This window comes from Halioglobus sp. HI00S01, from assembly GCF_001635445.1.
In the GTDB taxonomy this organism is placed as follows: domain Bacteria; phylum Pseudomonadota; class Gammaproteobacteria; order Pseudomonadales; family Halieaceae; genus Halioglobus; species Halioglobus japonicus.
This window is the reverse complement of record NZ_LWEE01000058.1, coordinates 115,344-230,686: the sequence shown is the minus strand read 5'-3', so window position 1 is coordinate 230,686 and position 115,343 is coordinate 115,344. Positions and strand designations below refer to the sequence as shown.

The following is a 115,343-nucleotide window of genomic DNA, read 5'->3' as shown; positions in this document are numbered from 1 at the left end:
CATCTGGGGTGCAGCGCTACTATTCACTGGCAGCCGCTACGGTGCGGAAATCAACGGCACCCGGGAATCGGGCTGGGGCAAAGGGCAGAATTTAGATTTCCAGCAGACCGCACCGTTTCTGGCATTGCGACATCCTGAGAAGCTAATGCTTGCTGTAGATGCAGGCATAGCACAGGCTAGAGCCAATCCTGTCATGTCCGAGGCTGTGGCCGACGACATCAGCCGCACTCAGGTCGCCTGGTGGATGCTGGAGCTGCTCGATATCATCATCCTCGATTACCTGCTGGGCCAACAGGACCGGGTTGGCAACATTGATTACCAGTGGCGCTGGCTTTGGCTGCAGAACAACACACTGCACAGTGAAGTGGCCACTGGCTCGGCACCCCTCGTTTCCAATGCTGTGCGCCTACGCACCACTTGGCTAAACGACAACGACGCCGGCGTGCGTGCTGGCTATGCCAACTACGCGCGCACAACAGCCATGCTCAAGAACCTCCAGCATTTCAATCCTGTCCGCTACCAGCGCCTGAAAGCACTCGCGCGCGATCTCGAAACACAGGGCCCGATGTATCAGGCTTTACTGGATAATTATCACCTGTCCAAACGTGAGGTGCTCAACATAAGCACGCGCGCAGATGAGATTGCTCGCATCATCACTGCAGACTGCAAAGCAGGTAAGTACCGCTTTGATCTGACGCCGGACAATGTTCTTGAGCAGCGCAACACTGCAACGGAGATTGCCTGTGATTAAGTGGGTGGTGCCACTGTTCCTGTGGCTCAGCGTAACCGCACATGCAGACCCTCTGGTGTTTATGGCTGATCTCAATGGTCGTTACGGCAGTGTTGAGTATCACCCCCGCATTGCAGAAGCGGTAAGCAAGGCAATTGATATGCGACCTGCAGCGGTCGTTATTGCCGGCGACATGATCGCCGGCCAAGCCCGCCCGCCGCTGGAAGCAGCACAACTGCAGAGAATGTGGGCCAGCTTTGATCGGACGGTTCACCGCCCACTGCGGGATGCTGGCATCCCGGTACTCGCAGTACCCGGTAATCACGATGCCTCGATTTATCCGAGCTTCGCTCTCGAGCGCGATGAATTTGAATCTTACTGGCAGCGCTATGAGCCAGGCGCGCTGCATGGGGAGTCGAACTTTCCCTGGTACTTCGCACTCGATGCAGGCGCGTTTCGGCTTGTGGGGCTAGATGTGACCGCGCCGGGGCCATTGCCAGCGGCCCAGGAGACGTTTCTCCGACAACAGCGAGTGGCGGCCCAAAATGAACAACAAACACTAGTGGTGATCACCCACTTACCGCGCTACCCACTGGCTGAGGGCAGGGAGACAGAAACATTTGAAGCATCTTCGCCCGGCACCGGCGAGATCTGGGTTTCGGGCCATCACCATGCGTTTTTCGACGGTGTTACATCGGCAGGCGTCAGGCATATTGGTGTTCCCGCGCTGGGCGGCAATCGGCGCTTCTGGCTGGGGACCCACCAGAAGAGCCCGTTTGGTTTCGTTACCATAGCGGCGGATGGGGCCACTGAACTGCGACCTTGGCCTGGCTATACAGCCAGCATTAAGCACTTCGGTCCCAAAAATATCGGACCACTGCGTAATACTGCGCAGACAACGCCAACACTTGCTCCCTGATCTTGTCCTCGGCGGTTCGTGGCGATCGGCACTCAGAACCAAAGTTGGCCATGGCTAGGCTAGGCGAAGCCTCGCCAAACGAGCGAGGGTGATCAGAGAGATTACCGGATATTTTTTGCCTCTATTCTGGGTGTTGAGCGCCACCTCCGACGTCGATAATCATGCGGCCAAAAGTATAGAAGTGCGACACTCGATCCGGTCAGAGCTGACGTGCTATGTTGGTTAGACCTGACAACGTGCCACCTAGAACGGATCTATGAGCCCATGAAAAGAACGCCTGAGAGTTCAGCAAGTCTGTTTTCTTTGCCCTACTCACTGTTTTGGTCGTTGTGGCTGCCTGGCTTCCTCCGCCAGCACCCCTGTCGTCTTTGACTGCTCCGATGAGATAGGTCCAGTACCCGGACTCTCATTTGCGGCCACTATCACGCTCTGTCTGGCCATGCTTGGCTGTGTAGTGCGCTTCTACCGCTCGATGCGGTCGTCAGGCTAATAGCTAAAGTCGGTCGCCGCCTCGTCCTGAAGGTTGAGCGCCACTGGCATATCCAGCGCTATCATTGCGGCTTGATGTCCAGCGCCAGATAGCTGCACAGAATCCACAGGCTGCTCCAGCAGGCCGCTGTGTTCCTCAAATATCGGCAATATCAGCTCATTATCGCCGGAGAGCATGTCATGCATCTCGATGCTAAAGCTGGTGTCGTGCACCGTCGAGGTGGATCCATCCTTAAAGCGAATCTCGGATTCACCGAAGATTGTCACATCACCCCCGGCGGCGCTGCCCGCTTCACTATCGTCACTGTAAGTCAGCGCAATAGCATCGACCCCCAGTTCGGATAGAGCAAACAGTTCACCCGCATCGGTGACGCCATTGGAATTGGCATCCTGCCAGAGGGCAAATTCTTCGAATCGTTCGTCCTCAGCATCCAGAACCCCGTCCTGATTGGAGTCGAATACCTCGGCAATTGCCGCCAGGTCAGTTTCGGCAGTGTCGCTCCACTCGGTGAACACATACTCCTGAGCCGTGTTCACTGTTCCGGAGCCATCTGCGTCGATCACCAGCAGGGCATCTTCCGGTGCCACCCATGCCGTCTGCTTGACCACGCTGGTAGATTCATCCACAAACCTCACACCGGCATCCAGGGCAAAATAGTCGATGCCGTCGTTATCGAGATCGACAACGACAGGTGCGTCGCAATCCTCCGCGGCGTCGATCTGCACCGCCGGCGCTGCGGGGTCTTCCACAATGTCAATCTGCACGGTTGAGGTTGCTGTCGTATCACCATCGCTCACCGTAAAGGTGAATTCCTCCACCGCCGGGCCTGCACCGTGTTCGAGCGGCTGCTCCAGTGTGTAGACATAGGTAGCACTGCCGCTGGCCGGATCATAGGTCTCTACCAATAAGGTGCCGCTGGCACCAGCAATGCTCACGGTGCCGGCCGTCAGCGCAGCCACGCTGACTACCACGCCATTGATGGCGACTGACTCAATGTCGTCCAGGCCATCGGGGTCACCTACCTGAAACGTACCCGACGCCCGGGTGGTTACAGGACCTTCGCCTGAACCGCACTCGAGGCCCGCTTCATAAACGGTGCTGGCGACAATCGAGTAGATGAGGTAGTCGTCGCCACGTCCTGGGGCGGTAAACACGATTTCATCAAACGCCTCGCCATTGTCCGGCGCCAGCGTTATCGCCGGATCGACGCGATTGCTACCGCCACGATGCTCGCCAGTGCCCACTACCTCGCCGTCTCTCAAGAAAGTGAAGGAGGCTCCCTCACGGGGATTCATCCAGGAGAACGATACCTCGGCACCATAGACAGGGGTATCAAAGGATACCACCAGACTCTCGCTGTCTCCCCCGCTCTGCCCAAGCTCCGTATTCGCACCAGACGCTGTTCCAGCAACACCGAAACCCACGGGCTGCCCATTGATGGAAATCGCAGCCGGATCACCGCTCAAATCAAATGCTGACACCAGAAAGTCTTCGTCAGTGTTATTCACATTCGCAGTGGTGATCTCAATGGGGTCATACTCGGCAGTAATTGTCGGCTGGTCGTTGAGAGGATTAATCGTCACCGTGAGCTGAGCGCTGTCAGTGGATCCATCACCATCACTCACGGTATAAGTAAAAACGTCGTATACAGTTTCTCCGCTGTCGAGGCCGACCAGATCTGCGGTGAGCGTGTAAGTATATGCACCGTCCGCGCCCAGCGTGAGAAAGCCATACATGCCCTGTAAGCCCACGCCGATAACACCCTGAGTAGTGCCAGTACTATCGCTTTCCTCACCAGTGCGCAGCGCCGTTATCGTAAAACCGGCGCTGTCCGCCCCGGCCACATCCCGTGCGTCGCCATTGCCAGCACCCGTCAGCACATTGCCGCTCTCCGAGGCCTCCGGCAGTGCAGCCAACGCACGGTTGTCGTCGAGCGCTACTGGCTCATCGTCGATAATGCTAATCGTCAGTACATCGTTTACCTGATCACCATCGAGGTCCACAACCTGCAATTGAAAACTCTCGACCACCTCGGTTCCTGAAGTCGGGCCACTGAGCGTATAACTATATTCGAGTCCGGTGCCGCCCAGGGCAGTGACCGTCAAAACACCGAACTCACCTAAAAAGTCTGGCCAACACCAGTGAGCGCGACAGGTCCACCGCCCCTTTCAATGGACACGATTAACGGGCCGCCATCTCCTGAAAACACCACGCTACCCATGGTCGTCTCAGATGGGTCTGAGTTGTTGTTGCCGTCTTCATCGGCGATTTCACCCGACCCGCCAGGTTCTCCCCCCTGTCCACTGGGCAAGCCTGCCTCATATACTTCGGTACCCGAGGCACCAAGATCAGGTGCACTGATGACCGCGTCACGGTCGCCGATGGTAATAGTGAGCTCAGCATTATCGAAGTCGGCATCGCCGGTCAGTGTGTAGGTGAACTGGTCGGTAACACCACCAGGCGTGTTCTCATTGCGGGTGTACTGGTAGCTGCCGTCCTCATTCATTTCAAGCACGCCATATCTGCCCAACATGGCGAAATCGTAGTCGCCTGAGTAGCCGACTACCGACACACCGGCGATATAGGAAATTGCGGCTCCATCAGCGCTTACCACATCGCTATCGGCGATCACGTTTCCCGACACGGGCCCATAAGCTCCCGGCACCAGGCTGTTCACATCGTCTGCGGCTACAACTACATCATCGACGATGTTGATCACGATGGACGCGGGCTCTGAATAGGTTGAGCCATCATCGCTCACCGCCACCCAGAAGGCATCGGTCACCGGCTGATTTGTATGATTGGCAGGGCCGTCCAAATCGTACTGATAGGAAATGCTACCCGCCTCATAGCCCGTCAAGGTGACCGCACCATACTGGCCTGCGAACGTTACCCAGGTAGTGCTGTCAGTCACATCAAGTGAAGCCAGGACTTCGATTGAAATATGCGTCTGCCCCGCCTCTACCGAGGTATCGCTCACCAGCAGTCCCGTGATGTCTGCCAGACCATCACCGTCCGCTATCGTGATAGTTCCGCCGGTGGTCGTTGAATCCTTACCCTCGGCACTGCCGTTGGGCGACAGTCCCGCTTCGTAAACCTCGGATTGAACACCTTCAATATCCGGAAGATCATCTAGCGGATGAAAAATCACTGTAGGGCTTTCATTAAGCACCCGTACGTTTACCACGGCATCAAGATTAAGCCGCTCAAAATTGCCCCCGATGGCAAAGGCAATACCCAATTCCAGCGTCAATCCCTCAGGCCCCATATCGAGCGCTGCCGGCCCCGGAAAAGTTACCTCACCAACCGTTTCACCGGCCCGGATCAGAATGGTCTCGGCATTCGTCAGGGTCAGGTTCAGGTCGGTTTCCGGCGCATATTCCAGCGTCGCTTGTACGGTGATATCGCCACCTTTGCCAATATCAGCGGCCGATAGTTCGACCTGGGTAGGGTCAATAGTGTCCACCACGTTGAAGGCAACGTAAGCCGGCACCTGCAGTTGTTCGAATACACCCGGCGTATATGCAACAACCTCCAGTATCAATGTCATACCATCGACGATAGCGTCGTCATCCTGCACAGGGAATGCGCTGGAGACTACCGGCGTACCTGGCACATAGTCTGTATCGAACAGAAAGGTCGCGCCATTATTGAGCGACACCTCAAAGGCCTGCGCGGGCGTAACATCGAGAGTTGCTATCAGCGTCGCATCGCCGGAGCCCTCCACTACAGTGACTGCTGTTATGGACAATGAGCCCGACTGTAACAACGACGACGGTGCGGATGCCTCAGGTTGCGAGGGTGTCTCAGGAGACGCAGGAATATGCTGTATAGGCGACTCCGGCGATGGGTCTGTCCCTGGAACCGAGGGCAGCTCGGGAGCTGACGCGCCAGGATCTTCAGGAGCAACCTCGAGGGGAGGGTTTTCAGACACTGCCGGCGTTTCTGGCTCGTCACCTGATTGCCGGGGCGGATCGAGAACGGGCGAGTTTTCCGGTTCTGGCGTGTCATCAGGTGTCAACTCGATAGCTTCGCCCGCATTACCCACACTATTCAGCGGCGTCTCGGCCTCCGAGTTTGCCGCAACCCCGAAACCTATTTCGTCCAGCTCGAATCCAATACGATCGACCCGCACGAAAGAGCTCCCGAGGTTACCTGTCACAGCGCCCGCCGCGGGTTCCTCCAACAGATCCATAAGGTCGCCGTCGTAGTTTCTCAGCAATGCCTCTAAATCATCGGGTGCATCCTCTCTCGACGACTGAGGCCCTTCAGGCACATGCTGTTCGGTCATAGCGGTAGACAGTTCAGCGTCTTGATTCGCTGAGAAGGGAAGATCCCAGGCGCTGAGCTCAACGTTGGCGTCGGGACTTTTGAGCAATTGCTCACCGGCTATCAGGCTGTCACCCTCATTGAGCTCACGAATTTTTCCATCCAATCCGCGGACGAAAACTACGCCCTCCACTTTCGCCACTGTACCAATAATCTGATTCATCGATTCCTCCGGCGCCTGTGAAGGCGGTTCGTATATCGTAAGGAGGATTCTGCAATGGCTATACCAGATGCCTTTCGATTCTCAAGCAACTGTTTTTAATCGGGTTTTTTGCTTTGGGCGGCAGGTGACTCATCTCAGCGTGCAAATTGCGAATCGTCTTGCAATTCAAGGTGAGAGCAAGCGAATCAAATACCCGCGGGCGGTGGCCGCTCTTTGGCAAGCCTTCTACAGAAAGCTATCGTCGCTTCTGGCACCGGCCATGTCAGGCAACGCATGAACAAAGGCGTTCAGGGCTTGTGCATTGATCCAGACCCTGAGCAAATGACGCCGCCGCTCCGGTTCAAGCCAGTCTTCAAACGCCGTGCGTGAATGCAGGGTATAGCAGTTCTTAAGCAATTGGATATCGCCGGTGCGAAAATCCATTGGGACATAAACAGCGGGATCACGACAGATTTCGTCAATCAGGGTGAGCAACTCGTTCTGAGCTTCGGTGAGCCGCGGCACGCTCGAATCGCGCTGGGCGTCGCGCACATACCAGCCCACGAAGAATGTGCGCAAGTGCTCGCCGTCGTAGAAACAGATAGGTTTAGGAAACGCCGGGGCTTCGCCCTCTGCCTGTTCATTATTCCGGCGGTAGTACCAGGGCCGAAACAGCCGCGCTGTCAGGTCGGGTCTACGAGCAAGAACTTCATCTAACAGCGTCACCGAGCTGCAAACACGGCTCTGGCCCCCATTGCGAGGGATGTTCAGGCAGAGCAAACCGATCAAATCGGCGCCGTCAGACCGACGGGGCGCTCTGGTTTTCACGGGTATCCCGCACATGTCCCAGTAGATCTCCTGCGGCATTTTGCGAGGCCAGCGGCCCTAGCTGTTCGGCAAAAGCCCGATAGACAATATCGCTTAGCTCAACACCCCAGCGCTCCGCGGACAGCCCCGGCACAAACGGAACCCTTTGCCCTGCGCCATTGTTTTAGCCAGCTCCAACACTAGCGGCACCACACTGGGGATAGCAGCCTGAATGGCCACGGCATATTCAGCTGCCAGACTACCTTCGGCAATAGTCCTGCCCATTGCCTCGAGCTCCTCGATTTCCAAGGTTGTGAAGTGCCGAACCCACAGCGCCTCCTCGGCGAAATCGGCGGCCCTCCAGGCGCGGCAATCATCGATAGGCTCACAGAGGGGCGTTTCGGCAGACATCGTAGCCCCAGGGTTATATCTATTTCATTCGACGGCTTGCATCGGCGCCTGTTCTCGAGACGTAAGGGCCTCGAGCGAAAGCACCATTGGCCTAGGCTACAGGCCGCGCCTCGTACATTTCATACACGAGCACACCTGTCTCCTGATCCACCTGCCCAGCGGACACCGCCTGGATACTGTTGAGCCAGGCGTAGCGCTCCGAGCCGGTCTGGAAGGTAGGCGCAACTGCAATCAGCCCCGTGGCTGTCTCCATCCTGCCGGTATACTCGACGAAGATGAATTCACCATCATCGGTTTTCAGTGTCAGGCGCACATCCAGCGATGCAACTGTACCGTCTTCACTAAAGGTGGCCCAATCCGCAGCGTCATTGGTTGCCAGCTCAGCATTGATCCGTTCGCCAGTGAGCTTTACCGAAGTGACGTCGATGACCACTCTGGACCCCAGAGGGCCGCGGCCGACGTTAACTGGCTCACCGAGCTTGGCCTCAATCCTGGCCAGTGGATGGAGTTCGATTTGGGGCATATTTCTTGGACCTGTGTTGTTATGGATTGCTCATGCAAGGTAACGGGAAAGCCGCAGCGGGTCCAGCTGCTGACAAGTTCTATCTTTGCCTGAGCAGACAAACCTTGTGTTTTCCTTAGTGACAATCCAAGGGACGCCGAATGACTTTAGCGCTAAACCACAGCGCTGAAATAAACCTCATCAATATCGACGACACAACGCAGTGCATTGTGGTTGACGATTCCCTGCAAAACCCCGACGAAATCGCCGGAATTGCAGCTGCAACTGATGCGCGGTTTATCTACTCTGAAAGAGACTACCCCGGCGGTGTTATGCCCTTGCGAGCGAGCGATACGGAAGCGCTACAGCGATTTATCCGCAACAGAATGAGCCGCCTGTTTCTTTTTTGTTGTGGGGGGACTGAATCTGAGCACTCAACGCTGTCTCGCAACACTACAACCGGAAAACTTCACCTGGATTCAGCGGCTATGTCATACCGATCCTGGCCTGCTTGCCAACTACGCGAACTACGCCTCCATTTACAGAGATGTCGGCTCGGCTGAAGTTTTCGCCTACCAGAAATTGACGCCTGTCAGCCAACTGTGCATCGAGCCAGTCCAACTCGCGCTCCAACACGGCACGAGACTCCTAGCCCTGTTTTGGCCCGAGCTCCATACCTCGGATCATGCCCTTACGAATCACCGGCCACATGAACTGGGTGAACAGGCGGGAAAGGATGGACAGGCCCGCCAGAAATCGCGGCTTTACTGTCGCGGGATACTCGAGCAAGGCCTCAGAGTAGAACATGCGACGGGTATGGAAACCGATGCTTTCGCCAAAGCGCTGTTCCAGCGCACGCACCTCCGATGCGTCATTCTCGGGTGTTAACCGCCTGAGCGTGCTCGTGCGCTGCTCAACCCAGTCAATGATGTCACCTGCCCCCTGGGTGTAGATGCCATCAATCTCCAGGGTGGGCAAGGTCGTGCTGGTCAAGCCACAACGTGAGGCCCACACACTGTGCAGGCCTGGCGCCAGGCTCACCAGTTCGTGGGGAAGTATACAGATAGTACAGCGCCCAGCGGGCTTTTTCGCAGATGTGAGAAATCGAAAAAATATACAGAGAACGCATAGATTTCTCCTGAACCGGGTAGCCGCATACTTTGCGTCATGGTCGCTTGAGACATCGAATAGACGAAGCCTACATATTATCACGAGCCCATGGTCTATGGCGGAATGTTGGCCAACTCACTTCGGCTGGCTCAGAACATTGCCTACGCCGCCTCACCGCAAAAATTGCGACGTCCCGCTTCAGGATAGCTACTGCTATCGGTGTGGCCAGCGCAACGTCAATCTGTAGCGGTCAATTTACCTACTCCTGAGGGACACGGTGCGGGAGGCGCTCGACATCAATGACCGCATTGCACGCACGCTTTGGAGCCTGATGGCACAACCAGGCCACGTCATGGCCAGCTACCTGGCCGGAAAACGGCAACAATACACGCCTCATCTGCCCACCGAACTTCTGCTGGCGCTACGATTCCTGCCCGTGGGACAATGGACGGGAGCACGACCAATAAAGGCATTGCAGAAGACATGCAGATATCACAATCCAAAGCCGTTATCGGGCTCGTACTGGCCATCTGGACAGGTATCGCCAGCGCTGCCACGTATGAGACCGTGATCACATGGACGCCCGATACGGCCAACTTCCCGGATCATTCTGACGACGCTGCCAACGGCGATCGCGCCGTGATTAGCTGGAGCACCGATTTAAGCAGTGGCAGTGGCAGTGGCAGTGGCAGTGGCAGTGGCAGTGGCAGCTCAGCGGACATCATCGATCTGCGTGTCGACCTCTATGGAAACGGCGTGTTAATTCAAACGGACAGGGCAGTGATCAACACCATAGTGCAACCTCTTCCGGATATCGGTGTGGGCCGGGAAGATCTCCCTCTGGACAGCGCAGTAGACCTCGACTTTGACCCGGATAACGCGCCCAGTTTCCTGACATATGTCGATACCGCCCGTTACCATCCCTGCCCTGGGTGGCTGGAGCCTGTTCGGGGGCATTGGAGCAGTACTATGAGGTCGTGTACCGCGGCGACGCTGAGCGCGCAGCCGTAACCCCCATGCCCAGAGCACCTTTATATTCAAAACGCGCCGATGAAATCCTTTCGAGGGCAGCGATCACCCATCCACACACGCTCTACGCGCAGCTACGTGAGCACACACCGATCGCCCGTATTGGTGACTCAGGGTTCCATACCGTAGCGACTTGGCCGCACATTGAGGAAGTGCTCGGCCGGGAGGATGACTTCTCGGCGAACCTGACCGGGGTTCTGTATCTGGGCGACAGCGGCCAGCCAGCGTGCTTTGAGCTTCCCCAGAGCGGCTCTGCCACTGTGATTGCCACCGCAGATGACCCGAGGCACGCGGTCCACCGGACCCTCCTACAGCCCGCATTTCTCGCTGCGAAAATAAAAGCCATGGAGCCACTCCTGCGCAGTTGGGCCAGCGCCACCCTGGCGCCGCTGGCGAGTGAAGGCGGTGGCGACTTCACGGCCTTGGCAGAACAGGTACCCGCCAGAGCCGTCGCGCACCTGCTCGGTCTACCCCAGGAAGATATGCCACTACACCGGCAGTGGGCCATGATGGGCGGTGATATCCTGGCGGGCAAAATCACCAGTGAGCGCCTGGTATATCTGGCAGAGCAAACAACGCAAATGGCCACTTATTTGGCAGCGCAACTGGACGCCGTGCCAAATCACATCGATGCTGGTGCCCATTCCCCCATACTATACTCGCTGGCCAAGGCCATAGCGCAGGAAACCATCTCTCGGGAAGAGGCTGTTGGCATCGCGATTGTGTTGTTTGGTGCGGGCGGCGAATCGACCAGCGCACTGATTGGCTCGGCCCTCTACCGACTGGCGGGCGATACAGAACTGGCGGAGCAACTTCGCCGCAAACCAGCGCTTATACCCCTGTTCATAGAGGAAGTGATTCGCCTGGAGCCGCCATTCAATTTCCACTATCGGACCGTGCGCAGGGCCTGCACACTCGGAGGTTTTGACCTGGTACCCGGGGACAGGCTGATGTTGCTATGGGCGGCGGCGAATCGCGATGGGGCAAGGTTTGTTGATCCTGACACCCTGCGGCTAGATCGAAGGCACAGCAGACAGCACCTCAGCTTTGGCCGCGGAATGCACTTCTGTATCGGCGCCGGCCTGGCACGACTGGAAGCGAAGATCATCGTGGAAACGGTGCTGACTGATCCGCGAAGGCTAGAGCTGATGACAACACCCAAGCCGGTGTACGCGGACAGTATTTTTGTGCGGCGCTTTGAACAACTCCCTCTGCGCTTTGCCGATTGAGAACTAGCGCCCCAGGATTAATAGGCATCGGCAATCATGGCGCACCATGCGCCATAGGCTTTTTCCTCGGGCATGGGCCGGAGCCAGCCCTGGCTGTGCATTTGTTCCCCGAGCCAGTACGCCATCCAACATTGCAGATACGTCGAGGGATGCACCAGGTCCCAGAGCACGGCGCGGGATGCGTCTTTGCACACGGTGGAGTTAGTGGCAAATACGCCGAGGGTCATTCCGCTATCGCAGCAATCTTGGAGCGCCCCCTCAGCACCTGCGGAACCCAGCAACACCTCATTCGCGACGAGATTGAACCCCAGTTCTGCCGCGCCGATCTGCAGGTCGAAAATCCGTGTAAACCATTCGCTGACATCGGCGATTTCCACTTCTGCCCCCGGCGACTCGGCCCGAAATTCAGCCACCCTTTCAGCCAGCGCCCGATTGTGCCAAACAGTCAGCTCATGCAGCCGACTGGAGAATTCCAGCAGCCGCTCCTCGTCGCTGGCGAAATCACGGGACACCAGAAAACGGTCGTTTTGCACCACCATGGGTGTCTTGCCGAGATACGGTAGATTAATCACCAGAAAGCGCTGCAGTGCGAGACTGCGCAGATATCCAAGGTGCACTCGCAGCGAGCCAACCACACGGGCTACAAGCTCACGGTATCCATCCTCGGAGAAAGACTGACCTAACAGCGAACTGATCGAGCTGTCGTAGGCCTCCTTGGAAATATAGTCATTGGCCCCGGCCCACAGCACGGCAACGGTGTGTGCATCATGCTGGACAGCCCCGCCTTTGAGATAACGCGTGGCGTAGTTATCGATCTGGTCTTCGAGATCGCCACTGACGAAGAACTGTCCGTTGGTATAGATCCGCTGGATTAATTCCTCACTGCTCATGGGTTCGCGGGTCGCAGCCATGGCACCACCGCGGGCGTGGTTCTGCAGGGCAAGATTGGCAGACACTTCCAGGTAGTCGGTCCACACCAGCACGTTGGCAAAACGCCCCACCCAATAGGGTTTTCGCGGCACCAGCTTTAACCGCCGGCGCAGATTGCCCGTGTCACTGAGGCTGTCGCCAAAGACGACCAGTCGAGTGATTTTGGCCCGCTCTGACCAGTCATCAAAAACAATCGAGGTATACACGCCCGTATCCGGGTTCAGGGTTCGCACCAGGCCAGGTCGATACAAATCTCCCCGGCGACGGCGCGCCAGGGTTTCGCGGCATACCTTGCGCAAGTGAAGATAGGGCTGCTGGGGATCTAGCGCCCATTCAGGGTCCTAACTGATGGCGGCGGTCGCCTGCACAAACCCGTCGTCCAGCTTTCCGAGCACGAAAATCTTAGCGTCATTCGGTGTGCGTGCATTAATCCAGCCCTTGGGAGCCGCCGATTCGGTGTGCTCGCCGGGCTCTAAACGTGGCTTCAGAGAACTCTCGCACTGCACCAGCCAGCGAGTTTTCGCAGCGGGCGTCGCCTGCTCCGCAACGGGCTGTGACGTGCTGCAGCCGAGCAGCGCAGCGCTCCATGTGAACAGCAGAAAAGCCCTGAGCCAATGCGCTCCCGCGTTACTCGCCTTCCCAGCTCACGGTTCTTTTGCGCATTAGCGAGAGGCCATGGGCCTGATCGTAATAGGCCGCCTCATTCACAAATGCAACATGGACACTCTCGGGATAGTCAAAGGGAATGGTCTCCCCGTCCACGCTGATAAATATCGGATCCCCGGGCGACAATTCACGGTAGTCTCGGTCCTGTAACTCGGGGTGAATCATGCCGCAGATGGCGCCATGTTCATCGCGGGGCAGATGCAGCTTCTCGATAAACTGATACATATCCGCCTGCCGCGGCGAAGGTAAGCTATCTTCGCCTCGGGCACGCAAGTCAATGAAATCCAGGGCGTGCGCGAGGGCACGGGCGGTTTGCTCGAACACGTCCCAGCGCAACAGGCCCTGCGGTACAGGCCCCACCTCGATGAGCATGCTGTGCTGGCCAATCGAACACAAGAAGGGGTCTTCATCGCGTGTGCAGTTCTCATCGAAAATCACCACATCGGGCATTTTTTGCTGCACATACAGCGCCATATCCAACGCCTGAGGGTCGTGCTGCTGCACCACCAGGGTGACTCCCATATTAGCGGTGGTGGTATGCAGGTCGATAATCCAGTCGGTCGGGCTATCCGTCCCTTTAGGCCCATACTTTTCGTTAATCTCGTGCGCCAGCACCTGCTCGCCGTTCTGTGGCTCGGTGTTCAGCAGCGCCGCTGTGAAGCAGCGATTCAGATCCTGTTCGAGATAGCGCCTATTGGCGGCCATAGCGGGCAGATTGGCGAGCAGGGTTTGTGCCGTAAAGCTGTCGCGGGAGAGTTCCTGGAGATTGCGCTGCAGGCGCCGGACAAGGTGTACGCCTGTCACTTCATTGCCGTGTGTGCCGCCGACGATTAACACGCGCTGGGAATCAGCCATTACAGACCTCCTGAATGCATAGCTGATTATCTTGCCACATTCAGGCCAGGATTACCGAAAGCAACCCAGCTAGCTGATGCCCGGTTGTAGCCGCTCAACGCCCGAAGGTGGGATCAGAGCAAGCCTCTGCTAGAAATGACATTCAGTCCCAGGCTGGGAATGGATCCTCCAGTGAATACCAGTATTCTTTGCCACGCAGCACTTCCTCTTCAGTGAGTAAGCAGTCATCCAGCAACCGGGTGATTCTGGCTTCATCCAGGCCCTGACCAATGAAGACAAGTTCCTGACGCATATCACCAAAAGGCTCAACCCAATTGTTGTGAATGGTCTTGATCAGCTCAGGGTCACGGGGCCATTTTTCCGGCGCAATCGCTTTCCAGAACATACCCGCAAAGCCGTAGTGGGCAATGCCTCCAGCCTGGCTCCACTGACCCGCGAATTCCGGTCGCGAGGCCAGCCAGAAATAGCCTTTGGATCTAATGGGTCTGCCGATGTCATCAAGGCTGTGAAGAAGCGCGTGAAACTTGGCTGGATGGAAGGGCCGGCGAGCTCCGTAGCTGAAGCTACCAATCCCGTATTCTTCTGTCTCCGGCACATGCTCACCGCGCATTTCCTTCAGCCACCCCGGCGCTTGCTGGGCCCGAGCAAAATCAAATCGGCCGGTATTGAGAATCGCATTAATGTCCACTTTGCCATTGGCGATCGGGATGATCCTGGCTTCGGTATTCAGGGTTCTGAGGATGGCCGTCAGGCGTTTGATGTCATCATCTTCGGCCAGGTCCGTCTTGCTCACCAGAATCACATCGGCAAACTCCACCTGGTCGACCAACAAATCGGTGACATTACGCTCGTCGTCTTCACCCAACGATTCGCCCGTATCCTGCAGGGACTTGGCTGCGTCATAGTCGCGCAGAAAGTTGACTGCGTCGACTACCGTCACCATGGTGTCCAGAGTTGCCACCTCTGATAACGACACGCCGTTTTCGTCAGCAAAGGTGAAGGTTTCCGCTACAGGTAATGGCTCGGAAATACCCGTCGACTCGATCAGCAGATAGTCGAATCTGCCGTCTTGGGCCAACGCCGTCACTTCTTCCAATAAATCTTCACGCAATGTACAGCAGATACAGCCATTGCTCATTTCGACCAATTTTTCTTCGCTGCGGTTTAACGAGACCTCGTTGCGAATGATTTCAGAGTCAATATTGATTTCGCTCATGTCATTCACAATGACTGCCACCCGCTTGCCTTCACGGTTATTTAGAACATGGCTGAGCACGGTGGTTTTACCCGCCCCCAGAAAGCCCGACAATACTGTCACGGGCAGCGTGTTTTCGACATGGGTTTGCATCAGTTCTACCTCCGGCTAACCGGCGCTCAATCCTGCGACGTCAGCAAAACTTAATTCCATGGCCAGGGCGACCATATTGAAGTAGCGCACCTCGGAGGTCGCTACCCGCTCGTCAGCTTTCAATACTGTTATCAGTGCGTTCAGTATCGCGAGGCGCTCAGACTTTGGTAGTTGTGGCGCCATGCGAGCTATGTATTTCTCAAGTGGCGCGGCTTCGTACAATTTTGAGCGCGCAGCAATCCGAATGTCGCTACTGGCAACGGGCTCGTCCAGCATTTCCTCGAGCGTTTTCTTAACCACCTCAACCTCGACCGGGTGGGTATAAGCGTCCGCATCTGTGGCACGCGCAAGCACCATAAGCAGAAGTTCCCGGTAAATTTCCCGGGACGGCTGGGCCTCTTCTCCACCTCCAAACAAACGTCTTACGTGATCCAGATCGACTAGAGCCATTACTCATTCCTCTACAGATTCATAACAGGCAGACTCTCGCACAGGCACACCAAGCTCTCAAGGAGCAGCGATCGATCAGGACGACTGCCGCTAAGAGAACAGAGGAACGACACACGCACTATGCCACGATCAGGCTGAACGCGGCAGGTGAAGAGAATGTCTCAACTTAGATGATACAACATATCATTTATTATGGCAGCGATATTAATTGCGTCAAGTGCGCCGGTGTCGCTGGAATTGGAGTACAGTTACAAGCAGCGCCAGAATGCTGATCAGGGTGATCTGCAAGGGCACGGGTACTGGGGAAGAGCCGTTCTCCGGCGGGACCGTACCGCTTGACGGCAGCTCGGTGCCCTGTTCATCGCTCTCACCGCCTAATACCAGGCCATAGGGTGAGCGAGGATCTGCCTGGGCAGGAATGACTACCGTACTCGCACTGTAGCCGCCATGCTGGGGGGGTAAATGTCACGTCGCTAGAACAAGTTTGATTGACGGCGAGGACCTGCCCGGAACAACCGTCGACTGCCAGCGCAAACCCGTCACCGACGGTGAGTGTTCCCAGCGTCTGGGGCGCGGCGCCGTCGTTGATGATCTCCGCTGTCATTGCGGCGCTGGTACCACCCTAAGCCACCAAGCCAAAATCGAGGCTCAGCGGGTTTGCAGTCAGGCTCAAAGGGGCCGGCGGTGCCATATCACTTGCCAGGATCCGAAATTCGGGGAAAACAGCGAAGATGTGGGGCCAGCGCACTGCCAGCTGGGCCCGAGGCCGGAGCCCAGGCACTTATTTACGAAATCGATGGAGCCATTACCGTCGAAGTCAGTGCCAATAAGATAGATAGGGGCAGGCTGTTAATCCACCTGGTTACCGTCGATAGTGTAAATCGCCGTACCGATGCTGCCGGCGCCATTGCCCCCCGCGATCACGAGGAAATACGAGGTGTCTGCCTGTAAATCGGTACTGCCGGTGTATTGGCTAAACCCAACGGGGTCGGTGGGACCACTTAGAGCACCCACCGGATTCCCAGGTTGAGCGAATGCGTCCATATCCCAGATTTCGACAACGACATTACCGGGCGCCAGCAGATTAACGGCATTGATCTCTACGCCATCCACCCTGAGAAACTGATCATCCGTGACAAAGGGAACAGCAATATAGTCAAGGGAAGATATGGGTTGATAGCCATCCGTACTGGGTTGGTTGAAGTTACCCAATACGGTATTGGGCACTGCATTCGCACCCATGCTGACACAGAGGCACAACAATCCCAATGCCAAGTGTTTTGCCAAAACGGAACCGCCGCATGTGTTGCCCGTCATGCACACCCCCCGATCGAATTCAAACCTAACTGAACTCACTGTAGCTCCAGAAATCGGCAGGCAAGAGCCCCTGCCTCACGACAGCTAAGTCTCGCTCAGAGCCCCGCTGCGCCGCATACCCAGACGCAGCAGCAGATAAGCCATGAGCCCGGCGGGCCCTGCCATCAGAGTCGCGAACAGCAACGGCGTTGTTAGCCAGTGGTTGATATTCTCGCGCCGCGCATCTCTGACTATCCACGCACCAATGAATAAGTCGAACACCAGATAGTGCACCCAGCCTGCCAAGGCGGCCGAGGGGCTTTGGAACAACAGAATCACCGCCTCGAGGCTGCCAAAGCTCGCCCCTTCTGCCGCCGGAGGGCCGAAAAAAAAGGCATAAATATAAACCGGCCCCAGCAGCAAAGGTACCCAAATAGCATGCACTATACGCTGGGTTAGTGGGTGATGGGGCAACAGGAACAACAACAGCCAGGCCGGCAGGACTGCGTAATTACAAATGAGAAACAGCGTATCTAGCGTCATCGAACCACCTCTTGTAATAACGGGCGCGATTCACTGCGTGAATCGCGCCCGCAGGGACTAGAAGCTCAGCGAAAATTCCACGCCGTAGTTTGTTCCCTGGGTGTACTGGCCGAAGGTCACCAACGGCTCAATCCGCACCCGACGTGCGTACACCTCGTCGGTGAGATTGCGACCGAAGGCGGTAATACGGTAGTCAGCCCAGGCGTAGCTCAGGGTCAGGTCGAGGTTCTCAATCGAATCGATGGTGCCCAGTGGGTCGTTATTGAGAATCGTCTCAATCTGGTCCTGATAGCGGTAGGACAGATAGGCGGAGAAATCACCGGGGCCAATTGTGCGCGTGTACGTAGTGGACAGTCCAAAGGTGTTCTCGGGCGCATTGCGCACGATCAGACCGGAGTTATCCGTGGCGATAGCGTCGCCGTTCAAATCGGCGACAAAGTCATCGTATTCCGCGTCCAGATAGCCGTAGGCTGCGCGCAACGACAGGCTCTCGGTCAGCTGCGCCTGCAGCTCCAGGTCGACACCGAAAATATCGACGGTCGCCGCATTAACCACGTTCGTGGCAACAATACCCGGTGCCGTTTCAATCAATACTTCTTCCTGCTTATCAGAGTAGTCGCTGTAGAACACCGAGGCATTGAAGATCACGCGGCTCTCAAACAGCGTGCTTTTCATGCCTAACTCAAACGTATCCACGAACTCAGGATCATAGGATTCAGCTGTGGAGAAGTCGGTGTTACGACCGAAGTAGCCGCCGCTCTTGAAGCCCTCTGCATAGGATGCGAAGAGCATGATGTCTTCGCTGTAGTCATAGGAGGCACTGATCTTGGGTGACAACTCGCTCCAGTCGTCACTCAGGTCGGTCCGGGTCAACGCCGGCTGCGACATGGTCAGTGGGTCGTAAAATACGGAGTTGCTGCCGGTAAAACCTTTCTCTTCATAGGTGTAGCGCAGGCCACCGGTAATGGTCCACTTGTCACTGATGAACCAGTCGGCCGAGAGGAAGCCCGCCCAGGCCATGGTATCCTGGGACTGCTCCGCGTAGCCGATCGTCGTTGGTGTGAAACCTGCACCCCCGGGTACACCGGGCACAATCGAGCCAATCTGGTCGAGCACGTAGAACAACTGGTGGGTAGAGAAGTCCTGGGTGTATTCAGATTCCCAGTAGTACACACCTGCAATCACTTCCAGGCTATCGCCAATTTCAGTTGCGAGACGGAATTCCTGGCTGAACTGGTCGTAGGTTTGCTCAAAGCTCAGGAACAGGAAAGGGGCGGGACTGGCGTCATATTCCGAGACAGTGTTTTCTTCCTGATCACGATAGCCGGTAATGAAGGTCAGCACCGCGCCACCGAGAATCCAATCGACCGTCAGAATGCTGGTGTCATACTCGGTATCGTTGGGATTGCGCCCATTCATGGAGTTGTGTTCTTCGTCGCTGCCTTCATCGAAAGCCTCACAACCCTGCTCAGGTCCCCATGGCACGAACGGTATCGGCGACAGGGTGCAGATCAGGTCTTCCGGCTGGTTGAAGTTCGACCAGGCACCGACATCGGTCTCGTCCTTGTTCTTCTCGTAGTGGAACTTGACGCTCAAGTCATCGGTAGGTTGACCCAACAGCGCAAAGCCATAGGTTTGATAATCGTCGCCGCCCACATCCTTATCGAGTGTCGTGTTGTGGATCCAGCCGTCACTGTTAATCGAGTTGGCAAACAACTTTATGCCAAGCCGGTCTTCGATAATCGGCGCATTGACCACCGCTTTATAGTCTTCCCGCCCCTCACTGCCTACCGTGATGCTTGCGTCTACACCCCAGTCCAGTGTCGGATCGGTGCGGATAACATTGATGACCCCGCCGATGGTGTTGCGGCCGAACAGCGTGCCCTGCGGCCCTCGCAGCACCTCGATGCGTTCGATATCGAAGTTGTTGAGCAACTGACCGCTACTCACCCCTAGGTATACCCCGTCGAGCATGACCCCAATGGCAGGATCAAAGCTCTTGTCGATTTCCTGGTAACTGACCCCGCGAATACTGATGGAGGAGCCACCTGGCACGGTATTGATATTGCGGATAATCACATTCGGGGTAATACCCTGAATGTCTTCGAGCCGGCGGATACTGGGCTCTTTAAGCTCAGAGGTGATTGCGGTCACCGCGATTGGCACATCCTGAACCGATTCGGCGCGCTTGCGGGCCGTCACTATGACCTCCTCTAGCGCGAGACTCTGCTGTTGGGAATAGGCAGTCGATGGCATCGCTGCAGCCATCAGGGCCAAGGAGACACTCGCGCCAAGCACGCGGCGAGGGCTAACGAAACGACAAGCTTGCATACACACCTCAGAATCTTATTTGTATTATTTTTGAACAGGATAGCCTCACAATGACAATTAAACAATCCGTTCATCCTGTTTTATTTTCAGAAAGATTGCTCTAGCATGCACAGGTCCGGCGGGATTCGCCCGGCCAAATGCGCCACGCAGCCGCGCGCCGCAAACCCGAGATTCGCGGAGACGATATCTATGAGCCCCACCCTGACTACCCTTGTTATTATTGTTTTCGGCCTGTTGATAGCGCGCAGATTTCTAGCCCCCGTGTTGGTCGGCCGCTGGATAGCGCGGTTGCGCGCTGACCCTGCCATTGACGAGTACAACGCAGCCAGCGCATACAGCCAAAGGGGATTTGACCCGGTCCACACCGAGCTCGGCCGTGTCGCTCTGCCCATTCAGGGTGAGCTTCCGCCTGACTTGCAAGGCGCATACCTGCGCAACGGCACCAACCGGCAGGTACAGGACAGTCGCTCGCGGCTGCACATGTTCAATGGTGCCGGCATGCTGCATCAAATCCAGTTCCGCGACGGTCAGGCGTGGTACTCAAACACCTTTGTTCGCACACCCAGGTTCGAACATGAGCGCGCCGCCGGACACGAACTCTATCCCGAATTCGGTGATATCGCAGGCAATGGCAAGAAGGGGTTTGCGCGCATCATCAGCAGCGCCATGGCCCAGCGCTTTGGTCTGGCGCCAAAGATGAGTAACGAGACCAGCGCTTCCTCCACCACGGCGATTCAGTACCATCACGGCAAACTTTACGCTCTGCAGGAAACCGCCCATCCCTTTGCGCTGGAGACGCGCATGGAGAACGGCCACCTGATCATTAGCGGCAAGGGGGCATTTGACGAATTCGACGGCGTGCTCACCGGGCCCTTCACCGCCCACCCGAAGATAGATCCCGCCAGTGGCGATTGGCACTCCTTCAGCACCCACCTGCAAAGCGGCAAAATCTTCTATTCAGTGCTCGCCGCAGGGCAACTGAAGTTTTACCGCGAAATCGCCGAGGCCAAGCCCGCCCTGGCTTTCGTCCACGATGGCTTTCTCACCCCTAATGCCGCAGTGTTCCCGGACTTGTCACTACGCTTTGATGGCGGCCAGATGTTCAAGGAGCACGCCAGTCCGTTTTACTATGACCCCGACTATGAGATGCGCTTTGGCGTCATTGATCGCAATGACCCTGAGCACGCGGAGGTGCATTGGTGCGATACGGGCATGGACGGCCATATCTGGCACACGGTGAATGGCTGGGAGGAAGCCCGCGCTGATGGCGGCGCCGATCTGGTCCTGGTGGCGCCGGTATTTCGCGCCTATCCGAGCAATGTGCCCATTCACTTGCCCCAAGAGCCGCATGCGCACCTGTATAAATTCCGTTTTGACCTGGCCACCGGTGAACGCCGCGACAGCCGCTGCCTGCTGGAACACTTCTATGAGCGCCCCAGCTTCAATACCGCCTGGATAGGCAAGCAGACCCGCTACGCCTACCTGCTCGACGAAGAAGGCGCGGGCGGCGTCATGGCCAGCGGCGTGCTCAAGTACGACATGATCGACGAGCAAGCCGTGGGTGAGTTCAGCTACGGCGACTACCGCGGTGGCGAAGCCTTGTTTGTGCCGCGCGAAGGGGCGACGGAAGAAGACGACGGCTATCTGATCGAGCTGCTAATGGCAGACGAGGACGCGGCTCTGCTGGTGCTTGACGCCCGCAACATGACAGAACTGGCCCGGCTACCACTGCCCCAGCGCGTCCCTTACGGTGTCCATGGCTGCTGGCTCGATGCCAGCCAGCTAGAAACCCTGGCCTGATATCGCGATTCTGGAATCTCACGCGGCCCGCTGTGATCAATGCGTGATCAACATAAGCAAGACTTATGTGACCACTTAGTAAATATGAGTTGTGCCGGGGCGGATGGACCTAGAATGACCTTTGCGCAATAGGACTGCCCACAAAGAACAATGGCAAATATCAAGGATCGCTGTGCATCTCCAGCCTGGCGACCACGCCAGAGTTTGCCTTCGCTGCGCCACTAGCGACGCAGCCCCGCAGGATGCAGGGCAGACAACATTTAAGCCCAGATGAACGCTGCTTCCGGCCTGGTCATAGCTCGGACAAAACTGACCACTGCAAAAACGCCACAACCAGAGCTCTTCCACTTGTTACACGAATGCGTGTACCCTTGATCAATTAATCAGCCGACCAATACCCCGACCCTGTGATTTCCGCCCTCAAACAAGCTCAATCCGCGCGCATTTTTGCGCTGCTGGCGCTGCTGCTTGTGGCGGGCATGCAATCGGTTAAAGTCGCACATGGCCATTTCGAACCTAGTGAAGAGGTCGAATGTTTGGTCTGCGACACCTGTTCCCTGCTGGCGGTCACAACACCGGCGGTCACACCCCTCTCTGTTTTNCAAGCGGCGACGACTAGCAGTGACACTACGCTCGCTGCTTATCAGGCACTGAATCGCCACTACGACGGCCGCGCACCCCCTCACTTTTCCTGAATTAGCCCCTTTTTTACTATTTTTTCAGGAGAGAACCATGAAGCGTTTGATATGCCTCGCAGTCGCTGCTGCGTCCGCGTCGGTCGCAGCCGAAGACCGTACCCTCGAGCACGTGCTCGTTTCCGTGCCCATTCACAAACAGGAGGCGGACACCGCCCTGCCCGTCACCATTCTAAGCGGTGACGAATTGCGCCGCCAGGCCGCCACGACCATTGGCGAAACTCTCGGCAACCGTGCCGGTATCGCCAATTCCACCTACGGACCGGGCGTCGGCCGACCCGTGATTCGCGGCCAGCAGGGCCCGCGCGCCATTACCCTGCAGAACAATATTCTGTCTGCTGATATCTCCAGCCTGAGCCCGGATCATTCGGTGAATGTTGAAGCGCTGACCGCCGAGAGCATCGAGGTTTTGCGCGGCCCCTCCACCCTGTTGTATGGCGGTGGCGCTATTGGCGGCGTCGTCAACGTCATCGACAACCGTATTCCACGCCAGCCGGTCGATGGCATCGACGGAGCGGTTGAGTATCGCTATGACGACGCGTCTGACATGGACGCGGGCGTCTTCATGGTGGAAGCCGGTCTTGGGAATTTCGCCTTCCACCTCGATGGCACGACACGCGAGACCAGTGATCTCGATATTCCCGGCATGGCCATTGATGAGGCGGCGCTGGAAGCTCAGGAAGAACTGCTTGGGCATCATGACGAACATCACGATGACGAACACGGTGATGAACACGACGAACATGATGAACACGGTGAAGAGGAGGTCGAGAACACCGACGGCTATATCGCCAACACCGACAGTGATACCGACGTTCTCACGGGTGGCTTCAGCTTCCACTTTGGCCAGGGCAGCTTTGTCGGCCTATCCGTCAGCCACCTGGAAAGTGAATATGGCATTCCACCGGGCACCCATGACCACGACCATGGCCACGACGAAGAGCACGAGGAACATGGCGAGGAACACGATGACCACGACGAGCACGGCGAAGAGCATGATGAGCACGACGAGCACGACGAGCACGACGAGCACGGCGATGAACATGACGAGCACGAGCATGGCGAAGAAGAAGAGGAAGTCATCCGCCTCGATATGGAGCAGACCCGCTACGACGCCATGCTGCACCTGCAAAACCCATCGGACAGTATTGAGGCCGTGCGTGGTTTCCTGACCTATACCGACTACGAACATGCCGAACTCGAAGGCGTAGAGGTAGGCACCATGTACAACCGCGAGACCTGGGAAACCCGCCTGGAGATGGTTCACGACGCGTTCCTGGGCAACAACGGTGTGATCGGCCTGCAATATCGCGCCGACGAGTTTGAAGCCGCCGGCGAGGAGGCCTACGTACCCAAGACCGACAGTTCAGAGCTGGGTCTGTTCCTGCTGGAGGACTTCCACAGTGGTGACTGGATCTACGAGGCAGGCCTGCGCGTTGACCTGGTGGAGCGCGACCCGGACGCGGCAAACGCCTCCGAAGAAGACTTCACCAGCTACTCGATCTCCGGTTCCGCACTCTGGCAGTTCAGTGACACCTGGCAGGCCGGTGTTTCACTGTCGCGCTCTGCGCGTGCTCCGGCCACTGAAGAGCTGTTTTCCAATGTTGACGCGATGGATCCAGAGGAATACGTGACGCACGCGGCCACAGGCATCATTGAGGTCGGTGACCCTGATCTGGATGAAGAAGTGTCAGTCAATGCTGACCTCGCCCTGCAGTGGCACGCGGGTGAATCCTGGGCAGAGCTGGCGTTCTTCTACAACACCTTCTCCGACTATATTTTCCTGCTCAACAGCACCGAGGAAGTCGACGAAACCGCTATCTACTTTTACGAGCAAGAGGATGCGGATTTCTACGGTGTCGAACTGGAAAGCGAATTCCATCTGACGGAAGTTGGCGGTGGCGCACTGGCCCTGGGTCTGCGCGGCGACATGATCAGCGGCGAGTTTGACTCCAGCGGTGATGTTCCGCGACTCCCACCCCTGCGTCTGGGCGCCTCCCTCAGCTGGACCGGCGATGCCTTCAGCACCTGGGTGAGCGTGCTCGACGCCGCTGATCAGGACAACCCCGGTGACTTCGAAACCGAAACAGACGGCTATACCCGCTGGGATATGGGCGCGGACTATCGCTGGACGTTCTCAGACAACAGCGACCTGTTGGTGTTCTTGAAATGGAAGAACATTGGCGACGATGAGATCCGCCTGAGCACCTCGTTCCTGCGCAACTACGCGCCGGAGGCCGGCGAGTCCGTTGAAGCCGGTATTCGCCTCAGGTTCTAAGAACTACCTCACACTCGCGCCGGCCGGCTCTGGTTGGTCGGCGCGATCCCTCCTCCACGACCCACCCTCAAGCCCTAACCGGCGAGCGCTGCCAGTTCGGTGAACTGGCTTCTATCACGACAGCCATTGACCAGAAGGTAATTATATAGTCAACGATCCTACCCTATGCTCTTGTTATCAGCAGCACAGCCATCGGCCAAGGACGATTCCATGACAGCAGAAACATCGAGCAAAACCTTTGACCAGGACCAGTTTGAAGCCGAATGTATTGCGGGCATCACGGACTGGGTCGCAGAGAATCTGGGTGGCACGGTCGTCTCTACCAAGCGTCTGGAGCGTTGGCGACCACAGTGGAAAGTGAGCTATACGGTCGACGGGCAAGAGCACGCTGTGCTGGTGCGAGGCAATCGCCCGAATGCCGGCGAGCACGACTTGCGCTTTGAAATGGATGTAATGGCGGCACTGGAGGCCAACAACATTCGGGTGCCGCATATCTATGGCTGGATGGACACCCCCAAGGCATTCGTCATGACCTGGATCGATACCGAGGACCGCGCCCCGGGCATGCTGCACACCGCGATTGAAAATCCCACAACCATGAGTGACGAGCGCTGGCAGGCCATGCTCAGCTACATGGATCACCTCGCCCAGGTGCACGCTGTACCGGTCTCCGAATTCACCCACATCAAGTCGCTGTCCGAGCCGCCCGAGACCGCTGCCGATATCGCCCTGCGGGCCACCGAGCGCATGTATATGGCCGGTGTTTACACCAACAACAACGATTCCGTATTCGAGTTCCTGCAGCACTGGCTGCGCCGCAATGTGCCCGAGCACCGCACCAAAGCGAGCTTCATAGCCGGCGATGCCGGCCAGTTCATGTCCGCCGGTACCGAAGTTCTGGCCCTGCTGGACTTCGAAATTGCCAGTATCGGTGACACTCACTGGGACCTGGCCTGTTTCCGGGGAAGACACCCCTATGAAAACATGGGGGATATTCCTGCACTGTACCGACGCTACGAAGAAGTCACGGGCGAACCCGTCGATCTACCGGTGGTGGCCTATCACACCGTGGCCTTTTTACAGTTGGCCGGTATTGCCACTAAGTTTTTCGGCGACCCCAGAGCTATTGGCGGCAACTGGATCGAGGGCCTGCTTGAATACGCGAGCATTACCCGCCGGGCCTGCGAAGCCATTGCCGAGCTACAAGGCTTTGAGCTGGACTACGACCTCACGCTGCCGGAACCTGCCTTCAAAAGCCTGGAGGAATCGGCACTGGAAAAAATGCTCGCTGATATTGCGCGGCTCCCCACCTCGAGCGCCTTTCAGGATTGGGAACGCGACCTGTTACACGCCATTCCGGAATTCCTGCTCAACCACAGCCGCTATCGCGACTGGTTCGAAGGCGAAAGCATTCGCGACATTAACGAACTCACGGGGGGACGTCACACCGATCTGACAGCGGCGGACAAGGCTATCGTCGCCCTCATCGCCCACAATGATTCCGATGACGACGAAGCGCTGGTGCAGATCATGCACCACCGCTCGCTGCGTTTGTCGATGATTATTGCAGGCACCAATCCTGACCCGGACAACCCACTGTTCCACATTCTCGACCCGATTCTCGCCGCGGCGGACTAACTCGTTCAGCCGCGCTGGATACCGCGTATAAATATATCCAGCGTGGTTTCAATGGTGGCCCGGTCGTAGCGCGGGATCGTCCCATGGCGGCTCTCGGCAATCAGCAGGGCGACCTGGGTGCGATGAAAGATGGTCGCAACCTGTCTTGCGTCGACATCCCGGATAACGCCGTCGCGTATTCCACGCTTGAAGATACGCTGGGCCCGGTCGCGCCAGCGCTTATTGCACAACACGACCTGCTTGCGATACTGCTGCCCCAGGCCCTCGTCGTCACGGGCGAACAGAATCAACACCGGATGCTGCTCGACAAAATCAAATGAAGCCAGGAACAGGGCGCGCAATTCACCGAGCGGATCATCCTCGACCGATGAGGCACGGTGTTCGGAGAGTGTCGACCACTGGCGCAAGCCATCTTCGATGACCGCTGAGAAAATGGCCTGTTTGTTACCAAAGAAGTGAAATACCAACCCTTTGGACACACCGGCACGCTTTGCGACCGCATCCATGGTGGTTTTCTTGAAACCACGCTCGGCGAAACACGCGCCCGCTGCCTGCAATACTCGCAGGCGCTTGCGCTCAGACTCCTGTTTGCGCCGGGCCTCGTAGCCGGGCTCCGTGGGCATAATACCTCTTGGCCTCACTCAGCCCGGCCACAGCCGGATTCCTAGAAACGGTAAGCCAGCGTAACGCCGTAAGTGCGCGGCTCCAGCAGGAACTGGTTTGTCGCCAGGCCTACATTCTGGTCGCCCAGGTACTGACCGGTGACATGGTCGTCATCATTGAGATTGCGACCCCACAGCTCGGCAAACCAGGACCGGTCGGCACTATACAGGGTCAGAGTGGCATTCCATACATCCCACTCTTCCACGGTGTCGTTACCGGTGTTGAAGATACGGGTGTAGAACTCATCCTGCCAGTAGTAATTGGTTGCCGCGACCAGTTCCATGCCATTGCTGAAGTCAAACCCATAGGACACGCCCAGGTTGACGGAGAAATTGGGCGCATTGGGCAGCTCGTTGCCATCAAGGCTCTTCTCCAGGCCCGAACAGGGGAAGATCCCCTCAGGGCACCCGGCACCGATGTAAAGATTGCTATTGGGGCTTGAGATAATATTCTCGGTGGTGCCGAGAGTATTGATGTCCGCGGTATCCAGGCTGGAGCCGCCATCCATCTTGGTCTCCAGCCAGGCGATATCGGCACTGAAGCGCAAACTGTCGGTGGGAACCCAGACAAATTCACCTTCAAAGCCCTGCACCACGGCGTCATAGTTCAGGTTCAGCGATGTCTGGTTGTTAATGGTGGAGATCTGCAGCCCTTCGTAGTCGTAGTAGAAATAAGTTAGATTGGCCTGCAGCGTCTGGTCAAACAGGCGCGACTTCAGGCCGACTTCAAAGGCGTTAATGTATTCAGGATCAAACTCGGCCAGCGAAGGGTCTTCCGCAAGCACCGGCGAGTCCGCGGAGATCGGGTTGAAGCCACCCGACTTATAGCTACGCGACAGTGTGACATAGGACATCATGTCGTCGCTCATATCCCAGGTAACATTGAACCTACCTGTGGGTTCTTCCCAGGAGCCGCCGAAATCCTCATAGCCGCCGCCGGGAACCGTGGGGTCAGTCAGGAAACCCAGATAAATCGTGCGCTGCTGCGAGCTCTTTTCCTCTTCGCTGTAGCGCAAACCGGCGGTCATCAGAATGGAGTCCGTCGCCTGCCAGTACAACTCACCGAATGCCGCCCATGTCTCCAGCTGGTAATCGGTTGTGTCATTGTCAAACAGACGCTGCTCAGGGGGTACCCCGGTGGTCTGGCCGAACAATTCAAGAGCAGCCGAGTACACGTAGTAGTGAACGTCCGATTCATAATCCAGGTAGAATCCGCCCAGCATAAAGTTCCAGTCGCCGTCGTAGTCTGAAGCGAGTCGCAGTTCAGCGCTGTACTGTTCAGGCTCGGTGGTGGAGCGGTCGGTTGAATAGGCGCGGTCCACGGTAATCACACCGTCGGGGCCGCGATTCAGATCAACCGGCACTGGCCAGGGCTCTGACGCCACCGTGAAGTCGTAATCGTTGCGTGCGTTGAAATCCGAGGTGTGGTAACCCAGGACGGTGGTCAGGGTGTAGTCCGAGAAGTCCATGTTGGCTTCGAACGAAACCATCAGATCTTCCACTTCGTACTTCGGCGTAAAGTCCAGGTACTGTTTGCGCGGATCAGCGTCTTTGGGGGAATTGGCAAAGTCATCCGCAGGGAACGGCTGGCCAATAATGCCCGCGGCGATCTGGGTCAGAAAGCCGGTCACCGTGGCGCCACTGTTGGTGGGCTGGTCCGCTAGACCCGTGGGCAAACAACCCAGAATAGCCTCCTGGTCTTTCAGGCATCGCTGGTTGCTGCCGCGCATGCGGCTGGAATCTTCTTCGAAGTAATTAATCACCAACGTGGCATCAGCGTTGTCGCCTGCCCATCTAGTCGATGAGCGCAGCGACCACATATCGCGATCATCCACATCCTCGCCATCAAACTCGTTGTCTACAAAGCCATCGCGCTTGCTGTAGAACATGGCGAAGCGCTGGCCCCAGCTATCGCCCAGGGGAATATTCAGCGCGCCTTTCACTTTGGCGTGGTTGTAGTTGCCCACCTCCAGATTGATGTTACCGCCAAATTCGTCCGTGGGTTTGTTGGTAATCATGTTGACCACGCCCGCAGTGGTGTTGCGGCCGTAGAGCGTACCTTGGGGGCCACGCAGTACTTCCACCCGCTCCGCATCATAAAACTCGGTTTCGAATATTCGCCCGCCGTTCAGGTAGACACCGTTGAAATGAACACCGGTACCACTGTCAGAGGCGGCGCCAATCGCAAGGTTACCAATACCCCGGATGGAAATGGCAGCGGTAGTGAAATTATCTTTACTCATCAGCATGTTAGGCACGCTGAACTGGAGATCCAGCGGCTTGCTGATCAGCGCGCGGTCAAGCTCTTCACCACTAAACGCAGTCACTGCCAGCGGCGTATCCTGCACCGTGGTGGCGCGCTTTTCAGCGGTAACAATAATTTCTTCCAGAGTGCCCACGGACTGGGCGAGAGCTTGAGTGGTTGCGACAGTGCCAAGAAGTGCGGCTACCACCAACTTGCGATCAAACGGCGTACGTTGCATATGGTTTACCCTTGATTATTTAGTTATGGGAAAACTGAACACTTGCACGGTAACAGAAAAATAATTGGCGGGTCTAGCATCAAAAACCAATGACGCGGTATTGTCGCAGACCGTCATGTCCTCCCGGCCGTTGACCGGCCTCTGGACTGACGGAGTAAACATGAGGGTGACAGTGCTATCAGCGCACTTTGATCAAGACTCCCAGGGCCGCAACCAGGAATACAGTACAAATGACAAGGCGAGTGCTGCCCCTAGCACCGCGATAGTCAGCACATCCCGATAGGGCATTTCGGGTGGCCAGGTGCCATTCTGCTCCATCGCGAACAGCGCCCACATCGCGACCACTGTTGGCGCCATGGCAATTACCCGCTTTAGAATTCGCGTCACAAGGCCCGGCATAGCTTCACACTTCTCCGTTTTTGCTCGTCGTGTAAAAGAACCGTAGCACGTTTCCTGTGGCGTCTTTTCGTCCCCTATCGGCACGGAAGCCCAGTACCGAGGGCAATGCCAGAATCGGAGCTCATGGAACTGGGCTACGGCAGCCGCCATTTCTGGAGCACCGCATGATAGGAATACTAGAGAGCAAGTGGATAAACGGCTGGCGCCTGTTTGCATTGATCGCCTTTCCATTGACTGCCGTGGTGATCCTGGAGCTGACCCAGACGGACGTATCCGGCGGCGCTGGTGTCTCAGAGATGATCGGCTTTTCGGTGCGGCTCGCAGTACCCTTTATCTTTCTGGCGATGGCTGCCTCGGCGTTCCAGGTATTATTTCCAGGGCCCTTTGGCCGCTGGTGGTTGCGCAATCGTCGCTATATCGGTCTGTGCTTTGCTGTCGGTATGGCTTGGCAAGGGCTGTTTATCTTCATTCTGTCGACGGTATTTCGCGACTACTATCTCAGCGAAGTCTATTACTTCCGTGATGAACTGGAGGGCACCTTCGGTTACTTGTTCCTCGCAGGCATGATCGCCACTTCGTTTCAGATCACCCGTAAACGACTCAGCCGCGGTCAGTGGAAGTTCATTCATACCGGTGGCACCTACGTGCTCTGGGGTTATGCCTTCAGTGTGTACTGGTGGAACATGTACTACTACCCGGACCCACAAACACTGGATGCTGTTTACTACTGGGCGGGCTTTAGCGCATTCGCTCTGCGCATTGCCGCGTGGGGCAAGATACGCCTCAAGACAAGTGACGCGGCCAGCTCAGCCCTCGCCAGAACCGCGGGCTGGTTGCTCATACTGGGTGGCCTAGTGATGGCAGCTACCGGGCGGGCGTGGCAGGACGCTGTCACCACCGCGTTCACAACACCCGCGTGGTCAGCACAGCTCGAATTGTGGCTGCCGTTCTGGCCCCTGGAACCTTACCTGTCGCTGCTGCTCATGGGCCTTGGCACAGCCATCCTCACTCACAAAGCAGCACAGCCGAGAACTGCAGCGGCAGCAACCTGAACCTGAACCTGAACCTGAACCTGAACCTGAACAGAGAGCCACTAGCCATGATTAAAGGAAGGTGTGAATGCAAACGGGTGCAATACCGAATCGATGGCGATATCCGCGATTTCAGTCACTGCCATTGCAGCCAGTGCCGCCGTCTGCACGGTGCCGCGTTCGCCAGTTTTGCTGGTGTCCGCCGTGCTGACTTCTCTTACGACAGCGGCGAGTCGGACCTGAAATGTTATGCCTCTTCACCCACCCACGGCAGAGTGTTTTGCGGCCATTGTGGCTCAAACATTCTGGTGGAATTACAGGCAGAGCCAGACGAACTGTATCTCGCTATGGGCACAATTGAGGGAGATCCCGCGCTTCCGGAGGGCTACCACATCTTCGTTGATTCGAAGGCGCCCTGGCACTCGATCAACGACTCGCTCTTTCAGTACCCTGCCGAGCCAGACGAAGACTAGGCTCTCTCGGGCGTTGCAGGTGGCGCCTCGCGCAGCCGCGCAGGCTGCCAGTCCGGCGGACCAAAACGATAGCCCAGCGCCTCACCGAGACTTTGCACTCCTCGCATCGAGCGCCACTTCACATGCCAATCGATGGCGTCTACGTGTATCGCGGCGATCGATCACCCCGATTTCAACCACTCAAAGCGCCGGATAAAAGCGAACTCGAGGACCTGGTTCAGCTTATCAGCCAACGGATAAGTCGCTGTCTGGAGCGTCAGGGCTTGCTGGGACAGGACACCGAGAGCGCCTGGCTGGGACTGGAGCCTGCATACGACACGGATGCCATGCCTCATCTACTGGCTAGTTCGATGCTTGCTGCTGGTCCTGTACCGGGTAAGATGATAGGCCCTGGGCTCGTGGCCAGCGCACCGTGGGTGGGGCTTGGCGCCTGAGTGTGGGCTGAACGGACGAACCCTGCGTTCAGGCATCATGTCTGACTGGCTTAAAGCAATCACCATAAGGAGAATAGCATGCTAACCATTCATCACCTGGGGGTATCCCAATCGGACCGTGTGGTCTGGCTCATGGAAGAACTGGGCCTGCACTACGAGCTGAAGTGGTATAACCGTGGCGAGGATTTTCTGGCGCCAGCAGAATTTCGCGCCCTGCATCCCCTGGGAACCGCCCCGATTATTACTGACGGCGACCTGGTGATGGCAGAGTCCACGGCGATTGTTGAGTACATTTCACAGCGTTACGGTGAAGGCAAACTATCGGTTGCTGTAGAAGACCAGGACTATCCCAATTACCTGTACTGGATGAACTTCAACAACAATTTCCAGTCAGTCTTGTTTATGAAGATGGCCTACCAGGCCGGCGGTGGCGACCTGGCGGCCGAAGGGCAGATAGTGGATGTGATGCTGCGTCGCGAACAGGGCCTGTACGACTACCTGGAGCAGCGTCTTGGCGAGTCCGAGTACTTGGGGGCTGCGCGTTTCAGCTGTGCGGATATCATGGCCATGTTCAATCTCACCTCGCTGGAGATGTTGGGGGCCAGGCCAGTCGACGAGTCACTGCCCAATACCAAAGCCTACGTAGAGCGAATCTGCGCGCGGCCGGCCTACAAGAAGGCCATGTCCATCGTTGGTCCCGCCGCAACGCCCCCGGCCTGATCAGCCCGGTAGTTCCACCGGCTGGGTGTCCAGCCAATCTCGTAACTTAAGCGCTTCGTCGCGGTAGGTCTTGCGCTCGGCGCAATCGAGCCCGGTGCGGCGCATAGCATTAATCAACCAGCGATCCAGACGACCCGGCAGCATTCCGGCGCCGGGCGTACAGCAAATGTGGTGCCAGTGCAGCCTGCCGTTTTCAAAGTGCAGTACTTCGCCATTCGGATCTGGCGTGTAGGCCAGCTTTGCAGCCTGTGGCAGTTCAGGGCCCGTCGTAACCGAGCGGGCCACAATGACCCAGGTATCGTCCTGCGGTTGGGCCAGTGACAGAAGTTGCCGGTAGTAGCGCGGCGTCGGCAGCCCTAGATCAAAGCGTCCCCAGGCCAGTTGATGCTGCTCGATACCGGTTGCCGGTGGCGCCGCAAGCGCTTGTACCTTGCCGCCGAGAAACTGGGGATACCAGGCGTGTGCCGGCAGTGACGCCTGGTTGTAGAAAACCCCGGCGAGCCAATCCAGGCGTGTGTGCGGCTGCCCTTCGATGGCTATGTGAGTCTGGTAGCAGTACGTGCCGGCCGAGGCCTGCCAGTGTCGCCGGGTATCGTGGCAATTCACCTCACGGTGGTTCTGGCGATGCTGCGCCGCCAGCGAGCACAGCCGCTTGCAGGCGTCCGGGGCATCATCGATAGCCTGTTCAACGGAAACTTCCCGAGCTTGCATCTTTATCCATGTCTACATGCTGAGTCGGCAAACAGGGTAAACCAAAACTCCGGCCGGGGCGTACTTCTGTATCATACGCTAACGACCTCAAACCCAGCTGATGGAGTGCTTATGAAACCTGTTCTCGCCGCCATGGCTTTCAGTCTGTTGCCTTCCGTGACTTTCGCCACCTGCCCCGACTACCTGGACCAGGAGTTGCGCAAGCTGCATTCCCAGGACACCGTGAACCTCTGTGAGGTGCAGGCAGGTGGCCCCATGTTGGTGATCAATACCGCCAGCCACTGTGGCTATACGAAGCAGTTTAAGGGGCTGGAGGCACTGAACCAGAAATACAGGGACCGCGGCCTTGCGGTGGTGGGTTTTGCCAGCAACGATTTTCGGCAGGAAGCCAAGGATGAAGAAAAGGCGGCGGAAGTCTGCTACGTCAACTACGGCGTCACCTTCACGATGATTGCGCCCAGCCATGTTAAGGGCGATGAGGCCAACCCGGTATTCAAGGCCCTGGCCAGCCAATCGGACGAGCCGAGCTGGAATTTTAACAAGTACCTGGTCGATGCCGATGGCAATGTGGTGCAGAAGTTTGGCAGCAACACCTCACCCGACGGCGACGAACTCCTCAGTGCGATTGAGGCCCTGCTGCCAGCGCAGTAGTTGAGTCGCCAGTCAGGCCGTCAAGTAGAGGATCAGGGCGTAGAGGCTGCGAAGATTGGCGCGATAACGCGGCAGCTCCCGGGCAGGGCGATGGTCAATGCAGACGCTCTACCGAGATGGCGCCACGCAGGTAGCATTCATCAAGCGTTTGGCTGCTCTTGCGCCTAAACCAAGAAGCAATCTCACCCGCTATCACGGGGTCCTCGCACAGAACCACCGATGGCGCGTAGAAGTCACTCCGGCCGGACGTGGCGAGGCACTTAAGACGGGCGCAAATGCGGAAGTAAAGACACCGGTCGAGCATCATGCGGCTATGACCTGAGCCCAGCGATTCAAGCGCGTATGCAATATCGACATCGAAGCCTGCAGTCGCTGCGGTGGATCCGTCAAAGTCATCGTCGAGGCGTCGAACCGTTGTATAGAGGATCAGGACGTCATCGACCGGATCCTGGCTCATCTTGAGAGCAAGGGGCAGAACACCCCCGCTTTGCCACACAAGCGATGACACATGCGACCAGGCGAAGCATGCAAAACTCACCGCTCGCCTGAGGTGGTGGGTCGGGCGGGAGGCCAGCCCGAACCGTTATTGCTGAAAGAGAGGCTCAGAAGCCGCACGCCCGGCAAGTCGGGTCCCGGTCCACATCCGATCAAAAACACGGTTCAGAAAGTGAACAGCCTCTCGAATTCAGCCATTGGATCGCTAACAGAAGATCCTCATTGGTTAACGCAAGGTCGCTTAGGCGACGCGCACCGTCCGGGCTAAGGTTAGGAGCGTCGCTCTGTGTGAAGCAACTCAATGGCTTGGCTGACTCGGTGCTGTGGAAGAGCCAGGCTTTGCAACTGCGCGGAAGCCATCTCCTGACACATCTGACCCGCGCCGTTTAGCCTGGCCACATGCACCGCTGCCCCGGAACTTTTGCTGCTTCAAAACCAAGGCCCGTATTGGCACCGGTAACCACCGCGGTTTACCCGCCAGCGACGGTACCTGCTACGCCGTGAATGCTGAACTGGTGCCCTGACTCACTGGCGAGTTGTCTTCCAGATGGGCAGCCAATGCAAGTAGCCAAAGATCAGTGTCTGCAGAAAGTGCCCACCCATGGACCCGCCCGCTGATTTCAGGACCTTGAGTACTAACAGAAACTCCAGAACATGAATAATCGGTAGGGCAATGAAAATATACATGACGATTTTCGTCGCCTCAGGCGAGGCGAAGCCAATGCCATAAATAGCCAGGCCAGCGTACACCGCCAGCGCAATCCACTTATTGGTACTCATAACAGCGTCCTGTTTGCGAGATGGATACTGCACTATAAGCAAACGGGGCCGGTGATTCACTGTCCCCTGAAGCCAGAATTGTTGGCTGCAAACGCTAGGTTAACCGGTCAGGTGCTCCAAGCGCGCGCAGATCTGCCCGTGCAGCTGCGGTGAAGCGTCTGCGGCAAAGGCCAGCAACATGCCCACCAGCGCCTGGCGGCGATACTGGACCAGGTTAATGTAGCCGTTAACCCAGTCCTGACGGGCCAGACGCTGGGCACCGAACACCTGCTGCGCCAGCCAGTGACTATCGATACGCCCCAGCAAGTGGCCACGATCGCGCGCACGCTCACACAGGCGCTCTGCCACCCGCAATGACTTGTTGAAGATGCCATCGGTCATCTCGTGCTCAAACAAGCCCAACCTTTCGCCACCCAGAAAGGCGGCGCGATAAAACGTTTCGTCCTCGCGATAAAGGGCCAGCAGTTTATCGATAAACGCTTCCAGAGATTCAATCGGATCCACCAGGTCCGGCTGGGCCAGGGCCTCGTCAATCCGATTGACGAGCTCCCGAAACAACTCCAGAACAATGTCATTCTTTTTGCCAAACAGGTTGTGCACAGTGGGGATCGAAACGCCGGAGATACTGGCCAGCTCGTTAATCGTAAACGCATCAAACCCCTTACCTGCGATCAACTCCCGGGCGTTAGCTAGAATGCGCTCGCGTCGAAGCGCCTTATTGGCCTGACGCGTGGCGTGACCGGGGGCGGTTTGGCTGTTTTCCATAGTGCTTCCAATGCTCAGCTTGACATCGCAATTTTAGCACGCGTAAAATTTTATTTTTAATAAAAACTGCACAATCACGGCCAGACCGATCTGCGGCAAACCGTGACATCCCTGGAGATCGCTATGAACATCACCACACGCCTGCTCTCACTGCTACTGTTTCTGCCATTATTCGGGGCCATTCATAGCCACGCCGACGACGCAGCCGCACTGGATGTCAGCGAGGCCAGCTTCGACTGCATTCGCGAGATGACACCGGTGCGGGGCTTTTACGTCGCTAATCTGGGCGGCGACCTCGATGCCACCCTCGCCGCGGCTAATGCCCCTGAAGGCGCCGCATACCCTCCCGGCTCAGTGGTGCAGCTAGTGCCCGGCGAAGCCATGGTCAAGCACAGCCCAGGGACCAGCCCCGCCACCAAGGACTGGGAATTCTTTGAACTGGATACCTCCAGTGAAGGCACATCGATTCGCAAGCGAGGCTACGCCGACGTGGTCAATCGTTTTGGTGGCAACTGCCTGGCCTGCCACGCCCAGGCCAAGCCCGAGTGGGACATGATCTGCGAGCAGGGCCACGGCTGTGATCCCATACCCCTGACCCGTGACATGATTGTACTTCTGCAGAAGACAGACCCTCGCTGTGAAGATAACCCGGCGCTCAGCGAAGCAGAGATCGCCACATTGCAGGCATTGCGCCAGGCGGCAGAAGCCGGCGCGGCAACTGCCGAGACCACGCTCTGATACACTAGGGTGACGTTGGTATGCTGCGCCTCGCGTGGCATACCTTCACAGAAACCCAGCAGAATATTTGAGAGCCCCATGGCCGCGCTTTTTCCACCCGACATCGTCGATGCCACCTATCTGTCGCGCGTCGATGTGACCAACGATTTCGGCACGTTTTCCCACCACAGCTTCACGCTGGAAGAACGCGAGTGGCCTTCGGTAGAGCACTACTACCAGGCCATGAAGTTTGCCGACCCGGACTATCAGGACAAAATTCGCCAGGCTGCCCATCCGAAACGAGCGCGCAAATTAGGCCGTAGCCGCTGGCAGAAAAGACGCAGCGACTGGCGCAACCTCAAAGTGACGTATATGACCCGGGCCGTTTACACCAAGTGTCGCACTTACCCCCATATCGCCGAGGCACTGTTGGCCACCGGGGACAAAACCCTGATCGAAAGCAGCAACTACGACTATTTCTGGGGCTGCGGCCGCGACCGGCGCGGTGAGAATATGTACGGGAAAGTGTTGATGAATGTGCGTGAAAAGCTTAGCGAGGAACAGGCGATTACCACATAAGATCGTCGGGGACTTCGTAGTCCTTGTACCAGTCCTTCTCTTCCTCGGTGAGATCTGCCGCTGCCTCTTCGGTACTGAAAATCACCCGGCCGGCATCGCGTTCGGCGATTTTGTCGGCCACCGGGCGCGGTACGATTTCGTACTGGTCGCCCTGCTTGGCAATGGCGAGCACACCGCCTGACAGCTGCTTCTGCTCCAGGACGGAGACGTAGAGCTTTTTAACCTTCTTACCATCGGTGAAGTTATAGCCGATCTCGCCCTTGCCCTTTTCCAGCTTGCTGGTTTCGATCAGCTGCTTGATCTGGGCGTTGATGGCCTTGCGCTGGGCCTTTTCATTCAGCGCCGCATTGAGCTCCCGATCACGCTGGGCCTTCTCCGCCAGCGCCTGACGCGCGGCCTCTTTGTTTTCGTCGACAATGTCGATACCACTGCTCTTGGCAACCCGGGTCTGCTTGCGCTTTTCCTTGGCCATTTGTTTGGCTTTCTTGGCGTCTGTGAGTCCTGCCTTGAGCAGTTGATCCTGTAGTGAACCGGCCATGCTTTACCCCCTGGTCGCTACCTGACTACGCTCAATCGAGCGCGAGAATCTTGAGATTGCGGAACGCTACCGGATCACTGTGATCCTGCAGGCCGATATGGCCCTCCCGCCCCTCACCAAAACCTTCGAAATCGCTGACAAAGCTCATCAGGCTGCTGCCAAACTTGCTCGCCGCCAACAGCGTATTCCAGGCGCTGTCACCGAGGGTGATGGTGACTGTCTGCACGTCGTTCTGCCAGACCTGAAGGAACCCATCGACGAACAGGATGCGCACCTGGTTCCACTCACCGGCCGGTTTATGCGAGGACGGGTGAGAGGGAATCATGTCGTACAGCGAACCTGAGCGATGGGAATCGATTTTGTTGTCGGAGTGACGCTCGTTGTCGAGAATCTGAATTTCCGGCGCGCGGGAATAAATATTCCGGCCCGCTTCATCCACCAGAATGAAAATGCCGCTATTGCCGCCCTCGGATATCTTCCACTCAAGGCGCAAATCAAAATTGCGGTAGGACTTGCGGGTGATGATGTCGCCGCCGCCCTTCTCGGTCAGCTTCATCACACCATTTTCTGCCACCCACTTAGGGTTGAGGTCATCGCGCTTGAAGTTGCGCCACTGGCTCATATCACTGTCGTTAAACAGCAGCTCCCAACCTTGCTGCTGCTCTTCATCCGTCAGCTGGTTGAGCTCCGCCACAGCAGGCATGGCAGCCGCAGCGGCCAACAGGCAGACGGCGATAGATGATTTCCAGGATACTTTCACGTTGCACTCTCCGATTCAGGGCGCTATTGGATCGCCCCACGGTGCGTATCGTGTAGGATATGCACAGAAAAATAAACAGGAAGTCATTCGTGATCAGAGTACTGCTTGGCCTCGCCCTCTCACTGAGTCTGCTGGCCACACCAGCCCGGGGCGACTACTTCAGCCCCGAGCCACCCTAGGCGCAGGGCACCGCTGTGGTCTACATCTATAGACCAGCCGCCTCCAACCCCGGAAAGAAGCCGCTGCGCACCAAGTCTCCAGAAATTCTGGTCGATGGCGAAGGGGCGGGGTTGCTCCGCTACAATCGCCATATCCATTATTCTCGGCCTGGCCATTACCCGTCTGCTGCATACCATGGGCATGCTGTTTCGCGCGCACAGAGAGGTGACGCTCCATTGGGCCACTGCGGTGTGGGCGGGATGTGTACTAAGCTACGCCCTGCAACTCTGGTGGGTTGGCTGGGGGTTGCGCGGCATTGCAGATTGGAATTTCGCAGGCTTTGCGGTGGCGACCGTAGGCGCAATCTGTGACTAGGGGGCTGCGGACATGTCACTGCCCGTGCCTGAGAGTGAACGAAAGCTGAGCTCTCTAGAGCACAGTCAGGGGCTGGGCAGACTCTCCGCGCTGTCACTGCTGCTTTACTTTGGCATCGGTCCCTGTGTGAACATCACCATGTTTGGCAACGAAGACTTGCCATCATTGGTCGTACCCGTGGCGGGGGTCGCACTCATACTGGCCATTATTGCCAACCCCAAAAAGCTTCGTTGTCACCACCGTGATTTCACCGCGCATACGGCGGCCAGTCTCGCGCTCACGGCCTAGGCCACCTGCCAGGCCACCGCTCCAACTGCAACGCTGCCCACCAGTGACGACACCAACACCACTGGCGACAACCGGCTCAGCTCGGCAAAGGGGTTGCCGCTGCGCAGGGTGCGCATGATCACTGGCCACTCGATAAACGCCCCGAGTGCAAATGATGCGGCAGCGCCTGCGATGTAGGACGCCCTGGCGATATCCAGTGCCGGCGCGGTTGCCACCACCACCATGAGAGCAAGTGCACCACCGACATTGCCTGCAATACTCATGACCAGAAAATGTCGCGTGCTGTTAGCGTCAAAATCCCAGTCAAATAGGAACATACCCAGCTTGTCGCGAACGCTGTAGTGCGATGAAGTTGCACGTGCGCCGACGTAATGACACCACTCATGGGCGAGGTTGACCACCAAGAAGCCCGCGACCAGGCCAGTCACGATGATCACCAGAGGGGCAAGGTCGAAATCCTCGCGCACGACGGCGAGATCAAACAGGAACAGACTCAAAATCAACATAATCAGGTGCATGGCAGCCAGGCGCAATATTGAGCGCAAGGTACCCGCGTTAGCTTCCCTGGAGTGTATTGGCTGATTGCTCATGACGTGACTCCTCTATTCCAAGCTATACGCCGCCAAACCGACCAGCAGATCAGTGGCTAACGCTCCTGCGCGTGCCAGTTGGCGACCATCTGATCGACGTCGATAGGCAGGCCACCATCGCGCCATTTGCCGGCGTAATCCAAGTCGACAGAATTGGGGGGCGGATCCGGCATGCGCACCTTGAGCCGCACCGGCATCGCGGCCGCCTCGCCCAGGATCACCGCCTCACCCTTGGACAATGACGTCAGGGCTGAGAACGTACCGCGAGCCGCATCAGGGACCATGGCGCGCACATACGCCTGGTCATCCGGGTTGGAGATGCGCAGGCACAGGAAGGAACTGCACTGGGCCAGGACCGTCTCGGATACGTCCGCTGGACGCTGACTGACCACACACAGGCCAACCCCATACTTCCGGCCATTCTTGGAAATACGCTCCATAGCCCGGCGCGCCTCGTTAAACTTGGCCATACCTTCGCGGGGAATGTACTCGTGGGCTTCCTCGCAAACGAGGAAAATCGGGAACTCCGTGCAGCGCGGATTCCAGTAGTTGAACTCATAGGCCAGGCGGCCAATCTGAGCACAGACCAGCGGTGCCACATCAAATGGAACGGAGCTGAGATCGAGGATGGTAATCGAAGCACTGGGGCTACCGAGCCCCACCAAATCGCGCATCAGATCCGGCAACTTTTCTGTGGCGTTACGCTTGGACGGCTTCATCATGAAGTCGTAGCGCGTGTCGTTCATCAGACCTTCGAGGCGCACCATCACCTGGTCAAATTTACCGTTGAGCGGCGATTTCTTCTTGCCGAAGTCCGTCGCGGCGCGATTTGCCGACTTAATATTGTCCATTAATTCTTTAATGGAGTAGTACAGTGGCGAGTCTACGGTGATGTGTCCGAGACCCAAGTGAGCGTTACTTTCCTCCTTGAGACGAGTGAGCGTCGAGCGCAAGTAGGACATCTGTACCGAGGCGTGCTCATCCTCGGAGTTGATGACCAGTTCGCAAAATTCCGAGAAAGATAGCAGCCAGTAGGGAAACTCCAATTCATCAGCGCGGAAGCTGCGGGTGAGATCTGCCGGAAACGGCGCCTTGCTGATGATACCGTTCACTTCCTTGTCGCAATATTCACCGTGCATATCCAGCAAGATGATATGGGCCTGGGGCATGCTACGCAGGGCCGACTGGATGACGCTGGTCACTGTCCAGGATTTGCCCGAGCCGGATTGGCCGAGAATGGCCGAGTGACGTCCAAAAAACGCCGAGGCGTCCATGTGCACATCGATGGAATCAAACGAGGTTAATTGACCTATATGAAATTCTGCACCTTCGCTGGTGTTGAAGATGTTTTCCAGGTTTGCTTCCTGAATCGTGTAGAGATCGGCATCGCTGGCCGGATACTGGGAGACACCGCGCTCGAAGCCACCGCTGTGCGGCAACTCACCCAGCGGACTGAGCTGAACCATTTGCACCGGTTGTCCCTGCTTATCGGTTACCCGGTAGCTGCGATCCACCATGACCAGCGTATCGCGCGTGGCACTGCGTATCTTCAGGTAGGATCCTACCTGCCCCACGGTCATGCCTTTCGCTGCCGCGGCTTCCGTGCCCGCCGTATCCAGCCTGGCGCTGAATGATTCGCCGGTCACCTCGACCAGCACTCCCACCCGAATGTCCTCAGATGAAGGACCGTTCGGTTCCCTGGAAACGGATTCGACTGTCTCAAGCATACTGCCCCTGCCTCTCGTCGCACTTTGCTATTGCTGCAAGTGTTGTAATTTTTTACTCCATCGTACAGCAAAAGTTTGTTTTTTAAACGGTTTTCCAGCTTCGCTAAAACCCTTCCGACTCGCACTCATTGCGAACCAGTTCTCACTTCTCGGCCCATCTGGACTTTTCTCAAGTTTTTCGTGGAAGGTGCCGATCATATGACCTTAAATCGGCGGAAGCCGTCGCTCGTAAAATGACCAATACTATGCAATTGCACAACATGAGAAAATCTCTCCCACGCCTGGTCGCCTACACATCACTCGCGCTGGCCCTGGGCGGATGTCGCCTGGTCATTACTACCGACGGTAAAGGCCATATCGAATCTGCGTCGCATCTGCATAGTTGTGATCAGCCAAGCTGTAGTTTTGAAATCACCGAAGAAATGACCGACACCTTCACAGCAGTGGCGGCAGAAGACTACCGCTTTGTGCGCTGGCAGGGCATTTGCAGCCGCTCGGTAACGCCGGTATGTGAAGCAACCGTTTCGCCACTCGAGGAAGAAATTGAGGGCGTTGAACCCGAAATCAAATTGTGGGCCAACTTTGAGCGCAAGTCTAAAGTCCGCACCTGGTTCAGGGACGCCGATGGCGACCAGTTCGGTTCCGCCGCTGACACGATGACCAGTACCGAACGGCCGCTGGGTTATGTGGTGAATGATCGCGATTGCGACGACACCAATCCAACCGTATACCCCTGGCGCGACGAGCTGGACGATGGTATCGACAATAACTGTAACGACCTGATTGACGAGGGCCTGGAAACAGTAGATCCGGCCGATCTACTGTATCGCGATGTCGACGGCGACGGTTATGGTGTCAATACCGACACCGTTAGTGTCGACGAACCCCAGGACGGCTATGTCAGCAAACCCGGTGACTGCGACGACAACAACGACGACATATACCCCGGCGCTCAGGAACAGTACGACAGCGCAGACAACAACTGTGACGGCGAGATCGATGAAGGCTTCCAGGAACGCGAGTTCTACCGCGATGTCGATAACGACGGCTTTGGCGATGCCGACGTGACCACCTTTGCTGTGCTCCGGCCGGTGGGCTATGCCACGATTGCCGGCGACAACTGCCCGAGTGTTTACAATCCCGCCCAGGCGGATGCGGATGGCGACGGCATTGGTAACTCCTGTGACGACTTCACCGACAGAGATAACGATGGCGTAGAGGATCGCTACGACAACTGCATGAATGCCTCCAACCCCGGACAGGAAGACAGCGACAGCGATGGCGCCGGCGACGCCTGTGACGATACCGACAACAACCAGCAGCCGGACCCGGCACCGGAGCCCGATCCTGCGCCGGTTGATTGCGAGCGCACAGCACTCGATCAGGAAATGCTGGATGCGGTTAACGCCTTCCGCGCCCAAACCCAGGACTGCGGCTCCGAAGGTGTCTTCCCGCCCGCAGGCTCCTTGCGCTGGAACTGTCAGTTGAAGACTGCGGCCGTGGGCCATTCCACCGACATGGCAGAGAACGATTTCTTCTCGCACACAGGTTCAAATGGATCATCTGCGCGCAACCGGATTGACGCAACGGGTTACAACTGGCGCGCTTATGGCGAGAACCTCGCCGCAGGTCGCAGCGATGTGAATGACGCCATGCAACAGTGGGCGGAAAGCGATGGTCACTGCGCCAACATGATGACCTCTCGCTTCACCGAGTTCGGCAGCGCGCGGTCCACCAACACCAATAGCCGCTATCGCTACTACTGGACGCAGGTCTTCGGGCAGCCTTTTTAACAGACAGGCAATTCGGGGCAGTGGTGAGGCCAAACCATGAGGCCGGCCAGGGGAAAAGAAACAGCCGGCATGACTGGCTGAAAAAAGGCCCGCCAGGCAATAGCGGGCCATGTCACATCAGGCGTACTTGCTATGCAGTCGATTAGCGGCCTCACACATGGCCTTTAATTTGGCCAGTGCAAACTCCCGCGGCAGTAACCACATTCCGCAATCCGGAGCGAGACTGATCTGCTCCTTGGACACCACCTGCATGGCACCTTCAATCAACTCAACGAGTGCTGTTGCTTGCGCCGGTCAACTGACAGCACAGGGCCAAAGCCGCGAGCATACGGAGAATACACATTTCGATACTCCTGCTGCTTCGCTCCAAGTGTAGACCAGCTGTGCTAGAGTGCGGCTCACAGGCCTGCATCAGAGAGAACATAATGACAACCGGCAACGGCAGAATCCTTGGCGCTATTGAACGCATCGGCAATCGATTACCTGACCCCACCATGCTCTTCGTGGGATTGCTCTTCATTACCTGGCTGCTGTCCTGGGGGCTGAGCTATATCGATTTCGGCCTCACTGACCCTCGAAGTGGCGAACCATTGCGCATTGTTAATCAGCTGGCACCCACCAGCCTCACCGCATTTTTCTCAAGCATGGTCGCTACCTTCGCGCATTTCCATCCCATAGGCGTTGTGCTTGTGGCCATGCTGGGTATTGGTGTCGCGGAGCACACCGGATTCATTAACAGCGCGCTGCGTGCCATGATGAGCGTGACCGGTAAAGCCCTGCTCACACCTATGATTATTCTTGTCGGCATTGTCAGCCACACCGCGGCTGACGCCGGCTACGTGCTGGTTATACCCCTGGGAGGCGTTATTTTTTATGCGGCTGGCCGGCACCCGCTAGCAGGTATTGCCGCCGCCTTTGCCGGCGTATCAGGCGGGTTTTCAGCCAACTTTGTGCCATCGGCCATCGACCCTATGCTGCAGGGCATTAGTCAATCGGCGGCGCAGATTCTCGACCCGGAAGTCTCCCTGAATCCGCTGAACAACTTCTTCTTCACCGCGACCTCCTCGCTGGTGATTATAGGTCTGGGCTGGTTTATCACGGACAGAATTGTGGAGCCTCGACTGGCGGGACAGGCCCTGGATGGTGACCTGGAGGGGTTGCCCTCCATGGATCCACTCACCGACTCAGAGCGCAGCGGACTGCGGTCGGCATTATGGTCGATGGGGCTGTGTATTGCGGTGCTGATTGCCACCGCATGGCCGGAAGGCTCTGCCTGGCGCGGCGCCGGAGGATCATTGACCGAGCGCGGTGCCCCGCTCATGGGCTCCATCGTGCCACTGATCTTTATCTTTTTCCTGGTACCGGCGCTTGTCTACGGTGTGCGCGCGGGCACGGTGTCCTCTTCGCGGGATGTCATCGAGGGCATGACCAAGGCCATGAACAGCATGGCTTATTACCTGGTCATCATGTTCTTTATCGCCCAGTTCCTCTACTCGTTCGCCCAATCCAATATAGGTATTCTGCTGGCGCTGGAGGGCGCGGCCCTGCTCAAGGCGCTGGCGCTACCCGCCGGCCTTACGATAACCGGTGTGGTACTGCTCACAGGTCTGCTCAATCTGTTCATCGGATCGGCGTCTGCCAAGTGGGCGCTGCTGGCGCCGATTCTGGTGCCGATGCTGATGGAGCTGGGCATCTCTCCCGACCTGGCACAAGCCGCCTACCGCGTGGGAGACTCAACCACCAACATTATTACCCCGCTAATGCCCTACTTCCCGCTGGTCGTGGTCTACTGCCAGCGCTATTTAAAGGGCGCCGGCATTGGCACTGTCACTGCACTCATGTTGCCCTACTCGATCACATTCATCATTCTATGGACAGCCTTCCTGCTGGCATACTGGGCGCTGGGGCTGCCACTGGGTCTGCAGTCGAGCTACACCTACTAGGGATACTTTCATGATCATGAGATCTATGTACGCGGCAATCGCCACGCTTATGCTGGCCGGATGCGGAACGGGGTCAGATACCGCGTCGAGCTGCGAATACCTAAGCGGCAACTTGCTGGAAGATCCAGGGTTCAATCAACTGACGGGCGCCCGTCGCGATCGCAAGTGGTTTGCTTCAGCGCACGCCAATAGCAAGGCCTTTACCTATGCTGCAGACAACGGCACGCTAACCATTACCCAGGTGGGCTCAGAGCCCTGGTTCCTGCTCAGTCAGTTACCCGATACTGACAAACTGGGCGGCAAAAAAATCGAGTTTACGGCAGAACTTAAACTCGACCTGACCGAATCCAAACATAAGCACAACTTCAAAATGGGGGGAGGTCTGGCCGTGTTGGCCAAAAAGAACAACAAGATCGTATTGCGCAGCCAACTGCCCCACGATCCTCACATGGGCACACACGATTGGTTCACCGCCAGGATCGTCGCCAAGCTGCCGCCGCGCACCAATATGTTACGCCTCAGCTTCCTGCATCAGGCAGGCGGATCCATGCAGGCGCGCAATCCGAGCCTGAGAATTGTTGACAAGAACTGTCCAACGAACGCCGAACCGGAGATGTAGGCTCCGACGCTTACTCGTTTTTGCCCAGCGCTGAAAGCAGGAAGCGCACTGCGCCCGTAGCGCGGTGGACATTTTCGCCCATCCGCGTCACCTCGCTGGCGACATGCTCCAGTTTTTCCTTCACTTCCTCGACATCATGATTCACCTGCTGATACGCCATCTCGCGTATCTCACGGGCCAAGGCTTCCTCGCGCTCCGAGGGCCCGGCCCGTTTGCTTAAATGCATGAGCAGTGCCACACCGACCGCATTGATTGCGGCCATGGCCAGGGCAGCTCCCGCCGGGCTTAGCACCTCTTCAAAGGCGAGAAAGCCCGCCAGGTTGAGCATGCCCAGGGCGAGCAGGAATAGCACCAACGCAAAGCCAAGATAGGAGGAGCGCGCCAGCAGGCGTCGCGCCTGTACATCTTTGACAGCGAGCTCAGCCCGGGCCAGTAGTTGCAGTTTAAACATGTTATCTGCCATCGTTATTGTCGCTCATTTACTTAAACGCCCCACCAGCACCCCAAGGCCCAGTAGCAGCAAAATAGTGGAAGGTTTTGTGTCTCGAAGGTCGTGGTCAAGGCCTTCCAGCCAGCCGCCAAACTCTTCGCGCGCACGCTGCATCAGCGTCTCCGGATCCATGTCTTCAAGCCAGGCCTGCAAATCTTCTTCAACTTCCTGGGCGGGGTCTGACCTCGGCGGCGGTGACGGCTGGTTTTCCATTTCAATCAACTCGCGCTGCAGTGCCAGTAGTTCATCAATCCGCTCGGTCATGGCGACTCCACTTCTTGTAGATCGGATACCGGGCTGGCCGGCCAATTGGATAAAAGTATGCCGAACCAGGCACTCCCAGGGTGTTGCAAGGCGAGAAACTTAATCACCATGGTCAAAGGCACAGACAGCAACATGCCCACTGCACCGAACATATACCCCCAGAACACCAACGATACAAAGACGGCCAGTGTCGACAGCCCGACCGCCTGGCCCATCCAGCGCGGCTCGATGACGTTACCGACCAACATATTCACCGCCACATAAAGCGCAATCATGGAACCGGAGATCAACAGACTACCCTCCAGCAGCGACAACAGCACCGGAGGCACGGCGGCGATAATCGACCCGACATTGGGAATAAAGTTGAGTAAGAACGCCAGAAACCCCCAGAAGGCCGCAAAAGGCGCCTCCAACAACACCAGGCCGGCCCAGACGACTGTGCCGGTGACCGCACTGACCAGAGCCTTAGTACGCATATAGTTGTTCATCGACAACAGCAACTCGGTGGCGGGCTGAATATAGTCCTTGTCACCGCCGCGAGACATGGCCTGCATCTTCGCGGGCAGATTGACAGCGTCGGCGAGAATAAAAATGACCGTGAACAGTATCAACACAAAGTTGCCCAGCACGTCGCCGAGGCCGCCGAGAAAACTGCCGAAATAGGTCATTGCGGCGGCCGGGTCGAGCGCCCGCTGCACACCTTCACGACTCACATTGAGTCCCCATCCTTCGAGCCTGGCACCCCAGAGATTGACCAGTTCCGTGAATTGCTTTTCATAACCCGGCATTGCCTTGGAAAAATCCTCGGCAGTAGAACCAATCAGGGAGAAAACGGCCAGCAGTATGGCAAATGCACCAATGCCCACCAGAATAGCCGCCAGGCCACGGGGAATGCCACGCTTTTGTAGTGCTCTCAGTGGCGCTGCACAAATCACCGCCAGAAAGATCGCCAGCAGAAAGGGCTCCAGCAAATGGGCTGCGTGACGAGCCCCGGCGAGGATGATGACAATAGAGGCGAACACCAGCAGCGAATCGCGGATACTGCTGCCACCAAACTCGGTTTCTGTTTCTGACATCCCTGCGCCCAATTGATCTATGCCATGAAAATAGCACAAGCCGAGCGACTGTGTTGCCTAACTATGAGCCAGCCCCATCATCGCGACAGGGCTGCGCGCGTCACTAGTGGGCGTGGGGTGCAACGCCCACCTGCGGCATATCAGCCAGGCCGATGTCCCGGGCATGATCCTCAAACGCCTTGTTCTTCCAGAAGAAAGCGCCAGGCATGGTGGTCGGTATCACAAGAATGTAAAACAGCGCACGCCCAACCAGCGCAACCAGAATGGCCATCAGCGCCATCGCGACCAGCACCGGCAGCGCTGCTGCCATGTCCAGCCACAGCGGTGCGCTCACAAGGCCAACCGCGGCGAGCCCGAGCAGCGCGTTGCGCGCCATCCAGGTGTAACCGAACATGGTGCGCTGTACATAGTGCGAGACGCCCCCCTCGTGGTCAGCGGCAAACATATGCCGGGCATGCACCCACAGCCCGAGACCTTCGATGATAAGGCCGACACCCATGGCTACCGCACAGAATTCCAACGCTGCGCTAGCGGGGCCAGCGACCCCATAGTGCTCGAGCGCAGCACCGACCAGCCGCCCAGCGAGGCCAAGACCGCCGCGGCCTGAGCCCACGCATGCCAACGTCGACTGCACCTACACCGACGACGTGTCCGTCAAGGAAGACAACGTCACCGAGCACTTCCTGTTCGACGGCAGCACCGTGTCCTTAGGCTCTCTGCCTTACTACGGTCTATTAACGCACGCCTGGGCCTGGAATCGCAAAGCGGTGACTGGCAGGCCGCTGTCTGGGGCATAAAGCTGACTGACGATGAATTCCTGTACTCTTCCGCCAGCGAATTCCTCGGTACTATCTCCCAGATCGCCAATATGCCGCGCACTTAGGGCGTAGACCTGCGCTACAACTTTTAAGCGCAATCGCGACCGACACTACCAAAAAGGGCGGCCCATAGCCGCCCTTTTTTGTGCTGACTACCAGCTCAGGGACTGGGGATAGTGTCCTCATACTTGTACCAGTTCTTGACCAGCTCCTGAACCACGGCATTGCCCACCAGGTAGGCATTTTCAAGCGCTGCGTCCAGGCCCGCATAGCTGTCGTGCTGCTCTTCCAGCAGGTTCTGGGCGGCCGTTTTTCCGGGGGGCTGCATGGTGTAGTTAGACGCTGTGCGCAATACCATAACCCGATTCTTATCGACCTTGCCCGCATTGTGAAGATAAGTCAGCGACTGATAAGTGCCGGTATCCTCCATCGCGGAGCTGACAAAATTACCCTCACCTTCAGTCCAGTAATCCACCCACTCATTGGCCCAGTCATTAAGTACCTCACCGTGCCAGAAGGTCATGGCGGCCAGCTGATCGCCCTTCAATACAAACGGTCTACGCTGGCCCACCGGGTGATTGACATACAGTTTGCGCGTGGCTTCCAGCGTTGGGTGGTCGGGCAAATCCATGTCCACGGTGAACTCATACGCCCACTGCACCAGACTGTTATTCAGCTCAAACATCTCACCCAGGCTATAACTGAGGCGCTCCGGGTCTCCGGGGCCCTGACTGAACAGCGGGAAGTAACCATGCTCCCAGTCATCGGGTTTTTCACGGGCATCGATCTCATGCGCGAGGTCACCATCAACGAGGAACCTCGCCCAGGCCACAGACCCCAACGAGGCATCCGCCGGATCAAATCCGGAAATGCCTGCGACCAGCCAGTAGGCCTTACTGAGATCAAAGCGCTCGTCCATACCCAGCGCCATAACACTGGCCGCGGCATTCGCTGTACCCATGCCTGTGACAATGCCCATGACGCCAGAGTCTTCGTTGAAGTGAATATCGTGGTGCATGTGCGGAGCGGGATACACCTTGTCCAGCGGGATCCGCTCGTTCCAGCGCTGAAATTCACCGGCCTTGTCGCCGCTGTCCTCACCGCTTTCAAACATGGTGACCACCACCACCTTTACGGGCACAGGCTGCTGAGTATCCACATCGACACTCACGGTACAGCCGGCGAAGAGCCCGGCTGCGGATAGCAGCAGGGCTTTGGGAAGTATCATATTCATAACTTAAAACTCAGAGGAGACCGATACACCGAATACCTGGGGTTCATTGGTGAAACCGGTCAGATTGTTGAAGTCGATGGCACCCATGACATTCTCTTCATCGGTGATATTGCGACCGAATACGGCCACTTCCAGGCCGCGATCGACACGGCGCCAACCAGCCCGGAAGCCGCCTTCATACTGGCCATCGGTCTGGAATTCCTTGGCGTCGTACAGGAAGATATTGGTGTCGCCCTGGTAGGACCAGTCGGTAAACACAAACAGCTCGGAAGCGTCGCTGATGGGGTAGCTGTAGCTCGCGGTCACGTTAAACGTGGTTTCCGGTGCATTGGGGAACGGGTTGCCATCAATGAGCACAAAGCCGTTCTCATCCACAGGGTTGGTCACGGTGCAGCGGCCGCTGCCACAGGCGCCGACACGCAGCCCGTTGTCCTCGATTTCAGTGTCTGCATAGCCCACACCGAAGGTCATCACGAAGTTGTCGGTCAGCAACCACTCCACATCCATTTCCAGGCCCATACCGGTACCTGTGTCGGCATTAATCAGCTGGATGTTGTTGCTGGTACCGCCCACAGCGGTGAACTGAATATCTTCTACTTCGTAGTAGAACAACGCCGCGTTGAAGCGCATGGTGTCGTCGAAGAACTGAGACTTGTAACCGAACTCAAAGGAGGTGATGGTCTCGGAATCGGCGACCGAAGGAGCGCCACCAAAGGCCACATCGCGGCCCTGAATCGTGGGGGCACGGAAACCGGTGCCGACCTTGGCCCAGAACAGCGAGCGCTCGTCTGCCGCGTATGACAGCGCGAGATCTCCGCTGATCTGGTCGTCAGATACATTCTCGGAATAACCCGGCGCGGTGAAATCTTTCTCGTCGTCCGTCCAGCGCAGGCCCGCGGTCAGGGTCCAGGCATCGGTAAAGGCATAGTCACCCTGGCCAAATACCGCCCAGGTCGTGTTCTCGTGCTTAACAGTGGTCGCGGGGATAAAGAACGGGTTGGTTTCCACTTCGAGTTCCGAGTCGAAGTAGAAGGCACCCACCTGCCAGTTGAAGCGATCGCCATACTCACTGGCAAGACGGAATTCCTGGGTCAGCTGATCCGTATCCGCAGAGTCTGCGGTCTGGGAGGGGAACGGAATAAAGCCCGGCCCCATCTCCGGCAGGAATACTGCACCAAAGCCACCGTCTATATCGCCCAGTGAATAGCCATCAGCCTCGTCATAGGCAGTGATAGAGGTCAGCGTCATGCCGCCGATATCCCAGTCGATCTTCAGGTTGTAACCGGTGCTCTCATATTCCTGGGGGTTGTTGTCACCCTCATCGAAGTAGACGGTTTCGCGATCGTAGTTCTCGTTGAGACTATTGCTGCCCGGGTCAAACACGTTGGCCCGGAAAATGGCCGAGGTGCCATCGAGGTCGCGGTAGTGCGCGCCCAACAGGAAAGTGAGTGAGTCAGTGGCATCCCACTGCAGGAAAGCCTTGGCGGCGTTTTCTTCGAAGCCACCCAGGGCATCGCTTTCACCCGTGTAGTCGTTGTTGATGTAGTCATCGCGGTTCTGTACCAGCACCGCCACCCGGCCAGTCAGGTTGTCCGTCAGGCCGCCGCCGACGGCACCTTCCACATTAATGGTACCCAGCGAACCCGCGTCGACCTTCAACCGGCCTTCAAACTCCTGAGTGGGCTTATAGGAATCAAATTTGACGATACCGGCGGTCGTGTTGCGACCGAACAGCGAGCCCTGGGGACCGCGCAGCACTTCAACGCGCTCGATATCAAACAGCGGAAAGCTTTTCAGAACCACGTTCTCCTTAACCACTTCATCCATGATGATGGACACTGGCTGGGAGGCCGCGAGATCGAAATCGATGTTGCCCAGTCCGCGAATGTAGAAGCGCGGGGCGACACGGCCGTTGGACGATTCGGCGTACAGGCCCGGCACTCGAGCGGACAGGGCACGAATGTCTGCACCACCTTCAAACATGGAGGTAAAGCGCTCCCCGGATAAAGTGGCAATCGAGAGCGGTACATCGAGAATACCCTGCTCGCGCTTCTGCGCGGTAACCACCACTTCTTCAAGTTGCGCCATGGCGGGCGCGCTGGTGCCGATCACAGCGGTAACGGCGGCCGCAATAGCCATTCTGGGGGCATTGGTGCGAGTCATGGAATTCTCCCTACTGTGCTTGGATAGCTTCTTTTGTCAGCGACACCGCTCCAGCGGCTGTCGTCGTGTGCTCAATGCAAACTTTACGCCTATTCTTTGCACAGACCACAGCTCATTCCCAATCTGCGGAAAAAGTACCGGAATTACCGCGCCCGTCATCGCGGTGCTATGCTCACTCCTCGCTGACTCGTTCCGGAGAACGCCCTGTGCGCGCATTTTTGTCCAGATTAATTGTCCTTGCGCTCTGTCTTGGCGCACCTGCTGCCCTCAGCGCTCGGCAGCCCGACCTCATTGTCTACGGCGACTATGTGCTGACTATGACGCCGGAGCAAGACCTGATAGAGGACGGTGCCGTGGTCATTAATGGTGACCGGATCATCGCCGTCGGGAAGCGCGGTGATATCGACAGCCAGTTTGTCGCGTCCCGGACTTTAAGCGGCGCAGGCAAGGTCCTGATGCCAGGTCTGATCAATGGCCACACCCATACCGCCATGACCCTGTTTCGGGGCATGGTCGACGACCTCGATCTCATGACCTGGCTGAACCACTATGTGTTTCCCATGGAAGGTCGATTTGTCACCCCGGCGTTTGTACGCACTGGCACCCAGCTGGCCTGCTGGGAAATGATTCGTGGCGGCACTACCACCTTTGTCGATATGTACTTTTACCCGGACGAAATCGCCCGGGTAGTCGATGAGTGCGGGGTGCGAGCGATTGTGGCAGCGCCGCATATTGACTATCCCAGCCCGGGCTTCAGTGGCTGGGATGACTCCTTCGCCGCAGCCAAGGACTTCGTCGCGCGCTGGTCCGGCAAACACCCCCGGGTAACACCGGCGTTTGCACCACACGCCCCCTACACCGTCTCAGCGGCGCACCTCAAGGCCACAGTTGAGGCGGCAGCAGACAGCGATGCGCTGATTTCCATGCACCTGGCTGAGGCGCCGGCGGAAACGGCTTATATTGCAGAACATTTCAAGACTACGCCGGTACAACATGTCGCGGGACTTGGCATGTTCCAACGCAAATTGATCGCCGCACACATGGTGCAGCTGAATAAGCAGGACATCGCCATCACCGCCAAGGCAGGGGTGGGCGCGATTCACAACCCCACCAGCAATATGAAACTGGGCGCGGGCATATCGCCGGTACCCGCGATGCTCAGCGCAGGTGTCAATGTGGGCCTGGGCACGGACGGTGCAGCCTCTAATAACGATCTCGACATGTGGGAAGAGGTGCGCATGGCTGCCCTGTTACACAAGGCCAGCAGCGGCGACCCCACCGCCCTGCCAGCCACCACGGCGCTCGCCATGGCGACACGCACCGGGGCCGCGGCAATTCGCATGGGCGACCACATTGGCCAGCTCAAGTCAGGCTATCAGGCAGACATGATTCAGGTCGACTACACCGGACTGGAGCGCCAGCCACTGTACGACATTCGCTCCCATCTGGTGTACACCCTGGACGCCAGCGACGTGGTCACCACCCTTGTTGCCGGCAAGGTGCTGATGCAGGATCGCCAGGTGCTCACGCTGGACGAAGCGATTCTAAGCAAGGACGTCAACCGGGCCGCGAATGATATTCGCGCAGCATTATCGGCACAGGGCGCCCCGCAATGAGGCTGATTGCGCTATGCTGCGCCGCCTTCACCACCAGTTCATTGGCCCAGGAGATGCCCAACGTGAATTACCCCGATCGCGATACTGTTATTGCCCAGCTTGGCCTGCAGGGCCACGTCGAGGGTGGTTACTTCAAGCGGACGTTTCAGGCCGATCACCGCCCCAGGATAGATGCCGGCATCGGCCCGCGCTTCACGATGACCTCGATTTATTATTTGCTCACGGCCGAATCCCCGGTAGGGCATTGGCATCTCAATCGCTCCGACATTGTGCACTACTATCATCTCGGGGCGCCGTTGCACTACTACATGATTCATCCCGACGGTCGCCTCGAAACCGCAGTACTCGGACCGGATCTCGCAGCAGGCCAGCAACTGCAGCTCACTGTCCGCGGTGGCGTGTGGAAGGCATCGCACTTGCCCGGGGGCGATTACGGCCTGATCAGCGAAGCGGTGGCACCCGGCTTCGAGTACGAAGACATGACGCTGGGTGAGCGCGCAGCGCTGCTCGAGGTGTTCCCGCAGCACGCCGAACTTATCCAGGCCTACACTCGCTAGCCATGGATCGCTCCAGGCTGATTATTCTCGGCGTTATTGCCGTGCTGACCATGTCGGCCGTGCCGGTGCTGGTAAAGTCCACCGACGCGAATGCCGTGACCATTGGAATTGTGCGCCTGGGCATCGCAGTACTCGCGTTTGTCCCACTGGTACTGATCCGCGGCGAGGTGTTCCGATTTACCCGTCGCCAGTGGCTGCAGCTGACCATCATCGGTTGTACGTTCGGGCTGCACTGGCTGACCTATTTTCTCAGCATCAAGCTCGCCACTGCCGCCATCGCCACACTGACCGTGCTCACCTATAGCGTGCAGTATTTAATTCTGGCGTACGTGTTCAACAGGGAGTCGGTCAGTCCCGTCGAATGGCTGGCCATCGCGATCTGCTTCAGCGGTTGCATTCTCGTGTCTCCCGAACTGTCATTCCAGAATCAGGTTACCCTGGGCATTGCCGTGGGACTGTTCTCGGCGCTGCTGTATGCTGCCATGCCGCTGCTGCACCAACGCGCTGAGGGGATCGGCACCCTGGAGCGTACTTTCGGCCAGTTTTTCTTCGCGCTGATTATCTTCCTGCCACTGCTGGGCCGAGCCAACTGGGATTTGCAGCCCACCGATATCCAGCAGTTACTCGCGTTGGGACTGCTCTGCACGGTGCTCTCTCACGGCCTGTGGGTGAAGAGCAGCACCGAGCTGCCCGCCATTTACTCCAGCATGATTTACTTTCTCTATCTGCCCGGTGCGGTTGTCGGCAGTGCGGTGTTTCTGGATGAGGAACTCACGCCGCGCAAGTTGCTGGGCTGCGCTATTGTATTGGGCGCCAGTGCGGCCCTGTCGCTGTATCGCTACCGACGCAGCAGAACGGCGTCTTGACGCTGGAAAGCATTAGTTCCAAAATAGAACGATAGATGGTATCAAGAGGTTTGCCCATGAGTTTTGCCCAGGCCACAGCAGTGACGCCCGACAACGGCGCGTTTAATGCAGAAATCCATCCTGGCTGGGATATCGGCGGCAATGCCAACGGCGGCTACCTGATAGCGCTCGCCGCCCGGGCCATGTCGGCCGCCAGCAGACCCCACCCGGTTTCCGTCACCGCCCACTACCTGTCTCCGGGGCGGCCGGGGCCGGTCAATATCAGCACCCAGGTCGTCAAGACCGGCCGCACGTTTACCACCCTGCGCGGCACTGTGATGGGGCCGGAAAAACCCATTCTGGAATTGTTGGGCTGCTTTGGCGAAGTCGAGAACGTCGACGGCACGGTTCTGGTCGACGCAGAGCCACCCGCCATGCCGCCGCCGGACGAATGCTTCAAACTTGAACCCAGCGAGAGGGGCTTTCCGCCGCCGCTGATGGGCAAACTCGATGTGCGCATGCATCCAGAAGATGCCGCGGCCTTTGAAGGTCGCCCCACGGGCCAGCCGCAAACCCGCGGCTGGATCCGCTTTCCGGATGACGAACCCGTCGATGCCTTTGCGCTTATGCTGTTTGCCGACGCATTCCCACCGACGATATTCAATACCGAATTGCCGATTGGCTGGGTACCCACCGTCGAAATGACAACGCAAATACGCGGCATACCGGAACCCGGTTGGCTGCGCTGTCGGTTTTCCACGCGTTTCATCACCGGAGGCGTGCTGGAGGAAGACGGCGAAATCTGGGACGAGAGCGGCCGCCTCGTCGCGCTTTCGCGCCAGCTGGCACTCACGCCCCGCGGCTAGTATCCAGCGCGGCTCGCGACGCGCGAGGTCGCGCTCCGCTACATCTGATCGAAGCCGATTTCACTCATGAAGCCGGCCATCTGCTTGAGGTACTTGCCCTTATCCAGATGCACCAGGTGATTGCCAGGAAACCAGTGAATACGCGGCCGGTCCCAGTGATCCCACAATAGGCGCGCATGCTTGGGTGGGGCCAGCCGGTCGCCGGCACCGGCAATAACCATGAGCCGCTCGCGCGGTAATTTCGGTCGATAGGTCAGCGCCGAATGTACCGCCAGCTCATGGCGGATTTCGCTAATGCTGGTGCCGGTGGCTTTGAGCGCCGCCTTAATGGGCAAATTGACGGGGAACCATTCCATGACCAGATCGGCGAGACTGACCACCGGCACATTGGGAATCGCAAACTCCAGCCGATCCTCTACCGAGGCGAGTAACGCCGAGGTATAGCCGCCCAGGCTAATCCCTGTCACCCCAATCTTGCTCACGCCCTCAGACTCGAGCCAGTCCATAAAAATCCGGAAGTCATGCACCGCATGTGCAAACGATTCGCTGATATGCGCCGTGCCATGAGAGAAAAACCCGTGACCGCTGAACGGTGATAGGCGTTCGGCCCGAGCGCCATGGTGTGGCAGGGTATACAGGAGAATGTCGTATCCCTGGTTGTAAAACCACGGCAGGGCAAAAAACATCCGGTTGAGCCAGTAGGGGTCAGCCATGAATCCGTGAATAACCGCAATCGTCGGGCGCGGGCCATCATCGTGGCGCCAGTACTGGGCCTGTGCTCGCGCATTGCGCTTCTGGCGGGCATAGCGGTCGCGCATTTTCGGATTAACAGCGCGAAAGGGGCTCTCAAAACTGAGCAGTTCACAGCGGCCGTCACGGGGTCGGAAGCGCCACAAGCCGGCACTGGATCGCTCCATGCTGACGCGCGAGGAGTTGGGTCGCTTGAAGAAAGCGTCGGGGTCAGCCTGATCGGCCTTGCGCTGATAGTAAGGGCGCTGGCCGGCATCACGCTTTAACTGCATGGGCTGAAAACTGCGGGGCACCGCCAGGCCGCTCAACATACTGGCACCGGCAGTACGCAGCAGCAGGTCACCAAAGGCGGTGGCGTCCACAGTTAACTCGGTGCGCAAATCCAGTTCGAAGTCGTCGGGAAACTTGTGAAAACTACTCTCGAGATTATCCCACCAGGGCTGCTCGGGCATAATCCGTCGACTGTGGGTATAGGTCTCGTTGGCCACCCGGGAAACGGTACTGGCGATGTCGTACATACACGGTCCTGTTATTGTGATTATTTTTCCCGTCAGTGTATCGAACGAGGCGGGATTAACCAGCCTCTTGCAGCGCCTCGCGGATGTGTTGGTGAAACCACAATACCGGTGTCTCAAGGCCACCAATCGGCCACTCGCTGTCCGCACCAGAACGCGCCGTGCGCTGAATACTCTCGCAGGCCGCAATATCTTCTTCGGCGAACACCTGCTCATTGATAAGCCTGAAGCTCGTGTCCCAGTATCCTGCCTCCGGGTCGGCATCGCCGGGGATCAACATATCGTGGTGGACCTCACAGTGGTCGGTACCGTCGGGATAAACCGTAACCCTCGATACCCAGTCGGGGTGAAACACCAGCACGCTATTGGGGAACAGAGTGTAAAACGGCGTAGTCCAGGCGCGCAGATTCCACTGTGATTGCGGCAGTGCGCGGGCTTCGAGGATGGCCTTGCGCGCACCCACTGAGCGCGAATGGCGCCCGAGTTTGGCGAACACGGTGCCGTGTTCGAGAAAAAAAGGTTCCACAGAATCCTTGTGCAGGCTCTTCAGGTGGTAGCCCTCGCTAAACGCATCCACGACCAGCTTCCAATTGCAGTTGGCCCGGCGACGGTCACCGGTTCGTACCACATGTTCGGACATGCCGAAGAAATCCAGGTCCGCGGCTACTTCGCTCAGGCCCGCGTCCCAATTGATCTCCCCACCCCCCGGTTGCACCCAGACAAACCCCGCTCGCTCAACCAACGGCAGCTTGACCAGCGAATGCGCCTCCAACGCCAGGTCGGGAAAAGCGACCTGATTCGGCACATAAAGGGACACTTGAACGCACGGGCGCTGCCACAAGAGGCCGTGGTCAGGCGCGCGCCACGATGCCGGCAGGCGTTGATAAATGCATTGAGCCCGCCGTGACGATCTCGGTTGAGCAGCAGCGGCATAGTACCTACCTGTGCCGTCACGAAATCACCTGGATCTCGCAATTGACTCACGTGGGCAATCAGCAGGGGATATTGCCGGAACAAGACCGCGAGCTCACGCTCCAGCCGTTCAGCGCAGATGTAGTCGTTGACGCGCAATACACCGCTCTCACCGTGTTGGCTGCGCTCCTCCTCGATCAGGCCAAGCATCTGACTGAGCAAGGTCGTCGCCTGTTGCGGATTCATGGCGCACCTTATTGAGTATCACTTTAGAATATTCAATTATAGCTTAATTCTGAGCTGGCTATACTGCAGAAGTGGACTTTGAGGAGACCACCATGAACCACGATCCGATCAATACGCTTGAGCAACAGGTACTGGCCTCCGCCAGCCGTTGCACCAGCTGCGACTCGTCGCACAAACCACCGCAACCGTTGGATGATGGCAACGACAATCTGTTAGATTGACGCCAAGACCTGTTCAGCCAGATGCCCAAGATCCCAGAGACGACCCGTTGATCGCCTGTTTCCAACCAAAACCTGGCCAGTACCTGCGCCTTGGGACATTGTTGCTAGGAGCACTCCTGAGTGCCTGTACCACGCACGAACATCAGCCCTATCAACCGTCTACCAGCCCAACCCCGGTGAAGGTCTCGCTCGAAACAGGCTACTACGAATACCAGGCAGACACGCCGCAACCTGAAACCTACGCCCTTCCCTTCCAGCAACTCCCCGGGTACCACGTAAGCGGCCTGCGCTTTCCCTCCAGCGAGTTAAACGGACAGCCGGACAACATGGTTGACGCGCGCTACTATCGCTCTGCCAACAGCGGCAAAAAACCTCTGCTCATCGTGCTGCCCATCTGGGCCACCCACACCTTTCCCGCCACCGTGGTCTCAAACGGCTATGCAGTGCACAGTAAAGGGCAGGCCAATATCCTGTGGATGCAGGGAGACGGCGCCCTGTTCGACTGGTTCCACATCGCCGATATCCAGGACGAGGCAGAGTTCCGCCGCGAGGTCGATGCTGGTGCGGGGCGTTTTCGGGCGGTGGCCATCGACGTTCGTCGGCTGATCGACTGGGCGGCATCTCGTCCCGAAATCGACACCAACCGCATCGGCATTATCGGCTTCAGTATGAGTGCCCTGGTAGGGGCCAATGTGGCAGGCAACGACTCCCGGGTAAGTACTGCTGTGTACGTACTGGGAGGGGCCCGTCCCGGGGATATGATGGCCGAGTGCAACCTCGTGGTTGAGTATATGCGAGAGAGTGTGCAGGACACCCTGGGCTGGGATCAGGAGCAGTATCGCGCCTTCTTCAGCGAGGCACTGGCCGCCGGCGATCCCGCTCGCTGGCGAGGGCGATATCGCCCGGAGGGCACGCTCATCATTGAGAGCAGCCGCGACGACTGCATTCCCGCGGCCTCACGCGCCGCCTTGTTCACTGCGACCGGCGAACCCGAACGCATTGTCTATCCCTACAACCACTGGCAACCGTTTCTCTCGATGACCCCAGTGGGACGCAACGTGTTGACCCGCGATATCTTCGAGTTTCTCGACCGCAAACTGCTCTCGCCAGATACGCTGGACTACCGCGGCCCGCACCAGGTTACGTCCAGCGGCACCGCGCGCTGAACCCCTAGAGAAATACCGGATACAGCGAGACAACCAGCAGCAGGGCCATGGAGACGTTAAATGCCACCAGGCGCCGGCGGCTGGTCAGCACACGCTGCAATTGCAGCCCGGCCAGGGTCCACACAGAGATACAGGGCAGGTTAATCGCTCCGAACACCGCAGCAACCAGCAGCACCGCCAGCAGGCTCTGGTCGGGGGCGTAAACGCTCAAGGCTGTCAGCGCCATCGTCCACGCCTTGGGGTTAACCCATTGAAACAACACCGCCTGAACAAACGTCATGGGCGTTCCGGTGCTCTCCTCACTCTCCTCACCGGCCGGATTCGAGCTGGCGGTGGCGATCTTCCAGGCGAGGTACAGGAGATAGGCAATACTGCAGACCTTGAGCACATCGTAGCTGACGGGATAGGCGTCAAACAGTCCCAGCAGACCCAGACCCACCAACACCACCATACCCGTGAAACCCAGGGCCACGCCCGCCATATGCGGCAGCGTACGCGCGAGACCGAAGTTCGCCCCGGAAGCCATTAACATAAGGTTATTCGGCCCAGGCGTAATAGAACTGACAAAGGAAAACATCGCCAGGCCCGCAAAGAGTTCATAAGACATGGGGCGATTATGCGTTAATCAACTCCGCTTGTCTGGTGCGCAGGAATGTTTATCCAAAGGCGCCAAGAATCGCGCCCATCAGGGCAAACTGGGCCACATTGTAGCCGGCGCCTATACCCTAGAGTCCGCGCGGGTTGCGTGAAAACAGGTAGTTGATACCGAAAGCCGAGGCCACAAAGAACACCCCGATAAACGCGCCGCTCGCGACACCTCCGACTACACCACCGTCAGCGGGCATAAACGCTGCCAGCGCGGCGGCCTGCACCAGCGTAAACACAAAGGCACTGCCCATAATCACCGCCGGATGCCCGGAATTTTGAATGTCTTCGTCCGACAGGCCCACAAGGGCCTGCCAACGCTTGCCAAAGACAGGGCCGTTCCAGATACCGCCGCCACGACGACAGCAATCCAATCGACTGAAGAGAAATCCATTGGGCTCACCTGTCATGTGTATTGTGCTATCAGCGTGGCACAGGCGAGCAATACGGGGATTAGCTGACCTTGAGCTGGTCGTATTCCCGGGAAAGGTACTTTTGCTGCTGCACGCGGATATACATGTCGAGCTGGATCAGCGCATCATGCTTGCACGCAAAGGGCCCCTCAATGGTGCCTTCGCGAGTATGGAAATACCATTTATCGCCCTCGAGAATCATGCGCTCGGAGCGGAAAAAAGAACGTCCATCTGTGTCGGTACTGCGGTTATTCATTGTCGCTGTCCATGGATTGGCCTGCCGGTGCTGGCAGAACGGCCGGAGCAGGCCCGTATTATGCGCCCTGCAACGCCGCGTATCCAGCATTATCGGCCAGTTGTGAGGCGACTTTAGTCCCCCGGAGGTTATAATTTCTATGACCACTGATTGGGGTATTTTCGCTCGTGAATTCTGTTTCCTGCCAGGGGCGCCAGATAACGCCCTCCAAGATCGTCTGCATCGGCCGCAACTACGTGGCCCACATTGAGGAACTCGGCAACGAGATTCCCGATGACATGGTGGTGTTCCTTAAACCCAATTCCGCCATCGGCAACACGCTGCACAGCGTTCGCGACGGCGAGCCACTCCACTATGAGGGCGAGATTGCACTTCTGGTAGAAAACGGCAGTTTCAGTGCTGCAGGCTTTGGCCTGGATCTCACCAAACGGCGCCTCCAGGGCACCCTGAAACAGGCCGGCCTGCCCTGGGAAAGGGCCAAGGCATTCGATGGCGCCGCACTGTTCAGTGAATTCGTTCCACTCCCGGGCGAGGTCGATGACCTGGCACTCGAACTGGATATCAACGGCTCACTGCGCCAGACCGGTCACTGTGGATTGATGATGTATCCACCGGCAACCATTCTTTCTCAACTGCGCTCTTTCATGACGCTCGAAGATGGCGACATTGTCATGACCGGCACCCCGGCAGGCGTCGGCGAAGTAGAAGCGGGAAGCCAATTTACCGGTCGTATCCTCCACGGCGACAACACCCTGACCAGCCAGTTCTGGGAGGCGATGTAATGAAAACGAGAACTGGCTCACAGAATCGCTACTCAATTGACTACTAATTGCTAATTTGTCCGATTTTTAATCGACTTGCAGGAATTCGGCCAATAGCCTGAATTGCCTTATAAAAACGCACGGAGTGCGACAATGCGTCTAGTGAAGATGCCAGCAATGAGCCTACAGCCGGGGATGTTTGTCGCCGAGCTGGATCGGCCGTGGCTGGAGACACCGTTTTCACTGCAGGGCTTTGTCATCCAGAACACCTCCGAGGTCCTTTACGTTTCCAAATACGTCGATCACGTGTATGTCGACGCCGAGTACAAGGGCCGCCCGGTGTTCCTGAACCTCACCCTGGAGCCCACCGCCGACCAGGGCAAAAAGCGCCTGGAAATAAAAGAAGACATTGCCCACGCGAGAATCTGCTTCGACAACGCCGCCAATACCCTCGACAAGGTTTACGATTCACTGCGCAGTGGTCGCAACGGCGACTTTGAGGCAGTGCAGGAATCGATTACGCCGCTCATCGAAAGCGTCTTCAATAACAAGGAAGCGGTAGCGGCGCTGCTGCGACTGCGCGAGAGCGACGACTATCGCTATCACCATGGCATTTCCATGGCTGTCTGGGCCGCCATTCTCGGCCGTCAGATCGGCCTGCACCAGGACGAGTTGGAGACCCTGGCCCTGGGCTGTGCCATGTGCGATGTGGGCATGACCCAATTGCCGGGCGATTTACTCAGCCAGCCCCAGGCCCTCACTGACCAGCAGCTGCGCATTATTCGCGCCCACCCCAAGATGGGGGCAGAGCTTGTCGCCCAGAATAAAAACGTCAATATCGAAGTGCTGGCGATTATCGAGAATCACCATGAGCGCGCCGATGGATCAGGCTATCCCAGAGGCATGGATGGCACGTCCATCCCGGTGCTGGCGCGTATCGCCGGTCTTGTAGATGCCTATGACGCCATGATTACACCGCGACCCTATGCACCGGCACGCACCTCCCACGAAGCCATCCAGGAACTCATGGATGGCAAGGGCACGCTGTTCCAGGAATCGCTGGTAGAACAGTTCATCCAGGCCATTGGTCTGTTCCCCACGGGCACGCTGGTAGAGCTGAATTCCGGCGAGGTGGGGATTGTCACCCGCCAGAACGAAACCCGTCGCCTAAAACCAGAGATCATTATTGTGCTCGACGAGCAGCAACAGGAGCGCGACCCCTGTATCGTCGATCTGAGCATGCAGGACAGCAGCAACGAACGCTGGATTGCCCGCGAACTGTTGCCCGGCAGCTACGGCGTCGACAGTGAGGAGTACTTCATCTAATGCCCCGGCGCGGCAACATGATTGGTTTGGTCGAACTCGCAGATGCCGATACCCTGCGCGACCGACACGGTCACGCCTCATTCCAGGAACTCAAGGAGGTATTCCGCAAGCGCCTGCAAGGCTGGGTCCGGGCCAAGGATGAGTGCAATCAACTCGAGGACGGCCGCTACTACGTGGAGCTCAAAGGCGTGGGCAGCCGCGGCGAACTCGAGCTCGCCACGGCCAAACTGCAACGCATCTTCCAGGAACCCCACTACCAGTTCGGCCGCCCGGTCAGACTCGAGTTTACCGCCGGTTTCACCCAGGTAACGGGCGTGGACATTAATCGCAAGAGCGCCATGCACGAGGCGGGGGTGGCGCTGCGTCAGGCGCGCAGCAGTTCGCGCCCCTACGACCTCTACCAACCCCAGCAGGAAATGGATCCGGATGCGGAGCGCAAACTGGTCCGCAAGCTGGAGAACGCTCTGGAAATCGGTGAACTACAGCTTCACTACCAGCCCAAGGTACACGCCAAGTATCACTCTCTCATGGGTGCCGAGGCTCTGCTGCGCTGGCACACCAGTGACAAACTCATCGGCCCGAACAAGTTCATCCAGATCGCCGAGCGCCACGAGGTGATCACCCACATTACCTGGTTTGCCATCAAGTCAGCGGTGGCGCGCCTCGCGCGCTGGCCGGAAGAGCTCAGCATCGCTGTTAATGTCGCACCCAACCTGCTGCTCAATGACCAGATTCTCTCCGTAGTCCACGATGCGCTGGATATTTACGGCGTCACTCCGGGAAGACTCACCATTGAGGTGACCGAGCGAGTCATGATTGACGAGCCCCAGGTGATGCTGCAGCAACTGGGCCGGCTGCGGAAACTCGGGGTAAAAATTTCCCTCGACGATTTCGGTACAGGCTTCTCATCACTATCCTACTTTCGCGACCTGCCCGTTGACGAAATCAAGATCGACAAGAGCTTTGTCAGCATGATGGTTGAGTCGGAAAAAGACCTGGCTATTGTGAAAGCCGTTATTGGCCTCGCCCACAACTTCTCCATGCGCGTGGTTGCCGAAGGTGTAGAGACCATGGACATTGCCAGACAGCTGTCGGATCTCGGCTGCGATGTATTGCAGGGCTATGTGTTCGATAAACCCCTGCCGGTGGAAGTCTTCGAACTCGACTACGGGCTGGCCCGTGACGCATCCGGGCGTCTGCGATCAAAGCCGCCCTCCTCGCTCAACTGAGCAAGCACACCGCAAAATTCGCGATTGTTATCTTCATGCTTTTGCAGTAGCTTGATAGCAGGTCTGCGAGTGAGAGCTCATGCAATCGATCCTGCGACTGGACGTAGCGGGTCAGCCGAGAGGCTGGATCAGCGCACAAGAGGCAGTTTCTGCCTATGCCAGAGGCGATGTTATTTGGGGCATCGGGGATCCCCTCCCCCCGGTATTTGGTGGCATTCAGCGGCTCACCGGTCTGCGCTCCAGAATCGACCTGCAACCCATTATTGCCCTGCAGGGCAGAGTACTCCGCAGCTTCAGCCCCCCCCTGTGTAATCGCACCCTGTTCCGCCGGGACGACTATCGCTGCCTGTACTGTGGTCAGCAACATACCCGTGGCGAGCTCACCCGCGACCACGTAATGCCCACTTCGCGGGGCGGCCTGGATCGCTGGGAAAACGTGGTCGCCGCCTGTCGTCGCTGCAACTGGCAGAAAGACAACATGACACCAGAAGAAGCCGACATGCCACTGCTGGCGGTGCCATTCAGACCCAATTCATTTGAGTGGCACTTCCTGGCCAAGGAGCGCATCCTGGCGGACCAGATGGAATACCTTTCCCGGCAGTTCAACGCAGAGCGGGACTGGGCGAACTAGCACCGCCGACGCTGCAATCAGTTTTCGTGCCGCTGAGGCCTGCACCACCCAGAGTGCTTGGCTATACTCTACGACAGCCCGCCAGTAGTAGAAGGAATCCCCTTGTCCAGCGAACACTTAAGCGCAGTAAACTCGATGATGGAGCAAATGGCCCGCTCGGTCATAGGCCAGGATGAAGTAGTGCGCACGCTGACGCTGGCCCTGCTATGCAATGGCAACGTCTTGCTGGAGGGCCTGCCAGGCACCGCCAAAACCCGCTCCATTAAAACCCTGTCGCAAGTGCTCGAAGCTCGCCTGGGCCGCATTCAGTTCACTCCCGATCTGCTGCCCTCAGACGTCACCGGCAACGAGGTTTATCAGGATAACCAGGGCGTATCGGAACTGATTTTCCAGGAGGGCCCAATCTTCAACGAGCTGGTACTGGCTGATGAAATCAATCGCGCCCCAGCCAAGGTCCAGGCCGCGCTTCTGGAAGCCATGGAAGAGCGACAGGTCACCGTGGCCGGTAAAACTTACCCGCTTCCAGAACTATTCATGGTACTGGCCACCCAGAACCCCATCGAGCAAGAAGGCACCTACCCGCTGCCGGAAGCGCAAATGGACCGTTTCCTGATGAAAATCGCGGTGAATTATCCCGACACCGAGGCAGAGCTTGCGATTGTGCGTATGCTCCAGGAAGAGGAGGCGCAAGCCGGCACTGAGTTCACGGTCATTGCCCAGCAACATATTTTCGCCGCGCGCGACACTATTGGCGCAATGCAGATATCGCCTCCCGTAGAGCAATACCTGGTTGATCTGGTCATGGCGACGCGTCAACCGGAAGCCTTTGGTAACAAACTGTCTGGCTGGATAGATACCGGCTCCAGCCCGAGAGCTACCATCGCCCTGCATCGCACTTCCCGGGCCAGTGCCTGGCTTGATGGCCGCGATCACGTCACCCCCGCCGATGTTCGCTCCGTCGCCCACGCCGTGCTACGCCACCGTCTCATCCTCAGCTACGACGCCATGGCCGACCGGGTCAGCGCAGACACAGTGATCGACGAGATCATAGCCCAGGTCGCTGTTGGCTGACGCTGTGTCTGAAGACGGTATTTACACCAACCTGCAAGCCCTCGTTCGCCTGCGTTATACCGCCGGCGGCTTTAGCTACCTGCCAAAGCAGCCGGTGCGCTCACTGCTGGCGGGCCGCAAGCGCAGCAAGCTGCGCGGCCGCGGGCTGGACTTCGATGAACTGCGTCACTACCGGCCCGGAGACGATATCCGCACCATGGACTGGCGGGTCACCAACCGCACCGGCAAACCCCACGTGCGGGTATATACCGAGGAACGGGACCGGCCGGTGGTCGTAGTGGTCGACCAGCGAATGCCGATGTTCTTTGGCAGTACCCGGAAAATGAAGTCAGTGGTGGCCGCCGAAGCCGCTGCCATTACCGCCTGGCGCGTGCTGGGCGTCGGCGACCGGATTGGCGCCATTATGTTCAACGACGAGCGTGTACTCGACATACGCCCATCCCGCAGCGAAAAAAAGGTCATGGCATGGCTGGGCGACCTGGAAGACATGAATCGCCAGTTGTCAGTCAATTCCGGCACCGTCGCGCGACCCGATGCCCTGGCCCAGGCACTGGAAGCCACCCAGCGAATGACCAGCCACGACTACCTGGTTATTCTGGTCTCCGATTTTTTTGGCTGGAACGACCAGTCACTGCAGAATATCCGCCGTATTGGCGAGCACAACGACATCATCTGCACCATGATTTACGACCCCCTGGAGCGCGATATCTCCCGGGCAGATCAACTGGTGGTCAGCGATGGCCGCTATCAGTTGGAGATCAATCCCGACAAAGAAGGCCTGGGGCAGCGCTTTGAGGATCAGTTCAAAAGCAACTTTGCCACAGTACAGGCGGCGCTTATGCGCCACGAGGTACCCGTCATCCAACTGCATACCGATGCAGACACTGCGTCTCAGCTGCGCCAACAACTGGGTGGCGAGAGGCCGCTGCAGTGAGCTTGCCAGACCTTCCAGACATATTTGGCAACTACGTTCTGGGCGAGGACTTCAACGAGGTCGTCTCCCCCGAGGCGGTCAACTGGCTGCTGCAGACGCCCGGTTGGTACGTGGTCGGTGCAATAGCGCTTGCCTATGCTGCGCGTTACAGCTGGCGGCGGCTGCGTTACTGGTATCGTAACCGCTATCGCAAGGAAGCCCGGCAGAAGCTCGCAAACCTCGAGCACAATGGTGCGGCAGTCGCAGCAATTAATCAGGTCCTCAAGCTTTCAGCGCTGGCCGCTTTCCCCCGGGAAGAGGTGGCGCGCCTATCGGGAACGCCCTGGGTCGACTTCCTCAACAGCCGCTGTGAAGCGCCAGTGTTTGATTCTGAGCAAGCCCAATTACTGGCGGAAGCGGTGTACACCGATCGTCAGCTGGACGCGCGCGTCAGCAACGATCTTATCGCCGCCAGCCAGGCGTGGCTCAATCTACACAGGAATCGCTACGGTGATTGAACTCGCACTGCCCTGGGCGCTGCTGTTGTTGCCGCTGCCGGTTCTGATGCGCCTGCTGCCGGCGTACAAGGAAAGCCGCGATTCCGTCAAAGTACCGTTCTTCGATCAACTTGTGGCCGTCAGCGAACAACGCCCTGAAGAGGGCGCCCGAATTCTGCGCCGCGATCGCGTGCAAAAAATTCTCGTCGCCTTTACCTGGCTATGCCTGGTACTTGCGGCCACCAAACCGCAGTGGATTGGCGCGCCGATTGAGCAACAGAAATCAGGCCGCGACCTGATGGTGGCAGTGGACTTGTCGGGCTCTATGGAAGCCCGCGATTTTGCGCTACCGGACGGCACCACGCTGAACCGCCTGGAAGCGGTGAAAATTGTCCTCGATGAACTGGCCAGTCAGCGCTCCTCCGATCGGCTGGGACTGATCGTGTTCGGCGCCGCCGCCTATCTACAGACACCGTTCACCGATGACCACGAAGTATGGCAACAACTTCTGGGGGAGACGGAAATTGGTATGGCTGGGCCCAGTACGGTGTTTGGGGATGCGATTGGTCTAGCCATAAAGCTCTTTCGTGAAAGCACTTCCGACAGCCGTGTGCTGATCATGCTCACTGACGGCAATGATACCGGGAGTACGGTACCACCTGTGGATGCGGCCAAGGTCGCCGCGGCCAATAACATTCGCATCTACACCATCGCCATTGGCGACCCGACGACCGTAGGTGAGGACGCGCTGGATACACAGACCATCGAGCGAGTCAGCGAACTCACTAGGGGCCGCAGCTTCCAGGCCCTGGACCAGGCGCAGATGCGCGAGGCCTACGCCACCATTGCGAGCATGGAACCGGAACTCTACGAAAGTGTTTCGTTCCGCCCTCGCCAGAACCTGCACTGGGTACCAGTGGCCGTCGCTGTCATTGCGTTCATCTGCTACCACTTGTTCATGGCGGCCTGGACATGGCGTCAGGGGAGGCTGCGCCGTGCTGCCTGACCTGACCTACTTCCACTTTCTGCGACCCTGGTGGCTGCTGGTATTGCTGGTATGGGTAGCGCTGGCGGTAGTCATGCGGCTACGCAAGGACCAGGGCGACATGTTCAAAGGTATTATCGCGCCCCACCTGCTGGAACATCTGCGACTGGAAAAGCGTGATTCGCGCTGGCTGAATCCTTCCTCGTTCGGAATCGTATTTGCCGTCGTGACGGCTATTGTCCTGGCCGGGCCCAGCTGGCGACAACAGCCCTCACCGCTATCCGAAGACAAATCCGCTCTGGTAGTACTGCTGGATGCATCGTCATCAATGACACAGCAGGATATCCAGCCTTCGCGACTGGTCAGGGCCCGCCACAAGGCCTCTGACCTGCTCGCACTGCGGCCGGACAAGCGCTCCGCGCTGATCGCCTACGCGGGCTCCGCACACACAGTACTTCCACTGACCGCCGACCAGGATATTCTGAATCAGTACCTGCAGGCGATAAAACCCGTGATGATGCCGCGCCAGGGGAAATTCCCCGAGTACGCGCTGCCGCTGATCGACGAAATTCTGCGCGACACAACCGCCCCGGCCACGGTCGTGCTTCTCAGCGATGGCGCTGGCGCTGACTCAATCGCGGCGTTCAGCGCTTACTTTGCCGACAAACCCCACCAGTTCATTGTGCTGGGCATCGGCACGAACAGCGACGACGACGGACTGGTGCCTCTGGACGAATGGGCGCTCAAATCCCTGGCCGATTCAGCCGGAGGCCACTATGTTGATCTGACCATCGACAACAGCGACGTGCGCGCCATCGAACGGCGTATTGAATCGCACTATGTCATCATTGACGACGATGCGCTGCCCTGGCTGGACAGCGGTTACCCGCTGGTGTTTGTCTGCCTGACCTTGTTTCTCATGTGGTTCCGCAAGGGCTGGACACTCAGCTGGAGCTGGCTGCTGGTTCCGCTGCTGCTTACTGGCTCACCCCAGCCCGCGCTCGCCCAGGAAGACGGCGACGCAGAAATCCAGGAACAGGCGCACACGCCTGTGGTCGTGCAGTGGTTAGCGGACCTCTGGTTCACGCCCGATCAACAGGGTCGCCTGCTACTCCAATTCGGCGACTATCGCGCCGCCGCCCGGCATTTTGCCGACCCCATGTGGAAAGGCATCGCCTACTACTACAACGAGGATTTTATGCAGGCGGCCGAGTATTTCTCGCGCTCTGACAGCGATGACGCCCTGTTCAACGAAGCCAATGCCCGCAGTCACGCGCGGGATTTCCTGCGCGCCGTAAAGCGATACGACGAGTTGCTGGCACGCACCCCGGACTATCCCGGCGCCCAGGCCAATCGGGACAAAGTGCAGACGATCATCGACGACATCAATCGCATGAGCGAGGCGCAAATGCAGGAACAGGGTGTCGGCACGGAAGATAAGCAAATGGGGGGTGATGACGCGATTCCCGCCGATGGTGCGGAAGTCCTCAGCTTCGAGCAGGTCAAACTGAAACAGTACACCGCCGAGGAAATACTCGGCAGTGAAGCCACCCGCGATATGTGGCTGCGCGGGGTACAGAAGGATCCTTCAAACTTCCTGGCGGTCAAGTTCAATATGCAGTTGCAGCAGCGGGAGCCCGCGCCGTGAGGGCCGGGCTGATTCTGCTGTGCGTGAGCCTGCTGCTGCCACCGGCGGTAAGCGCAGAGAGCCCACTGCAGCCATTGCTGGAGGCGGGCCAGCTTACGATCGACAGCAGCATGACGCCCGCCACCGGCGTAGTGCCGGGAGAGCGGGCCCTGTTGCATATCCAGATCGGCACCGGCACCTGGTTTACCGGCGGTGCTCGTATACGCCTACCGGAGGTGCCCGGTCTGGTGATCCTGCAAACCGAGGAGNTTGCCGCCAACTCTTCGGAGCGTCGCGATGGTCAAACCTGGGTCATGCAGCGCTGGACCATTGACGTTTATCCACAACAGGCCGGCCTCTTCACTATTGGGCCGATTGAAGTCACGCTGAAGGTCAACGGGGGCGAGCTGGGCAATCTGGAAGGACCCGCGCTTGCACCAGCCACGGAGCTCGAAGTCATCGTTCCTGAGGCACTTGCGAACACGCCCTTTTGGGTGGCCGCACCCGAGTTCAGCGCACGCCAGTCCCTCGACCGAGAGACCGACGCCCTGACTCCGGGCGATGCCTTTGAACGACGAGTGGAGTTTCGTGCCAGTGATGTTCAGGCCATGATGCTTCCCACACTGCGCCAGAGCGATACGCCCGGCCTCGCAGCCTATCCCGGCACACCGAACCTGGAAAACCGGATGAATCGCGGCCAGTCAAAGGCCTCCCGGATAGAGACCGTCAGCTACGTGGCCGAACAACCGGGGGACTATCTGCTCCCTGCAGAGGACTTTTTCTGGTGGAATACCAAGACCAACACCCTGGAGGTCATCACGGTTCCGGCCGTCCAGATCCATGTCGAAGGCGACATGAATCAGCAGCCAGCAACCAACAATGCACTGCGCAGTGTTCAATGGATGGGTATAGGTGGACTGGTGGCCCTGGGCTTCATCGCCGCCGGCTTGTTGCGCTACCGGCCCTGGCGCTGGCTGGCCAAGCCAATAGCCGATGCGCGACGGGGCCTGGTGGCGCTGCGTCAGCCCGGGCTGCCCTCTCAACTCAATCCGGGCACTAGCCGCGGTGGTAGCGCTGCGGACAGAAAGGCATCTTAGTCACGGTCACCGGCACCTGCTTGCCGCGAACCTCAACTGCCAGGGCTGTACCCGGCTCTCCCAGGTCGCGCTCAATAAACGCCATGGCAATGGGGCCACCGTAGCTGGCGCCAAAGGCTGCGGAGCAGACCTCTCCCACCTTATGACCGCTCTGATCGACCACCGGCTGACCTTCTCGAACGGGTCGCTTGCCGTCAACAGCCAGGCCAACCCGACGCAACGCCGGCTTGTTTTGCATACGATTGAAAATCACATCCGCACCCGGAAAGCCTCCGGGGCGTGCGCCATCAGGGCGACGCACCTTGCTGATAGACCACAGCAGGCCCGCCTGCACAGGATCGATCTCGGTGCTGAGTTCATGGCCGTACAGACACAACCCCGCTTCCAAGCGCAGTGAATCCCGGGCGCCAAGTCCAATCGGCTCAACCTGGGTAAACGCCAATAGGCGACGAGCCAGAACATCGGCTGCCGCTGCGGGGACTGAAATTTCGAATCCATCCTCGCCGGTATAACCGGAGCAGGTGATGTAGACCTCGACCCCATCGATTTGCGCGCGACAACCTTGCATGAACACCAGCTCCGCAGCGGCCGGACATAGCTCAGCCATTACTTCGCGAGCGGCAGGTCCCTGCAGTGCCAACAGGGCCTGGTCAGTCAGCACTTCCAGCGTCTGACCGGCAAGATGGGCCTGTAGGTGCTCGATATCCTGCGCCTTGCAGGCAGCATTGACCACCAGGAAGAACCGGTCTTCGGCCCAGCGGGTAATAATCAAATCGTCGAGCACGCCGCCCTGCTCATTGGTAAACAGCGCGTAGGTCTGGCCGTCGACGGCCAGCCCTTCAATATCCACCGGCACCAGGGACTCGAGCATCGCAGCTGTGCCAGAGCCCGTGATGATCACCTGCCCCATATGCGAGACATCAAACAGTCCGGCCGCAGCCCGGGTATGCAAATGCTCCTTGATGATGCCCGAGGGATACTGCACGGGCATATCATAGCCAGCAAAAGGCACCATCTTGGCACCGAGTTCGCGGTGCAATCCATCCAGGGGTGTGGTCAGCAGGCTCATGGTCAGGCTCCGCGTATAAGAGAAGAAGCCGGCACTCTACCCACAGCCCGGTGCCGGTGCAACTGCTGTCCGACTGGCGAGCCAGGCGAGGTTCGGGGATAATGCGCGCCCCCGAATTACCAGGACTGGCCCGTGTACAAATTCAATACCGTCAATCTGATTGGCATGCCCGGTGCGGGCAAAAGTACCGTTGGCGTGATTCTGGCCAAGCAAACCGGCCTGCGCTTTGTCGACACCGATCTCGACATCCAGGTCCGCGAGAACGCCACGCTGCAGGAAATCGTCGACAGCGAGGGTTATCTGCGCCTGCGCGAGATCGAGCACGATGTGCTCATGGAACTGGACCTGGACCACGCGCTGATATCTACAGGTGGCAGCGTGGTCTACAGCGAAGATGCCATGGCGCGCCTCGCCGCTGCCGGTCCCATTGTCTATCTGCAGGCCGACCTGGCAACGCTGGAAGCGCGGGTGGCTGCCGCGCCACCGCGGGGCATTGCCAGTGACAGCGACGACGGGTTTGCCGGTGTCTATACGGAGCGGACCCCGCTTTACGAGCGCTACAGCGACATCACGATCAACGCCACCGCGGGGACGGCAGATCAGGTGGCCGCCGCCATTCTCGCGCAGCTGGAACAGCTGTAATGGACATGTCCGGACAGCACCTGGAGCCCACTATCCTTCGATTTACCGAGTCTGCCGCTGGCACGGCCTTTGCAAATTAACTGTCGAGGCGGCCCGCATCTCTGCATTAATGGGCACCCGGCGACAAGGACGTCAACGGAGCGCAGAGAACACCATGGAGGGTGGCGGGCCGCCCGACAGCTACCGGCAAAAAGTTAGTATTCCCAACGTCGATATTTTTTGCTTAACTCCGCCTTGAGGCATGCTCAAACGAGCTGGCCCTTGGTTTTTGTGTAAATCATCGGGAGGTGATTTATGGGAGAGCGCAACCAGGAACCGAATACTTCGGAACCCCTGGAGGATATGTTCGAACCCGGCCTGGGCGACATGTCCGACGAGGACCTGGCCGAACTGGCCCCGCTGGCCTCGGACAAGCAACGCCTGGCGGAGAAACGCCGCCGCGCTGAGCAACGTCTGGAAGAGAAACGCCTGCGGGACGAGTTGGGTTACTACGATCTGGAGTTGGACGACTTCTAGTCGGCGCAAGCCACTAAAGTTTCGCTGACTGTGGGCGCAGGCACGGCCGCCACGGGGCAACCGGTGGTGACAGGGTCGGCTTCGCAGCTTTCAAACCCCACCCTCTTCTCTCACACCCGGCTCTCGCGCTAGCATGCGCAATCAGGGGGGAGCCAATTTATGCCAGAAATAAAACGCGAAGTTCGGCCCGTCGAAGTCAATTACCTGTGCGACAAATGCAACCAGGGAATGATGGCCCAATGTGGATCCATGGACGAAACCAGCGGTGACATCGAGCACCGCTGCCTGATCTGCGATCACAAGCAGACGTTTCAGTGGCGCGCATACCCACGCATTGATTACGTCGGCGCCGACGAAGCCCTATAAATCGTACAGCTGTGCGCGCAACGCCTGGAGTCCGGCAGGGTCAGCCGTAAAGCAGCCGTGCTCGGTGATCAGCGCCGACACCAGGCGAGCTGGCGTGACATCGAATGCAGGATTAGCGGCACGGGTGCCGGCCGCAGCCAGATTGATCTGGCGCGACTCACCTGCCCCGTCGACACCCGCCATCGCCAGCACCTCGCCACTGTCGCGAGCTTCAATGGGAATGTGTTCACCGGCGTCACAACGCCAGTCGACCGTGGACGCAGGCAAGGCGACATAAAAAGGAATGTTGTTGTCTGTGGCGGCCAGCGCCTTCAGATAAGTCCCTATCTTGTTACAGACATCGCCATTAGCGGCGGTACGGTCTGAGCCGACAACGACGCAATCGACCAGACCCTCGCGCATCAACTGCCCGCAGCTGTTATCAGCAACCACCGTGCAGGGCACACCGGCGCGCTGCAACTCCCAGGCCGACAAGTTCATACCCTGATTCCTGGGACGGGTTTCCGACACCCACACGTGCACGTTGAGTCCCGCTTCCACAGCCTTGTAAATCGGTGCCAGCGCAGTTCCCCACTGAATCGTTGCCAGCCAGCCAGCATTGCAATGGGTCATCACGTTCAGCGTGTCGCCGCGCTGAGCCTCACGCAATAGTGGCAGACCGACTTCACCGATACGCGCACAACTGGCGATGTCCTCGGCGCGCAATTCCACGGCGCGTTGCCACGCCGCCTCAGCCCGGGCAAAGGGCATCAGCTCGCCAACCTCATCGCGAACCTGTTCCAGGGCCCAGTGCAGGTTCACCGCGGTGGGGCGGGTTGCGAGCAGCTTATCGTAAGCGACGGCCAGGCCCTGATCACTCGAATCATCACGCAACCCATGGGCCAACCCAAAGGCCGCGGTAATGCCGATCAGGGGTGCGCCCCGCACCTGCATGGCGCTGATGGCATGGCAATAGTCGTCCAGTGATTCGAGGTGCACCCAGCGCAGCGTGTGAGGCAATAAGGTCTGATCAATGACCTCTACCGCGCCGGATGTAGCGTCCCAGCGCAGGCTGGACAAGTCATCCGATGAAAACACGCTCAGGCTTCCTGTGCAGTGGCATTCTCGGTATGGGAAGTTTCATGCTGCCATTCAAACACGTTCAGCTCGATGAAAATAAACGCAAACAGCCACAGTGCCGCATCCCAGAAGTCGAGGAAGTCACCTGCCACACCCCAGTAACCCGCTGCGCCAAACAAGGTGCCGTACAGCGCGAACTTAATCCACTTGGTGAAGGCCATAATCTGGTCAGACAGGTTACCGCGCAACTGCAGGCGGACTTCAACTTCCAGCATGATGACAACCAACAACCAGGCGGCGGAGTTGATGACATCCGTCCAGGCCAGGGCCCGGGCCGCGGCCAGCACCTCGCTCTCGGAGACAATCTGGAATCCGTTGAGCTGAAACCATTGGTTCCCGGATACCGCACAGCTGGCTGCATCCAGCGGGACATACTCGTCGATATCAACCTGCATCGACAATCCCTGATCCAGCGACGCGCAAGGGTCGAAACCCACCAACGGAGAGGCGTCGTAGAGCATGGTGAGTTCGGCGTAGTAGCCAGTAAAGGCGTAGTACACCGCGGCATAACAGAGCAAGCGCACCCAGTGCAGACCGCGCTTAACCCAACCCTGAATACGATTGTCATCGAGCACCGATGTCTCCAGCTCAAAGAGCAGCAAGAGCAACACCCAGGCGGTGGTATCAATGGTGGCGGAAAAGACCTGAATAATCTGCGACGGCTCAAAGCCATCGACAAAGGTGTGCTCCAGCGCGCCCAATTCCTCCTGCAGGAACAGGAAAACATTGAATGTCAGCAACACATAGACCAGGTATTTAACGCCGGTGTAAAGGCGATAGTTGAAATCGCTGCCGCCTAGCAGCGTGTCCGAATCTTTCGTCATTCCAGTATCAAACCTGCAGCAGCAAGTGCTCCCGCTCCCAGGAAGAAATTACCCGGTTAAATTCTTCGAACTCATCGCGCTTGACCGCGGCAAAGGCCTTCAGGAACAGCGGATCAAACACTTCGCGAACCTCGGGCGAGTTATCCAGATTCCGCAGACCTTCCTCCAGACTGCGGGCAATTTCCACCTCGTCCTCATTGGCCGTACCCTGGTGCGGTTCGGTGGGCTTCAATTTGCCTTTCATCCCGAGGTAGCCGGACGCCAAAGTAGCCGCCATAGCGAGGTACGGGTTGGTGTCAGCCCCGGGGAAGCGGTTCTCTACCCGCGTCGCCGCCGGACTGCTCTCAGGCACCCGGAAAGCAGTCGTGCGATTGTCCAGACCCCAATTGAGGTTGATCGGCGCCGAAATATCGGGGGCCAGGCGACGGTAGGAGTTCACATTGGGCGCATAGAATGCAATCAACTCAGGCGTGTAGTGCTGCAGGCCGGCGATATAGCTGAGGAAGGTTTCCGTATGTTCGCCATCGGGCGTGACAAAGATATTCTCTCCCGTATCAGCGCGCACAATACTCTGGTGAATATGCAGCGCGCTGCCACACTCATTCTGCATGGGCTTGGCCATAAAGGTCGCGTAAATGCCATGCTTATGCGCGGTTTCGCGGATAGTGCGCTTGAAGATGAAGACCTGGTCGGCCAGATCCATGGCGTTGCCATGCAAAAAGTTGATCTCCATTTGCGCGGCGCCATTTTCGTGGATCAGCGTGTCCACCGCCAGGTTCTGCGCCTCGGCGTAGTCGTACATGTCTTCCACGAAATCTTCGAACTCTGCAACAGCATCGATGCTGTAAGACAAACGTGAAGTTTCGCGACGACCAGAACGGCCGCTGGGAGGAATCAGGACATTGTCGGGATTGGTATTGCGATCGACGAGGAAAAATTCTACTTCCGGCGCCACCACCGGTTGCAGCCCCTCGGCTTCGTAAAGCTCCAGCACCCTGCGCAGCACATTGCGGCTAGACAGCGGGTGGGGCTCACCGTTCTGCTTGTAACAGTCGTGAATAATCTGGGCGGTCGGCTCGCGAGCCCAGGGCACCACTCGCATGGTGTTCGGGTCTGGCCGGAGAATCATATCGGTGTCGGTAGGCTCGACCAACTCCCAATGCTCGTCGCTGTACTCTCCGGTGACACTTTGCACCATAATGCTCTCAGGGAGCTTGGGCTCGCCCATGTCGAGAAATTGGTGCGCGGGGATGAATTTGCCCCGTGCGTTACCGGTCATGTCTGGCACCAGCACTTCTACTTCGGAGATCTGGTGCTGCTTGAGCCAGTCCTTAATGGCCTGGGTATCGGTACTCATAAAATGTCCACATTGCCTAAAAATCCAGTATCGCGGGCCGCGACATCCGGTTCAAGGGCAAAACAAGGGAGCTACCCCGAACGTGTTATCAGCGGCGGGTTCAGCTTCGGAGTATAGTTCGGCCATGCAGAACCTACCTCATGTCGACTCCTGGTACGCCGCCTCGGCTAACCAGTCACTGGATTTCCCCCCGTTGTTGGGCGAAGCAGAAGCTGATGTATGCGTGATTGGCGGTGGCTACACCGGCCTGTCCACGGCGATTCATCTGCGCAAACAGGGCTACTCCGTGGTCGTACTGGAGGCCAACAAAGTGGGCTGGGGCGCCTCGGGTCGCAACGGCGGCCATGTCGGCACCGGCCAGCGAGCAGACCAGGAAACCCTCGAGGAACTGGTAGGCCTGGAGCACGCCAGGGCACTCTGGCAGCTGGGGCTGGAGGCGGTGGATACGGTGTGCGAGCTGATCGACACCCACGCCATTGATTGCGAACTGAAATACGGCAACCTGCACGTGGCCTCCAAGGCGAAAGAGCAGCCCGACCTGATGGCGGAAGTCGAGCACCTGGAGCGTGTTTACGGTTACGACAAGATTCGCTACGTGCCCCCCCAGGAACTGGCGCAGATGACCTCCGGCCAGGGATTTCACGGCGGCGTACTGGACACGGGGTCCCGCCATCTACACCCTCTGAACTACGCTCTGGGCTTGGCCCGGGCCGCCCGCGATCTCGGCGCTACAGTACATGAAGGTAGCCGCGTTACCGCTTATACGGAGTCCAACGGCGTCACGGTGAGCACCGATCAGGGCACCGTCAAGGCCAAACAGCTGGTGCTGGCCTGTAACGGCTATCTGGAAAAGCTGGAGCCGCGCACCGCGGGCCGCATCATGCCCATTAACAACTACATGCTGGCCACCGAACCTCTGCCCGAAGCATTGTGTCGACAGCTGATTCGCGACGACACCTCGATGTCCGACAGCCTGTTTGTGATCGACTACTGGAAGCTCTCGGCAGACAACCGGCTGCTGTTTGGCGGCGGCGAATCCTACACCCGCAAATTCCCACGAGATATTGGCAGTTTTGTGCGCAAGTACATGCTGAAAATTTACCCCGAACTGTCCGACACCCGGATTGAATACGGCTGGGGAGGCACCCTGGCGATTACCATGAACCGAATGCCGGATTTCGGGCGGCTCTCGACCAACGTTTTTTACGCCCACGGCTACTCGGGCCACGGCGTGCCTATTGCCACCCTGGCCGGAAAATTGCTGGCCGAGGCGATTGCCGGAGATGCGGAGCGCTTTGATGTCATGGCTTCGGTTCCTTCCAGAACCTTCCCAGGCGGCACCCTGCTGCGCTGGCCAGGCCTGGTCGCCGGCATGTTATTCTACTCCCTGCGCGACCGACTCGGCTGAGATACACGCATTCAGCCGCGGCAGGGAGGCCGCGCAACAGCGATCGATCGCTGGTAAAATACCTCCGTGATCCCGCAAACCGAACTACATATCTGTGACTGGCGGTCAGAGTTACGCCACGCTGTCTCCGACGGCGGGACACTGCTTGCCCGACTCCAGCTGAACCCCGAGCAGTTGGGTTACTCGGCACTTGCCGCACGCGACTTTCCTGTCCTGGTACCGCGCCCCTATTTACAGCGCATCACACCTGGCGACCCCGATGACCCGCTATTGCGACAAGTCCTCGCTACAGGTCAGGAAACACTGGTCGAACCGGGCTACAGCGACGACCCCGTCGGAGAGACCGGCGCGACCATCCAGCGCCCCGGCGTTATCCAGAAGTACCGCGGCCGGGTATTACTTATTCTTGCCGGTGGCTGCGCGATTAATTGTCGCTACTGCTTCCGCCGCCACTTTCCCTACCAGGAAAACCGCAACAGCCGCCAGGAGTGGCTGCAGGCGCTCGAACATGTGGCCGCGGACACCAGTATTACTGAGGTCATCCTGTCCGGCGGTGACCCGCTGCTGGTCGCCGACGCTGCACTCGCGGAACTTGTCGCGACCATCGCGGCCATTCCACACGTCAGGCGCCTACGCGTGCACACCCGGCTTCCGGTGGTCATTCCACAACGGGTAACCGACGGGCTGCTCCAGGCACTCACGGGTTCGCGACTGCGCTGTGTCATGGTGATTCACAGCAATCACGCCCGCGAACTTGATGCGCCCGTGGTGCAGGCCATGCAGCGGCTGCGGGAGGCTGATGTGGAATTACTGAACCAGTCAGTACTGCTGGCCGGCGTAAACAACCACGCGGCAACACTTGTCAATCTCAGTGAGCGTTTGTTCGAGATCGGCGTGCGCCCCTACTACCTACACTTACTCGACAAAGTCCGCGGGGCGGCTCACTTCGATGTCCCTCAAGCAGAGGGTATTGCGCTCATAGATGCCATGGCGGCCGAGCTACCCGGCTATTTGGTGCCACGATTAGTGCTCGAGGAAGCGGGTCAGCCCGGTAAAACACGGATTGCCTGATCCAGATACTAATCGAGGAAACTGACCGGCCCGGCACCCATTTGGGCCTGAACCAGCGCCTTGTACTCGTCCTCAATCTGCTTGCGCTTCAACTTCATGGTCGGGGTGAGCAGGGCATTTTCGATCGTCCACTCATCGCAGACAAAGATATTGGAAATGCGCTCATAGGACGGCACTTCACTGTTAATCTCCTCGAGCAGTGATTCCAGCTCGGCCTGCACCACTGCCCGGTCCTTGGCCAGACCAACCTCTGACAGCGTCACCAGAACAATCGGCTGGTCGAGGCCATGGCCCATACAGCAGAACTGAGCCAGATTCGGATTGCGACCAAACAGCGATTCGAGCTTCATCGGCACGATGAACTTACCCTTTGAGGTTTTAAAGACCTCGGACACCCGCCCTGTCACCCACAGGTTGCCATCGTCATCGAAGCGCCCTGAGTCACCGGTGCAGTACCAGCCATCGTCGAATACTTCCGCGGTTTTCTCCTCGTTGAGGTAATAACCTTTCATCAGACCGAGGCTTTTGAACTGAATCTCGCCCGCGTCCGATACCCGTACCTGGACGCTCGGGTCCATGGGCTGACCAACACAGCCGGAAATGGGTTGATCATCCTTTGTCCAGGCGATGCCATGGACAAAGTTTTCCGTCATGCCGTAGCCGTCCCGCAACGCAATTCCCATGGACAGGAACCAGTCCTGCACGTCTACCGGGCAAGGCGCAGAGCCGGTGATAATGCAGCGCGCACGCGACAGGCCCAGCGCCTGGGCGATGCCCGCTTTCTGCTCATCGTTGAGGCCGGCCTGCGCCTCGGGCGGAATCTTGGCGTCGATCCCCGCTTTGAATTTCACCCACAGGCGCGGCACGGCAAAGAAGAACGTCGGCTGCACCGAGCGAACCTCGTCACCAAAGGTGTCCAGAGACTCAGAGAATGAAATCGAGGCATTGCTGTACAGGCTGGTCATCTCAACGATGATGCGCTCCGCCGCGTGTGACATGGGCAAAAAGGAGAAAAATTCGTTGGGCGTCTCATTCATGCGGAAGCTTTTAACCAGCCCCGGCACGACATGGCCGGGCGTCTGGTGCATATGCATGACCCCCTTGGGATTGCCGGTGGTACCGGAGGTATAGATGATGGTGAACACGTCTTCGCCATTGGGCACCGGCGATTCCAGGTAAGGCTCATAGCTAGCAATGACTTCGTCGAGGCTAGTATCCGCCGCGAACTTACAACCCAGCATCGCGACCGTCTCTACACCCTCGGGCAGGGCCTCGGTTACGCGCGCGTGCTGATCAAAATCGCCGCAGAACACCAGTTTCACGGCCGAGTGGTTGAAAATATAGTTCGCTGAACCGATGTCCTGGCCCGGGTAGATCGGCACGCTAATGTGGCCAGCGAGCATGATCGCCAGATCACAAATAGGCCAATCCATACTATTAGACGACCAGATACCAATGCGGCTGCCGGCCGGGTAGTTCTTGTCGCACAGAAATGCGGCGATACGGCGCACCCGATTCCCCACATCGCGCCAAGTATGCTCCGACCATTCGAGGTTTTTCGGCTGGCGCAGGTATACCTTGTCGGGAGTTTCCTGCTCCCAGCGATAGAACATTTCCAGAGGGGTGACGGGTGCTGCGGACATAATGTACTTCCTGAGTAACGGGTCTGATAATACGCAATTGACTATAGCGTAAGAGCCGAGGCACTGCCCCCTGGATATGCCGACAGCGATGGACATTATTCTTCTCAGCCGATACCGCGCTGACCCGCGCCTCGTGATAGGATGCGCGTTTTAGAAGGAGGACACGCCGATGCGTTATTGGCTACTTGGTATTCTGGCGGCAATGAGCATGCAAGCGCATGCTCAGCTCGCCCCCCAACCCCCGCAGGCACCTCAGCCACCACAGGGCAATGACATCATGGGCAAAGCGATGATTGTGTCGCGGATTGCCGGGCTTTGCGAAGGCATCCGGCAGGTGAAGATTTTTCAGGATGCCGCCCAGCTGGAAGGCGGCGACGAGTTTGTGGTGAAGTTCCTCAATGCCGAGGCCAAGCGCCTGGGCAAGACAATGCAGCAACTCGATACCCAGTGTATCCAGGCCCAAAGTACCTTTGAGCAGCTCTCCACAGTGGCCGGCATCAGCCCGCAGTAACAACGTGTCACGCCGTCGATTTCGGCGGCCGACCTGGCGCTTGTGTTGCGCGCCAGTACAGGCAAAATGGTCTCTTCTTCCCACGAGGCTGTGAACATGCAGACGGATCCGCTTTCATCGGTAGCCAGCGATCTCCAACCCGAGATAACGACGCAACTAAATCAGGCAATAGCTCTTGGCGAAGCCGGGGTTGATCCATTCATTCTCGACTTGTGCAGAGGCTATATCGACGCTGCGCTACACTGTCGCGACTGGCGGCCGCCCGCCGATGCCTGGGGAGAGAAAGAGCAGGCGGTAATTCAGCTCACTGAGCAGTTTGTGATGTCGGTCAGCACACTGGAGGCAGCCAGCATCGAGGCACTCCAGTCTTTTTTCAGCGCCGACGAGGTTTATGCCCTGGTACACGCCCTGTATCTCATGGACATGTCGCTGCGTTTTTACATGGTAGGCAGGGAGGTGTTGCTATGAGCAGATTACCCGCTGATGCACTCACCGCAGGCGTGTCCGGCGATGGTGAACTCGATCGGGCGATTGCCGGCTTCGCCGCATCTGTCGTGCGCCAAAAAGGGGTCGACCCGTTGACCACTGAACTGGTGCGCCTGCGCTGCGCCCAGATTCACGACTGCAGACTTTGCGGATCGCTGCGCAATGCAGAAGCACTTGCCGAAGGTTTTGACGAAGACATGCAGGCCAAAATCAGCCGCTATGAGCAGAGCGACCTGGCTCCTCACCAGATTGCTGCGCTGCGCCTTTGCGACGCCATGATACTGACTCCGTCCCTTGCAGACGCAACCTTAAAGGCCAACCTGCGCGAGCATTTTTCACCCGCACAAATTGCCGAACTCATGTTTGATGTCATGAAGTGGAGCCAGCAAAAGGCCCTGGTTGCACTGCGCATGGAAGCGCCGCCGTGGCAGGAGATTAACGTGCTCACCTTCGACCAGCAGGGGCAGCCGGGCTTTGAGGGCCCGGCCTACACCGAAGAGGCTTAGTCTGCCGCCGCCGCTGGCGGCGCGAGCTCGTAGGCCAGCAACACATTGCCCGGCATGTGGAAGTAAATCCCATAGCCTGAGTTCATATACACGGTATCACCGTTAAATACCGGGCCAGTGCCAGCGGCGAGAAAGAGCGGCCGCGGATAAAAAGGCCGTAATTCGAGCTGAGTGAAGGGCGTACCGCCCTGAAACGAAAAAGCCCCGAATGTCGGGGCTTTTTGGTGTTTGGTCGGTGTGAGATGGCCCAAAAAACCCCTCTATGCAATTGTTTATAAAAGATATTTTCTCGTACGGGACAACAATATACCGGCAAAAGTACCGACAAAATTTGGCTTAACTAACCTTTCGGAACATCCCTCCCACTCACAGCACACCCTGCTGCCTGAGGCGTGTGTCCAGCCTAACAAAGCTCGCTTCCTCCTGAAGCTCCGGCTGAGTGGCAACTATCTGATCCAAGCACCCTCTCAAATGTTCTGGAGATAGATAGCCGTCTTCTCCGACTATTAGATCAAGAAAGTCGAGTGTTTCCCTCGGAAAGGCCTGCGACAAGCCTGAACTACTGACTTTACGGATCAACATATTGGGGTGCGGAACTGCCTGCATCCAGGCCCGGAGTTTGGAGAGTGCTAGAGGAAAAGATTCTTCGGCTGATATGCATAACCGAGCCAAGCTCTCGCTAACGCCAACAGGTATTTCTTGGACCGTCTTGGGCCAAATTCGTTGTAGGTATGGCATGACTCTATTAGTCCAATACTCGCCTCGCTGATCTCCCGCTCCCTCTACCGCTCGCACCAGTGTACTGGCGACCTGTATCAACCCCTCATGTGGTAGTCGCCCTGTGGCTTCTGCCAGTTCGGCTCGAGAAAACACATCGTCGGGCTCCAATGAGGCGAAAGTCAAAATAGCAGCGTACTGTTGAGCATGACTGCCGAGCGACTCGTAATGCCCCGCCGTAGCCAGGAAAGGACTCTTGATTTCTTCCAGCAGCGGCCTATACAAGCGAGGGGACCACAGAAAGCCCTCCCATGACCTCTTTGCCTCTGCCTCACTAATATCCCAATCCAGTAAGGGAGTGACGTGCTGGACAGTCCATTCCTTATCAACCCGGAAGAGAGGAATGACATGCGCGGATAGAAGGACACGGGCATGCCCAAACTTTGCGACTTCCAGATTACTTAGACTAGTAAAGATACCCCTTATTGGATCGATCAAGCCCTGATTGTCTTCAAGGCCCTGCTCATACCAATATCGAAGAATTGCTTCGGTTACATGCCCAACAGGGTGATTGATAGCCTTAGATACCGGATCATCTACCTCTGCATCCTCTTCGTAATCCAAGGCCAAGAGATTTTGACAAACAGAAAAGAACACTACCTGTCGCTCATCGACAACCTTGGCTATAGCTTGTAACCACCAACTCGCACTACCCGAAAGCTCAAGTAACACGTCTTCTGGCATCGCCTCGACAACCAGACCCATTTTTTGCCATGAATTCAGATGAAATTCTTCGTCAGACCATGCCTGAAGCGCCTCACGCCACCTACCCTTCGGCCAGACACCTTCATCCGCAAGCACTTTGAGCGCATTAGAGGTGACAAAAAAGTCATCCCGACAACGATCACGCCAATCATCTCCCTGCCATGGATCATGTTCGGGGCTTGATCTTAGCCATTCGACCAGATCACCTTGCGAACGCGGGGAAGAGGCGAATTCTCGCAAGCTACTACCGTCACCCATCCACATTGGAAATTCATCGCGTTCATCTTCAGACAGGCGCCATTCTGGGAAGTTGACAGAAATCTCTTCAAATAACCGGCGGCTACCCTCCCCTACCAAGACCCCAACACTGGTTATCTTCGCCAACCTTAGCCATATTTCTCGCTCACGAAGTTCATCCCAACGCTCAGGTTCTATGTCAGGCCTAAACATTTCTCTTGGTGGTCCTGCACAAATTGCCATCTCTAGCACTTCTTGCAGCTCAGGCTCGATATGCTGCACTAAGTGCACCGTTAGTCTGAAGGATTCTCGCTGAGTTTCTGTAGACCACAACCACCAGCCATCCTCTGAAAGAAGCCATTCCATGGCGACATCCGGCCGGATTACTTCGCTCCAAGTTGCCGCAAAGAGCGCCAGTCTCTTAAACAGTGGAAATTGCAAATCAATCCATGCTGCGGCTTGTTGAGAAGCTCTAGATGGTTGTTGTTCTGCGGTTGCAACCCAGGCATCACGAGTTAGTTCGATCAGAGCTGTCCAGTCTCTGAAGTCACGATTCTGTGAGTGTTTGGATATAGACGGCTGATGAATGTATGAACGATCGCTTTTCTCATCAATGTCGCCAACCTCATGCATCAGCATCATGCAATCCATCAGGAGCGAAGCAAAATCATCAAGCAGGGTAGGCAGTGCGCGCTGCCAACCTGCGTTACCCTCAAGTTCCTCGAAACCATGGTGAACGTGTCTCGTACTCAGCTCAATTTCCCAATTGACGAGATCACTCATCCGCTCCTCGCCCTCAACTCGGTCCTCATCGTAGAGAGATAGCGGCTCCCGGACAGAAATCAATGGAGTGAGCAGACGCCTTAACTCAAACCGGAGACTCACTGACAGCCCTTCGCTGACAAAGCGGCTCTTCCAAGAGTAAAGGTCAAAGTGGTCATAGGATCTGCGAATTTTCCCCGCGAGCAGCAATCCCCATAGAACGCGAATGTTGGCACCAGGAATTGCATTAGGAGCCCCTTCCGCAATCTCGTCTAGCTCAGCCTTGTTGCCATCGGCTTCAGCCCTAAATATGGTCGACAGCCTGCGCTCTAGTAGCCACAGAAACTCTTCATGGAGATACCCGCCGTGTTTGGAGAGCCAAAGCAACAGTTTCGGATCATTCAGGTGACGAAGAAGCCAGCGGGCTATGTGCCTCATCGGCTCATCCCATCGGGTGACCTGAATTTGGCCTCCAACCAGCGCCATGTTGGGAGTTAATGAATATGGGGCTGGGCGATCAGTTAGACTGAAATGAAGGCTAGTATCGGGTTCAACATTCGGTGTTACTTTAAAGCGCCAGAGGTCGCTGTGCTCGAACCGATCCTCACTCAGTGGTTCCAGCCAATCTAGACTAGGTACTGGGACATGATCTGCAAACTGACGTGCAGGAAGTCCGGACGACTCGCTCAATGCCCAAATGAGACGGCCAACAAAGTCATCCTGCCTAGTGCTAGCCATTGGTCGCAACTGAGCATAATTAACAACAATTCTTTCTTTTCCTCGAACCCCATCTCTATAAGTGTCAGCCCATGCCCACAACGTCTTGTGCAAATAGGCGTGACGATTATGCATCTTGTAGAGGATTGGGGTTACGTTCTTAGAGCGCCATTCATTCGCGGCATCCTCTTCTTTACCTCTTGAGTAACTGCCAAAGGCAAACATCTCGGGAGGAGACTCCCCTAGCAATCTGTCAGCGGCCAATGCATCCATCATGTACCGGAGAACAGGGTCATTGATGCTATAACCCACAAAACATATCGTAAAATTCTTGAATAGGTCACTAACGAATCTGGCTGCCCATCTTTCCGTCAGATATGCGAGCCCAAAGTCTCCACTGGAAATTACAAGACGATCTAACTCCGCCAGCTTGGGATCGGCTGACAGGAGGCCATGGACGTAGACCAAGCCATCCCAGCGCCTCTTTGGTACTGGCAGTAGTGGCGCCTGAAAGGACTCTATGCTGAGACTCTTGGATTCTATGACTTCTTCAAAAAGCCGATCAAAGTTCGACGTGATTAGTCGAGTACTGCCATGCCTGTCACGCGCCAATGTCAGAAGAGCTTCATGAGTCTTGGTCGCATTTGTGGCGCCAAGATCTGGCTGTAGAAGCGATGCGAGGGCAGGCCTCACTATCTTCCGACCCCCAGCAACTGAGTCTTCGAGAAGACTAACCGCCGTATCAAGTTGGCCGGCCTTTAACGCTGCCTGCTGAATTTCACTTGGGGCAACACCCACCGCAGAGTACAGATCGTGCACCAAATTCCAAAAATCGGGGAGCCTGGCAGGATAAGAAACCCCTGCCCCACAAAAGAATACGACCCGCCCTTCTTCGTGCGCCTGCAGAAGACGCTCTGGTATGTCTGGTCCGCCCTTAACAAACTGCATTTAGCAATCCCTGCCTTTATCTACATTCCATTCGAATAATCTGACTGCGCACGAACAATGGTACGGCATCAGTTCACGGCTTGGCTAAAAACAGCCAGTGATGCCCCAAAACGAATGCAGTAACAAGATACTTTACCTACCTTCTTATCACCAAGCGACTTCCAAGTTCTCACCGTTAACTCGGCACAAGTTCTCGACATACCGAGAAGCCACTTGGTAGGTGAAGAGCCCGATAGAAAGTCGGAACCCAATGTTGCGCATCCTACATATAGGATATATAGTAGTTATATATCTGATATATTGATCATATATGGTGTCGCCATGAGCACAGAAACCAAGAATGAGCGGTTCAGAAGGCTTGCCGAATCCAGAGGCAATCGATTAATTCGAGAAATCTCTCTTCTGGGAAATCTGGCAAATCGAAAGAACTACTCCTACTCAGAGGAAGAGGTAGAGCGATTATTCACGCCAATTTTGCGCGAACTGAGCGAAGTTCGGGCTCTTTTTGACACTGAGACCCCATCAACCAGGAAGGTGAATTTCTAATGAAGGACGAAGATTACGGGTTCCACTTTGAAAAGCAGGGACTTTCAGGCGAGGAGGGGCCTATTGACCCCCTACAACAATTTTTCGAGGGATCCCATGCTGATCACTCGGTAGTTCGAGAGACAGGGCAAAATAGTAAAGACAACCCCGGAAAGCATTCAAGCGGCCCGGTGCGCATGGTTTTCGAACTGGCGGTTATGAACATGGAGGACATCCCTGGTATCGAGGGTCTGACAAAACACTTGGAAGCGGTTGCCGAACAAACCGCGGGGCAGGAAGGGCACGATCGAATGGTCAAGGCAGCGGCCTTAGCCAAAGAAGAAACCTTACAAGTGCTCCGTATATCTGACTACAACACCACGGGTCTCGTGGGCAGCGAATCTCTCGACTCCAAGGGCTCCCCGCTTAGTCGACTGACTCGCGGCAAAGGCGGCTCAATTGATGATGGGCGGGGAGGATCGTTCGGTATTGGATCAGCAGTGGGGCCCATGGCCTCAGACTTATGTACGGTCATCTACACATCGATTCCAGAAGACACAAGCGAGTCGGTGCTCGCCGCCTATACGAGACTGGCAACGCACAGACTCGATGGAGAGAGTTATCGCGCAGAGGGCTACTTCACAAACCTCGGTATCCATAATGATTTTAAGTATCTTCGTCCAGCCCCCAAAATCGGGCCATTCCCGCTCAGGTCTGAGGCTGGCACCGATACCTACATTCTTGGCTATCGAATGGCAGAAATCGACCCAGAACTTGAAAGAGTTCGAGACGCGATGATTGACAACTTCATGGCTGCAATCAATGCAGGCGAACTGGTCGTCGAGGGAATTGCTCCCGGAAACCACTGGACACTCGATGCTGAGACGTTGCCCGGCTTTACCAAGGGTCGCCAAGAAGCTCACGCCTTCTACCAGGCACTGCAGGACCCGAACCCCGCGGAAGCAGTCATCAATCATGTTGGAAAAGTGAAGCTGTACATCAATATAGATGACAGCCTGGAGAAAAAGCTTCACACAATTACAACGCGTGCTCCTCTAATGAAAATTGACTTATTCAAGCATACATCCGTCACCGCCAAATATGCTGCGGTGCTTATTTGCGATAGTCCTGAGGGAAACAAATATCTAAGACAACTGGAACCGCCACAGCATCACGAATGGGATCCAGCCCGTGACCCACTGAATGGGGAAAAAGTTATCTCCGAACTCAAAGTCTTCGTTCGCGAGTCTTTAAAGGAGAGAATCGGCACTGAAATAGGCGATGAGGTGAAAATTGAAGGTCTATCCAGGTTTCTACCTGCTAGTTCACATGCTGATGCCGCTATCGGCGAACCTGCAGTTCCCTTTGGTAATCCAGAATCAGATGCTAATACCTCTGAATCCAGCACGGTCACAGGCAATAGCGAGCCCGAAGAGCCCACTCCCGCACCTCCAGGCAAGAAGATACGAGTTAAAGTCCGTCGCCCCGCCATAAGCGGCGGCAATAGTGAAACTGAAGAAGGCAAACAGAGAGGCGGAAAAAAGAAGCGTCGAGGAGACAACACCGGCCTGCCAGGTTCAGGTGAGGAAGGGGAAGGCGCCTCTCGCATTCGTGGTAGAGACCTATCATTCCGCAGCTGGAGCGCTCCTGTCGATTCAGAGGGCCACTCCGTAACGGTGCTATCCATTACAGCCAATAGTGACGAGTCGGGAGACCTCGAACTTCAGGGACTAGGGGCAGGTGGCGATCCGGAGCAGAGTTACATGCTGCCAATAACTCGCGCCGTGATTCATCTCCCGGATGGGGAGAATATTATTAAGTGCTCAGGAAACACTCTGAAAAACCTTACGCTGACAGCAGGTCAGAAGACGCGCATAGATATATACATGCCTGCAGGCGAGCGGTATCGCCTAGGAGTAGCATAATGGCGAACCGTGGCTCATATCCCCACCCAGTTATAGATACTGCCGATGACGTATCCTCCAACATAGAAGTCATCAATATCCTCGTTGATCCGACTCAGCAGGATATCGAGATTACTTACGAGGTGCGCTCAGATGACCCTGACCTCATCACATTGTTAGATAGCGGCAGCGCAGTCCACAGCCTTCGCTGGCGATGCTCATCAACTATCTCAACTGACGAGATGGAACCAACGGAATATCAGCGCACCCCTACTGGCTTTCGCCTCAGAGCATACCTCGATCAGCAGCTGGTTAAAGGAGATGTATGGGCGGATGTACAGATCGTAGTCGCCAAAGAGCTATTGAGTCATCGTTGGACTAGACAGCATGTTGACTACGGAAATGCAAGTTTTAATCTTCAACCTGGCGATGTCCTGGCTGATGCCGGCTCCTTCAAGTTCGATGCCAAAAAAATGTACGATCCCCTCAACCCACCGGTCGGGAGTTGTTTCAAATTTGTAAGAAGCACGAGCCTTCACAAGGGAGTGAAAGTCGCTTTTGATGGGAACGAGACGATTACCGTACAGTTACCGGAGAAAACATTTGATGGGTTCCAGTTGTTTAGTCACCGGCCGGACCTTCAGATAGGTCTTGTCGTGTTGCCGGCCCTAGTTGAGACGCTTCACTTTATTAAGTCTAACGAGGAAGAACCCCTAGATGACAAGGTCTGGTATAACGAAATTCAGCAGCTTGTAGAAGATCGTGGCGGATGGGATCAAAGCCTCCTAGTACTCGCGCAGAAAATTCTGGAAAACCCTATTGATACTGCAATTCGCACAGGATTAACTTCCGAGGAGGATGACTGATGCATAGACCGGCACTAGAGGCTAGGGCGCTAACTGAGTCAGCACTTTTGGATCTATTCAATGCACTAGAGCAGGCACGCACTCCGGAAGAGTTCCTTGGAATTGCGGACGCGGTTATATCTAACCCCAAAAACCAGCTTCCTCTTCCAGTCAGTCATGGTATACCGGATTCGCTCAGCGTAACTGGCACCAGGGCAGTTGATATCAACAATGCACCCTGTGTACACGAGTACCTAGGAGAGATGGATAGAGCAAACGCATCCGATGCTCGTCTGTGGACATATCTCGCATTTGGAACCTACCGGGAATACATGGAAAGAAGATGGCCTCTCCTTTCGGGCAACTCGGATAGCGATAGCTGGAGACGGAGGGCACGGGACCGATGGTTGCTTCATAGCGGATCAGTTACCAGGGGGCGCCTTGTTCGTCACGGAATAGCTCGCCTTTGGTGGGTTTCGCATCTGACATACAAACCCTCAGCGACTGAAGGTATTGCCATGGAAGACCCGTATGCCTATACGAGGGAGGTGTTCAAAAGTGAAGACCGTCTTAACGCAATATTTGACCGTGAAGTTGGTGCCTTTCCCACAGTAGCAACCGCAGTTCTAGATCACGCAGCAGCAAAGGGGGATGCTGCTACCGACAAATATCTCCAAAGAATCATGCAATATCTAACTCTGATCAATGGATATCGCGATGTAGGCATGCTTGACACATTCGCAATGAATGATTTGGTAGAGATCGCAGGAAACCGGGCAAAAGCCGCATGAGAACAGACTTATCAGGATCTACCACCAGCTCCTGCTAGCCGCCCTCAATTAATTTGTAAACGATCTCAGCCAACTGATGGGCGAGAAACGGGGGCACTGCATTTCCAACCTGAACATACTGTGCAGTTCGCCCTCCTTCAAAAAAGTAGTTGTCAGGGAATGTCTGAATTCTCGCAGCCTCGCGAACCGTGAGGCTTCGACACTGTGAGGGATCATGGTGTATGTAGTAATGCCCATCTTTGGAGATATGACTAGTAATTGTTGTAGCAGGCCTACCTCTAACTTGCACCCGAAAACGATCAGCGAAGTGCCCACTGTGCCAGTTGGCATGATTTGGCGCCAGACAACCAGGAAAGTCACTTGCTTTGGGTATCTCAACTTCACCACCCTGGTAAGCACGCGCCCAACAGGATGCAAAAAGATAGCGTCCTAAATCGCTATCCATATGCCCTCTGGCATCATGATTAATGAGCTTTGGTGGACAATCATCGATTATCCAGTTGCTTAGTTCAGGGGATATTCGTCTGCTGATTCGATGCTGTGGATATGTTTTCGACATTGTAGGCAAAGAACTTTCTAAAGACTCGATCGCTCTATCTAATTCTGATAGTAAAGCTTTTTGCTTCGAGCCTTTGATCTCCGCTCTAATTTGTCTTGCCTGCTGATTGACTCGGGTAGCCCAACGCTCAGAACTGTCTTCTTGCTTAGTTAAACGGCTTCTGAGGCGCGGCAAACCAGTAAGCACTTGCCCCACCGTCGGCGAGCTGTAATGTGGCTTACTGAGAAAATCTGGTTCTTTATTCGCGTCTGTCGCAACACCCAGCAAAATTACCCGATGCCGCGCCTGAGGCACCCCGAACTGCTCGGCCTTGATAACAAAGTCCGCGTCATCTTTATATTCGGCACCAAAGAGACCTGGCCCACTTGGTGGACAGACGAAAGAGTAAACCTGGTATTCCCTGTTGGCTGATTTAGACGACTTACCAATTGCTCTGCCCGGGTTCTTCAAATCGTTCCGGATAGTTGGAAAGATCCTCTCCCCACCAACTTTAGAGGTCAGGATACCTTTGACATTTTCCATTACGAAAACGTCAGGCTCGATAATACTTAGAACTTCTAGGTACTCCTGATACAAAAAGTGCCGGTGATCATTTTCCGCTTTGTAGTCCTTGATACCTCTATTACGTGACCTGCCTGCCAACGAATATGCCTGGCAAGGAGGGCCTCCAATGACAATCCAGTTTTCACCCCTATGTTTCTTCTTAAGCTGTTTCAGCCTCGAGTGAATCTCCGCGTTGTCAACACCAAGAGCCTTGGGGCTACCCAAGGTTTCTTCGCTGGCTTCCCCCCACTCTGCTTTCAATTCTGATTGCAGCTCTTCCTTGGTGATGTCTTGGGATACGTAATCGAAGTAGGACGCGACCTCCCCGCCTCTCCTGATATTACGGAACAATGCCCTAAGCGTGAGAGTCTGGTGCGCATTTTTCTCCTTCTCAACAGACATACGGATTCTAAATGCGCCTTCTTCCGCACCATCTGGCTTGAAAGACGAAAACCCCTCTCCCAAACCACCTGGTCCAGCAAAGAGATCTATAACATTGATTTTTCCAGGCATCGATATGGGATGGCTTGATAGAGTGTCGATGGGGAAGGATACCAGGAAGCGAGCTAGAATCCAGGGACCATGACCGATATTGTTGATAAATCAACCCGTTCGCAGATGATGTCTCGGATTAGAGGGCGCGACACCAAGATAGAAGTTCGTGTCCGAAAAGCCCTTTGGCACAAAGGCTTTAGATACAGGATTCCATCACAAAGAAATTACCTAGGTCTACCGGGAATCCCTGACCTCGTATTCCCTAAGCACCGCGCGGTGATTTTACTCAATGGCTGCTTCTTCCATGGTCATGACTGCCACCTGTTCAGACTACCGGGGCAGAATCGAGAAACCTGGTCAAAGAAAATTAGAGACAATCGTGAGCGTGACGTTAGGTTTGGCCGCATCAGGCGACAGAAGGGGTGGAAGACTCTGACTATTTGGGAATGTGCTCTGCGCGGAAAGAGCAAACTACCATTTGATTATGTGATCCGAGTTACAACGGATTGGCTTCTCTTGGACACCATGGATGCGTCTATTGAAGGGGCGCAAAAATAACTGCCCTATCTGTACCTGTGCCGAGCTAACTCGCCCGAGTACGCCGAGTAGATTTACACATAAAATAGATTATGCGGCGGCAGCGGACAGTGCCATGCACTGCGCATAATCCCGTTTTATGTTCAATCTTCGACTTCATTATTGTTGTATAAAAAAATGAGCACCGAAAGCCGGTGCTGTAGAGAGTCAGATCAAACCAGATTCTGCCATGGAGTGGGTGCCATCGGTGCCAACGATAATGTGGTCGAGAACCCGCAGGTCGACCAGCGCCAGGGCATCCTTGAGGCGGGAAGTGATCCGCTTATCTGCTTCACTGGGTTCAGGAACGCCAGAAGGGTGGTTGTGGGTGAGTATCAGAGCCGCAGCATTCAGTTCCAGGGCACGTCTGACAACGACCCTGGGGTAGACAGCAGCGCCGTCTACGGTGCCTCTGAAGACCCTCTCGAAGGTGATGAGCCTGTGCTGGTTATCCAGGAACAGGCAGCAGAAGTGCTCATCCCGTTCCTGGGCCAGATGTAGCTGGCAATACTCTTTGACAGCCTTGGGGCTGGAGAACACTTCGTTCTCTCGAAGCTTGGACTGGATCAAGCCAAGTGCTTCCTGAATGGTCAGCTCCTGGGTTGGGGTGAAGTTGTAGATTGTGGTTGTGCTCATGGATTTGCTCCCGCATTCATTGATTGGAATGAAACCAGGCGATGTACAACTGGTTGGGATGGTGAGCAAGGCTTGAAGATGAAACTGGCCCCCACCATCCACGGCCGGCGCGGAGCGCCCCGCGGATGGTGGGTAAGCATTCAATTTATTGGAGGAAGTCTAGGGGGGGGGGTAGTTCCACTTTCTGGTTCATTACATTCAGTACTGAACCCGTACCCAGATTACAACAATCCCCTTATGGTTTTCGGTCATTACTTAGCCAGCGCGAACATCCAACCGAGTGACCGACTGGCGGACAGTCCGATCTGCCCGGCGACGAAGTCGATAGGGCAGTCGGTGCTGGGACGCCAGGTGCGTCACGACGGTTATAGATAATAGTATTTTATTGTTTTTGATTTCCTCCCTGGGACGCCTTGCGGTCTGTGACCGCCGGCTTACCCAGATTGTAATCGTAGTGGTTTGAATGGCGGCCAAATTTGGATGGTCGCGGAAGCCTCCCTAGGCTCGTACCTGGATGAGCAATTTTGCCTTATAGTTTTCGACAACAGAATTAGTATGCCGTCTACATATAGTCGAAAACCCTGAAATTTCAGTATTTAGAATATAGGGTAGTCCGCGGTTCCGGAATTTAGTACACAGGGTATCTATCGGTTCGACATCAATTAGAGATAGGGTACCGTTCTGTGCAAGTTTCTATTGCGAACGGACCGTTGCCTACGAACTGCGCTCCGCGCGTTCTCGGCAACATCTCCATGCCCAGCATGTCCGAGGATCCGAATTAGGTTAGACACTCACGACCCTATACTTTTCCCTTCTAGTCTAGGTTGTCTAAGGTGACCAAGGAAAAGAGTACTAGGATAAGTGGGTAAAAATCTGAAAGTAGAATCCAAGCCCGACACCAACATGGACATGTTAGACAACGCGGACATAGAGGGAACTGTCCTGGGCCGGCCCCCTTAAAGGGAAGGCTTGTTGGCACCTTACCCTGCTCGCCATGTTTGCCAATCCCGTGATTACGCAGCATTGGAAACATCCTCCTTCCAAATTTTTCCCCCTAGAGTCTGTTGAAAGCTGTCTCGCACCGCCTCCAGCGGCGGGAAACGATACCCATAAGGGCGCACTCCATATTGGGATACCGACATGCGGAAAGTATTAATCCCATACCCCTTCAGGGTCGATGTAAAACTGGAGAGGTTGGGGGCCGCCACCTTAAGCCCACAGCGAACAATCCAGCGACAAAATGAGTCATACACCGCTTGCTTCTCTGCATTTAATGGCCATGCATGTTCCGGACCGCCGGAGTCAACATCAATATGACCAACATCTAGAACTTCATATAGCCACCGGTCGATCGGGTCCAGGGACATGATTTTTTGGTTCAAACGAGCGGGCGTTGAAGGAAAGCTACTTGCCTTGAAGTTTTTCAGGTCTCGCTGAAGTAGGTACCACAGAAGCCCTGACGGCCCACCTGCATCCATTTCGGCTGCCAGATCTTCGAAGTACTCGTGGTCGTACTTCCGGGCATTCGAGACTTCGAGCACAAAATACCGCCGATCTGATATTTCAGTCGGCACAGCCCACTTCTCATTAGATGCCACAATAAGATGAGTGCAGTTTTTGACCGTGACAGCATCTGCAAACTTCTTTTCCATCATCCGTGAGGGCTCGGTAATAAGCCCCTTCAGAATGCCGGCGTCTGCCTTGTTCCCGTCCCAAGACAACTCATCAGCGAAAACCAATACAGCGTCCTGCAGATGACCAGAAAATGTACCAAGCAGATGGGATTTATTGGTGATATGTTTGGAGTGTCGGCCAAGCAGCTTTCCCAGGTACTCCATGAGAATGCCCTTGCCAGTACCCTGCTCTGACAACAAAACGATTGCGGCAAGCGGCAATGTACCTGGCTGCTGAACCATTAACGCGAGCCAGTTCAAAACATACTCATAGTGTTCTGGGTTACCGCTGCAGATCACGTCACGGATATGATCCAGAATCAAGTCGCAACTCTCGTCCTTGTCTGGTTTGACGGCGAACCCGAACCAAAGATTGTACTGTGAGGTGGATAGGTTGCCTGCTGGATCGAAGACTACTCCGTCCAGGTACTGACGCCGATCCTCGTGGGACAACCAGAGTTTACCCAGCTGAACCTGGCGGTTTCCGTCCGTGACTCGTACATTGGCAAATAGGCGTTCAAAGTCCTGAAACCCGAGGAATTCCGGGCCATCACCCCGCTCATCTACGACGACAACTTTGCTGCCCAGAGTTACAACTGCATAGCGACGATTAAGTTCCTGAATGCAGCTTGTTGGGTCGCGCAGCTTCACTGGGTCCAATTTCACCGGGACAGAGATAGGCGTGGTAGCCACTGGAAGATTCGACTGAAGGGGCGGGGTCATACGGCCCCCCGCTCTTCAATACGCTGATTCAGCCAATCTTGAACCTCGGAGTACACCCACGCTCGGGCCGTGCCTCCCGGCACAAGCGGTACGCTCCCCGGAAAACGTCCATCGCCAGAGAGGGTATAGAGATAGGAACGGGACAAGCCCGTCAGATTCAGGACTTCCTTAACACGCAAAAGCCGAATAGGTTCGGCAGAAGGGGCGGGATTCTTCATGGATACTCCTCGTATCAACAAACTCTATGTTTCGCCTGTTCGATCAGGCTTGAGGGGTATTTTTTGGTATGGAGAATCCTTTTTCTGAGATTTGTGCGCTATCAGAGAGATAATTTCACATTATCTCTATTGGACGAGTATTACCCATCGGATGAGGGAGATGCTGCCTCCCTCAATTCATCCAGATAATCGGCCCACTTCTGCATCATCTCTACGCGACCTTCAATGTGGGCAGTACGATTGTATGCACGGCCATTGGGATCTTTCACAGCATGGGCCAGCTGGTGTTCGATCCACTCCTCCCGGAACCCAAGCACCTCGTCCAGCACGGTCCGCGCCATGGCCCTGAAGCCATGAGGGGTCATGGTGTCATTGTCGTATCCCAGCGTGCGCAGGGCGGTCCGTACGCCATTCTCTGACATACACCGGCTGGCACCCCTGGCATTAGGGAAGACATAGTCACCCCGCCTTGCAGTGTATGGCTTGAGTTCCTCTAGCAGTTGGACTACCTGTGTGGATAGGGGCACGATATGCGGCTGCCTCATCTTCATCTTTTCAGCGGGGATTTCCCAGCGAGCTTCATCCCACTTGATCTCGGACCACTTCATGGCACGGATCTCACCGGGGCGCTGGAACAGCAGCGCGGACAACTGGAGTGCCGTTTTCACCGGGAGTGATCCGTCGTAACCCTCCATGGCAACCAGCAGGTGTCCGATTTCATCGGGCTTGGTAATGGCGGCATGGTGCTTCTTCTTCCGCCTTGGCTTCAATGCGCCTTTCAGGTCGCCGCTGGGATCGCGCTCTGCGCGTCCGGTGGCGACCGCATAGCGTAAGACCTGCCCTGCCGTTTGCTTGGCCCGATGAGCAATGTCCTCGGCACCCCTGGCTTCAACCTTCCTGAGTGCAGCCAGGAGTTCAGGAGCCGTGATCGCAGCGATGGGACGACTGCCCAGTGAGGGATAGAGGTCCTTTTCAAGGATCCGCTTGGTACGAACACGGTAGCTTTCAGACTTGGCAGGCATGACCTGGTTAAACCACTCCTGGCCAATGGCCTCGAAGCTCTCTGCCGAAGCCAGGTGCCGGGTCAGCTTCTCGACCTTACGCACATCACCTGGGTCACGCTTCTGCCTGAGCTTGTCCCGGGCATCTTGGTGGTTCTCCCTGGCTTCCTTCAGGGATACTTCCGGATAGACACCCAGAGCCAGTGTCTTGCGCTTCCCGGCATATCGGTAGTCAAAGCGCCAGTACTTGGCACCACTGGGCTGAATCAGAAGGTACATGCTGCCCCCATCAGCGAGCTTCTGTACCTTGCTTCCTGGCTTCGCTTGCTTGACCTGTGCGGCAGTAAGATTACCCATGTATGCTCCTCTACTTTGTCTAGGCAGTTTGACGGTATCAGATGGGCCGGGCTGGAATGTACCGCCACTTGTACCGCCAAATGTGACGGTATTTGGCTGGAACGCATCAGACACTCAGGACAAAGCGTAAACAAAAAAGCCCTGATTTTCAGGGCTTTTTTATCAACATCGGAGATATTGGATTTGAAAATGGTCGGTGTGAGAGGATTTGAACCTCCGACCCCTTCCTCCCGAAGGAAGTGCGCTACCAGGCTGCGCTACACACCGTTAATTTAAGGCGCGCCACTATACCAAATGGCTTAAGGGCCGCCAATGCCCTCAGTATATGCCGGCCGCCCGGGCAATCCACTGGCTGACAAAGCTGAGAATGGTTACGGAACCAATCAGCAGCAGGATCATATAGAACGGACGAAATGGCTTGCGTTCGACCGAGTTGACGCCGCGCTTAAGGAATTCGTCGACCTTGGCCTGATCCTCGGGATACAGGGAATTCTGATAGCTGCGGTCTTGCTGTTCTTCAGGCTGTTTCATAGATAAAAAAAGGGGAGAACACGATACGTATTCTCCCCCCGAATAAAGGGAATGTCACGCCAAACCGGCGCGATTTCCCAGCAGCAAACGTTTAGAACGCGAACATTTCCTCGGGCATCTGCATGAGGTTGTCAGCGCCGGCCAGCATGGTGGTCTTGAGCGACTCGGTGCGCGGCAGCAGGCGTTCGAAGTAGAACTGCGCGGTCATCAGCTTGGCCTCGTAGAACGAGGTGTCGTCGTCGGCAGCGGCAATCTTCTGGCGGGCGATAATCGCCATCTTGGCCCAGAAGTAAGCCAGTGTGATGTAACCGGAGTACATCAGGTAATCCACCGCAGCGGAGCCCGCTTCGTCAGGGTTGCTCATGGCAGCTTCGCCAATCTGCATGGACACACCCAGCCACTCGTCTTTCTTGGCGTTCAGCGCGTCGATGAAGGGCTTATCTTCCTCGGCAGAATTGGCCTGGCACAGCTCGTCGATCATGGTGGTGAAGTTGAGCAGCATCTTGCCGCCGGAACCCAGTACCTTACGACCTATCAGGTCCATGGCCTGGATACCGGTGGTGCCTTCGTACAGCATGGCAATACGGCAGTCGCGAACGATTTGCTCCATACCCCACTCGCTGATAAAGCCGTGGCCACCGAAAATCTGGACGCCGTGGTTGGCAGCTTCGTAACCGGTTTCGGTCATGAAGGCCTTGGCGATCGGGGTCAGCAGTGACATCAGGTCATCAGCGTTTTTCGCTTCTTCCTCGGCGCCCTTGTCCACGATGTCGCCCAGCATGGCCAGGTACAGCAGGAACGCGCGGCTGCCTTCGGCAAAGGCCTTCTGGGTCAGCAGCATCTTGCGCACGTCGGGGTGCACGATGATCGGATCAGCGGGGCCATCGGCGTTCTTAGGGCCGGTGAGGCTGCGCATCGCCAGGCGCTCTTTGGCGTAGGTCAGGGCGCCCTGGAAGCTCTGCTCCATGTGGGACAGGCCCTGGGCAGCAGTACCGATGCGCGCAGTATTCATAAAGGTGAACATGCAGTTCAGGCCACGGTTCTCGGGGCCAATCAGGTAGCCCTTGGCGCCGTCGAAGTTCAGCACGCAGGTGGCGTTGCCGTGAATTCCCATCTTGTGCTCGATCGATCCACAGTACACGCCATTGCGCTCACCGACAGAACCGTCATCGTTCACGTTCATTTTGGGAACGATAAACAGGGAGATACCCTTGGTGCCTTCCGGTGCGTCCGGAAGGCGAGCCAGTACGATGTGGACGATATTGTCCGTCATGTCGTGTTCACCGGCGGAGATGAAGATCTTCTGGCCGGTAATCGCGTAGGAGCCGTCGGCATTGGGCTCGGCCTTGGTGCGCAGCAGGCCCAGGTCAGAACCACAGTGAGATTCGGTCAGACACATGGTGCCTGTCCACTCGCCGGAAATCAGCTTGGTGAGGTACTTTTGCTTCTGCTCTTCGGTACCGTGCTCTTCAATGGTCTTAACAGCACCGTGGCTCAGGCCGGGGTACATACCCCAGGACCAGTTGGCGCTACCCACCATTTCAGTGTTCACAATGCCCACCAGGTTGGGCATGCCCTGACCGCCGTAATCAACATCGGCAGACAGCGAGGGCCAGCCATTGTCGACATACTGCTGGTAGGCTTCTTTGAAGCCCGCCGGGGTGGTCACACCCTCTTCGCTCCAGGTACATCCCTCTTCGTCACCAACACGGTTCAGGGGCTGCAAAACTTCTTCACAGAACTTGGCGCCTTCGGCCGCAATCGCGTCCATCAGGTCGGTGCTGGCCTCTTCGTAGCCGGGCAGGGTCTGGAAAACTTTTTCCGCTTCCAGTACTTCGTTGACAACAAAACCGATGTCGCGCAGGGGAGCCTTATAGTCTGGCATTGTCCTTTACCTCTCTTTGTTTAAACCGGCCCGCGGTGGCAGCAGCCACCCCATGGGGGCCATGTAAGCAGTGCACACATTTTGCGTAAAACGCCCCCGAAGTCAAATACCTTTTTGGGGTTAGCCCCGGGCGGAGTCAGGTATTCTGGTTATAAAGCGATCAATCAGGCGTCTTGCGATCAGATGGTAGTAAGCACTTACTACGTTATAATCGCCTGAATATCAAGAGATTGACCTGCTTCAACAGGGCTCCAGGGGGAAATATGGGCCACCTCACCCAGAAACGGTGCAGGCAACAGGTGCATCAGTGTGTCCAGGTTTTCCTCGTGGCACGTCATTCGCTCACCGGGTTGATTTGCTACCCAGCCCGCCAGCGGCAGGCCGTCACCTAACACGGCCTCGGCCGTCAGCAGGGCGTGGTTAATACAGCCCAGGCGCATGCCGACGACAAGAATCACACCCACCTGTAACTCGCGGGCGAGGTCGGCGAGCGTCTCCCGAGGGGAGAGCGGGACACGCCAGCCACCGGCACCTTCGATCAGCACCAGATCATGCGGCCCGGTCATAACGCCGCGGCAAAACCCCGCCAGTTGCGAGGCCTTCATGGTCCGGCCCACCTGGGCGACAGCAATGTGCGGGGCAATTGCCGGTGCCAGTGCCACCGGGTTGACCTGGGCGTAGGGCAGCTGCGCGGTCATACTGGCCATCAATGCGAGGGCATCTTCATTCTGGCCCTGATCGTCACAGCCGGCTGCCACCGGTTTCACGGCCGCGGTGTTGAGCCCGGCCGCAGCCGCCGCCTCGAGAATGGCACAGCTCACCGCGGTCTTCCCCACCTCGGTATCGGTACCGGTCACAAAGAAAGTCTTGCTCATATTCGCTCTCTCACACTTTCGTCAGGGTACCGAAGTACACCTCGTAACTGGCGGGCAGCAGTCCATCGCGCCGCCACTGCTCGTACGCCTGCAACATCCCCTGCAGGGCCCTGCGGCCGGTCAGGCCGACGGGACGATCGCGGTTGACGTTGTGGGCCCCCAGGGTTTTCAGCTCATTGAGTAATTCGCGCACCTGGCGGTATTCCATACAGAACGGCTCAATATCCACCTGCAACGCAATGCCCGGGGTGCGCGCCGCCGCCTGATCGAGACGCTCCAACGGGAGAAATTCGTTAACGTGCTGATACTCATCCACGGCTGCCCAGGAAGATCGCAGTTCATGCAACGTGGCAGGCCCCAGCGAGGTAAAGGCGCAGCGCCCGCCCGGCCGCAGTACCCGCGCAACTTCGGCGAACAACAACTCCGGGCGCAAGCACCATTGAATGGCAAGGCTACTGAACACCAGATCAACCGAGGCGGAGGCCAGTGGCAATGCCTCGGCGTCGCCCACCAGCCACTCGCCCGCCTGGGGATGCACCTCGCGTGCATAACGAACCATGCCCTCGGCCAGGTCCACGCCGATATACGTGGCGTCGGGAAACCGTTGCCTGAGCGCGGCGCTGAAATGGCCGGTGCCGCTCCCGAGATCCAGCACCTTCTCCGGCGCCTCCGGCAGCGCATTAATACTGGCCAACAGACGATCACCGACGTCTCGCTGCAATTGGGCGACACTGTCATATTCTGCCGCCGCGCGGCTGAAAGACTGCGCCACATCGTGCTTGGCCAGTGCCAGTGGCGCCGCTACCGCAGCCAATAGATTCTGTTCCGCCAGGAATGCCTGCAGCGCTTCGGCGACTGCTTCTGGCTGTTCGAGAGGGGCGGTGTGTGCGCAACCAGCAAACACCCACACTCGTGCTGGCAGTCCTCGCATCGAGTCCTGCAACTCCGGCGGGTGCAGTCCATCGTTGTCGGCCAGCAAATGCAGTTGGGGCGGCAGCAATGACGACAGCAATTGGCGTTGATCCAGTTGCGCCAGCCAGGTCAGACCGGTTTCCAGCGCCAAACCAGGCTGCGGTGGACGCAGGGCCTGAAGCTCGCGCAGCAGTGCACGCGGATTCTCCGCGCCCGCCACCTGCAGGCTGTCAAAGCGGCGCAAGGTTCGCTGTTCATCATCGCGGTATGCGGAGGCGAATACGGCTAGGTCTGCCGCCGGCATTCCCGGCCACTCGAGTTGGGCCACGAAACAGGGATTCGTACACAGCGTCACTACCGCACGTACGCGCTCCGGTGCTCGCTCGGCCAGGGCCAGGGCAAGCTGGCCGCCAAGCGACCACCCCAGGTAAACCGCCCCGGTAGGTGCCGCGGCCAGGATCTCGTCGAGCAGCACATCGAACTCCGGCGCCTTGTCACCACAGCCGGGAGCCAGCCCGGGCAAATCCAGTAACATCACATCGGCCCAAAGACGCAGGGAGGGCAGCATCGGCCGCCACACCTCGCGATTGGCACCCCAACCGTGCAATAACACCAGTTTCTGACGAGGCTCACCGCTTGCGGGCAAATATTCGCGCTGCAACATCACAGCTGCCCCCCGGCCACGTCGGCCAAGACCGAGAGCAGTGCATCCACCTCGGCGTCAGTGTGTGCTGCAGTCAAGGTAATGCGCAGGCGCGAAGTGCCCGCAGGCACGGTGGGCGGGCGAATCGCCCCCACCAGAAAGCCCGCCTGGCGCAGGGCCGCACTGAATGCCATTGCCCGACCCGCGTCACCTATCTGCAGCGGCTGAATCGCGCTGTCGGAATACATCAATGGCAGGCCAAGCGCCTCAGCGCCTGCGCGAAAGCGCCCTATCAAGTGCTGTAAATGTTCACGGCGCCAGGCCTCTGTCGCGAGCAGGCGCACCGCCGCCAACCCCGCTGCGGCGACCGCCGGTGGCATCGCTGTGGTGTAAATGTAGTTGCGCGCACCCTGAATGAGGCTTTCGATCAACAGCTCGTCACCGGCCACAAATGCCCCGGCGCAACCCAGCGCCTTACCCAGGGTGGCCATGAGTACCGGCGCCTGGGCAGAATCAAGCCCGGCGGCGGTAACGCTGCCTGCACCGCCCTCGCCCATCACCCCGATGCCATGCGCATCGTCAACCATTAACCAGGCATTGTGCTGCTGGCAGAGGGCGGCCAGGTCGGCCAGGGGCGCGGTATCCCCATCCATGCTGAACACCCCGTCCACCACCACAAGTTTGGCGCTGTCAGGCGGCGCTGCGATGATTTTGTGCTCAAGGTCGGTCACATTGTTGTGGGCGAAGCGGCGGAATCGCGCGCCACTGTGGAGGCCGCCGTCGAGTAGCGAGGCGTGATTGAGGCGATCCTGAAACACCTGGTCGCCGGATTGAAGCAGCGTGGTGAGGGTACCGGTGTTGGCAGCATAGCCGGATGAGAACAACAGCGCCCGCGGGCGGCCAGTCAACTCGGCCAGAGCCTCTTCCAGTTCGCGGTGGGGCGTACTGTGGCCGCACACGAGATGCGAAGCACCGCTGCCCACACCATAGCGCTCAGCGCCGGCGCGCAGCGTAGCCACCACCTGCGGGTGGGCGGCAAGCCCCAGGTAGTCATTACTGCAGAAATTGAGATATTCGCGCCCATCGACCCGCACCCGCGGGCCCTGGCTCGATTCCAGGGTCAGGCGCTGGCGATAGAGATCGTCCCTGCGGCGCTGCGCCAGGACAGCGCCAAGGCGCTCATTGAAACCGGGCATGGCACCACTCAGGCGCGGGCCGCGTCGTAGAACTGGGGATGCGGTGTTTCCGGCGCCTGCTCCAGAGCCAGCTCCTCGGTGTTAATGCCGAGCTTGCCAAACAGGGCCATATCTTTGTTGGCCCGGGGATTGGGCGTGGTCAGTAGCTTCTCGCCGTAGAAGATCGAGTTGGCACCGGCAAAATAGGCCAGCGCATGCATCTCTTCGTTCATCTCTTCGCGGCCTGCCGACAGGCGCACATGTGACGCGGGCATCATGATACGGGCAACGGCAATCATGCGAATAAAATCGATGGGGTCGAGATCTTCCTGGCTCTCCAGCGGCGTGCCTTCAACACGCACCAGCATATTAATAGGCACACTCTCCGGATGCTGGGGCAGATTCGCCAACTGCTGTAGCATACCGGCGCGATCACTTTCCTGCTCGCCCATGCCGACAATACCGCCGGAGCAGATTTTCATGCCGGAGTTGCGCACATGGTCCAGGGTATCGAGACGATCCTGGTAGGTGCGGGTGGTGATAATGTCGCCGTAGTACTCCGGGGAGGTATCCAGGTTGTGGTTGTAATAGTCCAGGCCGGCTTCGGCCAACTCCCGGGCCTGATCTTCGGTGAGCATGCCCAGGGTCATACAGGTTTCCAAACCCAGATCCCGCACGCCTTTAACCATCGCTACTACGTGGGGCATATCGCGGTTTTTCGGGCTGCGCCAGGCAGCACCCATACAGAAACGGGTTGAGCCTGCGGCCTTGGCCGCCTTGGCCTGCTCCAGCACTTTCTGCACTTCCATGAGCTTCTCCACCTCGAGACCGGTGTCATAGCGGGTGCTCTGGGGGCAGTAGGCGCAGTCTTCCGGGCAAGCGCCGGTTTTGATGGAAAGCAATGTGCTCACCTGCACCTTGTTGGGGTCAAAATACTTGCGATGCAGGCTCTGGGCTTCAAACAGCAGATCGTTAAACGGCAGGGCAAACAGCGCTTCCACTTCCTGGCGCGTCCAGTCGTGGCGCAATTCCGAGGCGGTGGGATCAACAATGGGGGTAGCAGCGGTGCTCATAGTTAACCTGATTCTGTTCATGCTGTTTCGGTGGTGGCAAATGATACCGCGGGACCGGGCGCTGTCAACCTGGAAGAACGGCCATGGTTAACAACATAAACCGCCTCGCCAGATACCTGCTGGATGGGCTGCTACCCCAGTACTGCGCCCTCTGCGGAATGTTCAGCCACAGCGATCTGCCCCTCTGCCAACACTGCCGGGAGGAACTGCCTATCAACCAGGCCGCCTGCCCCTGTTGTGCACTGCCATTGCCGGCCCACATCGCCGCGCCAGGCTGCGGCCGCTGCCTGCGCCACCCACCGGCCTATAGCGTTGCGGTCGTGCCGCTCATCTACGGGGAGTATCTGGCATATCTTATCCAGCGCTGGAAGTTCCAGCGCCAATCAGGATTCACTCGCCTGCTGGCCACCTTGTGGCTAGAGCATGCCCAGGTGACACCGCCAGACCTGCTGGTGCCCATACCCCTGCACTGGCGGCGCCAGCTCACCCGCGGTTACAACCAGGCCGAGCTATTGGCCCGGGCTATCACAGCACAATCCAGCTCGCTGCAGCGCACCCGGATCGATACACACCTGTTGTACAGGCACCGGGCGACGGCAGCACAGTCGGCCATGGATGCCCAGGCCAGGACGCGCAATCTCAGGGGTGCCTTTACAGTGCGGCGGCGCTGTGACAGCCTGCGAATCGCGTTGATCGACGACGTGATGACCACCGGTGCCACCGCGGAAGCGGCGGCCACAGCCCTGCTCGACGCAGGTGCCCGGCAGGTCGACATCTGGTGCCTGGCCCGCACCCCCCTGTAAGAGGAACGAGGAATATTCCATGCGCTGCCTAATACTCGCTCTGCTATTAACAGTAGCGCCGGCGGGGCTTGCTGAGACACCACTCACCGTCGCCGTCGCCGCCAACTTCCGCTCCACCCTGGAAGACATTAACGCCCGCTTCAGCGCCCAAACCGGTCACCCGGTCAGACTAAGTAGTGCCTCCACCGGTGTGCTCACCCATCAGGTCATGCGCGGCGCCCCATATCATCTATTCCTGGCGGCCGACGCCGCCGCACCGGCACTGCTGCACGATGAAGGCCTGGGCCTGCAGCCCTTCTGCTATGCCAACGGCCAGCTGGCACTGCTAGGCGGCCCCCTCAGTCAGCTTGAGGCGCCGGGCCTGGGGCTGGATCTGGCCATTGCCAATCCCGATACCGCCCCCTACGGCCAGGCCGCCATGGATGTACTGAACCTGAAGGGTACTCAGCCGCAGAGACTGGTGCGGGGCAATAACGTACTGCAGGCCTACCAGTACTGGCGCACCCGTACCGTGCAAATGGCCCTGGTGTCCAAGTCATTAGCCGGTGAGGCGGGCATCGCCATTCCCGCCAAATGGCATCGCGATCTGCAGCAACACGCGCTGGTAATCAAGGATCACCCAAACCTCAATGCCTATCTCGAGTGGCTGAGAAGTGATACCGTGCGCCGACTGATTCTGGACTCGGGTTACCTGCCTTGCCCCTGAACCCCGCCGAACTGGATGCCATTGCCCTGACCATGGCATTGGCCAGCACCACCACTGTGATTCTTCTCCTGCTCGGCACGCCAATGGCCTGGTGGCTGGCACGACACCGGGGCAGTTTCGCCGCTTTTATCGAAGCCATCGTCGCGCTGCCGCTGGTACTGCCACCGACCGTGCTGGGGTTTTACCTGCTGCTGGCGCTGGCACCGGACGCGCCGCTGGGCAAAACCTGGCAGGCACTGACCGACCAGCAGCTGGCCTTCAGCTTCTCCGCGCTGGTCATCGGCTCGGTCATTTACTCGCTGCCATTTGTGGTCCAGCCACTGCAGGCCGCCTTCCAGCGGGTACCCGGCGGCATGCTGCAAGCGGCTGCCACGCTGGGGGCCACACCCCTCGACCAGTTTCGCTCCATCATCCTGCCGCTGACCCGGCGCAGTTTTATCGCCGCAGCCGTGCTTGGCTTTGCCCATACGGTCGGTGAATTCGGCGTGGTACTGATGATTGGCGGCAATATTCCGCGGGAGACCCAGGTACTCTCGATCGCCCTCTACGACCAGGTGGAAACCCTGAAATTTGCCGAGGCCCACCGCCTCGCAGCCGGGCTGCTGGTCTTCTCCCTGGCGTTGCTGTTCTTTGTTTACCGCAAGGGCGCGGGCTGGCGGGTGAATCACTGATGTTACTGCTGGATATTCAATGCTCCGGCGAACAGGGTTTTCAACTGGCACTGCAATGCGCTTTGCCCGCGGAGGGTGTCACCGCTATTTACGGACCCAGCGGCAGCGGCAAGAGCACCCTGCTGGACTGTATTGCCGGCTTACGCAACGCGGCGCCGGGTAGCGAGATTCGCTTCGGCGCAGCCACCTGGCAGAATCGCGAGAAATGCCTGCCGCCCTGGCAGCGCAATATTGGCTATGTGTTCCAGGATGCCCGGCTGTTCCCGCACCTCACGGTGGCGGGCAATCTCGACTATGCGGCAAATCGCGCCAGCGGGCCCGCACCGCTGGCGCGCGATGCACTTGAGCAATGGCTGGGGCTGACACCGCTGCTCGAGCAATTACCCGATACGCTGTCGGCGGGCCAGCGCCAGCGCGTCGCCATTGGCCGCGCCCTCCTTGGCGCCCCGGATCTGCTGCTCCTGGACGAGCCACTGGCGAATCTCGATCACGCCGCCAGCCGCGAGTGCCTACAACTACTGCAGGACCTGGCGAGCCGGCTCGAACTACCGGTGTTGTATGTCAGTCATGATATCGAAGAGGTCGGCGCCCTGGCCGATCACATCCTGCTCTTGGAAAATGGTCGGGTAACTGCCCAGGGCCCGTTTCTGGAACTGGCGTCACGCCTGGACAACCGGCTCTCTCATGAAGAACAGGCTGCGGCTATTCTCATCGGTGAAATCACAGCACACGACGAGGCTTATGGCCTCAGCGAGATTCACATTGCGGGCCAGTCACTACTGGTCAATCACCTCGACCAACCCATCGGCAGCCGCCGCAGGGTACGCATTCCGGCACGGGATGTGAGCGTGTGCGCCAGCAAGCCAACCGACAGCAGTATCCTGAACATCCTCCCGGTGACCGTGTCAGAGATAGAACAGTGCACAGACGCGCGGCTGCTGCTGCGCCTGGCTCTGGGCGACCAATATTTACTGGCGCGCATCACCCGCAAATCGGCCGAGACCCTGAAGCTCAACGCGGGCGATGACATCTTCGCCCAGATCAAAAGCGCCGCACTACTCAGCGAGGCGAGCCTGTGAGCGAACATCCCTACGACAGACTCACCCCGGACATGGTAATCGACGCGGTGGAATCCACGGGCCGGCTGTCCGACGCGCGCCTGCTGGCTCTCAACAGTTACGAGAACCGCGTCTATCAGGTGGGCATTGAAGACGGCGAACCGCTGATCGCGAAATTCTATCGGCCGGATCGCTGGACCATGGCACAAATCGAAGAGGAGCACGCCTTCAGTCTGGAACTGCAGGCTGCCGACATCTCGGTAGTGGCACCGATGGCCGACGAGCACGGCACCACCCTGCATACCTATGAGGGCTTCCAGATCGCCCTGTTCCCACGCCGTGGCGGCTACCCCCCGGAGCTGGACAACCTCGACAACATGCTCATCCTCGGACGTACCCTTGGACGTATCCACGCCGTGGGCAAAGCCAGTTCTTTCGAGCATCGCCAGCGTATTGATATCGACCGCATGCTCGCCGAGAACCGCGAGTACCTGCTGGAAAACTTCATTCCAAAGGAGCTTGAACCGGCTTACAGCTCGCTCACGGCAGATCTACTGCAGGCGGTCACCGAGCAATACCAACCTGCCCCGGAAGATGAGACCCGTGTGCACGGCGACTGCCATGTCGGCAATATTTTGTGGCGCGATGATGTGGCGCACTTTGTTGACCTAGACGACTGCAGCACGGCGCCGGCCATGCAAGATTTGTGGATGTTCCTCAACGGCGAGCGCCACGAGCGTGAACTGCAATTGTGTGAGCTGATCGAAGGCTACGAGGAATTTTGCGATTTTGATGCCAGACAACTGCGCTGGGTCGAACCGCTGCGCACGCTGCGGCTAGTGAATTATGCGGCCTGGTTGGCCAGGCGCTGGGATGATCCTGCGTTTCCGCGGGCGTTTACTTGGTTCAACACCGAGCGGTATTGGGCTGAGCATATATTAGAGTTGCGGGAGCAGATGGCGGCTTTACAGGAGGAGCCTTTGCGGTTGCTGTAGGTCTTGTGTGTTGTTGCTGGCTAACCGGTGCGGCATCGCCCAGAGGCTTTTCGAAACCACTGCAAGCCGTCCATGGGCGTTTCGGGCTTCGCCATCCCTGGCTTCGCACGATTTCGAAAAGCCTCTGGGCAATGCCACCCCTCGCTTCCGGCGACTCCAAAAGATTCCTAGTGCACTCAATGATCGGCCCGCTGACCGACTCAAGCGAATTTGCAGCGGGGTGGGTTTTTCAAAGCCTTCAAGCCGCGCTTATGTTTTGTAGAAGCGGCGCAGGGCTTTCGCGGGGAGTGTTTGAGGGGTGCTTGAGGATTGCGTCAGCAATCCCACCCCGAGTTGCCCCGCGACCGCAGCCGCTGGAGCAAAACATGCGGCTCCGCAGAAAAACCCACGCCGCTGCAAATTCGCGTCTAGCCAGAGCCAGACACAACCTCAGGCGTCAAAAATCTTCCCAGGATTCATAATCCCCTTGGGATCAAACACCTGCTTAATGCCCTTCATAATCTCGATCTCCAGTGCCGAGCGCGAATACTCGAGATACTCCTTCTTGAGCAGGCCCACGCCATGCTCGGCCGAGACCGAACCACCGTAGCGCTGCACAATCTCAAACACCCAGGTCGACACTTCGCCGCACTGCGCCTTGAACTCATCAATGGGCAGCCCCTCGGGCTTGAGAATATTCAGGTGCACATTGCCGTCGCCAATATGGCCAAACCAGACGATCTCAAAATCGGGATAGTTCTGGTTAACCACGGCCTCCACTTCCGCCAGGAACTCCGGCACGCGTGAGATCACTGTGGAGATGTCGTTCTTGTAGGGCGTCCAGGGCGTAATGGTTTCGGAAATGTCTTCGCGCAGGCGCCACAGGTTCTGGGCCTGGGACAGGCTCTGGCTCACGGTGCCATCGTATACCCAGCCCTGCTCCACGCAGTGCTCGAAGAGCGCCATGGCTTTTTCCATGGCCGCATCGTTCGGCTGCTCGAACTCGATCAGGGCGTAATAGTCGCACACGGTTTCGAAGGGACGCTGTAAATCCTGATGAGCGACCACTTTTTCCAGGGCGATCTCGGAGAAAAACTCAAAAGCCGACAATTCGATCTCGGCCTGGAAGGCGGTGAGCACATGCATAATGGCCTGCATGTCAGGCGCACCGAGGACCAGTACCGCCAGGTTCTCCGGCGTCCGCGTCAGTGACATGGTGGCTTCCACGACCACCCCCAACGTGCCCTCGGCACCAATAGCCAGCTGGCGCAGGTCGTAGCCGGCGTTGTTTTTCATCAGGCCGCGATTGAGGTCCAGCAGCTCACCGGTGCCGGTGACGAGCTTGAGGCCGGCCACCCAGTCGCGGGTCATGCCGTGCTTGATAACCTTGATGCCACCGGCATTGGTGGAGATATTGCCGCCGATCTGGCTGGAACCCGCGGAGGCAAAATCCACCGGATAGTAAAGACCCTGCTCCTCGGCGAACTGCTGCAGTTGCTCGGTAATAACCCCGGCGCCACAGCGCACGGTGCGGTCTACGAGATTGAAATCAGAAAGGGTATTAAGACGGTCCAGGGCCAGCACCAGCTCACCATTGGCGGCCACGGCACCGGCACTCAGGCCGGTGCGGCCGCCGGAGGGCACAATCGCGAGGTTTTGGTCAGCGGCCAGGCGCACAATGGCCTGTACTTCCTCAATTGAACCGGGCAGCAGCACCGCCGAGGGCGCCGGCGTGTAGAAGCGGGTCCAGTCCAGGCCATACTGCTCACAGCTGCTTTCGTCGGTGAGCACACGCGTCTCGCCGACTATGGCTGCGAGAGCCTCCAAAATCGCTGGATCGAGCTGGGCCACGAGGGTACCTCCGGTATTTTTCACAGGGCGCTGAATCAGGGGGCGCGTATGGTACCATACGCGCCTTTTTTTCTGGTCCACTCCCTTTACGGGCCTCCACAACACAGGATTGAGCGGTCATGGCACAGCAGTCTCTGCCCAAAGACAAGATCAAGTTTTTACTCCTGGAGGGCGTTCACCCGTCCGCTGTCGAAACGCTAGAGCGCGACGGTTACACCAACATTGAGTTTCACAAAAAGGCACTGCCTCCCGAGGAGCTGAAGAAGGCCATCGCCGGCGCGCACTTTGTGGGCATCCGCTCCCGCACCCAGCTGACCGAAGAGATTTTCGAAGCCGCCAAAAAGCTGGTAGCGGTGGGGTGCTTCTGTATTGGCACCAACCAGGTGGATCTGAACGCGGCCACCCGGCGCGGCGTCGCGGTATTCAACGCACCTTTTTCCAATACCCGCAGCGTGGCCGAGCTGGTCATCGCCGAAGCGATTCTGCTGCTGCGCGGTGTGGCGGAGAAAAACGCCGCGGCACACCGCGGTGAATGGATGAAGACTGCCGTGAACTCTTACGAGATTCGCGGCAAGAAGCTGGGCATTGTCGGCTACGGCAATATCGGCATGCAGTTGGGCGTGATTGCCGAGAGCATGGGCATGCAGGTGCAGTTCTACGATGTGGTTAATAAATTGCCGCTCGGGAATGCGCGCCAGGTGCCGAGCCTCAACAACCTGCTCGGGAATTCCGACGTGGTCAGCCTGCATGTGCCGGAGACCGGCGCCACCCAGGATATGATTGGCGCAGCCGAACTCGCGCAAATGCAGCAGGGCGCAATTTTGATCAATGCCTCGCGTGGCACCGTTGTCGATATCGACGCGCTGTCCGAAGCACTCGCCGAGGGACGCCTGGGCGGCGCGGGCATCGATGTCTTCCCCGTGGAGCCGCGCTCCAACGACGACGAGTTCATCTCCCCGCTGCGTCAGTTCGACAATACCTTCCTGACCCCTCACATTGGCGGGAGTACCGTTGAGGCTCAAGAGAACATCGGCATGGAAGTCGCCGAGAAGCTGGCCAAGTATTCCGACAACGGCACTACCACCTCCTCGGTCAACTTTCCCGAGGTGGCATTGCCCGAGCACGCCGGCAGCCACCGTTTGTTGCACATTCACCGCAACGTACCCGGCATCATGAGCGCGATTAACAACGTGTTCTCCGAGACCGGCGTCAACGTATCCGCCCAGTACCTGCAGACTACCGTGGAAGTGGGTTACGTGGTGATCGACGTCGATGCAGAGTACAGCGATGTTGCGCTGCAACGGCTGGGCTCCATTGAAGGCACCATCCGGTCACGGGTTCTGTTCTGATCAGGCGCTGTCGGGGGGCTGGCCACGGCCGGCTCCCCAGTGGCATCATCTTGCTGTGGCAAGCGACGATACGAAAAACACGAACCGAGACCAGTTCATCGCCGAACTGGTGACTGAGCACGGCGTGCCGTTGGAGAAATACCTGGCGCGCAAACTCGGCAATCCGGAAGACGCGGCGGAGCTGGCGCAGGAAGCGTTTATTCGCCTGCATCGGCTCGAAAAGCCGGAGACCCTAGATAATTCCCGTGCATTCCTCTACCAGGTAGCTACCAACCTGGCTGTGGATCAGCTGCGCCGGCGCCAGCTGCACTACAAATACCTCAAAAGTGAGAAAGGCATAGTAGAGGACGGCGAGCTGCAGGACCCCAACGCTGCGGGCGTATCTCCCGAGCAGATTATCAGCGCTAGAGAAAAGTTAGCGGCTATCGAGGGAGCGGTAGAAGAGCTGCCGTTCAAGGTGAAACAGGCCTTTTTATTACACCGCCAGAGTGGAATGCCTTATTCCGCGATCGCAGAACAGCTCCAAGTTTCAGTTTCGAGCGTAGAAAAGTACATATTGCAGGCATTGAAGCACTGCAGACGTAGACTTGCGTCACATTATCTGCATGAAGATCGACAATAAGGCAGGGTTAACAATCTTTCACATGAATATATTGAGGGAAGTTGTTTCCCATTCGTCACATCAAGATACAGGCTATATCGCAAGCAACCCGACCAAAGCCGTCAGAGAAAAGCGGGAAGTAGCCGCAGGAAGCAGTCGTGGAAACACAATGCAACAGACAATTCGAGCACGCATGCGACTCAGCTCTGGGCTGGATTGCGCGACTGCGCTCGGATCAAGTGTCTACAAAGGATAGAGAGTTCTTTGTCTTGTGGCTGAGTGAAGACACCAGCCACCGCGCCGCAATGGACCAGATGCTCGACCTATGGGATGACCTCGGTGTCCTACAATCCTTACCCGAAGTCAGCACTGACAGAATCGAACTCCCTCGCGAGGCAACCAACGCATCGCACTGGTACGCAGGAGCTGCTGCGCTGGCAGCGAGCGTCTTTCTAGCCGTATTCATTTACCCAGAGCTGGGTGGGGATTCGATCAGCACCGAGTATCGGACCGCCGTCGGTGAGCGCGTCGAAATTAACTTGCCCGACAAGTCTCGCGTGGTGCTCAATACTGACTCGTCTATCAGCGTGACCTATACCGACGAGCAGCGCCACATCGACCTGCGCCGCGGCGAGGCCTGGTTCCAGGTGGAATCAAACAAGGAACGCCCCTTCCACGTCGACGCCGGTGAGACCAGGGTTACGGCGATCGGCACCGCATTTAATGTGTACCGCCAGGCGTCAGCTATCGATATCACGGTCACTGAAGGCGTGGTCAGGGTTAGCGAAATTGTCGATACCGGCGCCCACAAGGCCACCAGCAAAGTACTGCAGGTTAACCAGCAGTTGCGCACCAGCAGTGACGGCTGGGCAATGTCACCCCCCGCGGACTTCAGCGCCCAACTGGCCTGGCGTCAGGGCGAGCTGGTGGCCGATGAAATGCCGCTGGTAGAACTGATCGCTGAACTCGAACGCTATCACCAGACCAATTACTTGATCGCCGATCCCAGCATAGCTGGCCTCACCGTTTCCGGTTTACTCCAGCTGGATGAACCCGATGCAATTCTCAAGGCCCTCGAGGTCAGCCTGGGCGTCCAGTATGACACCCTCGAGAGCGGCACCGTCCGGTTGCTCAAAGCAGACCAGTAAGCTATAAAGTCCCCTGCTTGGGACTACTAGCTTCTAGCTAGACCCAGGCGCTATTCCAAAATATATTCCAATTTTCAATGGCTTGCGACGAAGGTGCCGCGGCCGGGACAGCCGTGACTGACATCACAAGACGAGGTAAATTTCCGCCACCAGGCACACGCTCTGCGTGGCGCCGGGCCCTCCTAGGCGGTTGCATCAGTCTTGCCTTGGCCAGCCACGTCGCCGCCAATGTCGAGGAGACCCTCCAGTTCACCCTCGATTCACCTCGCTTGTCGTCTGCCCTTATCCAGCTCAGCCAGCAAAGTGGGCTCGCCATCGTATTTTCCGACCGACAGATCCGCGACCTGCCCTCGACACCTGTGGTCGGCGCGAGCAGCACTGCCGAGGCGCTTGATAGAATACTCAGGGGCACCAGTCTCACCTGGGAAGTCGTGGACGATCGCATCATCGCGGTCTATCCGCGCGAGTGCAGCCCGGGCGTCGAGGGCTGCGCCGGAGCCGCCGAGCTGGTGGCCGAGTACCCCATCTACGCCCCGGGCCTCGAAGAGACCTGGGTCTATGGGACAACCGTCACTGGCTCCCGGATTCGCCGCACCGGCTATACCGGCGGCGCGCCGGTGGACATCCTGTCTTCCCCCGACATCGAGTTGAGCGGCGCCCAGACCCTGGGGGAACTGTTGAAATTCATTCCCGCGGTGTCGGGCAACGCCATCAGTACCGCCATTTCCAATGGCGGCGACGGCACGGCCACCGTGACCTTACGGGGCTTACCCGCGAGCAACACCTTGGTGCTGATCAACGGGCGACGGGTGGCCAATGACGGCCTCGCGGGCGACTCGGTGGACCTTAACAGCATCTCCCCCGCAGCAGTAGAGCGCATCGAGATTCTCAAGGACGGCGCCTCGGCGATCTACGGGTCGGATGCCATAGCCGGCGTGGTCAACGTCATCATGAAGCGTGACTTCCACGGATTCCTGGCCGAGACCTTCTACGGCGAAACCTCCGTGGGGGATCTCAATACCACCACCCATACGCTGCAGTACGGCACCGGCCTGCCTGAGGGCTCCTTCTTTGTCAGTGCGTCCTACTACGAGCAGGGGGCCATTTTCAGTCGCGATCGCGAGGTGTCAAGCAATGCCGACACCCGGGCAATCGGCGGCACTGACCA

Annotated in this window: 114 protein-coding genes, 1 tRNA gene and 1 pseudogene (2 of these 116 cut by a window edge); 60 read left to right on the top strand and 56 right to left on the bottom strand. The window is 57.4% G+C overall.

Annotation, left to right across the window (positions count from 1 at the left end; translation table 11 throughout):
• Together A3709_RS09420 and A3709_RS09415 are read left to right on the top strand one after the other, a co-directional pair.
• Positions 1-751 carry the 3' portion of a hypothetical protein gene (locus A3709_RS09420; protein WP_066053499.1) on the top strand. Its footprint begins 638 nt before the window's first position, so 751 of the gene's 1,389 nt are visible here — the last part of the coding sequence; the start codon falls outside the window, past its left edge; the stop codon is at positions 749-751.
• Positions 744-1,649 carry a metallophosphoesterase gene (locus tag A3709_RS09415; RefSeq protein WP_066053496.1) on the top strand — a complete coding sequence of 302 codons (906 nt, stop codon included), beginning with the start codon at positions 744-746 and terminating at the stop codon, positions 1,647-1,649. Before A3709_RS09420 ends, A3709_RS09415 begins: the two co-directional genes overlap by 8 nt.
• Before the next feature lie 486 nt (positions 1,650-2,135).
• Here the strand turns inward: A3709_RS09415 and A3709_RS09410 are convergent, their stop codons facing one another.
• From A3709_RS09410 to A3709_RS09390, 5 genes are all read right to left on the bottom strand, one after another.
• Positions 2,136-4,244, bottom strand: coding sequence for a VCBS domain-containing protein (locus A3709_RS09410; protein WP_066053491.1), 2,109 nt, complete (start codon positions 4,242-4,244; stop codon positions 2,136-2,138).
• 14 nt (positions 4,245-4,258) lie between these two features.
• Positions 4,259-6,631: a retention module-containing protein gene (locus A3709_RS09405; RefSeq protein ID WP_066053488.1), complete on the bottom strand. Its 2,373-nt coding sequence runs from the start codon at positions 6,629-6,631 to the stop codon at positions 4,259-4,261.
• A 225-nt stretch (positions 6,632-6,856) separates the two neighbouring features.
• The gene (locus A3709_RS09400) at positions 6,857-7,438 is read right to left on the bottom strand and encodes a TauD/TfdA family dioxygenase (RefSeq protein ID WP_066053485.1); all 582 of its coding nucleotides are present in this window, start codon (positions 7,436-7,438) and stop codon (positions 6,857-6,859) included.
• Between the two features lie 93 nt (positions 7,439-7,531).
• Positions 7,532-7,828: a hypothetical protein gene (locus A3709_RS09395; RefSeq protein WP_066053484.1), complete on the bottom strand. Its 297-nt coding sequence runs from the start codon at positions 7,826-7,828 to the stop codon at positions 7,532-7,534.
• Positions 7,829-7,919: 91 nt separating this feature from the next.
• On the bottom strand, positions 7,920-8,351 hold the full coding sequence (locus tag A3709_RS09390; protein ID WP_066053482.1) for a DUF3237 domain-containing protein: 432 nt from the start codon (positions 8,349-8,351) through the stop codon (positions 7,920-7,922).
• A gap of 140 nt (positions 8,352-8,491) precedes the next feature.
• On the opposite strand from A3709_RS09390, the gene A3709_RS24995 reads away from it, so the two are divergent.
• Positions 8,492-8,893 (top strand): DUF6445 family protein, encoded by a 402-nt coding sequence (locus A3709_RS24995; RefSeq protein ID WP_369795138.1) that lies wholly within the window; start codon positions 8,492-8,494, stop codon positions 8,891-8,893.
• A gap of 85 nt (positions 8,894-8,978) precedes the next feature.
• On the opposite strand, the gene A3709_RS09385 is transcribed toward A3709_RS24995, so the two are convergent.
• Positions 8,979-9,323, bottom strand: coding sequence for a hypothetical protein (locus A3709_RS09385; RefSeq protein WP_156507643.1), 345 nt, complete (start codon positions 9,321-9,323; stop codon positions 8,979-8,981).
• A 394-nt stretch (positions 9,324-9,717) separates the two neighbouring features.
• Here A3709_RS09385 and A3709_RS24990 point away from each other — a divergent pair, with 394 nt between their 5' ends.
• From A3709_RS24990 to A3709_RS09375, 3 genes are read left to right on the top strand one after another with little or no spacing between them, the layout of a single operon-like run.
• The gene (locus tag A3709_RS24990; protein WP_082850017.1) at positions 9,718-10,011 is read left to right on the top strand and encodes a DUF3667 domain-containing protein; all 294 of its coding nucleotides are present in this window, start codon (positions 9,718-9,720) and stop codon (positions 10,009-10,011) included.
• The gene (locus A3709_RS09380; RefSeq protein ID WP_197484140.1) at positions 9,924-10,451 is read left to right on the top strand and encodes a hypothetical protein; all 528 of its coding nucleotides are present in this window, start codon (positions 9,924-9,926) and stop codon (positions 10,449-10,451) included. The genes A3709_RS24990 and A3709_RS09380 overlap by 88 nt, the downstream gene beginning before the upstream one ends.
• Positions 10,397-11,698, top strand: coding sequence for a cytochrome P450 (locus A3709_RS09375; RefSeq protein WP_156507642.1), 1,302 nt, complete (start codon positions 10,397-10,399; stop codon positions 11,696-11,698). The genes A3709_RS09380 and A3709_RS09375 overlap by 55 nt, the downstream gene beginning before the upstream one ends.
• Before the next feature lie 17 nt (positions 11,699-11,715).
• On the opposite strand, the gene A3709_RS09370 is transcribed toward A3709_RS09375, so the two are convergent.
• The 7 genes from A3709_RS09370 to A3709_RS09340 form a co-directional block, all read right to left on the bottom strand.
• Positions 11,716-12,927: an SGNH/GDSL hydrolase family protein gene (locus A3709_RS09370; RefSeq protein WP_066053473.1), complete on the bottom strand. Its 1,212-nt coding sequence runs from the start codon at positions 12,925-12,927 to the stop codon at positions 11,716-11,718.
• 328 nt (positions 12,928-13,255) lie between these two features.
• A complete protein-coding gene (locus A3709_RS09365; protein ID WP_066053470.1) occupies positions 13,256-14,149 on the bottom strand; it encodes an aspartoacylase in 894 nt (297 codons plus the stop codon).
• A 142-nt stretch (positions 14,150-14,291) separates the two neighbouring features.
• A complete protein-coding gene (zigA, locus tag A3709_RS09360; RefSeq protein ID WP_066053467.1) occupies positions 14,292-15,497 on the bottom strand; it encodes a zinc metallochaperone GTPase ZigA in 1,206 nt (401 codons plus the stop codon).
• 15 nt (positions 15,498-15,512) lie between these two features.
• The gene (locus A3709_RS09355) at positions 15,513-15,947 is read right to left on the bottom strand and encodes a TerB family tellurite resistance protein (protein WP_066053464.1); all 435 of its coding nucleotides are present in this window, start codon (positions 15,945-15,947) and stop codon (positions 15,513-15,515) included.
• Positions 15,948-16,796: 849 nt separating this feature from the next.
• Entirely contained in the window at positions 16,797-17,189 is a 393-nt protein-coding gene (locus A3709_RS09350; protein ID WP_066053462.1) for a choice-of-anchor R domain-containing protein, read from the bottom strand.
• Between the two features lie 159 nt (positions 17,190-17,348).
• Entirely contained in the window at positions 17,349-17,786 is a 438-nt protein-coding gene (locus tag A3709_RS09345; RefSeq protein WP_066053459.1) for an ABA4-like family protein, read from the bottom strand.
• Positions 17,787-17,843: 57 nt separating this feature from the next.
• A complete protein-coding gene (locus A3709_RS09340) occupies positions 17,844-19,988 on the bottom strand; it encodes a TonB-dependent receptor (RefSeq protein WP_066053457.1) in 2,145 nt (714 codons plus the stop codon).
• A 318-nt stretch (positions 19,989-20,306) separates the two neighbouring features.
• Here A3709_RS09340 and A3709_RS09335 point away from each other — a divergent pair, with 318 nt between their 5' ends.
• The 3 genes from A3709_RS09335 (at position 20,307) to A3709_RS09320 (ending at position 26,528) form a co-directional block, all read left to right on the top strand.
• On the top strand, positions 20,307-21,917 hold the full coding sequence (locus A3709_RS09335; protein WP_197484139.1) for a carotenoid oxygenase family protein: 1,611 nt from the start codon (positions 20,307-20,309) through the stop codon (positions 21,915-21,917).
• Positions 21,918-22,649: 732 nt separating this feature from the next.
• Positions 22,650-24,890 carry a TonB-dependent receptor gene (locus A3709_RS09325; RefSeq protein WP_066053451.1) on the top strand — a complete coding sequence of 747 codons (2,241 nt, stop codon included), beginning with the start codon at positions 22,650-22,652 and terminating at the stop codon, positions 24,888-24,890.
• A 210-nt stretch (positions 24,891-25,100) separates the two neighbouring features.
• Complete coding sequence (locus tag A3709_RS09320) at positions 25,101-26,528, top strand: phosphotransferase (protein WP_066053448.1); 1,428 nt, start codon at positions 25,101-25,103, stop codon at positions 26,526-26,528.
• A gap of 5 nt (positions 26,529-26,533) precedes the next feature.
• On the opposite strand, the gene A3709_RS09315 is transcribed toward A3709_RS09320, so the two are convergent.
• The 3 genes from A3709_RS09315 to A3709_RS09305 all read right to left on the bottom strand — a co-directional run bounded on the left by A3709_RS09315 (position 26,534) and on the right by A3709_RS09305 (position 30,072).
• Entirely contained in the window at positions 26,534-27,151 is a 618-nt protein-coding gene (locus A3709_RS09315; protein WP_066053445.1) for a TetR/AcrR family transcriptional regulator, read from the bottom strand.
• Between the two features lie 41 nt (positions 27,152-27,192).
• The gene (locus A3709_RS09310; protein WP_066053441.1) at positions 27,193-29,673 is read right to left on the bottom strand and encodes a TonB-dependent receptor; all 2,481 of its coding nucleotides are present in this window, start codon (positions 29,671-29,673) and stop codon (positions 27,193-27,195) included.
• A 192-nt stretch (positions 29,674-29,865) separates the two neighbouring features.
• Entirely contained in the window at positions 29,866-30,072 is a 207-nt protein-coding gene (locus A3709_RS09305; RefSeq protein WP_066053438.1) for a hypothetical protein, read from the bottom strand.
• A gap of 164 nt (positions 30,073-30,236) precedes the next feature.
• Here A3709_RS09305 and A3709_RS09300 point away from each other — a divergent pair, with 164 nt between their 5' ends.
• The 4 genes from A3709_RS09300 (at position 30,237) to A3709_RS09285 (ending at position 32,730) form a co-directional block, all read left to right on the top strand.
• Positions 30,237-31,124, top strand: coding sequence for a hypothetical protein (locus A3709_RS09300; RefSeq protein ID WP_066053435.1), 888 nt, complete (start codon positions 30,237-30,239; stop codon positions 31,122-31,124).
• Between the two features lie 77 nt (positions 31,125-31,201).
• Positions 31,202-31,576: a GFA family protein gene (locus A3709_RS09295; RefSeq protein ID WP_197484138.1), complete on the top strand. Its 375-nt coding sequence runs from the start codon at positions 31,202-31,204 to the stop codon at positions 31,574-31,576.
• A 122-nt stretch (positions 31,577-31,698) separates the two neighbouring features.
• The gene (locus A3709_RS09290; protein ID WP_066053431.1) at positions 31,699-32,010 is read left to right on the top strand and encodes a hypothetical protein; all 312 of its coding nucleotides are present in this window, start codon (positions 31,699-31,701) and stop codon (positions 32,008-32,010) included.
• A gap of 78 nt (positions 32,011-32,088) precedes the next feature.
• Positions 32,089-32,730 (top strand): glutathione S-transferase family protein, encoded by a 642-nt coding sequence (locus A3709_RS09285; RefSeq protein ID WP_066053428.1) that lies wholly within the window; start codon positions 32,089-32,091, stop codon positions 32,728-32,730.
• Here the strand turns inward: A3709_RS09285 and A3709_RS09280 are convergent, their stop codons facing one another.
• Complete coding sequence (locus A3709_RS09280; protein ID WP_066053423.1) at positions 32,731-33,441, bottom strand: hypothetical protein; 711 nt, start codon at positions 33,439-33,441, stop codon at positions 32,731-32,733. It abuts the gene before it with no gap.
• 111 nt (positions 33,442-33,552) lie between these two features.
• Here A3709_RS09280 and A3709_RS09275 point away from each other — a divergent pair, with 111 nt between their 5' ends.
• Both A3709_RS09275 and A3709_RS24515 read left to right on the top strand, forming a co-directional pair.
• Positions 33,553-34,092 (top strand): glutathione peroxidase, encoded by a 540-nt coding sequence (locus tag A3709_RS09275; RefSeq protein WP_066053420.1) that lies wholly within the window; start codon positions 33,553-33,555, stop codon positions 34,090-34,092.
• Positions 34,093-34,180: 88 nt separating this feature from the next.
• Positions 34,181-34,561: pseudogene (locus A3709_RS24515) on the top strand (IS91 family transposase); the annotation flags it as partial.
• 551 nt (positions 34,562-35,112) lie between these two features.
• On the opposite strand, the gene A3709_RS09265 reads toward A3709_RS24515, so the two are convergent.
• Positions 35,113-35,367, bottom strand: a complete 255-nt coding sequence (locus A3709_RS09265; RefSeq protein ID WP_066053415.1) for a hypothetical protein — start codon at positions 35,365-35,367, stop codon at positions 35,113-35,115.
• 99 nt (positions 35,368-35,466) lie between these two features.
• Positions 35,467-36,132, bottom strand: a complete 666-nt coding sequence (locus A3709_RS09260; protein WP_066053412.1) for a TetR/AcrR family transcriptional regulator — start codon at positions 36,130-36,132, stop codon at positions 35,467-35,469.
• Between the two features lie 123 nt (positions 36,133-36,255).
• Here A3709_RS09260 and A3709_RS09255 point away from each other — a divergent pair, with 123 nt between their 5' ends.
• Together A3709_RS09255 and A3709_RS09250 are read left to right on the top strand one after the other, a co-directional pair.
• Complete coding sequence (locus A3709_RS09255; protein ID WP_066053409.1) at positions 36,256-36,870, top strand: hypothetical protein; 615 nt, start codon at positions 36,256-36,258, stop codon at positions 36,868-36,870.
• Between the two features lie 78 nt (positions 36,871-36,948).
• Positions 36,949-37,428 carry an NADAR family protein gene (locus tag A3709_RS09250; RefSeq protein ID WP_066053407.1) on the top strand — a complete coding sequence of 160 codons (480 nt, stop codon included), beginning with the start codon at positions 36,949-36,951 and terminating at the stop codon, positions 37,426-37,428.
• Here the strand turns inward: A3709_RS09250 and A3709_RS09245 are convergent.
• Entirely contained in the window at positions 37,418-37,966 is a 549-nt protein-coding gene (locus A3709_RS09245; protein WP_066053404.1) for a DUF2058 domain-containing protein, read from the bottom strand. The genes A3709_RS09250 and A3709_RS09245 overlap by 11 nt on opposite strands.
• Before the next feature lie 31 nt (positions 37,967-37,997).
• Complete coding sequence (locus A3709_RS09240; protein ID WP_231871157.1) at positions 37,998-38,726, bottom strand: DUF1080 domain-containing protein; 729 nt, start codon at positions 38,724-38,726, stop codon at positions 37,998-38,000.
• 273 nt (positions 38,727-38,999) lie between these two features.
• On the opposite strand from A3709_RS09240, the gene A3709_RS22570 reads away from it, so the two are divergent.
• Positions 39,000-39,260: a hypothetical protein gene (locus tag A3709_RS22570; protein ID WP_066053401.1), complete on the top strand. Its 261-nt coding sequence runs from the start codon at positions 39,000-39,002 to the stop codon at positions 39,258-39,260.
• Between the two features lie 12 nt (positions 39,261-39,272).
• Entirely contained in the window at positions 39,273-39,548 is a 276-nt protein-coding gene (locus A3709_RS23645; protein ID WP_066053397.1) for a hypothetical protein, read from the top strand.
• Here the strand turns inward: A3709_RS23645 and A3709_RS09225 are convergent.
• Both A3709_RS09225 and A3709_RS09220 read right to left on the bottom strand, forming a co-directional pair.
• Positions 39,545-40,138: a hypothetical protein gene (locus A3709_RS09225; RefSeq protein ID WP_066053394.1), complete on the bottom strand. Its 594-nt coding sequence runs from the start codon at positions 40,136-40,138 to the stop codon at positions 39,545-39,547. The genes A3709_RS23645 and A3709_RS09225 overlap by 4 nt on opposite strands.
• Positions 40,139-40,194: 56 nt before the next feature.
• A complete protein-coding gene (locus A3709_RS09220) occupies positions 40,195-41,865 on the bottom strand; it encodes an ATP-binding protein (protein WP_066053392.1) in 1,671 nt (556 codons plus the stop codon).
• A 260-nt stretch (positions 41,866-42,125) separates the two neighbouring features.
• Here A3709_RS09220 and A3709_RS22565 point away from each other — a divergent pair, with 260 nt between their 5' ends.
• Complete coding sequence (locus tag A3709_RS22565; protein WP_197484137.1) at positions 42,126-43,658, top strand: CAP domain-containing protein; 1,533 nt, start codon at positions 42,126-42,128, stop codon at positions 43,656-43,658.
• 117 nt (positions 43,659-43,775) lie between these two features.
• Here A3709_RS22565 and A3709_RS24985 read toward each other — a convergent pair whose 3' ends face one another.
• Entirely contained in the window at positions 43,776-43,925 is a 150-nt protein-coding gene (locus tag A3709_RS24985) for a hypothetical protein (RefSeq protein ID WP_156507640.1), read from the bottom strand.
• 158 nt (positions 43,926-44,083) lie between these two features.
• On the opposite strand from A3709_RS24985, the gene A3709_RS09210 reads away from it, so the two are divergent.
• Both A3709_RS09210 and A3709_RS09205 read left to right on the top strand, forming a co-directional pair.
• The gene (locus A3709_RS09210; RefSeq protein WP_066053390.1) at positions 44,084-45,601 is read left to right on the top strand and encodes an AbgT family transporter; all 1,518 of its coding nucleotides are present in this window, start codon (positions 44,084-44,086) and stop codon (positions 45,599-45,601) included.
• 10 nt (positions 45,602-45,611) lie between these two features.
• The gene (locus tag A3709_RS09205; protein ID WP_156507639.1) at positions 45,612-46,220 is read left to right on the top strand and encodes a hypothetical protein; all 609 of its coding nucleotides are present in this window, start codon (positions 45,612-45,614) and stop codon (positions 46,218-46,220) included.
• Between the two features lie 10 nt (positions 46,221-46,230).
• Here the strand turns inward: A3709_RS09205 and A3709_RS09200 are convergent, their stop codons facing one another.
• The 4 genes from A3709_RS09200 to A3709_RS23130 all read right to left on the bottom strand — a co-directional run bounded on the left by A3709_RS09200 (position 46,231) and on the right by A3709_RS23130 (position 48,684).
• Complete coding sequence (locus tag A3709_RS09200; protein ID WP_156507638.1) at positions 46,231-46,671, bottom strand: hypothetical protein; 441 nt, start codon at positions 46,669-46,671, stop codon at positions 46,231-46,233.
• Between the two features lie 24 nt (positions 46,672-46,695).
• On the bottom strand, positions 46,696-46,974 hold the full coding sequence (locus tag A3709_RS09195; protein ID WP_066053381.1) for a hypothetical protein: 279 nt from the start codon (positions 46,972-46,974) through the stop codon (positions 46,696-46,698).
• On the bottom strand, positions 46,971-48,050 hold the full coding sequence (locus A3709_RS09190; protein ID WP_066053378.1) for an AI-2E family transporter: 1,080 nt from the start codon (positions 48,048-48,050) through the stop codon (positions 46,971-46,973). The genes A3709_RS09195 and A3709_RS09190 overlap by 4 nt, the downstream gene beginning before the upstream one ends.
• A gap of 103 nt (positions 48,051-48,153) precedes the next feature.
• On the bottom strand, positions 48,154-48,684 hold the full coding sequence (locus tag A3709_RS23130) for a hypothetical protein (protein ID WP_156507637.1): 531 nt from the start codon (positions 48,682-48,684) through the stop codon (positions 48,154-48,156).
• Between the two features lie 13 nt (positions 48,685-48,697).
• On the opposite strand from A3709_RS23130, the gene A3709_RS23125 reads away from it, so the two are divergent.
• On the top strand, positions 48,698-48,847 hold the full coding sequence (locus tag A3709_RS23125) for a hypothetical protein (RefSeq protein WP_156507636.1): 150 nt from the start codon (positions 48,698-48,700) through the stop codon (positions 48,845-48,847).
• A 181-nt stretch (positions 48,848-49,028) separates the two neighbouring features.
• On the opposite strand, the gene A3709_RS09180 is transcribed toward A3709_RS23125, so the two are convergent.
• Complete coding sequence (locus A3709_RS09180) at positions 49,029-50,102, bottom strand: purine nucleoside permease (RefSeq protein WP_197484136.1); 1,074 nt, start codon at positions 50,100-50,102, stop codon at positions 49,029-49,031.
• A gap of 3 nt (positions 50,103-50,105) precedes the next feature.
• Positions 50,106-52,265, bottom strand: coding sequence for a TonB-dependent receptor (locus A3709_RS09175; RefSeq protein WP_066053372.1), 2,160 nt, complete (start codon positions 52,263-52,265; stop codon positions 50,106-50,108).
• Between the two features lie 206 nt (positions 52,266-52,471).
• Between A3709_RS09175 and A3709_RS09170 the strand changes: the two genes are divergently transcribed.
• From A3709_RS09170 to A3709_RS09155, 4 genes are all read left to right on the top strand, one after another.
• Positions 52,472-53,881 (top strand): amidohydrolase family protein, encoded by a 1,410-nt coding sequence (locus A3709_RS09170; protein WP_197484135.1) that lies wholly within the window; start codon positions 52,472-52,474, stop codon positions 53,879-53,881.
• Between the two features lie 62 nt (positions 53,882-53,943).
• A complete protein-coding gene (locus tag A3709_RS09165) occupies positions 53,944-54,438 on the top strand; it encodes a cupin domain-containing protein (protein WP_231871155.1) in 495 nt (164 codons plus the stop codon).
• A gap of 2 nt (positions 54,439-54,440) precedes the next feature.
• Positions 54,441-55,304 (top strand): DMT family transporter, encoded by an 864-nt coding sequence (locus tag A3709_RS09160; protein ID WP_066053369.1) that lies wholly within the window; start codon positions 54,441-54,443, stop codon positions 55,302-55,304.
• A gap of 56 nt (positions 55,305-55,360) precedes the next feature.
• On the top strand, positions 55,361-56,149 hold the full coding sequence (locus A3709_RS09155; RefSeq protein WP_066053366.1) for a thioesterase family protein: 789 nt from the start codon (positions 55,361-55,363) through the stop codon (positions 56,147-56,149).
• 38 nt (positions 56,150-56,187) lie between these two features.
• On the opposite strand, the gene A3709_RS09150 is transcribed toward A3709_RS09155, so the two are convergent.
• From A3709_RS09150 to A3709_RS24980, 3 genes are read right to left on the bottom strand one after another with little or no spacing between them, the layout of a single operon-like run.
• Positions 56,188-57,417 (bottom strand): S9 family peptidase, encoded by a 1,230-nt coding sequence (locus tag A3709_RS09150; protein ID WP_082850010.1) that lies wholly within the window; start codon positions 57,415-57,417, stop codon positions 56,188-56,190.
• A gap of 55 nt (positions 57,418-57,472) precedes the next feature.
• Complete coding sequence (locus A3709_RS09145) at positions 57,473-58,054, bottom strand: SRPBCC family protein (protein WP_369795144.1); 582 nt, start codon at positions 58,052-58,054, stop codon at positions 57,473-57,475.
• 32 nt (positions 58,055-58,086) lie between these two features.
• Complete coding sequence (locus A3709_RS24980; RefSeq protein ID WP_369795143.1) at positions 58,087-58,368, bottom strand: Rieske 2Fe-2S domain-containing protein; 282 nt, start codon at positions 58,366-58,368, stop codon at positions 58,087-58,089.
• On the opposite strand from A3709_RS24980, the gene A3709_RS24510 reads away from it, so the two are divergent.
• The 3 genes from A3709_RS24510 to A3709_RS09135 all read left to right on the top strand — a co-directional run bounded on the left by A3709_RS24510 (position 58,318) and on the right by A3709_RS09135 (position 59,959).
• Positions 58,318-58,587: a hypothetical protein gene (locus A3709_RS24510; protein WP_231871152.1), complete on the top strand. Its 270-nt coding sequence runs from the start codon at positions 58,318-58,320 to the stop codon at positions 58,585-58,587. The two genes, A3709_RS24980 and A3709_RS24510, sit on opposite strands and share 51 nt — an antisense overlap.
• A 77-nt stretch (positions 58,588-58,664) precedes the next feature.
• On the top strand, positions 58,665-58,793 hold the full coding sequence (locus tag A3709_RS24820) for a hypothetical protein (RefSeq protein ID WP_255359732.1): 129 nt from the start codon (positions 58,665-58,667) through the stop codon (positions 58,791-58,793).
• Between the two features lie 101 nt (positions 58,794-58,894).
• Positions 58,895-59,959, top strand: a complete 1,065-nt coding sequence (locus tag A3709_RS09135; RefSeq protein WP_156507635.1) for a hypothetical protein — start codon at positions 58,895-58,897, stop codon at positions 59,957-59,959.
• 4 nt (positions 59,960-59,963) lie between these two features.
• On the opposite strand, the gene A3709_RS09130 is transcribed toward A3709_RS09135, so the two are convergent.
• The 3 genes from A3709_RS09130 to A3709_RS09120 form a co-directional block, all read right to left on the bottom strand.
• Positions 59,964-60,566 (bottom strand): LysE family translocator, encoded by a 603-nt coding sequence (locus A3709_RS09130; RefSeq protein WP_066053354.1) that lies wholly within the window; start codon positions 60,564-60,566, stop codon positions 59,964-59,966.
• 118 nt (positions 60,567-60,684) lie between these two features.
• Positions 60,685-61,014 carry a DUF1761 domain-containing protein gene (locus A3709_RS09125; protein WP_082850007.1) on the bottom strand — a complete coding sequence of 110 codons (330 nt, stop codon included), beginning with the start codon at positions 61,012-61,014 and terminating at the stop codon, positions 60,685-60,687.
• A 43-nt stretch (positions 61,015-61,057) separates the two neighbouring features.
• Positions 61,058-61,273 (bottom strand): DUF6316 family protein, encoded by a 216-nt coding sequence (locus A3709_RS09120; RefSeq protein WP_066053351.1) that lies wholly within the window; start codon positions 61,271-61,273, stop codon positions 61,058-61,060.
• A gap of 167 nt (positions 61,274-61,440) precedes the next feature.
• Here A3709_RS09120 and A3709_RS09115 point away from each other — a divergent pair, with 167 nt between their 5' ends.
• The 9 genes from A3709_RS09115 to A3709_RS09075 all read left to right on the top strand — a co-directional run bounded on the left by A3709_RS09115 (position 61,441) and on the right by A3709_RS09075 (position 70,334).
• Positions 61,441-62,055 carry a fumarylacetoacetate hydrolase family protein gene (locus A3709_RS09115; protein ID WP_066053348.1) on the top strand — a complete coding sequence of 205 codons (615 nt, stop codon included), beginning with the start codon at positions 61,441-61,443 and terminating at the stop codon, positions 62,053-62,055.
• Positions 62,056-62,187: 132 nt separating this feature from the next.
• The gene (locus A3709_RS09110; RefSeq protein WP_082850006.1) at positions 62,188-63,360 is read left to right on the top strand and encodes an HD-GYP domain-containing protein; all 1,173 of its coding nucleotides are present in this window, start codon (positions 62,188-62,190) and stop codon (positions 63,358-63,360) included.
• A complete protein-coding gene (locus tag A3709_RS09105; RefSeq protein ID WP_066053342.1) occupies positions 63,360-64,589 on the top strand; it encodes an EAL domain-containing protein in 1,230 nt (409 codons plus the stop codon). Before A3709_RS09110 ends, A3709_RS09105 begins: the two co-directional genes overlap by 1 nt.
• 79 nt (positions 64,590-64,668) lie before the next feature.
• Entirely contained in the window at positions 64,669-65,220 is a 552-nt protein-coding gene (locus A3709_RS09100; RefSeq protein WP_066053340.1) for an HNH endonuclease, read from the top strand.
• 102 nt (positions 65,221-65,322) lie between these two features.
• Positions 65,323-66,291, top strand: a complete 969-nt coding sequence (locus tag A3709_RS09095) for a MoxR family ATPase (RefSeq protein ID WP_066053337.1) — start codon at positions 65,323-65,325, stop codon at positions 66,289-66,291.
• Between the two features lie 4 nt (positions 66,292-66,295).
• A complete protein-coding gene (locus A3709_RS09090; protein WP_231871151.1) occupies positions 66,296-67,225 on the top strand; it encodes a DUF58 domain-containing protein in 930 nt (309 codons plus the stop codon).
• Positions 67,222-67,722, top strand: coding sequence for a DUF4381 domain-containing protein (locus A3709_RS09085; protein ID WP_066053331.1), 501 nt, complete (start codon positions 67,222-67,224; stop codon positions 67,720-67,722). The genes A3709_RS09090 and A3709_RS09085 overlap by 4 nt, the downstream gene beginning before the upstream one ends.
• Entirely contained in the window at positions 67,715-68,707 is a 993-nt protein-coding gene (locus tag A3709_RS09080; protein ID WP_066053328.1) for a VWA domain-containing protein, read from the top strand. The genes A3709_RS09085 and A3709_RS09080 overlap by 8 nt, the downstream gene beginning before the upstream one ends.
• On the top strand, positions 68,697-70,334 hold the full coding sequence (locus A3709_RS09075; protein WP_066053325.1) for a VWA domain-containing protein: 1,638 nt from the start codon (positions 68,697-68,699) through the stop codon (positions 70,332-70,334). The genes A3709_RS09080 and A3709_RS09075 overlap by 11 nt, the downstream gene beginning before the upstream one ends.
• A 1,035-nt stretch (positions 70,335-71,369) precedes the next feature.
• Here the strand turns inward: A3709_RS09075 and gcvT are convergent.
• Positions 71,370-72,479, bottom strand: a complete 1,110-nt coding sequence (gene gcvT, locus A3709_RS09065; protein WP_066053320.1) for a glycine cleavage system aminomethyltransferase GcvT — start codon at positions 72,477-72,479, stop codon at positions 71,370-71,372.
• 132 nt (positions 72,480-72,611) lie between these two features.
• Here gcvT and A3709_RS09060 point away from each other — a divergent pair, with 132 nt between their 5' ends.
• From A3709_RS09060 to A3709_RS09050, 3 genes are all read left to right on the top strand, one after another.
• A complete protein-coding gene (locus tag A3709_RS09060) occupies positions 72,612-73,121 on the top strand; it encodes a shikimate kinase (protein ID WP_156507634.1) in 510 nt (169 codons plus the stop codon).
• A gap of 294 nt (positions 73,122-73,415) precedes the next feature.
• Positions 73,416-73,637: a PA3496 family putative envelope integrity protein gene (locus A3709_RS09055; RefSeq protein WP_066053317.1), complete on the top strand. Its 222-nt coding sequence runs from the start codon at positions 73,416-73,418 to the stop codon at positions 73,635-73,637.
• 159 nt (positions 73,638-73,796) lie between these two features.
• Positions 73,797-74,003, top strand: a complete 207-nt coding sequence (locus A3709_RS09050) for a type II citrate synthase (RefSeq protein WP_066053314.1) — start codon at positions 73,797-73,799, stop codon at positions 74,001-74,003.
• Here A3709_RS09050 and mtnA read toward each other — a convergent pair.
• The 3 genes from mtnA to A3709_RS09035 are packed head-to-tail and all read right to left on the bottom strand — an operon-like array spanning position 73,998 to position 77,303.
• Positions 73,998-75,080 carry an S-methyl-5-thioribose-1-phosphate isomerase gene (gene mtnA, locus A3709_RS09045; protein ID WP_066053311.1) on the bottom strand — a complete coding sequence of 361 codons (1,083 nt, stop codon included), beginning with the start codon at positions 75,078-75,080 and terminating at the stop codon, positions 73,998-74,000. The two genes, A3709_RS09050 and mtnA, sit on opposite strands and share 6 nt — an antisense overlap.
• A 2-nt stretch (positions 75,081-75,082) precedes the next feature.
• On the bottom strand, positions 75,083-75,946 hold the full coding sequence (locus A3709_RS09040) for a hypothetical protein (RefSeq protein ID WP_066053308.1): 864 nt from the start codon (positions 75,944-75,946) through the stop codon (positions 75,083-75,085).
• Between the two features lie 7 nt (positions 75,947-75,953).
• Positions 75,954-77,303, bottom strand: a complete 1,350-nt coding sequence (locus A3709_RS09035; RefSeq protein ID WP_066053305.1) for a glutamine synthetase family protein — start codon at positions 77,301-77,303, stop codon at positions 75,954-75,956.
• On the opposite strand from A3709_RS09035, the gene A3709_RS09030 reads away from it, so the two are divergent.
• Entirely contained in the window at positions 77,197-78,711 is a 1,515-nt protein-coding gene (locus A3709_RS09030) for an FAD-dependent oxidoreductase (RefSeq protein WP_369795133.1), read from the top strand. The genes A3709_RS09035 and A3709_RS09030 overlap by 107 nt on opposite strands.
• 66 nt (positions 78,712-78,777) lie before the next feature.
• Entirely contained in the window at positions 78,778-79,782 is a 1,005-nt protein-coding gene (gene epmB, locus A3709_RS09025) for an EF-P beta-lysylation protein EpmB (RefSeq protein ID WP_066053299.1), read from the top strand.
• A gap of 8 nt (positions 79,783-79,790) precedes the next feature.
• Here the strand turns inward: epmB and A3709_RS09020 are convergent, their stop codons facing one another.
• Positions 79,791-81,425: an AMP-binding protein gene (locus tag A3709_RS09020; protein WP_066053296.1), complete on the bottom strand. Its 1,635-nt coding sequence runs from the start codon at positions 81,423-81,425 to the stop codon at positions 79,791-79,793.
• A 169-nt stretch (positions 81,426-81,594) separates the two neighbouring features.
• On the opposite strand from A3709_RS09020, the gene A3709_RS09015 reads away from it, so the two are divergent.
• The 3 genes from A3709_RS09015 to A3709_RS09005 all read left to right on the top strand — a co-directional run bounded on the left by A3709_RS09015 (position 81,595) and on the right by A3709_RS09005 (position 82,928).
• Positions 81,595-81,936 (top strand): hypothetical protein, encoded by a 342-nt coding sequence (locus A3709_RS09015; protein ID WP_066053294.1) that lies wholly within the window; start codon positions 81,595-81,597, stop codon positions 81,934-81,936.
• Between the two features lie 96 nt (positions 81,937-82,032).
• Positions 82,033-82,404, top strand: a complete 372-nt coding sequence (locus A3709_RS09010) for a hypothetical protein (RefSeq protein ID WP_156507633.1) — start codon at positions 82,033-82,035, stop codon at positions 82,402-82,404.
• The gene (locus tag A3709_RS09005; RefSeq protein ID WP_066053282.1) at positions 82,401-82,928 is read left to right on the top strand and encodes a carboxymuconolactone decarboxylase family protein; all 528 of its coding nucleotides are present in this window, start codon (positions 82,401-82,403) and stop codon (positions 82,926-82,928) included. The genes A3709_RS09010 and A3709_RS09005 overlap by 4 nt, the downstream gene beginning before the upstream one ends.
• Here A3709_RS09005 and A3709_RS09000 read toward each other — a convergent pair.
• Both A3709_RS09000 and dsr1 read right to left on the bottom strand, forming a co-directional pair.
• The gene (locus A3709_RS09000; RefSeq protein WP_066053279.1) at positions 82,925-83,179 is read right to left on the bottom strand and encodes a hypothetical protein; all 255 of its coding nucleotides are present in this window, start codon (positions 83,177-83,179) and stop codon (positions 82,925-82,927) included. The genes A3709_RS09005 and A3709_RS09000 overlap by 4 nt on opposite strands.
• Positions 83,180-83,294: 115 nt before the next feature.
• A complete protein-coding gene (dsr1, locus tag A3709_RS08995; RefSeq protein WP_066053277.1) occupies positions 83,295-87,074 on the bottom strand; it encodes an anti-phage defense-associated sirtuin Dsr1 in 3,780 nt (1,259 codons plus the stop codon).
• A gap of 545 nt (positions 87,075-87,619) precedes the next feature.
• On the opposite strand from dsr1, the gene A3709_RS08990 reads away from it, so the two are divergent.
• From A3709_RS08990 to A3709_RS08980, 3 genes are read left to right on the top strand one after another with little or no spacing between them, the layout of a single operon-like run.
• Positions 87,620-89,524: a hypothetical protein gene (locus A3709_RS08990; protein WP_066053274.1), complete on the top strand. Its 1,905-nt coding sequence runs from the start codon at positions 87,620-87,622 to the stop codon at positions 89,522-89,524.
• Complete coding sequence (locus tag A3709_RS08985; protein WP_066053271.1) at positions 89,524-90,369, top strand: hypothetical protein; 846 nt, start codon at positions 89,524-89,526, stop codon at positions 90,367-90,369. The genes A3709_RS08990 and A3709_RS08985 overlap by 1 nt, the downstream gene beginning before the upstream one ends.
• Complete coding sequence (locus A3709_RS08980; protein WP_066053268.1) at positions 90,369-91,139, top strand: DUF6339 family protein; 771 nt, start codon at positions 90,369-90,371, stop codon at positions 91,137-91,139. Before A3709_RS08985 ends, A3709_RS08980 begins: the two co-directional genes overlap by 1 nt.
• Positions 91,140-91,173: 34 nt before the next feature.
• Here A3709_RS08980 and A3709_RS08975 read toward each other — a convergent pair whose 3' ends face one another.
• Positions 91,174-92,754 carry a DNA cytosine methyltransferase gene (locus tag A3709_RS08975; RefSeq protein WP_066053266.1) on the bottom strand — a complete coding sequence of 527 codons (1,581 nt, stop codon included), beginning with the start codon at positions 92,752-92,754 and terminating at the stop codon, positions 91,174-91,176.
• A 69-nt stretch (positions 92,755-92,823) separates the two neighbouring features.
• On the opposite strand from A3709_RS08975, the gene A3709_RS08970 reads away from it, so the two are divergent.
• The gene (locus A3709_RS08970; RefSeq protein WP_066053262.1) at positions 92,824-93,294 is read left to right on the top strand and encodes a very short patch repair endonuclease; all 471 of its coding nucleotides are present in this window, start codon (positions 92,824-92,826) and stop codon (positions 93,292-93,294) included.
• A 186-nt stretch (positions 93,295-93,480) separates the two neighbouring features.
• On the opposite strand, the gene radC is transcribed toward A3709_RS08970, so the two are convergent.
• The 11 genes from radC to bioB form a co-directional block, all read right to left on the bottom strand.
• On the bottom strand, positions 93,481-93,948 hold the full coding sequence (radC, locus tag A3709_RS08965) for a DNA repair protein RadC (protein ID WP_066053260.1): 468 nt from the start codon (positions 93,946-93,948) through the stop codon (positions 93,481-93,483).
• A gap of 1,013 nt (positions 93,949-94,961) precedes the next feature.
• Positions 94,962-96,272: a DUF5906 domain-containing protein gene (locus A3709_RS08960; protein ID WP_156507632.1), complete on the bottom strand. Its 1,311-nt coding sequence runs from the start codon at positions 96,270-96,272 to the stop codon at positions 94,962-94,964.
• Positions 96,273-96,340: 68 nt separating this feature from the next.
• On the bottom strand, positions 96,341-96,562 hold the full coding sequence (locus A3709_RS22550) for an AlpA family transcriptional regulator (protein WP_197484133.1): 222 nt from the start codon (positions 96,560-96,562) through the stop codon (positions 96,341-96,343).
• A gap of 140 nt (positions 96,563-96,702) precedes the next feature.
• A complete protein-coding gene (locus A3709_RS08955; protein WP_066053251.1) occupies positions 96,703-97,920 on the bottom strand; it encodes an integrase arm-type DNA-binding domain-containing protein in 1,218 nt (405 codons plus the stop codon).
• A 190-nt stretch (positions 97,921-98,110) separates the two neighbouring features.
• Positions 98,111-98,187, bottom strand: a tRNA-Pro gene (locus A3709_RS08950).
• A gap of 51 nt (positions 98,188-98,238) precedes the next feature.
• Positions 98,239-98,451, bottom strand: a complete 213-nt coding sequence (locus A3709_RS08945) for a DUF3094 family protein (RefSeq protein WP_066053247.1) — start codon at positions 98,449-98,451, stop codon at positions 98,239-98,241.
• A 91-nt stretch (positions 98,452-98,542) separates the two neighbouring features.
• Entirely contained in the window at positions 98,543-100,336 is a 1,794-nt protein-coding gene (locus A3709_RS08940) for an acyl-CoA dehydrogenase C-terminal domain-containing protein (protein ID WP_066053243.1), read from the bottom strand.
• A gap of 200 nt (positions 100,337-100,536) precedes the next feature.
• Entirely contained in the window at positions 100,537-101,211 is a 675-nt protein-coding gene (bioD, locus tag A3709_RS08935; protein WP_066053240.1) for a dethiobiotin synthase, read from the bottom strand.
• A gap of 10 nt (positions 101,212-101,221) precedes the next feature.
• The gene (gene bioC, locus A3709_RS22545) at positions 101,222-102,787 is read right to left on the bottom strand and encodes a malonyl-ACP O-methyltransferase BioC (protein WP_082850005.1); all 1,566 of its coding nucleotides are present in this window, start codon (positions 102,785-102,787) and stop codon (positions 101,222-101,224) included.
• Entirely contained in the window at positions 102,787-103,962 is a 1,176-nt protein-coding gene (gene bioF, locus A3709_RS08925) for an 8-amino-7-oxononanoate synthase (protein ID WP_066053237.1), read from the bottom strand. Before bioF ends, bioC begins: the two co-directional genes overlap by 1 nt.
• 8 nt (positions 103,963-103,970) lie before the next feature.
• On the bottom strand, positions 103,971-105,014 hold the full coding sequence (gene bioB / locus A3709_RS08920) for a biotin synthase BioB (protein ID WP_066053234.1): 1,044 nt from the start codon (positions 105,012-105,014) through the stop codon (positions 103,971-103,973).
• 83 nt (positions 105,015-105,097) lie between these two features.
• Between bioB and A3709_RS08915 the strand changes: the two genes are divergently transcribed.
• From A3709_RS08915 to A3709_RS08895, 5 genes are read left to right on the top strand one after another with little or no spacing between them, the layout of a single operon-like run.
• Positions 105,098-105,817 carry a ComF family protein gene (locus tag A3709_RS08915; protein WP_066053231.1) on the top strand — a complete coding sequence of 240 codons (720 nt, stop codon included), beginning with the start codon at positions 105,098-105,100 and terminating at the stop codon, positions 105,815-105,817.
• A gap of 19 nt (positions 105,818-105,836) precedes the next feature.
• Entirely contained in the window at positions 105,837-106,523 is a 687-nt protein-coding gene (gene modA / locus A3709_RS08910) for a molybdate ABC transporter substrate-binding protein (RefSeq protein WP_066053228.1), read from the top strand.
• Complete coding sequence (modB, locus tag A3709_RS08905; RefSeq protein ID WP_066053225.1) at positions 106,514-107,194, top strand: molybdate ABC transporter permease subunit; 681 nt, start codon at positions 106,514-106,516, stop codon at positions 107,192-107,194. The genes modA and modB overlap by 10 nt, the downstream gene beginning before the upstream one ends.
• Positions 107,194-108,273, top strand: a complete 1,080-nt coding sequence (modC, locus tag A3709_RS08900) for a molybdenum ABC transporter ATP-binding protein (protein WP_066053222.1) — start codon at positions 107,194-107,196, stop codon at positions 108,271-108,273. Before modB ends, modC begins: the two co-directional genes overlap by 1 nt.
• Positions 108,270-109,247, top strand: coding sequence for a serine/threonine protein kinase (locus A3709_RS08895; protein WP_082850003.1), 978 nt, complete (start codon positions 108,270-108,272; stop codon positions 109,245-109,247). Before modC ends, A3709_RS08895 begins: the two co-directional genes overlap by 4 nt.
• A gap of 429 nt (positions 109,248-109,676) precedes the next feature.
• Here A3709_RS08895 and A3709_RS08890 read toward each other — a convergent pair whose 3' ends face one another.
• Positions 109,677-111,077 carry an FAD-binding oxidoreductase gene (locus A3709_RS08890; protein WP_066053917.1) on the bottom strand — a complete coding sequence of 467 codons (1,401 nt, stop codon included), beginning with the start codon at positions 111,075-111,077 and terminating at the stop codon, positions 109,677-109,679.
• A gap of 119 nt (positions 111,078-111,196) precedes the next feature.
• On the opposite strand from A3709_RS08890, the gene serA reads away from it, so the two are divergent.
• The 4 genes from serA to A3709_RS08870 form a co-directional block, all read left to right on the top strand.
• Positions 111,197-112,426: a phosphoglycerate dehydrogenase gene (serA, locus tag A3709_RS08885; protein WP_066053219.1), complete on the top strand. Its 1,230-nt coding sequence runs from the start codon at positions 111,197-111,199 to the stop codon at positions 112,424-112,426.
• A gap of 55 nt (positions 112,427-112,481) precedes the next feature.
• On the top strand, positions 112,482-113,048 hold the full coding sequence (locus tag A3709_RS08880) for an RNA polymerase sigma factor (protein WP_197484132.1): 567 nt from the start codon (positions 112,482-112,484) through the stop codon (positions 113,046-113,048).
• A gap of 137 nt (positions 113,049-113,185) precedes the next feature.
• Complete coding sequence (locus A3709_RS08875; RefSeq protein WP_066053216.1) at positions 113,186-114,175, top strand: FecR family protein; 990 nt, start codon at positions 113,186-113,188, stop codon at positions 114,173-114,175.
• 206 nt (positions 114,176-114,381) lie between these two features.
• Positions 114,382-115,343: the 5' portion of a TonB-dependent receptor gene (locus A3709_RS08870; protein ID WP_066053213.1), read on the top strand. It continues 1,939 nt past the right edge of the window; 962 of the gene's 2,901 nt are visible here — the first part of the coding sequence; it begins with the start codon at positions 114,382-114,384; its stop codon lies beyond the right edge, outside the window.

Excerpts from the sequence above, each read along its gene's own strand:
- A3709_RS09200 (WP_156507638.1), bottom strand. The coding sequence starts at position 46,671 with ATGTTTAAACTGCAACTACTGGCCCGGGCTGAGCTCGCTGTCAAAGAT.
- A3709_RS09125 (WP_082850007.1), bottom strand. The coding sequence starts at position 61,014 with ATGACAGGTGAGCCCAATGGATTTCTCTTCAGTCGATTGGATTGCTGT.
- A3709_RS09220 (WP_066053392.1), bottom strand. The coding sequence starts at position 41,865 with ATGCTTGAGACAGTCGAATCCGTTTCCAGGGAACCGAACGGTCCTTCA.
- A3709_RS09175 (WP_066053372.1), bottom strand. The coding sequence starts at position 52,265 with ATGACTCGCACCAATGCCCCCAGAATGGCTATTGCGGCCGCCGTTACC.
- A3709_RS09010 (WP_156507633.1), top strand. The coding sequence starts at position 82,033 with ATGCAGACGGATCCGCTTTCATCGGTAGCCAGCGATCTCCAACCCGAG.
- A3709_RS09365 (WP_066053470.1), bottom strand. The coding sequence starts at position 14,149 with ATGGCTGATTCCCAGCGCGTGTTAATCGTCGGCGGCACACACGGCAAT.
- A3709_RS09325 (WP_066053451.1), top strand. The coding sequence starts at position 22,650 with ATGAAGCGTTTGATATGCCTCGCAGTCGCTGCTGCGTCCGCGTCGGTC.
- A3709_RS09120 (WP_066053351.1), bottom strand. The coding sequence starts at position 61,273 with ATGAATAACCGCAGTACCGACACAGATGGACGTTCTTTTTTCCGCTCC.
- A3709_RS08970 (WP_066053262.1), top strand. The coding sequence starts at position 92,824 with ATGACCGATATTGTTGATAAATCAACCCGTTCGCAGATGATGTCTCGG.
- A3709_RS09205 (WP_156507639.1), top strand. The coding sequence starts at position 45,612 with ATGATCATGAGATCTATGTACGCGGCAATCGCCACGCTTATGCTGGCC.
- A3709_RS08945 (WP_066053247.1), bottom strand. The coding sequence starts at position 98,451 with ATGAAACAGCCTGAAGAACAGCAAGACCGCAGCTATCAGAATTCCCTG.
- A3709_RS08985 (WP_066053271.1), top strand. The coding sequence starts at position 89,524 with ATGGCGAACCGTGGCTCATATCCCCACCCAGTTATAGATACTGCCGAT.
- A3709_RS09050 (WP_066053314.1), top strand. The coding sequence starts at position 73,797 with ATGCCAGAAATAAAACGCGAAGTTCGGCCCGTCGAAGTCAATTACCTG.
- A3709_RS09245 (WP_066053404.1), bottom strand. The coding sequence starts at position 37,966 with ATGGCCGGTTCACTACAGGATCAACTGCTCAAGGCAGGACTCACAGAC.
- A3709_RS09035 (WP_066053305.1), bottom strand. The coding sequence starts at position 77,303 with ATGAGTACCGATACCCAGGCCATTAAGGACTGGCTCAAGCAGCACCAG.
- A3709_RS22570 (WP_066053401.1), top strand. The coding sequence starts at position 39,000 with ATGGCGAAGGGGCGGGGTTGCTCCGCTACAATCGCCATATCCATTATT.
- A3709_RS09315 (WP_066053445.1), bottom strand. The coding sequence starts at position 27,151 with ATGCCCACGGAGCCCGGCTACGAGGCCCGGCGCAAACAGGAGTCTGAG.
- A3709_RS09275 (WP_066053420.1), top strand. The coding sequence starts at position 33,553 with ATGAAACCTGTTCTCGCCGCCATGGCTTTCAGTCTGTTGCCTTCCGTG.
- A3709_RS09055 (WP_066053317.1), top strand. The coding sequence starts at position 73,416 with ATGGGAGAGCGCAACCAGGAACCGAATACTTCGGAACCCCTGGAGGAT.
- gcvT (WP_066053320.1), bottom strand. The coding sequence starts at position 72,479 with ATGAGCCTGCTGACCACACCCCTGGATGGATTGCACCGCGAACTCGGT.
- A3709_RS24820 (WP_255359732.1), top strand. The coding sequence starts at position 58,665 with ATGAACCACGATCCGATCAATACGCTTGAGCAACAGGTACTGGCCTCC.
- A3709_RS09005 (WP_066053282.1), top strand. The coding sequence starts at position 82,401 with ATGAGCAGATTACCCGCTGATGCACTCACCGCAGGCGTGTCCGGCGAT.
- A3709_RS09290 (WP_066053431.1), top strand. The coding sequence starts at position 31,699 with ATGCCAATCGATGGCGTCTACGTGTATCGCGGCGATCGATCACCCCGA.
- A3709_RS09320 (WP_066053448.1), top strand. The coding sequence starts at position 25,101 with ATGACAGCAGAAACATCGAGCAAAACCTTTGACCAGGACCAGTTTGAA.
- A3709_RS09285 (WP_066053428.1), top strand. The coding sequence starts at position 32,089 with ATGCTAACCATTCATCACCTGGGGGTATCCCAATCGGACCGTGTGGTC.
- A3709_RS08940 (WP_066053243.1), bottom strand. The coding sequence starts at position 100,336 with ATGCCAGACTATAAGGCTCCCCTGCGCGACATCGGTTTTGTTGTCAAC.
- zigA (WP_066053467.1), bottom strand. The coding sequence starts at position 15,497 with ATGCAAACCCATGTCGAAAACACGCTGCCCGTGACAGTATTGTCGGGC.
- A3709_RS09265 (WP_066053415.1), bottom strand. The coding sequence starts at position 35,367 with ATGAGTACCAATAAGTGGATTGCGCTGGCGGTGTACGCTGGCCTGGCT.
- A3709_RS09390 (WP_066053482.1), bottom strand. The coding sequence starts at position 8,351 with ATGCCCCAAATCGAACTCCATCCACTGGCCAGGATTGAGGCCAAGCTC.
- A3709_RS08955 (WP_066053251.1), bottom strand. The coding sequence starts at position 97,920 with ATGGGTAATCTTACTGCCGCACAGGTCAAGCAAGCGAAGCCAGGAAGC.
- A3709_RS09145 (WP_369795144.1), bottom strand. The coding sequence starts at position 58,054 with ATGTCCGAACATGTGGTACGAACCGGTGACCGTCGCCGGGCCAACTGC.
- A3709_RS09100 (WP_066053340.1), top strand. The coding sequence starts at position 64,669 with ATGCAATCGATCCTGCGACTGGACGTAGCGGGTCAGCCGAGAGGCTGG.
- A3709_RS09160 (WP_066053369.1), top strand. The coding sequence starts at position 54,441 with ATGGATCGCTCCAGGCTGATTATTCTCGGCGTTATTGCCGTGCTGACC.
- radC (WP_066053260.1), bottom strand. The coding sequence starts at position 93,948 with ATGAGCACAACCACAATCTACAACTTCACCCCAACCCAGGAGCTGACC.
- A3709_RS22550 (WP_197484133.1), bottom strand. The coding sequence starts at position 96,562 with ATGAAGAATCCCGCCCCTTCTGCCGAACCTATTCGGCTTTTGCGTGTT.
- A3709_RS09110 (WP_082850006.1), top strand. The coding sequence starts at position 62,188 with ATGCGTCTAGTGAAGATGCCAGCAATGAGCCTACAGCCGGGGATGTTT.
- A3709_RS08980 (WP_066053268.1), top strand. The coding sequence starts at position 90,369 with ATGCATAGACCGGCACTAGAGGCTAGGGCGCTAACTGAGTCAGCACTT.
- A3709_RS09355 (WP_066053464.1), bottom strand. The coding sequence starts at position 15,947 with ATGGCTCTAGTCGATCTGGATCACGTAAGACGTTTGTTTGGAGGTGGA.
- A3709_RS09405 (WP_066053488.1), bottom strand. The coding sequence starts at position 6,631 with ATGAATCAGATTATTGGTACAGTGGCGAAAGTGGAGGGCGTAGTTTTC.
- A3709_RS09300 (WP_066053435.1), top strand. The coding sequence starts at position 30,237 with ATGATAGGAATACTAGAGAGCAAGTGGATAAACGGCTGGCGCCTGTTT.
- A3709_RS09180 (WP_197484136.1), bottom strand. The coding sequence starts at position 50,102 with ATGAATATGATACTTCCCAAAGCCCTGCTGCTATCCGCAGCCGGGCTC.
- A3709_RS09130 (WP_066053354.1), bottom strand. The coding sequence starts at position 60,566 with ATGTCTTATGAACTCTTTGCGGGCCTGGCGATGTTTTCCTTTGTCAGT.
- dsr1 (WP_066053277.1), bottom strand. The coding sequence starts at position 87,074 with ATGCAGTTTGTTAAGGGCGGACCAGACATACCAGAGCGTCTTCTGCAG.
- bioC (WP_082850005.1), bottom strand. The coding sequence starts at position 102,787 with ATGTTGCAGCGCGAATATTTGCCCGCAAGCGGTGAGCCTCGTCAGAAA.
- A3709_RS22565 (WP_197484137.1), top strand. The coding sequence starts at position 42,126 with ATGAGAAAATCTCTCCCACGCCTGGTCGCCTACACATCACTCGCGCTG.
- serA (WP_066053219.1), top strand. The coding sequence starts at position 111,197 with ATGGCACAGCAGTCTCTGCCCAAAGACAAGATCAAGTTTTTACTCCTG.
- A3709_RS09015 (WP_066053294.1), top strand. The coding sequence starts at position 81,595 with ATGCGTTATTGGCTACTTGGTATTCTGGCGGCAATGAGCATGCAAGCG.
- A3709_RS09345 (WP_066053459.1), bottom strand. The coding sequence starts at position 17,786 with ATGACGCTAGATACGCTGTTTCTCATTTGTAATTACGCAGTCCTGCCG.
- A3709_RS09155 (WP_066053366.1), top strand. The coding sequence starts at position 55,361 with ATGAGTTTTGCCCAGGCCACAGCAGTGACGCCCGACAACGGCGCGTTT.
- A3709_RS09305 (WP_066053438.1), bottom strand. The coding sequence starts at position 30,072 with ATGCCGGGCCTTGTGACGCGAATTCTAAAGCGGGTAATTGCCATGGCG.
- A3709_RS08915 (WP_066053231.1), top strand. The coding sequence starts at position 105,098 with ATGGTTAACAACATAAACCGCCTCGCCAGATACCTGCTGGATGGGCTG.
- A3709_RS09310 (WP_066053441.1), bottom strand. The coding sequence starts at position 29,673 with ATGCAACGTACGCCGTTTGATCGCAAGTTGGTGGTAGCCGCACTTCTT.
- bioB (WP_066053234.1), bottom strand. The coding sequence starts at position 105,014 with ATGAGCACCGCTGCTACCCCCATTGTTGATCCCACCGCCTCGGAATTG.
- A3709_RS09260 (WP_066053412.1), bottom strand. The coding sequence starts at position 36,132 with ATGGAAAACAGCCAAACCGCCCCCGGTCACGCCACGCGTCAGGCCAAT.
- A3709_RS09350 (WP_066053462.1), bottom strand. The coding sequence starts at position 17,189 with ATGGGTGCGAATGCAGTGCCCAATACCGTATTGGGTAACTTCAACCAA.
- A3709_RS09040 (WP_066053308.1), bottom strand. The coding sequence starts at position 75,946 with ATGACGAAAGATTCGGACACGCTGCTAGGCGGCAGCGATTTCAACTAT.
- A3709_RS08990 (WP_066053274.1), top strand. The coding sequence starts at position 87,620 with ATGAAGGACGAAGATTACGGGTTCCACTTTGAAAAGCAGGGACTTTCA.
- modC (WP_066053222.1), top strand. The coding sequence starts at position 107,194 with ATGTTACTGCTGGATATTCAATGCTCCGGCGAACAGGGTTTTCAACTG.
- bioF (WP_066053237.1), bottom strand. The coding sequence starts at position 103,962 with ATGCCCGGTTTCAATGAGCGCCTTGGCGCTGTCCTGGCGCAGCGCCGC.
- A3709_RS09280 (WP_066053423.1), bottom strand. The coding sequence starts at position 33,441 with ATGCAAGCTCGGGAAGTTTCCGTTGAACAGGCTATCGATGATGCCCCG.
- A3709_RS09210 (WP_066053390.1), top strand. The coding sequence starts at position 44,084 with ATGACAACCGGCAACGGCAGAATCCTTGGCGCTATTGAACGCATCGGC.
- bioD (WP_066053240.1), bottom strand. The coding sequence starts at position 101,211 with ATGAGCAAGACTTTCTTTGTGACCGGTACCGATACCGAGGTGGGGAAG.
- A3709_RS09380 (WP_197484140.1), top strand. The coding sequence starts at position 9,924 with ATGCAGATATCACAATCCAAAGCCGTTATCGGGCTCGTACTGGCCATC.
- A3709_RS09105 (WP_066053342.1), top strand. The coding sequence starts at position 63,360 with ATGCCCCGGCGCGGCAACATGATTGGTTTGGTCGAACTCGCAGATGCC.
- A3709_RS09395 (WP_066053484.1), bottom strand. The coding sequence starts at position 7,828 with ATGTCTGCCGAAACGCCCCTCTGTGAGCCTATCGATGATTGCCGCGCC.
- A3709_RS09030 (WP_369795133.1), top strand. The coding sequence starts at position 77,197 with ATGAATTTGCCCCGTGCGTTACCGGTCATGTCTGGCACCAGCACTTCT.
- A3709_RS09195 (WP_066053381.1), bottom strand. The coding sequence starts at position 46,974 with ATGACCGAGCGGATTGATGAACTACTGGCACTGCAGCGCGAGTTGATT.
- modA (WP_066053228.1), top strand. The coding sequence starts at position 105,837 with ATGCGCTGCCTAATACTCGCTCTGCTATTAACAGTAGCGCCGGCGGGG.
- A3709_RS09225 (WP_066053394.1), bottom strand. The coding sequence starts at position 40,138 with ATGAGCAATCAGCCAATACACTCCAGGGAAGCTAACGCGGGTACCTTG.
- A3709_RS09255 (WP_066053409.1), top strand. The coding sequence starts at position 36,256 with ATGAACATCACCACACGCCTGCTCTCACTGCTACTGTTTCTGCCATTA.
- A3709_RS09150 (WP_082850010.1), bottom strand. The coding sequence starts at position 57,417 with ATGTACGACATCGCCAGTACCGTTTCCCGGGTGGCCAACGAGACCTAT.
- A3709_RS09020 (WP_066053296.1), bottom strand. The coding sequence starts at position 81,425 with ATGTCCGCAGCACCCGTCACCCCTCTGGAAATGTTCTATCGCTGGGAG.
- A3709_RS09190 (WP_066053378.1), bottom strand. The coding sequence starts at position 48,050 with ATGTCAGAAACAGAAACCGAGTTTGGTGGCAGCAGTATCCGCGATTCG.
- A3709_RS08975 (WP_066053266.1), bottom strand. The coding sequence starts at position 92,754 with ATGCCTGGAAAAATCAATGTTATAGATCTCTTTGCTGGACCAGGTGGT.
- A3709_RS24995 (WP_369795138.1), top strand. The coding sequence starts at position 8,492 with ATGACTTTAGCGCTAAACCACAGCGCTGAAATAAACCTCATCAATATC.
- A3709_RS23645 (WP_066053397.1), top strand. The coding sequence starts at position 39,273 with ATGTCACTGCCCGTGCCTGAGAGTGAACGAAAGCTGAGCTCTCTAGAG.
- A3709_RS09250 (WP_066053407.1), top strand. The coding sequence starts at position 36,949 with ATGGCCGCGCTTTTTCCACCCGACATCGTCGATGCCACCTATCTGTCG.
- A3709_RS09335 (WP_197484139.1), top strand. The coding sequence starts at position 20,307 with ATGAGCCCCACCCTGACTACCCTTGTTATTATTGTTTTCGGCCTGTTG.